This is a genomic window from Micromonospora sp. CNZ309, assembly GCF_002846525.1.
This window is the reverse complement of the sequence record NZ_PJNG01000001.1, coordinates 3,170,309-3,284,139: the sequence shown is the minus strand read 5'-3', so window position 1 is coordinate 3,284,139 and position 113,831 is coordinate 3,170,309. Positions and strand designations below refer to the sequence as shown.

The 113,831-nt window shown below is 74.7% G+C and carries 107 protein-coding genes and 2 pseudogenes (1 of these 109 cut by a window edge); 75 read left to right on the top strand and 34 right to left on the bottom strand.

What is annotated here, in order from left to right:
- Positions 1-28 precede the first annotated feature (28 nt).
- The 6 genes from CLT72_RS13255 to CLT72_RS13230 all read left to right on the top strand — a co-directional run bounded on the left by CLT72_RS13255 (position 29) and on the right by CLT72_RS13230 (position 5,396).
- Complete coding sequence (locus CLT72_RS13255; protein ID WP_088999185.1) at positions 29-484, top strand: SRPBCC family protein; 456 nt, start codon at positions 29-31, stop codon at positions 482-484.
- Between the two features lie 31 nt (positions 485-515).
- A complete protein-coding gene (locus tag CLT72_RS13250; RefSeq protein WP_101411984.1) occupies positions 516-1,160 on the top strand; it encodes a hypothetical protein in 645 nt (214 codons plus the stop codon).
- 76 nt (positions 1,161-1,236) lie between these two features.
- Positions 1,237-2,184, top strand: coding sequence for an ROK family glucokinase (locus CLT72_RS13245; protein ID WP_101411983.1), 948 nt, complete (start codon positions 1,237-1,239; stop codon positions 2,182-2,184).
- A gap of 10 nt (positions 2,185-2,194) precedes the next feature.
- Complete coding sequence (locus CLT72_RS13240; RefSeq protein WP_101415138.1) at positions 2,195-2,902, top strand: endonuclease/exonuclease/phosphatase family protein; 708 nt, start codon at positions 2,195-2,197, stop codon at positions 2,900-2,902.
- Positions 2,903-2,994: 92 nt separating this feature from the next.
- A complete protein-coding gene (locus tag CLT72_RS13235) occupies positions 2,995-4,404 on the top strand; it encodes a flavin-containing monooxygenase (protein ID WP_101411981.1) in 1,410 nt (469 codons plus the stop codon).
- A 188-nt stretch (positions 4,405-4,592) separates the two neighbouring features.
- Positions 4,593-5,396, top strand: a complete 804-nt coding sequence (locus CLT72_RS13230) for an alpha/beta hydrolase (protein ID WP_101415137.1) — start codon at positions 4,593-4,595, stop codon at positions 5,394-5,396.
- Positions 5,397-5,415: 19 nt separating this feature from the next.
- Here the strand turns inward: CLT72_RS13230 and CLT72_RS13225 are convergent, their stop codons facing one another.
- From CLT72_RS13225 to CLT72_RS13210, 4 genes are all read right to left on the bottom strand, one after another.
- Positions 5,416-6,834, bottom strand: a complete 1,419-nt coding sequence (locus tag CLT72_RS13225) for an alpha,alpha-trehalose-phosphate synthase (UDP-forming) (protein WP_101415136.1) — start codon at positions 6,832-6,834, stop codon at positions 5,416-5,418.
- A 180-nt stretch (positions 6,835-7,014) separates the two neighbouring features.
- Positions 7,015-7,866: a DUF308 domain-containing protein gene (locus tag CLT72_RS13220; protein WP_101411979.1), complete on the bottom strand. Its 852-nt coding sequence runs from the start codon at positions 7,864-7,866 to the stop codon at positions 7,015-7,017.
- Positions 7,867-8,119: 253 nt separating this feature from the next.
- Positions 8,120-8,791, bottom strand: a complete 672-nt coding sequence (locus tag CLT72_RS13215) for a response regulator transcription factor (RefSeq protein ID WP_101411977.1) — start codon at positions 8,789-8,791, stop codon at positions 8,120-8,122.
- The gene (locus CLT72_RS13210; RefSeq protein WP_199184567.1) at positions 8,788-9,972 is read right to left on the bottom strand and encodes a sensor histidine kinase; all 1,185 of its coding nucleotides are present in this window, start codon (positions 9,970-9,972) and stop codon (positions 8,788-8,790) included. Before CLT72_RS13210 ends, CLT72_RS13215 begins: the two co-directional genes overlap by 4 nt.
- 271 nt (positions 9,973-10,243) lie before the next feature.
- On the opposite strand from CLT72_RS13210, the gene CLT72_RS13205 reads away from it, so the two are divergent.
- A complete protein-coding gene (locus tag CLT72_RS13205; protein WP_101411973.1) occupies positions 10,244-10,948 on the top strand; it encodes a lysophospholipid acyltransferase family protein in 705 nt (234 codons plus the stop codon).
- A 57-nt stretch (positions 10,949-11,005) separates the two neighbouring features.
- Here CLT72_RS13205 and CLT72_RS13200 read toward each other — a convergent pair whose 3' ends face one another.
- Positions 11,006-14,569 (bottom strand): ATP-binding protein, encoded by a 3,564-nt coding sequence (locus CLT72_RS13200; protein ID WP_199184566.1) that lies wholly within the window; start codon positions 14,567-14,569, stop codon positions 11,006-11,008.
- 163 nt (positions 14,570-14,732) lie between these two features.
- On the opposite strand from CLT72_RS13200, the gene CLT72_RS13195 reads away from it, so the two are divergent.
- Positions 14,733-14,942 carry a hypothetical protein gene (locus CLT72_RS13195; protein ID WP_088999193.1) on the top strand — a complete coding sequence of 70 codons (210 nt, stop codon included), beginning with the start codon at positions 14,733-14,735 and terminating at the stop codon, positions 14,940-14,942.
- Positions 14,943-14,997: 55 nt separating this feature from the next.
- On the opposite strand, the gene CLT72_RS13190 is transcribed toward CLT72_RS13195, so the two are convergent.
- Entirely contained in the window at positions 14,998-15,690 is a 693-nt protein-coding gene (locus CLT72_RS13190; protein WP_088999194.1) for a Crp/Fnr family transcriptional regulator, read from the bottom strand.
- 306 nt (positions 15,691-15,996) lie between these two features.
- Here CLT72_RS13190 and CLT72_RS13185 point away from each other — a divergent pair, with 306 nt between their 5' ends.
- The 4 genes from CLT72_RS13185 to proC all read left to right on the top strand — a co-directional run bounded on the left by CLT72_RS13185 (position 15,997) and on the right by proC (position 19,155).
- Positions 15,997-16,494, top strand: coding sequence for a polyadenylate-specific 3'-exoribonuclease AS (locus CLT72_RS13185; protein ID WP_089003323.1), 498 nt, complete (start codon positions 15,997-15,999; stop codon positions 16,492-16,494).
- Between the two features lie 60 nt (positions 16,495-16,554).
- Positions 16,555-17,058: a pyridoxamine 5'-phosphate oxidase family protein gene (locus tag CLT72_RS13180; RefSeq protein ID WP_101411971.1), complete on the top strand. Its 504-nt coding sequence runs from the start codon at positions 16,555-16,557 to the stop codon at positions 17,056-17,058.
- Between the two features lie 177 nt (positions 17,059-17,235).
- A complete protein-coding gene (locus CLT72_RS13175; RefSeq protein ID WP_088999196.1) occupies positions 17,236-18,264 on the top strand; it encodes a 6-phosphofructokinase in 1,029 nt (342 codons plus the stop codon).
- A gap of 72 nt (positions 18,265-18,336) precedes the next feature.
- Positions 18,337-19,155: a pyrroline-5-carboxylate reductase gene (proC, locus tag CLT72_RS13170; protein WP_101411970.1), complete on the top strand. Its 819-nt coding sequence runs from the start codon at positions 18,337-18,339 to the stop codon at positions 19,153-19,155.
- Positions 19,156-19,278: 123 nt separating this feature from the next.
- Here proC and CLT72_RS13165 read toward each other — a convergent pair whose 3' ends face one another.
- Positions 19,279-20,097, bottom strand: coding sequence for a pentapeptide repeat-containing protein (locus CLT72_RS13165; protein ID WP_158242027.1), 819 nt, complete (start codon positions 20,095-20,097; stop codon positions 19,279-19,281).
- Positions 20,098-20,587: 490 nt separating this feature from the next.
- Positions 20,588-21,883: an exo-beta-N-acetylmuramidase NamZ family protein gene (locus tag CLT72_RS13160; protein ID WP_101411966.1), complete on the bottom strand. Its 1,296-nt coding sequence runs from the start codon at positions 21,881-21,883 to the stop codon at positions 20,588-20,590.
- Between the two features lie 147 nt (positions 21,884-22,030).
- On the opposite strand from CLT72_RS13160, the gene CLT72_RS13155 reads away from it, so the two are divergent.
- On the top strand, positions 22,031-22,381 hold the full coding sequence (locus tag CLT72_RS13155) for a DUF2203 domain-containing protein (protein WP_101411964.1): 351 nt from the start codon (positions 22,031-22,033) through the stop codon (positions 22,379-22,381).
- 13 nt (positions 22,382-22,394) lie between these two features.
- On the opposite strand, the gene CLT72_RS13150 is transcribed toward CLT72_RS13155, so the two are convergent.
- The 4 genes from CLT72_RS13150 to CLT72_RS13135 form a co-directional block, all read right to left on the bottom strand.
- Positions 22,395-23,342, bottom strand: a complete 948-nt coding sequence (locus CLT72_RS13150; RefSeq protein WP_101411962.1) for a threonine ammonia-lyase — start codon at positions 23,340-23,342, stop codon at positions 22,395-22,397.
- A gap of 146 nt (positions 23,343-23,488) precedes the next feature.
- A complete protein-coding gene (locus CLT72_RS13145; RefSeq protein ID WP_101411960.1) occupies positions 23,489-24,163 on the bottom strand; it encodes an NADPH-dependent F420 reductase in 675 nt (224 codons plus the stop codon).
- Positions 24,160-24,597, bottom strand: a complete 438-nt coding sequence (locus CLT72_RS13140) for a hypothetical protein (RefSeq protein ID WP_101411958.1) — start codon at positions 24,595-24,597, stop codon at positions 24,160-24,162. Before CLT72_RS13140 ends, CLT72_RS13145 begins: the two co-directional genes overlap by 4 nt.
- A 114-nt stretch (positions 24,598-24,711) precedes the next feature.
- On the bottom strand, positions 24,712-25,206 hold the full coding sequence (locus CLT72_RS13135) for a glutathione peroxidase (RefSeq protein WP_101411956.1): 495 nt from the start codon (positions 25,204-25,206) through the stop codon (positions 24,712-24,714).
- 200 nt (positions 25,207-25,406) lie between these two features.
- Here CLT72_RS13135 and CLT72_RS13130 point away from each other — a divergent pair, with 200 nt between their 5' ends.
- The 4 genes from CLT72_RS13130 to CLT72_RS13110 all read left to right on the top strand — a co-directional run bounded on the left by CLT72_RS13130 (position 25,407) and on the right by CLT72_RS13110 (position 30,373).
- A complete protein-coding gene (locus CLT72_RS13130; RefSeq protein WP_101411954.1) occupies positions 25,407-27,017 on the top strand; it encodes a glycosyl hydrolase family 18 protein in 1,611 nt (536 codons plus the stop codon).
- Between the two features lie 182 nt (positions 27,018-27,199).
- Positions 27,200-27,697, top strand: coding sequence for a hypothetical protein (locus tag CLT72_RS13125; protein WP_101411952.1), 498 nt, complete (start codon positions 27,200-27,202; stop codon positions 27,695-27,697).
- 71 nt (positions 27,698-27,768) lie between these two features.
- On the top strand, positions 27,769-29,175 hold the full coding sequence (locus CLT72_RS13120) for a class II 3-deoxy-7-phosphoheptulonate synthase (protein WP_101411950.1): 1,407 nt from the start codon (positions 27,769-27,771) through the stop codon (positions 29,173-29,175).
- Between the two features lie 160 nt (positions 29,176-29,335).
- Positions 29,336-30,373 carry a threonine aldolase family protein gene (locus CLT72_RS13110; protein ID WP_101411948.1) on the top strand — a complete coding sequence of 346 codons (1,038 nt, stop codon included), beginning with the start codon at positions 29,336-29,338 and terminating at the stop codon, positions 30,371-30,373.
- Between the two features lie 92 nt (positions 30,374-30,465).
- Here the strand turns inward: CLT72_RS13110 and CLT72_RS13105 are convergent, their stop codons facing one another.
- Together CLT72_RS13105 and pknB are read right to left on the bottom strand one after the other, a co-directional pair.
- Positions 30,466-31,329 (bottom strand): deoxyribonuclease IV, encoded by an 864-nt coding sequence (locus CLT72_RS13105; RefSeq protein ID WP_101411946.1) that lies wholly within the window; start codon positions 31,327-31,329, stop codon positions 30,466-30,468.
- A gap of 2 nt (positions 31,330-31,331) precedes the next feature.
- Entirely contained in the window at positions 31,332-33,314 is a 1,983-nt protein-coding gene (pknB, locus tag CLT72_RS13100; protein WP_101411944.1) for a Stk1 family PASTA domain-containing Ser/Thr kinase, read from the bottom strand.
- 164 nt (positions 33,315-33,478) lie between these two features.
- Here pknB and CLT72_RS13095 point away from each other — a divergent pair, with 164 nt between their 5' ends.
- Positions 33,479-33,874 (top strand): Rv2175c family DNA-binding protein, encoded by a 396-nt coding sequence (locus tag CLT72_RS13095; RefSeq protein ID WP_101411942.1) that lies wholly within the window; start codon positions 33,479-33,481, stop codon positions 33,872-33,874.
- Between the two features lie 73 nt (positions 33,875-33,947).
- On the opposite strand, the gene CLT72_RS13090 is transcribed toward CLT72_RS13095, so the two are convergent.
- Positions 33,948-35,030: a polyprenyl synthetase family protein gene (locus CLT72_RS13090; protein ID WP_101411940.1), complete on the bottom strand. Its 1,083-nt coding sequence runs from the start codon at positions 35,028-35,030 to the stop codon at positions 33,948-33,950.
- A gap of 9 nt (positions 35,031-35,039) precedes the next feature.
- A complete protein-coding gene (locus CLT72_RS13085) occupies positions 35,040-36,449 on the bottom strand; it encodes an NsdA family TPR-like regulatory protein (RefSeq protein WP_101411938.1) in 1,410 nt (469 codons plus the stop codon).
- Positions 36,450-36,705: 256 nt separating this feature from the next.
- On the opposite strand from CLT72_RS13085, the gene metF reads away from it, so the two are divergent.
- Positions 36,706-37,623: a methylenetetrahydrofolate reductase [NAD(P)H] gene (gene metF / locus CLT72_RS13080; protein ID WP_101411936.1), complete on the top strand. Its 918-nt coding sequence runs from the start codon at positions 36,706-36,708 to the stop codon at positions 37,621-37,623.
- 43 nt (positions 37,624-37,666) lie between these two features.
- Complete coding sequence (locus CLT72_RS13075) at positions 37,667-38,356, top strand: CDP-alcohol phosphatidyltransferase family protein (protein WP_088999211.1); 690 nt, start codon at positions 37,667-37,669, stop codon at positions 38,354-38,356.
- A gap of 102 nt (positions 38,357-38,458) precedes the next feature.
- Here CLT72_RS13075 and CLT72_RS13070 read toward each other — a convergent pair whose 3' ends face one another.
- The 6 genes from CLT72_RS13070 to CLT72_RS13045 all read right to left on the bottom strand — a co-directional run bounded on the left by CLT72_RS13070 (position 38,459) and on the right by CLT72_RS13045 (position 43,882).
- Entirely contained in the window at positions 38,459-39,946 is a 1,488-nt protein-coding gene (locus CLT72_RS13070; protein ID WP_101411934.1) for a phytoene desaturase family protein, read from the bottom strand.
- Between the two features lie 11 nt (positions 39,947-39,957).
- Complete coding sequence (locus CLT72_RS13065) at positions 39,958-41,085, bottom strand: glycosyltransferase family 2 protein (RefSeq protein WP_101411932.1); 1,128 nt, start codon at positions 41,083-41,085, stop codon at positions 39,958-39,960.
- Positions 41,082-41,990 (bottom strand): carotenoid biosynthesis protein, encoded by a 909-nt coding sequence (locus CLT72_RS13060; RefSeq protein WP_101411930.1) that lies wholly within the window; start codon positions 41,988-41,990, stop codon positions 41,082-41,084. The genes CLT72_RS13065 and CLT72_RS13060 overlap by 4 nt, the downstream gene beginning before the upstream one ends.
- The gene (locus CLT72_RS13055; protein WP_101411928.1) at positions 41,987-42,562 is read right to left on the bottom strand and encodes a GNAT family N-acetyltransferase; all 576 of its coding nucleotides are present in this window, start codon (positions 42,560-42,562) and stop codon (positions 41,987-41,989) included. Before CLT72_RS13055 ends, CLT72_RS13060 begins: the two co-directional genes overlap by 4 nt.
- Entirely contained in the window at positions 42,559-43,317 is a 759-nt protein-coding gene (locus tag CLT72_RS13050; RefSeq protein WP_101411926.1) for a monooxygenase, read from the bottom strand. The genes CLT72_RS13055 and CLT72_RS13050 overlap by 4 nt, the downstream gene beginning before the upstream one ends.
- Positions 43,318-43,393: 76 nt before the next feature.
- Complete coding sequence (locus CLT72_RS13045; protein WP_101415134.1) at positions 43,394-43,882, bottom strand: YbaK/EbsC family protein; 489 nt, start codon at positions 43,880-43,882, stop codon at positions 43,394-43,396.
- 580 nt (positions 43,883-44,462) lie between these two features.
- Here CLT72_RS13045 and CLT72_RS13040 point away from each other — a divergent pair.
- The 9 genes from CLT72_RS13040 (at position 44,463) to CLT72_RS13000 (ending at position 55,247) form a co-directional block, all read left to right on the top strand.
- Positions 44,463-44,912, top strand: a complete 450-nt coding sequence (locus tag CLT72_RS13040) for an SAV_6107 family HEPN domain-containing protein (RefSeq protein WP_088999217.1) — start codon at positions 44,463-44,465, stop codon at positions 44,910-44,912.
- Between the two features lie 90 nt (positions 44,913-45,002).
- Positions 45,003-45,800 (top strand): hypothetical protein, encoded by a 798-nt coding sequence (locus CLT72_RS13035; protein WP_101411924.1) that lies wholly within the window; start codon positions 45,003-45,005, stop codon positions 45,798-45,800.
- Positions 45,797-47,359: a Y-family DNA polymerase gene (locus CLT72_RS13030; RefSeq protein ID WP_101411922.1), complete on the top strand. Its 1,563-nt coding sequence runs from the start codon at positions 45,797-45,799 to the stop codon at positions 47,357-47,359. The genes CLT72_RS13035 and CLT72_RS13030 overlap by 4 nt, the downstream gene beginning before the upstream one ends.
- A gap of 528 nt (positions 47,360-47,887) precedes the next feature.
- Entirely contained in the window at positions 47,888-51,178 is a 3,291-nt protein-coding gene (locus CLT72_RS13020) for an error-prone DNA polymerase (RefSeq protein ID WP_101411920.1), read from the top strand.
- Positions 51,179-51,277: 99 nt separating this feature from the next.
- Positions 51,278-51,451, top strand: a complete 174-nt coding sequence (locus CLT72_RS32290; protein ID WP_172896422.1) for a hypothetical protein — start codon at positions 51,278-51,280, stop codon at positions 51,449-51,451.
- Between the two features lie 61 nt (positions 51,452-51,512).
- Positions 51,513-52,277 (top strand): methyltransferase domain-containing protein, encoded by a 765-nt coding sequence (locus CLT72_RS13015; RefSeq protein WP_101411918.1) that lies wholly within the window; start codon positions 51,513-51,515, stop codon positions 52,275-52,277.
- The gene (locus tag CLT72_RS13010; RefSeq protein WP_101411916.1) at positions 52,274-53,425 is read left to right on the top strand and encodes an alkaline phosphatase family protein; all 1,152 of its coding nucleotides are present in this window, start codon (positions 52,274-52,276) and stop codon (positions 53,423-53,425) included. Before CLT72_RS13015 ends, CLT72_RS13010 begins: the two co-directional genes overlap by 4 nt.
- A 51-nt stretch (positions 53,426-53,476) precedes the next feature.
- A complete protein-coding gene (locus CLT72_RS13005; protein WP_101411914.1) occupies positions 53,477-54,736 on the top strand; it encodes a DNA polymerase IV in 1,260 nt (419 codons plus the stop codon).
- 115 nt (positions 54,737-54,851) lie between these two features.
- Entirely contained in the window at positions 54,852-55,247 is a 396-nt protein-coding gene (locus CLT72_RS13000; RefSeq protein ID WP_101411912.1) for a DUF3040 domain-containing protein, read from the top strand.
- 346 nt (positions 55,248-55,593) lie between these two features.
- Here CLT72_RS13000 and CLT72_RS12995 read toward each other — a convergent pair whose 3' ends face one another.
- Genes CLT72_RS12995 through CLT72_RS12985 form a run of 3 tightly spaced genes read right to left on the bottom strand, consistent with a single transcriptional unit; the run spans position 55,594 to position 60,431 of the window.
- On the bottom strand, positions 55,594-58,059 hold the full coding sequence (locus tag CLT72_RS12995) for a transglutaminaseTgpA domain-containing protein (RefSeq protein ID WP_101411910.1): 2,466 nt from the start codon (positions 58,057-58,059) through the stop codon (positions 55,594-55,596).
- A gap of 16 nt (positions 58,060-58,075) precedes the next feature.
- Positions 58,076-59,374 carry a DUF58 domain-containing protein gene (locus CLT72_RS12990; protein ID WP_101411908.1) on the bottom strand — a complete coding sequence of 433 codons (1,299 nt, stop codon included), beginning with the start codon at positions 59,372-59,374 and terminating at the stop codon, positions 58,076-58,078.
- Position 59,375: 1 nt separating this feature from the next.
- Positions 59,376-60,431 (bottom strand): AAA family ATPase, encoded by a 1,056-nt coding sequence (locus tag CLT72_RS12985; RefSeq protein ID WP_101411907.1) that lies wholly within the window; start codon positions 60,429-60,431, stop codon positions 59,376-59,378.
- Between the two features lie 244 nt (positions 60,432-60,675).
- On the opposite strand from CLT72_RS12985, the gene CLT72_RS12980 reads away from it, so the two are divergent.
- The 8 genes and pseudogenes from CLT72_RS12980 (at position 60,676) to leuS (ending at position 69,645) form a co-directional block, all read left to right on the top strand.
- Positions 60,676-60,921, top strand: a complete 246-nt coding sequence (locus tag CLT72_RS12980; protein WP_101411905.1) for a hypothetical protein — start codon at positions 60,676-60,678, stop codon at positions 60,919-60,921.
- Between the two features lie 12 nt (positions 60,922-60,933).
- Positions 60,934-63,672, top strand: a complete 2,739-nt coding sequence (mbhE, locus tag CLT72_RS12975; RefSeq protein ID WP_101411903.1) for a hydrogen gas-evolving membrane-bound hydrogenase subunit E — start codon at positions 60,934-60,936, stop codon at positions 63,670-63,672.
- A complete protein-coding gene (locus CLT72_RS12970; RefSeq protein WP_101411901.1) occupies positions 63,669-64,058 on the top strand; it encodes a sodium:proton antiporter in 390 nt (129 codons plus the stop codon). Before mbhE ends, CLT72_RS12970 begins: the two co-directional genes overlap by 4 nt.
- Complete coding sequence (locus CLT72_RS12965) at positions 64,055-65,512, top strand: monovalent cation/H+ antiporter subunit D family protein (RefSeq protein WP_101411900.1); 1,458 nt, start codon at positions 64,055-64,057, stop codon at positions 65,510-65,512. The genes CLT72_RS12970 and CLT72_RS12965 overlap by 4 nt, the downstream gene beginning before the upstream one ends.
- A complete protein-coding gene (locus CLT72_RS12960; RefSeq protein WP_101411898.1) occupies positions 65,509-65,916 on the top strand; it encodes a Na+/H+ antiporter subunit E in 408 nt (135 codons plus the stop codon). The genes CLT72_RS12965 and CLT72_RS12960 overlap by 4 nt, the downstream gene beginning before the upstream one ends.
- Before the next feature lie 4 nt (positions 65,917-65,920).
- A complete protein-coding gene (locus tag CLT72_RS12955) occupies positions 65,921-66,178 on the top strand; it encodes a monovalent cation/H+ antiporter complex subunit F (protein ID WP_101411896.1) in 258 nt (85 codons plus the stop codon).
- Positions 66,175-66,486: pseudogene (gene mnhG / locus CLT72_RS12950) on the top strand (monovalent cation/H(+) antiporter subunit G); the annotation flags it as partial. The gene CLT72_RS12955 and the pseudogene mnhG, both read left to right, overlap by 4 nt.
- 318 nt (positions 66,487-66,804) lie before the next feature.
- Positions 66,805-69,645: a leucine--tRNA ligase gene (gene leuS / locus CLT72_RS12945; protein ID WP_101411892.1), complete on the top strand. Its 2,841-nt coding sequence runs from the start codon at positions 66,805-66,807 to the stop codon at positions 69,643-69,645.
- A 100-nt stretch (positions 69,646-69,745) separates the two neighbouring features.
- Here the strand turns inward: leuS and CLT72_RS12940 are convergent, their stop codons facing one another.
- Positions 69,746-70,600, bottom strand: coding sequence for an ABC transporter permease (locus tag CLT72_RS12940; protein ID WP_101411890.1), 855 nt, complete (start codon positions 70,598-70,600; stop codon positions 69,746-69,748).
- Positions 70,597-71,511: an ATP-binding cassette domain-containing protein gene (locus CLT72_RS12935; protein ID WP_374208797.1), complete on the bottom strand. Its 915-nt coding sequence runs from the start codon at positions 71,509-71,511 to the stop codon at positions 70,597-70,599. The genes CLT72_RS12940 and CLT72_RS12935 overlap by 4 nt, the downstream gene beginning before the upstream one ends.
- Positions 71,512-71,644: 133 nt before the next feature.
- Here CLT72_RS12935 and CLT72_RS12930 point away from each other — a divergent pair, with 133 nt between their 5' ends.
- Both CLT72_RS12930 and CLT72_RS12925 read left to right on the top strand, forming a co-directional pair.
- Positions 71,645-72,919 (top strand): sensor histidine kinase, encoded by a 1,275-nt coding sequence (locus CLT72_RS12930; RefSeq protein WP_101411886.1) that lies wholly within the window; start codon positions 71,645-71,647, stop codon positions 72,917-72,919.
- The gene (locus tag CLT72_RS12925) at positions 72,916-73,572 is read left to right on the top strand and encodes a response regulator transcription factor (protein WP_101415133.1); all 657 of its coding nucleotides are present in this window, start codon (positions 72,916-72,918) and stop codon (positions 73,570-73,572) included. The genes CLT72_RS12930 and CLT72_RS12925 overlap by 4 nt, the downstream gene beginning before the upstream one ends.
- A gap of 32 nt (positions 73,573-73,604) precedes the next feature.
- On the opposite strand, the gene CLT72_RS12920 is transcribed toward CLT72_RS12925, so the two are convergent.
- Genes CLT72_RS12920 through CLT72_RS12905 form a run of 4 tightly spaced genes read right to left on the bottom strand, consistent with a single transcriptional unit; the run spans position 73,605 to position 77,100 of the window.
- A complete protein-coding gene (locus CLT72_RS12920; RefSeq protein ID WP_199184564.1) occupies positions 73,605-74,453 on the bottom strand; it encodes an aminoglycoside phosphotransferase family protein in 849 nt (282 codons plus the stop codon).
- A gap of 7 nt (positions 74,454-74,460) precedes the next feature.
- Positions 74,461-75,144: a TVP38/TMEM64 family protein gene (locus CLT72_RS12915; RefSeq protein WP_101411884.1), complete on the bottom strand. Its 684-nt coding sequence runs from the start codon at positions 75,142-75,144 to the stop codon at positions 74,461-74,463.
- Complete coding sequence (locus CLT72_RS12910; protein WP_101411882.1) at positions 75,141-75,863, bottom strand: type 1 glutamine amidotransferase; 723 nt, start codon at positions 75,861-75,863, stop codon at positions 75,141-75,143. The genes CLT72_RS12915 and CLT72_RS12910 overlap by 4 nt, the downstream gene beginning before the upstream one ends.
- A complete protein-coding gene (locus CLT72_RS12905; protein ID WP_101411880.1) occupies positions 75,853-77,100 on the bottom strand; it encodes a Mur ligase family protein in 1,248 nt (415 codons plus the stop codon). Before CLT72_RS12905 ends, CLT72_RS12910 begins: the two co-directional genes overlap by 11 nt.
- A 355-nt stretch (positions 77,101-77,455) precedes the next feature.
- On the opposite strand from CLT72_RS12905, the gene mraZ reads away from it, so the two are divergent.
- The 24 genes and pseudogenes from mraZ to CLT72_RS32785 all read left to right on the top strand — a co-directional run bounded on the left by mraZ (position 77,456) and on the right by CLT72_RS32785 (position 103,424).
- Positions 77,456-77,887, top strand: a complete 432-nt coding sequence (gene mraZ / locus CLT72_RS12900; protein WP_088999233.1) for a division/cell wall cluster transcriptional repressor MraZ — start codon at positions 77,456-77,458, stop codon at positions 77,885-77,887.
- 204 nt (positions 77,888-78,091) lie between these two features.
- Positions 78,092-79,205, top strand: a pseudogene (gene rsmH / locus CLT72_RS12895) (16S rRNA (cytosine(1402)-N(4))-methyltransferase RsmH).
- Positions 79,195-79,800, top strand: coding sequence for a cell division protein FtsL (ftsL, locus tag CLT72_RS12890; protein ID WP_101411878.1), 606 nt, complete (start codon positions 79,195-79,197; stop codon positions 79,798-79,800). The pseudogene rsmH and the gene ftsL overlap by 11 nt, the downstream one beginning before the upstream one ends.
- A gap of 5 nt (positions 79,801-79,805) precedes the next feature.
- Positions 79,806-82,010, top strand: a complete 2,205-nt coding sequence (locus tag CLT72_RS12885) for a peptidoglycan D,D-transpeptidase FtsI family protein (RefSeq protein ID WP_101411876.1) — start codon at positions 79,806-79,808, stop codon at positions 82,008-82,010.
- A 91-nt stretch (positions 82,011-82,101) separates the two neighbouring features.
- Positions 82,102-83,625 (top strand): UDP-N-acetylmuramoyl-L-alanyl-D-glutamate--2,6-diaminopimelate ligase, encoded by a 1,524-nt coding sequence (locus tag CLT72_RS12880; protein WP_486484259.1) that lies wholly within the window; start codon positions 82,102-82,104, stop codon positions 83,623-83,625.
- A complete protein-coding gene (locus CLT72_RS12875; protein ID WP_101411872.1) occupies positions 83,622-85,046 on the top strand; it encodes a UDP-N-acetylmuramoyl-tripeptide--D-alanyl-D-alanine ligase in 1,425 nt (474 codons plus the stop codon). Before CLT72_RS12880 ends, CLT72_RS12875 begins: the two co-directional genes overlap by 4 nt.
- Complete coding sequence (mraY, locus tag CLT72_RS12870; protein WP_088999238.1) at positions 85,043-86,170, top strand: phospho-N-acetylmuramoyl-pentapeptide-transferase; 1,128 nt, start codon at positions 85,043-85,045, stop codon at positions 86,168-86,170. Before CLT72_RS12875 ends, mraY begins: the two co-directional genes overlap by 4 nt.
- Positions 86,171-86,479: 309 nt before the next feature.
- Positions 86,480-87,892 carry an FtsW/RodA/SpoVE family cell cycle protein gene (locus CLT72_RS12865; protein ID WP_250100140.1) on the top strand — a complete coding sequence of 471 codons (1,413 nt, stop codon included), beginning with the start codon at positions 86,480-86,482 and terminating at the stop codon, positions 87,890-87,892.
- Complete coding sequence (gene murG / locus CLT72_RS12860; RefSeq protein ID WP_101411869.1) at positions 87,892-88,998, top strand: undecaprenyldiphospho-muramoylpentapeptide beta-N-acetylglucosaminyltransferase; 1,107 nt, start codon at positions 87,892-87,894, stop codon at positions 88,996-88,998. Before CLT72_RS12865 ends, murG begins: the two co-directional genes overlap by 1 nt.
- A gap of 142 nt (positions 88,999-89,140) precedes the next feature.
- Complete coding sequence (gene murC / locus CLT72_RS12855; protein ID WP_101411867.1) at positions 89,141-90,685, top strand: UDP-N-acetylmuramate--L-alanine ligase; 1,545 nt, start codon at positions 89,141-89,143, stop codon at positions 90,683-90,685.
- Positions 90,682-91,497 carry a cell division protein FtsQ/DivIB gene (locus CLT72_RS12850; protein ID WP_101411865.1) on the top strand — a complete coding sequence of 272 codons (816 nt, stop codon included), beginning with the start codon at positions 90,682-90,684 and terminating at the stop codon, positions 91,495-91,497. Before murC ends, CLT72_RS12850 begins: the two co-directional genes overlap by 4 nt.
- A gap of 246 nt (positions 91,498-91,743) precedes the next feature.
- Complete coding sequence (gene ftsZ / locus CLT72_RS12845) at positions 91,744-92,859, top strand: cell division protein FtsZ (RefSeq protein WP_088999242.1); 1,116 nt, start codon at positions 91,744-91,746, stop codon at positions 92,857-92,859.
- A 9-nt stretch (positions 92,860-92,868) separates the two neighbouring features.
- Complete coding sequence (locus CLT72_RS12840; RefSeq protein ID WP_101411863.1) at positions 92,869-93,615, top strand: YggS family pyridoxal phosphate-dependent enzyme; 747 nt, start codon at positions 92,869-92,871, stop codon at positions 93,613-93,615.
- Between the two features lie 190 nt (positions 93,616-93,805).
- The gene (locus CLT72_RS12835; RefSeq protein ID WP_101411861.1) at positions 93,806-94,501 is read left to right on the top strand and encodes a cell division protein SepF; all 696 of its coding nucleotides are present in this window, start codon (positions 93,806-93,808) and stop codon (positions 94,499-94,501) included.
- 30 nt (positions 94,502-94,531) lie between these two features.
- A complete protein-coding gene (locus tag CLT72_RS12830) occupies positions 94,532-94,837 on the top strand; it encodes a YggT family protein (protein WP_088999245.1) in 306 nt (101 codons plus the stop codon).
- A gap of 44 nt (positions 94,838-94,881) precedes the next feature.
- Positions 94,882-95,691: a DivIVA domain-containing protein gene (locus CLT72_RS12825; RefSeq protein WP_088999246.1), complete on the top strand. Its 810-nt coding sequence runs from the start codon at positions 94,882-94,884 to the stop codon at positions 95,689-95,691.
- 73 nt (positions 95,692-95,764) lie between these two features.
- Positions 95,765-96,385 carry a hypothetical protein gene (locus CLT72_RS12820; RefSeq protein WP_101411859.1) on the top strand — a complete coding sequence of 207 codons (621 nt, stop codon included), beginning with the start codon at positions 95,765-95,767 and terminating at the stop codon, positions 96,383-96,385.
- Positions 96,386-96,403: 18 nt separating this feature from the next.
- Complete coding sequence (locus tag CLT72_RS12815) at positions 96,404-96,703, top strand: DUF167 domain-containing protein (RefSeq protein ID WP_101411857.1); 300 nt, start codon at positions 96,404-96,406, stop codon at positions 96,701-96,703.
- Between the two features lie 22 nt (positions 96,704-96,725).
- The gene (locus tag CLT72_RS12810; RefSeq protein ID WP_101411855.1) at positions 96,726-98,225 is read left to right on the top strand and encodes a potassium/proton antiporter; all 1,500 of its coding nucleotides are present in this window, start codon (positions 96,726-96,728) and stop codon (positions 98,223-98,225) included.
- A gap of 222 nt (positions 98,226-98,447) precedes the next feature.
- Complete coding sequence (locus tag CLT72_RS12805) at positions 98,448-98,867, top strand: TraR/DksA family transcriptional regulator (RefSeq protein WP_088999249.1); 420 nt, start codon at positions 98,448-98,450, stop codon at positions 98,865-98,867.
- 66 nt (positions 98,868-98,933) lie between these two features.
- Positions 98,934-99,569 carry a signal peptidase II gene (lspA, locus tag CLT72_RS12800; protein WP_101411853.1) on the top strand — a complete coding sequence of 212 codons (636 nt, stop codon included), beginning with the start codon at positions 98,934-98,936 and terminating at the stop codon, positions 99,567-99,569.
- A complete protein-coding gene (locus CLT72_RS12795) occupies positions 99,566-100,510 on the top strand; it encodes an RluA family pseudouridine synthase (RefSeq protein WP_101411851.1) in 945 nt (314 codons plus the stop codon). Before lspA ends, CLT72_RS12795 begins: the two co-directional genes overlap by 4 nt.
- Positions 100,511-100,737: 227 nt before the next feature.
- Positions 100,738-102,456, top strand: a complete 1,719-nt coding sequence (locus tag CLT72_RS12790; RefSeq protein ID WP_250099967.1) for an AAA family ATPase — start codon at positions 100,738-100,740, stop codon at positions 102,454-102,456.
- A gap of 56 nt (positions 102,457-102,512) precedes the next feature.
- A complete protein-coding gene (locus tag CLT72_RS32785) occupies positions 102,513-103,424 on the top strand; it encodes a DUF2567 domain-containing protein (protein ID WP_486484258.1) in 912 nt (303 codons plus the stop codon).
- On the opposite strand, the gene CLT72_RS12780 is transcribed toward CLT72_RS32785, so the two are convergent.
- Entirely contained in the window at positions 103,339-104,040 is a 702-nt protein-coding gene (locus tag CLT72_RS12780) for an LON peptidase substrate-binding domain-containing protein (RefSeq protein ID WP_088999253.1), read from the bottom strand. The two genes, CLT72_RS32785 and CLT72_RS12780, sit on opposite strands and share 86 nt — an antisense overlap.
- 107 nt (positions 104,041-104,147) lie before the next feature.
- Here CLT72_RS12780 and hisD point away from each other — a divergent pair, with 107 nt between their 5' ends.
- The 12 genes from hisD to hisF all read left to right on the top strand — a co-directional run bounded on the left by hisD (position 104,148) and on the right by hisF (position 112,698).
- Complete coding sequence (gene hisD / locus CLT72_RS12775; protein WP_101411847.1) at positions 104,148-105,470, top strand: histidinol dehydrogenase; 1,323 nt, start codon at positions 104,148-104,150, stop codon at positions 105,468-105,470.
- 55 nt (positions 105,471-105,525) lie between these two features.
- A complete protein-coding gene (locus CLT72_RS12770; protein ID WP_101411845.1) occupies positions 105,526-106,596 on the top strand; it encodes a histidinol-phosphate transaminase in 1,071 nt (356 codons plus the stop codon).
- Between the two features lie 55 nt (positions 106,597-106,651).
- On the top strand, positions 106,652-107,263 hold the full coding sequence (gene hisB / locus CLT72_RS12765) for an imidazoleglycerol-phosphate dehydratase HisB (RefSeq protein WP_088999256.1): 612 nt from the start codon (positions 106,652-106,654) through the stop codon (positions 107,261-107,263).
- 120 nt (positions 107,264-107,383) lie between these two features.
- Positions 107,384-107,557, top strand: coding sequence for a hypothetical protein (locus CLT72_RS32285; protein WP_172896430.1), 174 nt, complete (start codon positions 107,384-107,386; stop codon positions 107,555-107,557).
- A gap of 55 nt (positions 107,558-107,612) precedes the next feature.
- On the top strand, positions 107,613-108,245 hold the full coding sequence (gene hisH, locus CLT72_RS12760; protein ID WP_101411843.1) for an imidazole glycerol phosphate synthase subunit HisH: 633 nt from the start codon (positions 107,613-107,615) through the stop codon (positions 108,243-108,245).
- A gap of 147 nt (positions 108,246-108,392) precedes the next feature.
- Positions 108,393-108,716, top strand: a complete 324-nt coding sequence (locus CLT72_RS12755; RefSeq protein ID WP_101411841.1) for a hypothetical protein — start codon at positions 108,393-108,395, stop codon at positions 108,714-108,716.
- A gap of 17 nt (positions 108,717-108,733) precedes the next feature.
- Positions 108,734-109,459, top strand: coding sequence for a bifunctional 1-(5-phosphoribosyl)-5-((5-phosphoribosylamino)methylideneamino)imidazole-4-carboxamide isomerase/phosphoribosylanthranilate isomerase PriA (priA, locus tag CLT72_RS12750; protein WP_101411839.1), 726 nt, complete (start codon positions 108,734-108,736; stop codon positions 109,457-109,459).
- The gene (locus CLT72_RS12745) at positions 109,456-109,845 is read left to right on the top strand and encodes a RidA family protein (RefSeq protein WP_101411838.1); all 390 of its coding nucleotides are present in this window, start codon (positions 109,456-109,458) and stop codon (positions 109,843-109,845) included. The genes priA and CLT72_RS12745 overlap by 4 nt, the downstream gene beginning before the upstream one ends.
- Positions 109,846-109,962: 117 nt before the next feature.
- Positions 109,963-110,406: a MarR family transcriptional regulator gene (locus CLT72_RS12740; protein WP_101411836.1), complete on the top strand. Its 444-nt coding sequence runs from the start codon at positions 109,963-109,965 to the stop codon at positions 110,404-110,406.
- 5 nt (positions 110,407-110,411) lie between these two features.
- Positions 110,412-110,837 carry an organic hydroperoxide resistance protein gene (locus tag CLT72_RS12735; RefSeq protein ID WP_101415131.1) on the top strand — a complete coding sequence of 142 codons (426 nt, stop codon included), beginning with the start codon at positions 110,412-110,414 and terminating at the stop codon, positions 110,835-110,837.
- The gene (locus CLT72_RS12730; RefSeq protein WP_101411834.1) at positions 110,834-111,835 is read left to right on the top strand and encodes an MDR family NADP-dependent oxidoreductase; all 1,002 of its coding nucleotides are present in this window, start codon (positions 110,834-110,836) and stop codon (positions 111,833-111,835) included. Before CLT72_RS12735 ends, CLT72_RS12730 begins: the two co-directional genes overlap by 4 nt.
- Before the next feature lie 95 nt (positions 111,836-111,930).
- Complete coding sequence (hisF, locus tag CLT72_RS12725; RefSeq protein ID WP_101411832.1) at positions 111,931-112,698, top strand: imidazole glycerol phosphate synthase subunit HisF; 768 nt, start codon at positions 111,931-111,933, stop codon at positions 112,696-112,698.
- A 94-nt stretch (positions 112,699-112,792) separates the two neighbouring features.
- Here the strand turns inward: hisF and CLT72_RS12720 are convergent, their stop codons facing one another.
- The gene (locus CLT72_RS12720) at positions 112,793-113,254 is read right to left on the bottom strand and encodes a hypothetical protein (protein WP_101411830.1); all 462 of its coding nucleotides are present in this window, start codon (positions 113,252-113,254) and stop codon (positions 112,793-112,795) included.
- A 143-nt stretch (positions 113,255-113,397) separates the two neighbouring features.
- Positions 113,398-113,831, bottom strand: partial view of a membrane protein YczE gene (gene yczE / locus CLT72_RS12715; RefSeq protein ID WP_101411828.1) — the 3' portion only. The gene runs 256 nt beyond the window's last position; 434 of the gene's 690 nt are visible here — the last part of the coding sequence; the start codon falls outside the window, past its right edge — the gene reads right to left on this strand; its stop codon occupies positions 113,398-113,400.

The following is a 113,831-nucleotide window of genomic DNA, read 5'->3' as shown; positions in this document are numbered from 1 at the left end:
CGCCGCCGGTGCCGGGTAGCCTCCCTGCATGGCGGACACCTCCACCCAGTCGATCGTCATCGGCGCGTCACCGGAGCGGGTGGCGGCCGTCATCTGCGACTTCCCGAGCTACCCCGAGTGGACCGAGGCGGTGCGCCGGGTCGAGGTGGTCGAGGAGTACGAGGACGGCTACGCCAGTCAGGTCCGGTTCACCATCGACGCCGGGGTGATGGCCGACGAGTACGTGCTGGCCTACGAGTACGCCGAGGACCTCTCCCGCATCGAGTGGCACCTGGTGGCACCCTCGAAGATGCAGAAGTTCCAGCGCGGGTCGTACGACCTGGACGGCAACCCGGACGGCAGCACCACGGTGACCTACACGCTGGAGGTCGAGCTCTCCGTCGGGATGCTCGGCATGTTCCGCCGCAAGGCCGAGAAGATGATCATGGACACGGCGTTGAAGCAGCTCAAGCGCCGGGTAGAAGCACCCGGTGCGGCGCAGTAACGCGTTCCGCGGCAGGGTAGGGGAGCCGACCATGGGTGCAACGGATCCGGGTTCGGCCCGGGAAGAGGCCGAACGTCTGGTCGCCGCGGCGCTGGCCGCCGCCAGGCTGGCCGCGGCCGGTGCGAAGGGCGGCCAGTGGGGTCCGCTCGGTGGGATCATGTCGAGTGTCCTCGGTCACAGCGGCAGCCCGGGCGGGTCGGCCGGGACGCCCCCGGGCGGTTTCGCCACCGGCGCGGCCGAATGCTGCGTCTGTCCCGTCTGCCGGGGCATCTCGGCGCTGCGCGACCCGAGTCCGGAGTTCGCCGAGCGCCTCGCCACCGGCGCGGGCGACCTGGCCGCCGGCGTGGCCAGCCTGCTGCGCGCCTTCGCCCCGTCGGAGCCCTCCGCCGACGCTCCCGCCGGGCCGGCTGCGACCCGGGGCCAGGGCGGCGGGGACGACCACGTGTGGCGCGAGGCCACCCGGAGCGGGCATGATTCTCAGCCGGCACCGGAGCGGGACGTCTGGTCCGCCGCCACGCGGGCGGAGGACCCGGCCGCCCCGGCCGTCGTACCGCCCGTCGACGTCGCCGGGCAGGCCGCCACGGCGACCGTCCGGACGTCCACCGACGGGCCCGTGGTCCCCGCGTCCCGGGCACCCGGGGACGAGGGCGAGCGATCCCCGGGCGACGGGGCCTGACCACCGCACATCCCGACCACGCGCCGGTCGACCGCCGGCGCCGGTGCGGGCAGCACAGCAGAGGGGAGTGGCAGCGGTGACGCTGACCATCGGAGTCGACGTCGGTGGCACGAAGGTGGCCGGTGGTGTCGTGGACGCCGCCGGCACGGTCCTCGTGCAGGCCCGACGGGACACCCCCGCCGACGACGTCGCCAAGACCCGCGACGTCATCATCGAACTCGTCCGCGAACTGGCCGCCGGGCACCCGGTCGAGGCCGTCGGCATCGGCGCGGCCGGCTGGATCGACGCCAGCCGCTCGACCGTGCTGTTCGCCCCGAACCTGGCGTGGCGCGACGAGCCGCTGCGTGACTACGTCAGCGCCGCGACCGGTCTGCCGGTGATCGTCGAGAACGACGGCAACGTGGCGGCCTGGGCGGAGTTCCGCCACGGCGCCGCCCGCGACGCCGACGACTCGATGGTCATGTTCACCATCGGCACCGGCGTCGGCGGCGGCATCGTGCTCAACGGGGAACTGCTGCGCGGCGCCAACGGCATCGCCGCCGAGCTGGGCCACATGCTGACGGTGCCGGACGGCCACCAGTGCGGCTGCGGCCGGCTCGGCTGCATCGAGCAGTACGCCAGCGGCAGCGCCCTGGTGCGCTTCGCCCGCGCCGCCGCCCGGCAGGAGCCGCACCGGGCCACGGGCCTGCTGGAGCTGGCCGGTGGAGAGGCCGAGGCGGTCACCGGACCCATGGTCACCGCCGCCGCGCAGGCCGGCGACCCGGTCTCCACCGAGGCGTTCGCTCAGGTCGGGCGCTGGCTCGGCACCAGCCTCGCCGACATGGCGCAGATCCTCGACCCGCAGGTGCTGGTGGTCGGCGGTGGGGTGATCGACGCCGGGGACCTGCTGCTCGGCCCGACCCGCCGCTCGTTCGCCGACGCCCTCGCCCAGCGCAGCCGCCTCCCGGTCGCCGAGATCCGCCCGGCCGAGCTGGGCAACACCGCCGGCGTCATCGGCGCCGCCGACCTGTCCCGTCGGATCTGAGGCGGTGACCGTGACGCAGAACCCGGGCGTTCCCCTGCGCGTCGTGTCGTACAACATCCACAGCCAGCGCGACGACACGGCCGCGCTGGCAACGGTGGTCCGCGACGTCAGGCCGGACGTGGTGATCGTGCAGGAGGGGCCGCGTCGGTTCCGGTGGCGGCAGAAGTCGGCGGCGCTGGCGGAGTCGTTCGGCCTGGTGGTGGCGGCCGGCGGGCTGCCGGCCCTCGGCAACCTGCTGCTGACCAGCCTGCGGGTGCGGGTGGTGGCCGAGAGGTGTCAGCGCTTCCCGCTCACCCCCGGCCGGCACCTGCGCGGCGCCGCGTACGCCGAGTGCGTGGTCGCCGGCGCCGCCCGGTTCACCGTGGCCGGCTCGCACCTGTCCACCGACCCGGCCGAGCGGCCCGGGCAGGCCGCGCTGTTCAAGCGCGAGCTGGACGCCGCCGCCACGCCGGTGATCGCCGCCGCCGACCTGAACGAGGGCCCGGACGGGCCGGCCTGGGCGACCGTGGCGCGCGGGCTGACCGACGCCGCCGTGGCGATGGACCGGGCCGACCGGCTCACCTACTCGTGCGCGGATCCACGCCGCCGCATCGACGCCCTCTTCGTCGACCCGCGCGTCACGGTGGTCGACTACGACGTGGTGGACACCCCGCAGACCCGGCGCGCCAGCGACCACTTCCCGGTCCTGGTCGACCTGCTGCTGCCCGCCGCCGACTGACTCCTCCGCCGCGTCCGGGGCTGGACAACCCGCTCCGTTGCGGAGAGGATGCTGCGCGACCCGGCACTCGTGCCGCACAAAAGGAGATCCCGGTGTCCACCTCCACCGACCACGGCCGGCCCGACCCGGAGGCGAGCACTCTCGCCCTGACCCGCGACGGCCGGCCGGTCTCCGACCGGGGCGACACCGTCTGCGTGATCGGCGCCGGGGCCAGCGGCCTCACGGCCATCAAGAACCTGAAGGAGCACGGCTTCGGCGTCGACTGCTACGAGCGGGAGACCGGCGTCGGCGGCGCCTGGAACTGGCGGCACGACCGCAGCCCGGTGTACGCGAGCACGCACCTGATCTCGTCGCGGCCCTTCACCCAGTTCCCCGACTTCCCGATGCCGGACGACTGGCCGGACTACCCGCACCACAGTCAGCTGCTGTCGTACTTCGAGCGGTACGCCGACCACTTCGACCTGCGCGGGCACATCTGGTTCGGCACCGAGGTCGTCCGGGTGGAGCCCGTGGCCGGTGACCGCTGGGACGTGACGACCCGCAGCACCGGCGGCTACGGCCCGGAACGCACCTCCCGCTACGCGGCCGTGGTGGTCGCCAACGGCCACAACTGGTCGCCGAAGCTGCCCCGCTACGAGGGGCTGGAGGAGTTCCGGGGCGAGGTCATGCACGCCTCGTCCTACAAGGACCCGGCGCAGCTGCGCGGCAAGCGGGTGCTGGTGGTGGGCGCTGGCAACACGGGCTGCGACGTCGCCGTGGAGGCCGCCCAGCAGGCGTCGCGCTGCTGGCACTCCACCCGCCGGGGTTACTGGTACGCCCCGAAGTACGTCCTCGGTCGCCCTGCCGACCAGGTCAACGACGCGCTGCTGGCGCTGCGCGTGCCGCTGCGGGTGCGGCAGTGGCTCTACCACTGGACGCTGCGGCTGACCGTCGGCGACCTGACGCGGTTCGGTCTGCCGAAGCCCGACCACCGGGTCTACGAGACGCACCCGATCGCCAACAGCCAGCTCGTCTACTACGTGGGCCACGGCCAGATCGCGCCGGTGCCGGACGTCGTGCGCTTCCACCCGTACGCCGTCGAGCTCTCCGACGGCCGGCAGATCGACCCGGATCTGGTCGTCTTCGCCACCGGCTACCTGCCGCGCTTCGAGTTCCTCGACCCCACGGTGCTCGGCGACGAGGCGGGGCAGGGCCGGCCGAAGCTCTGGCTCAACGCCTTCGTCCCGGGCCGCCCCACGCTGGCCGTGGCCGGGCTGGTCCAGCCGGATTCCGGCATCTTCCCCCTGTCGCACTGGCAGGCGGTGCTCTTCGCCCGGCTGCTGCGGCTGCGCGTCACCCGTCCCGACCGGGCGGCCGCCTTCGCCGCCCGCGTGACGGCGAAGGCGGGGGAGCGGTACGCCGGGCCCGTCAAGGACAGCAGCCGGCACTGGTTCGAGGTGGGCCACGCGGACTACCTGCGCGCCGTCCAGCGCGCGCTGCACGACCTGGAAGGTTCCCGGTGAGCGCGAGGAGTGCAGCGCAGCGGAGCCCCGCAGTCGCGAACGAAAGGCCGGACCGGTGAGCGTGAGGAGTGCAGCGCAGCGGAGCCCCGCAGTCGCGAACGAAAGGCCGGACCGGTGAGCGCGAGGAGTGAGCTTGCGAGCCCCGCAGTCGCGAACGAAAGGCCGGAACAGTGAGTCAGGTGCGGATCATGCGGGGGCGGGAGTGGGCCCGCCCGGTCCGCCCGGTCCGGCGTGAGGTGCTCGGCGCGGCCCCCGAGGTGGAGCAGGGGCGGCCCCCGCTGCTCTTCGTGCCGGGCTTCGGGCACGGCGCCTGGGCGTTCGCCGAGCACTGGCTCGGCCATGCCGCCTCCCGGGGCTTCCCGGCGTACGCGCTGAGCCTGCGCGGGCACGGCGACAGCGGCCCGGCGCCGGACGCGACGCTGCGGGCGTACGCCCACGACGTGACGCAGGTGGCGGCGGCCCTGCCGCGCCAGGCGGTGCTGGTGGGGCACGGCGCCGGGGCCCTCGTGGTCGCCCACGCGCTGGCCCGCTACCCGGCGCGGGCCGCGGTGCTGGTCGCGCCGGTGCTCGGCGGCTGGGCCACGTTCGGGGCGGCGGTGCGCCGCAACCCGCTCGGCACGCTGCCGGCGGTGTTCGGCGGGCCGCTGCGGCTGCACCGCCGCCAGCTGTTCAGCCGGGAGCTGCCCGAGGCCGAGGCGCGGCGGTACGCGGACCGGCTCGGCCGGGCCGGCCGGCGGGCCCAGTGGCAACTGCTCACCGGGCGCGCCGCGGAGCCGGCGGTGGGCGACCCGCCGGTGCTGGTGCTGGGCAGCCCCGACGACCGGGTGGTCCCGGCGACGGCGCTGACCCGGGCGGCCCGGCGGTACGGCTCGGCCCCGCTGCTCTTCCCCGGCATGGGGCACGACATGATGCTCGACGCGCGGTGGCGGGAGCCGGTCGACGCCATCCTGGACTGGCTGGAGAAGGACCCGGCGCCGACCGGCCGGCCCTGACCGGGCCGGGCCGCCGGCGTCAGCCGGCGGCGCTCAACCGGGTCAGCAGCGAGCCGCTGTCGTCGAGGGCGGAGAGGTAGGAGCGGGCCCACGCCCGGATGTCGTGCCGGTGCAGGTGCGCCCGCATGGCCCGCATCCGCGCACCGAGGTCGTCGGGGCCCGCCCGCAGCGCCGCGAGCAGCCCCTGCTTGAGCCCCTCCAGGTCGTGCGGGTTGACCAGGTACGCCTGGGGCAGTTCGGCGGCGGCGCCGGCGAACTCGCTGAGCAGCAGCGCCCCCGTGTCGTCGACCCGGGCGGCGACGTACTCCTTGGCGACGAGGTTCATCCCGTCGCGCAGCGGGGTCACCGCCATCACGTCGGCGACCCGGTAGAGCGCGGCCAGCTCGACGCGGTCGAACGGCTGGGTCAGGTAGTGGATCGCCGGCTCGCCGACCCGGCCGAACTCGCCGTTGATCCGACCGACCTCGCGTTCCACCCGCTCGCGGAGGATCTGGTACTGCCCGACCCGCTCCCGGCTGGGCACCGCCACCTGTACGAGCACGGTGTCGCGCACCTTGACGTGCCCGTCGGCGATCAGTTCGCTGTAGGCCTTGAGGCGCTGCTCGATGCCCTTGGTGTAGTCCATCCGGTCGACGCTGAGGATCACCTGCTCGGGGCTGCCGAGGTCGTGGCGCAGCCGGGCGGCCCGGTCCGCCACGTCGGGACGGGTGGCCAGCGCGGCCATCTCCACGGTGTCGATCGAGACGGGGAAGGCGCCGATGCGGACCACCCGGTCGTCGACGGCGATCCGCCGGTCGGTGGCGGGCACGTCCAGCACCTTCGCCACGAGCTGGGCGAAGTTGTGCGCGGCCTGGGAGCGCTGGAAGCCGACGAGGTCGGCGCCGAGCATCCCGCGCAGCAGTTCGGCCCGGCGCGGCAGCTGCATGAACAGCTCCGGTGGCGGGAACGGCACGTGCAGGAAGAAGCCGATGCGCAGGTCGGGCCGCAGCTGACGCAGCAGGCCCGGCACCAGTTGCAGGTGGTAGTCCTGCACCCAGACCACCGCGCCGGGCTCGGCCACGTCGGCGGTGGCCTCGGCGAACCGCTGGTTGACCCGCTGGTACGCCTCCCACCAGCGCCGGTGGTACTCGGGCTGCTCCACCGAGTCGTGGTAGAGCGGCCAGAGGGTCGCGTTGGCGAAGCCCTCGTAGTGGTCGCGCAGGTCGTCGGCGCTCAGCGCGACGGTGTGCATCCGGACACCGTCGACGTCGGGCAGGGCGGGCGCCGGGCCGGTGCCGCCGGCCCACCCGACCCACGTCGCCGGGGTGTGCCGCAGGAGGGGATGGAGGGCGCTGACCAGGCCGCCGGGGCTGCGGCGCCACTCGCAGGCACCGTCGGGCGCCATACTGTCGTCGATGGGCAGGCGGTTGGCCACCACCACGAGGGAACTCTGTCGCATCTCGGGCATTCCGATCAGCAGGGGAGTGACCGCCGCAGCGGAGGAACAACCGGGCAGTCAGCAGGGGATGTGACGGACAGCGGTATTCCTACTGACAGTAAGTTACACCAGTGTTGCGTCCCGGGCCCGGGTCGGCCGTCGTCCCGGAATGCGGGCGGAAACGCGGCGGGCGGGCGGCGCTCAGACGACCGCGCCGTCGTCCGGGTCGCGCTCGTCGTCGTCGCCGGGCCGCAGCCGCCAGATCAGCGCGACGAAGCCGGCCAGGATGCCGGTGAAGCCGAACAGGTTGACGATCCCTGGGTCGGCCACGGGGAAGATCGACGGGAACAGGAAGAGCACGAAACCGAGCACCATGGCCAGCACGCCGACCACCGCGTACTTCGAGAAGCGCGGCAGGGGCGGGGGCGGTGGCGGGGTGTAGCGCTCGTCCTCCGTCTCGTCGTCGGGAAGGTCCGCGCCGAAGGTGTCCAACCCGTCGAGCAGCGACGGCTCGTCCTGGCGGCCCGGGGAGAGGGAGACGCCCGAGATGTCGGCCGCGTACGGCAGCCGGCGCACGTCGGTGGCGGTCGGCCCGGCGGGCTCCTCGGGCGTGCCGAGGGGCACCGGCCCGCCGGCCGGCCCGGGCTGGTCGTCGACGTCCTCGGCGGCGGGCCACGGGTTGTCGCCACCGCGGGGGGCGGTGGTGTGGAAGCCGGCGACGATGCGGGCCCACTCGGCCTCGATGTCCGGCTCGTCGTCGCGGGGCTTCTCGGGGGCCGCCGTCTCGTCGGCGAGCTGGGTCAGGTAGTCGCGCGCCGTCCGCAGGTGCGACCGGTCGACGTAGAGCCGGTCCACCGGGCGGGCCGGGACGGTGGTGGTGCGGGTGACCGGGTTCAGGTCGGCCGAGGGCTGGAGGTAGGCGGCGATCCCACCGGCGGCCAGGACGTCGAGCAGGTGCTCACCGACGCGCGGATCCACGTCGCCGGCGACGGCGTACTCGCTCGCGTCGAGCCCGTTGTCCCGCCGTCCCCGGCGGGCACCACCCGCTGACACCCGGACATCCTCCTCATCACGCGCCCGCGGCGCGGTCGCCTGAGCCCCCTCGGCGCCGACTGGCACGCCGTGCCTTGAATCGTGACACGTCCGGACCCGGTTCCGGGAGTGCCTTGTGGCGCGGCGTACGAAGTCAGGGCCCCTGCCGCAGGTCGTGACAGGGATTTATGTCCGTTCTTGCTGAATCCTTCTCAACGGAGACCCTGGTCGTGCCGCCCGCGAACGTCGCCGCCGGCGGTGGCGGCCACGGCCCTCAGCCCGGGTCGGGCGGGGAGCCCGGCCGGACCAGGCCGCTCTCGTACGCCGCCACGACGAGCTGCGAGCGGTCCCGGGCGTGCAGCTTGGCCAGCAGCCGGCTGACGTACGTGCGGGCGGTCGCCGGGCTGATGTGCAGGACGGCTCCGATCTCGTCGTTCGACCGGCCGGCGGCGACCTCGGCCAGCACCTCCCGCTCCCGGACGGTCAGCGAGCCCAGCCGGGCCGGGTCCGGCGCCCGGTTTCCGGAGCGCACCGCCGCCATCACCCGCCGCGTCACCGCCGGGGAGAGCAGCGCCTCACCGGCGGTGACGATGCGTACCGCGCCCCGCAGCTCGTCGGGGCCGGTGTCCTTGAGCAGGAAGCCGGACGCGCCGGCCCGGATCGCCTCGAAGACGTACTCGTCGGTGTCGAACGTGGTGAGCACGACGACCCGTACGCCGGTGAGCCGCTCGTCGGCGACGATCCGCCGGGTGGCCTCGATGCCGTCCGTGCCGGGCATCCGGACGTCCATCAGCAGGACGTCGGGCCGCTCGGTGACCGCCAGCCGGTACGCCGCGTCGCCGTCGCCCGCCTCGCCGACCACCTCGATGTCCGGTGCCCGGTCCAGCAGCGCCCGCAGCCCCGCGCGGACCAGGTGCTGGTCGTCGACGAGTCCCACCCGGATCACGTGGTCCCTCCCAGGGGTAGTTCGGCGCGTACCTCGAAACCGCCGCCGGGCCGGTTGCCGGCGGTGACGGTGCCCCCGAGCAGGGCGGTGCGCTCCCGGATGCCGCCGAGCCCGTACCCGCGCGAGGCGTCCCCGCGCTGCCCGCGCCCGTCGTCGCGGACCGCGACGGCGACGGCGCGGGGGCCGCGGACGACGTCGATCTCGACGCTGCCCGCGTCGGCGTGGCGCAGGGCGTTGGTCAGCGCCTCCTGGACCAGCCGGTAGGCGGTCGAGTCGACGGCGGCGGGCAGGCCGGTCAGCTCGCCCCGCCGGCGCACGGCGACGCGCAGCCCGGCGGCCCGCGCGCCGGCGGCCAGGTCGTCCAGCCGGGCCAGTCCCGCCACCGGCTGGCGGGGTTCGGCCCCGGCCGGGTCGCGCAGCAGGCCGAGGGTGGTGCGCAGCTCCCGGACGACCTGGGTGGTGGCCGAGCGGACGTGTCCCAGGGCGGCGCGGGCGGCGACCGGGTCGTCGTCGAGGGCCTCGTCGGCCACACCGGCGTGCAGTGAGATGACGGAGATGTGGTGGGCGATCACGTCGTGCAGGTCCCGGGCGATGCGCAGCCGTTCCTCCTCGACCCGGCGCGCCGCCTCCCGGGCGTGGTCGCGTTCCAGCTGCCGCAGCCGCCACCGTTGCTCCCGGCGCCGCAGCCGCCGGGAGCGGACCCCGTCGCCGAGCGCGACCGCGGCGGCCATGATGGCCACGCTGGAGGCCAGCTCGAAGCCGACGAGGTACGCGACGCTCGCGCCCTGCACCGCGCGGAACGCGGTGGAGACGACGAGCAGGCCGAGCCCCACGAGCACCGCCCAGCGCAGCTGCCCGGCCTCGGCGGCGGAGTAGAGCGCCGCGGCGAGGGGGAGGGCCAGCCCGACCGGCGGGTAGCCGGCCACGTAGTAGGCCACCAGGCCGGCGGCGCTGACCACCAGCACGGTCGCCGGCGCGCGGCGGCGCAGCAGCACGAGTGCGCCGAGCCCGACGGCGAACAGGTAGGCGGGCACGTCGCGGCCCCGGTCCCCGCCCACGTTCGCGGTGATCGCCGCCGCCACGACGATCGACACGGCGGCCCCGATGACCAGGTCCAGCACCGTGGCCCGGGGCAGCCCGACCAGCCTGCCCGCCTCCCGCCGCGTCCCTGCCACCCGCACCTTGAGAGGGTAGGCGCCGCCGGCCGGTGTGCGGGGCCGACGGGTGTCGCGACCGGCTGTCGCCCCGGGCCGTATCCACGACCGACGGCGGTACGTCGGCAGGCGACACCGCCGGCGGCCATGACCGCTTGCCGACCGGTCCGGGGTGGACGGAGACGCGCCGCGGGCCGGATCACGTTGTGGCCGCCGGCATCGGGTTCGTAGGCTCATGCCCACGACGCAGCCGCGGCGAGCGCGGCGGCGTCGCGACCACCCCTGGGAAAGGACGCCGGTGCTGTACTGGCTGATGAAGTACGTCCTCCTCGGCCCGCTGCTGAGGCTGGTCTTCCGCCCGCAGGTCGAGGGGCTGCACCACGTGCCCGACACCGGGCCGGTGATCCTCGCCAGCAACCATCTGTCGTTCTCCGACTCGATCTTCACGCCGCTGGTCGTGAAGCGACGGGTGACGTTCATCGCCAAGGCCGAGTACTTCACCGGCAAGGGCGTCAAGGGCTGGCTGACGAAGATGTTCTTCGTCGGCTCCGGCACCATCCCGGTCGACCGCTCGGGCGGCCGGGCGGCCCGCGCGGCGCTGGACACCCAGCTGCGGGTGCTGCGCGGCGGGGGCATCGCCGGCATCTACCCCGAGGGCACCCGCTCGCCGGACGGGCGTCTCTACCGGGGCAAGACCGGCGTGGCCCGGCTGGCCCTGGAGAGCGGCGCCCCGGTGGTCCCGACGGCGATGCTCAACGCCGACGAGATCCAGCCGCCCGGCAAGCTGATCCCCAAGATCGCCCGGGTGCGGATCCGGTTCGGCCCGCCGCTGGACTTCTCCCGTTACGCCGGGATGGCCGGCGACCGGTTCGTCGAGCGCGCGGTGACCGACGAGATCATGTACGAGCTGATGGAGCTCTCCGGCCGCGAGTACGTCGACATGTACGCCCAGAAGGCCAAGAGCCCCGCGAACCCCGTCCCGCGCGAGCCGGTCCCCGCCTGACCGGCCCGCGCCGGGCGCGGACGGTGCCACCTTCGACGCGGTGCGCCAGCACCGGCGTCAGCAGGCCACGGCCGTCCCGGCGGGCGCCGCCGGAGGGCGGGCCAGGTCCAGCAGGACGGGGGCGTCGTTGCGCAGCGCGAAGGCGCGCAGCTCGGCCAGCTCCGGGCGGGCCGCCGTCGACTCGCCGGCCCGCTCCAGCTCCACCGTCGCGAAGGTCAACGCGAGCATCCGGTCGGTCACGTCCGGGATGCCGGCGTAGATCTCGGCGCCGGCCAGGTGCAGCTCCGCGGCCCGCCGGTGGTCGCCGTCCGCTGCGGCCAACGCGCCGGTCACCGTCCGCCGCGCCGCCTCCGACCAGGGCGTACGGTGACCCACCCGGTCCAGCATCCCGCGTACCCGGGCCGCGGCGTCCCGCCCGGCGAGGCTGGCCGCGAAGCCGGCCGCCGCGATCCACTCCCCGCTGGCCAGGGCCGGCACCGCCGACCAGGACTCGGCCAGCTCGTCGATCAGCGCCGTCGCCTCCGTACGGCGCCCCTGAAGGGCCCGGCAGAGCGCGCCCATGCCCAGCATCGTCCAGTGCGGCCGGTGGAAGCCCCCACGGCGGGCGGCGTCCAGCGCGGCCGCCACGTCGTCGCTGTACGTGGCGGCGGCGTCGTGGTCGGAGTGCGAGCGCGCCGGCGGCACCCGATCGCCGCGCAGCACCAGCAGGCAGGCGCGCAGGCCACGAACCTGCATGTCCCAGCTGCCCGTCGGGGTGTCCACGAAGGCCTCGGCGGCGGCCAGCAGCCGGCCGAAGTCGCCCTCGAACCAGGCGCGCATGGCCTCGGCCGAGTAGCTCGTGGTCAGCGTCTGCCCGCTGGCCTTGCGCGTCGGCAGCGACGAGAGCAGGGCGTCGGAGCGCAGCCAGTCGCCCTCCTCGCAGACGGCGTAGGCGAGGTTCTGCATGGCCCGGGGCAGGGCGATCAACTGGCCGGCGCGGCTGACCTCGACGATGTTGTGCAGATCGTCCAGGCCGGACCGGTCGCCCGCCTGGTAGCGGGCGATGGCCGAGGTGATCCGGGCGTTGGTGCGGGTCTCGGTCAGCCCCAGGCGCTCGCCGATCTCCGCGGCCCGTTCGGCTGCGGCGACCGCCGGATCCCGCTCGTAGTTCAGCATGTGCAGCCGGCCCAGCTCGGCGTAGGCGTCCGCCTTCTGCGGGCTGTCCGGCAGCGGGGCGAACAGCTGCACGGCCCGGTCCAGGCAGGCCAGGGCGGCGGCCCGGTCGGCACGCAGCCACGCGGCCTGACCGAGCAGCGTCCAGGCGCGCGCCGCGCAGGCGTCGTCGCCGTGCGCCAGCAGCCGGTCGGCGAGCGCCTGCAACTGCTCGGGGCCGCCGCCGGAGAGGAAGCCGTTGCCGTCGCGGTAGAAGGAGATCTCGGTGCTGAGCAGCTCCAACTGGAGCCGGCCGACCGGGTCGGTGTCGTCGGCCAGCCCGAGCGCCCGGCCCGCGTGGCTCGCCGCGACGTCGAGGCTGTGCAGCGCGTACGCCCGGCGGGCCGCCCGGTGCAGCGCGGCCCGGGCGGGGCCGGCGTACCGGCCGATCTCCATGCCCAGCGTGCGGGCGATCTCGTGGGCCGCCCAGCGGTGGTGGGCCAGCACCTCGGCCAGGTCGGTGTCCCGGCTCTGCGAGAGCATGTCCAGCCACTGCGCCGTCCGCTCGTGCCGCGCCACCCGCTCGGTACGCGGCAGCCGCTGGTAGCAGACGTCGCGCACCAGCACGTGCCGGAACCGGTACTCCGGTTGGCCGGCCATCGTGGAGGCGGCCTGCTCGTGCACGAAGTCGCGCTGCTCCAGCCGGCGCAGCGCGCGTTCCACCGACTCGACGGGCTGCCCGAGCGCGGCGGCCACGGCCCCCGGCCAGAACTGCACGCCGACCACGGCGGCGGCCAGCAGCACCGTGCGTTCCTTGGCGTCGAGCAGGTCGATGCGGTTGGCGATGACGGCGTGCACGCTCTCCGGCATCGGCAGGTCGAGGTGCTTCTCCAGCGACCAGCCCCGCCCGGACTGGCGCAGCGCGCCCTGCTCGATCAGCATCCGCACGTACTCGTGGGCGTAGAGCGGGTTGCCGCCGGCCACCTCGATCAGCGGGGTGAGCATGTCGGCGGAGAAGGCCGCCCGGCCGAACATGTGGGCGTAGAGCGCCGCGATGCCCGTGTCGCGCAGCGGGGGCAGGGTGATGGTCACCGAGCCGGTGATCGTCCCCGCCCAGCTCGGGTCCCGGTCGACGAGTTCGGGCCGGGCGGTGCAGAGCAGCAGCAGCGGCACGTCCCGGGCGGCGGTGCCGAGCAGTTCCACGAAGCGCAGCATCGCGTCGTCGGCCCAGTGCAGGTCCTCGAAGACCAGTACGGTCGGCCGCCGGGCGGCGAGGGCGAGCAGGAAGCGCCGCCACGCCGACTCGGTCTCCTCGGCCGGCAGCGGCGTGCCCGGCAGGCCGACCATCGGCCGCAGGGCGTCGACGAGGCGCTGCCGCTCGCCCGGGCCGACCAGTTCGCCGACGGCGGAGGCGAGCCGCTGGGCGGCGCTGGACGCCGGGTCGGTGTCCAGGATGCCGGCCTCGGACTTGACGATGTCGGCCAGCGCCGCGAACGTCACGTTCTCGCCGAACGGCGGGCACCGCCCGATGCGCCAGGTCAGCGGCTCGTCGACCAACTGGTCCACGTGCCGGTACAGCTCCCGGACCAGCCGGCTCTTGCCCAGCCCGGCCCGGCCGAAGACCGTCACCACCTGCGGGCGCCGGTCGCGCAACGACCGGTGCAGGGCGTTGACCAGCATCCCCAGCTCGTGTTCGCGGTCGATCAGCGGCGTGACGTCCGGCTGCCGGTCGGTCGGCTGCCGGCGTACCGGCGACAGGGCCAGCCACACCTCGGTCGTCGTCGACCGCCCGCGCAGGGTGACCGGCGGCTGCTCGGAATAGCGGATGGCGTCCCGGGTGAGGGCGTGCGTCACGCCGCAGACCAGCACCCCGCCGGGCGGGGCGACGGACTGCATCCGGGAGGCCGTGTTGACCACGTCGCCGGCCACGATCGCCTGACCGCCGTCGCGGGCGGCGGCCACGTCGACCAGCGCCTCGCCGGTGGCCACCCCGACCCGGAAGCGCAGCGCCTCCGCGCCGGTGGGGGCGAAGCGGGTCAGCACCCGTTGCAGCTCCAGGCCGGCCCGCACGCAGCGCAGCGCGTCGGTCTCGGTGGCCACGGGCGCGCCGAAGAGGGCCATCACCGCGTCGCCGATGTACTTCTCCACCACCCCGCCGTACTGGCCCACGACGCGGCGGGCGGCCGAGAAGAACCCGGTCTGCATGCCCCGGACCAGCTCCGGGTCGGCCCGTTCGACGTACGGGGTGAAGTCGATCAGGTCGACGAAGAGCACACTGACCCGGCGGCGGTCCTCCTGCGGGGCCGCCTGCCGCTCGGTGCCCGGCCGGGCCGCGCCGCAGGAGGTGCAGAACGCCACATCCCGGGCGAGCGGGCGCAGGCAGTGCGGACACACCGCGCCCAGCTCGTTGCCGCAGCCGCCGCAGAAGCGGTCGCCTGCGGCGGCCGTACGTCCACAGCGGTCACACTGCGTGGCGATGACACCCTCCACTGGCGGTCCCGCCGGCGCCGGGATCGGCACCGTTGTGGTGTCAGTATCGCCGTCCGCCCTGCTGTCGGGTACCGGGCTGTTGGTTTGTGGACAGTCCACCGGCCGGTCCTGCCGTTACAGTCAGGCGGCTGATTGTCGACCATTGACCGCAGGGGGATTCCCGATGGTGTACGTGATGTTGCAGAGCGACTGGACCGACGGCAACGGGGTGAGCCACCTCGCCGGCGACTCCGTCGACGTGGACGCCGCCACGCTGGCCGCGCTCCAGGCGCAGGGCATCGTCAGCGAGCAGTCCGGCGGCGGCAAGGACGGCACGGAGTGGGTCGGGCCGGGCAGCACCAACTGGGTCGGCCCGGGCAGCAACACTCCCTGACACCCCACGCGCGAAAGGGCCGGAGCGACTGCTCCGGCCCTTTTCCGCGTACGCCTCAGCGCTCGCTCATGCCGGCGCGGCGCCGCAGCGCCGCCACGTCGGTGACCACGATGCGCCGGCCCTCCGTGCGCAGCCAACCCCGGTTGGCGAACGACCCGATGGCCTGGTTGACGCTCTGCCGCGAGCCGCCGGCCATCTCGGCGAGCTGGCTCTGGTTGAGCTCGATGGTGATCATCGGGGCCTGGCTCTCGCCGGCCAGCCGCACCAGGGTCTTGGCCACCCGGCCGGGCAGGTCCAGGAAGACGTGGTCGGCGTTCTGCTCGGTCAGCCGGCGGATCAGCCCACCGAGCGAGCGCATCACCGCGTCGAGGATGCGCGGGTTGGAGTGCACCAGCTCCATGAAGGCGCCCCGGGACAGCGCGAGCGCCTGGCAGTCCTCGATCGCCTCGGCCGAGGCGGACCGGGTGGAGGCGTCGAGCAGGGAGACCTCGCCCAGCACGTCCGGCGGACGGATGACCGACAGCACCGCGCGCTCGCCGGTCGGCGCGGTGCGGAAGACCGCGACCGCGCCCCGGCGCAGCACGATGAGGGACTCGCCGGGGTCGTTCTCGACGAAGAGCAGCTGACCCTTGCGGTACGTGCGGGGAACCGCCGCGGCGATCACCCGCTGGCGGACCTCCGGCTCCAGCCCGGCGAACATCTCCACACCCGTGAGCGCGTCGCCCGGCTCCGGTAGGCGCATCTCCACGGTCCAACCCCTCCCCGGTCAAGGACCACAACTCGCTCACCGGGTGAACCTGAAGGCCCTCGACGAGGTGAACTGACACCGGTTCGGCGTCCGGTAGCGGTACACATCAGATCATGACGCTCCGGTCGCTTGCTGTACACCCCTCGAAGCACTTCCGTGACACTCCCGAGCTGCGACGACCGGCCTGGCGGGAGGCGTCGGCGCCGCCGGAGCGGCGGTCCCGGCCGCCCCGGCGGGCCGGGGGAGCGGCGGCACCACCCGCCCCGGTGGGCCGGGCGTGACGGGCGTGGGCGAGGATGACCGGTGATGGTCTACCGCTACTTCTACGACTGCGAGTTCATCGAGGACGGCCGGCTCGTCGACCTGGTGTCGATCGGCGTCGTCGACGAGTACGGCCGCGAGTTCTACGCCGTCTCGACCGAGTTCGACGACTCGCGGGCCGTGCCCTGGGTGCGCCGCAACGTGCTCGACAAGCTGCCCTCCCCGGCCAACCGCGCCTGGCGCTCGCGCGAGCGCATCCGCGACGAGCTGTACGACTTCCTCGTCGAGCCGGTCCGCGACCGCCCGGGCGAGCAGTTGGAGCTGTGGGCCTGGTACGCCGCGTACGACCACGTGGCCCTGGCGCAGCTGTGGGGCGCCATGCCGGCGCTGCCCCGGGAGATCCCCCGGTTCACCAAGGACCTGCGTCAGCTCTGGGACGACCGGGGCCGGCCGCCGCTGCCGGACGCCGACGCGGCGCGGCACGACGCCCTGGTCGACGCCCGGCACAACCTGGCCCGGTGGCGGGCGATGACCGGTTCGTAGGTTTGGTCGGTTCTGTCCCGGGCACCGGTGCGACGTCGAGCCGATGTGAGGGAGAGCCCCATGAGCAACGAACCGACCAGCGCCGACGAGGCCCGGCGCCGGGTCACCGAACTGATCCGTGAGGCCCGCATCTGCATGCTGACCACGAGTGCCGTGGACGGCCGGCTGGTGAGCCGCCCCATGGGACTCCAGGAGGCGGAGTTCGACGGCGACCTGTGGTTCTTCGCGTACGCCGACTCCGCCAAGGTCCGGCATATCCGCGTGAACCCCGAGGTCAACGTCTCTTTCTCCGACTCGCGGCGCAACGCCTGGGTGTCGGTCGCGGGCACGGCCCGGGAGGGCTACGACCGGGCGAAGGCCGAGGAGCTGTGGAGCCCGGTGCTCAAGGCGTGGTTCCCGGACGGGCTGGAGACGCCCGGGCTCACCCTGATCAGGGTGCACGCCGGATCCGCGGAGTACTGGGACTCTCCGTCGAGCACGATGGTCAACCTGTTCGGGTACGCCAAGGCCGCGGTGACCGGCAAGCCGCCGAAGGCGGGGGAGAACCACGAGGTCAGCTACTGACCGGTAGGCCGACCGGCCGGTGGAACCGGCCCGGGGCGCGGTGTCGGCGCACACCCGCGGCGACTACAGTGCGCACTGACGGCCCGCCCCGGGCCGGCAACGGCGCCGATGGTCTGATCCGACACATATCCTGGGGCAAATCGGGCTTCACCTGATGCTCCAGGAGGATGAGCGATCATGCGTATCGGCGTGCTCACCGGCGGCGGCGACTGCCCAGGTCTCAACGCGGTCATCCGGGCGGTGGTCCGCAAGGGCGTCGCCAGCTACGGCCACGAGTTCGTGGGTTTCCGGGACGGCTGGAAGGGCCCGTTGGAGGGCCTGTCCCGTCCCCTGGGCATCGCGGAGGTCCGTGGCATCCTGCCGCGCGGCGGCACCATCCTCGGTTCGTCCCGGACCAACCCCTTCAAGATCGAGAACGGCGTCGAGCGGATCAAGGACAACCTCGCCGCGCAGGGCGTGGACGCGCTCATCGCGATCGGCGGCGAGGACACCCTCGGTGTGGCCACCAAGCTGCACGAGCTCGGGGTGCACGTGATCGGCGTACCGAAGACGATTGACAACGACCTCGGCGCCACCGACTACACCTTCGGCTTCGACACCGCCGTCAACATCGCGATGGAGGCGATCGACCGGCTGCACACCACCGCCGAGAGCCACCACCGCACCCTGGTCGTCGAGGTGATGGGCCGGCACGCCGGCTGGATCGCCCTGCACGCCGGCCTGGCCGGCGGCGCCAACGTGATCCTGCTGCCGGAGCGGCAGTTCGACGTCGAGCAGGTCGCCGGCTACGTCGAGAAGCGCTTCCAGCACCAGTACGCCCCGATCGTCGTGGTCGCCGAGGGCGCCCAGCCGCTCGACGGCCAGATGGTCCTGCACAACCAGGAGCTCGACGCGTTCGGCCACGTCCGCCTCGGCGGCATCGGCCAGTGGCTCGCCGAGCAGCTGGAGGCCAAGACCGGCAAGGAGGCCCGCACCGTCGTGCTCGGGCACATCCAGCGCGGCGGCACCCCGAGCGCCTTCGACCGGGTGCTCGCCACCCGGCTCGGCCTCCAGGCGATCGACGCCGTCCACGAGGGCGACTGGGGCAAGATGGTCGCCATGCAGAGCACGGACATCGTCCGCGTTCCGCTGGCCGACGCCACCCGCGAGCTGAAGACCGTGCCGCTGGAGCGGTACGCCGAGGCCGAGGTCTTCTTCGGCAGCTGATCCATCCGCGGCGTCGCGACGGGCCGCCCGGCCCGTCGCGACGCCGGCTCACGGCGAGGGGGTACGACGGCGATGGCGGGTACGGTGCACACGGTCGCGGTCATCGGGGCCGGCAAGATCGGCGAGTTGATGCTCTCCGGGCTGCTGCGCTCGGGCTGGCCCGTGGACCGGCTGCTGGCCACCGCCCGCCGGCCCGCCCGCGCCGAGGAGCTGGCCGCCCGCTACGGGGTCCGGGTGGTGGACAACCTCACGGCGGTGGACGAGGCGGAGGTGCTCGCCGTCTCGGTCAAGCCGCAGGACGCGGCGACGCTGCTGGACGAGATCGGGCCGAAGGTGCCCGCCGACAAGCTGCTCATCTCGCTCTGCGCCGGCCTGCCGACCAGCTTCTTCAACCGCCGGCTGCCCGAGGGCACGCCCGTGGTGCGGGTGATGACCAACACCCCGGCCCTGGTCGATGAGGCCATGACCGCGATCTCCGCCGGCGCGCACGCCACCGGGGCGCACCTGGCGCTGGCCGAGGAGATGTTCAAGCCGCTCGGGTCGACCGTCCGGGTGCCCGAGTCGCAGCAGGACGCCGTCACCGCGCTCTCCGGCTCCGGGCCGGCGTACTTCTACCTGCTCGTCGAGGCGATGATCGACGCCGGCATCCTGCTCGGCCTGCCCCGGCAGGTCGCGCACGAGCTGATCGTGCAGACCGCGATCGGCTCGGCGGTGATGCTGCGCGACTCCGGCGAGCACCCGGTGAAGCTGCGCGAGGCGGTCACCTCGCCCGCCGGCACCACCATCTCCGCCGTGCGCGAGCTGGAGAAGCACGGCGTACGCGCGGCGCTGCTCGCCGCGCTGGAAGCGGCCCGCGACCGCGCCCGCGAACTGGCCGCCCAGGCCGACTGACCTCTCCGCCACCGGCAGAGGCGCCGTCATGCCTAGTAGGGCGTCGCCGGCCGATCGTGCGGGGAGCGATGCTCGGGAGACCCCGCTCCGCCAACGTTACCGGCCCAGCTTGGTCGTACGGCCCTACCGGCTTGCTGGGCAGGGGATCGGCCGGGCTACTCCTTCCGGCAGCTGGGTGCGCTTGTCGGTATGGGCGCAGCGCGGGGCGAGCGGACCAGGCGGATTCGCATCGTCCATTTTCGCGCCGGTCAGATCCGTGCCAGCCAGGTCCGTGTTGATCAGGAAGGCGCCGCGCAGGTCCGCGTCGCGCAGGACCGCCTCGCTCAGGTCGGCGGAGAACAGGAAGGTGCCACGTAGGTCTGTACCGATCATCCATGTTCCGCTCAGGTCGATCTCATATGTGCTCGCGTCGCGCAGGTTCGCGTAGTTCAAGTCCACGTGGCTCATGTTCGCCTTGATCAGGTTCGCGTTCCGTAGGTCCGCGCCGTTCATGACCGTTCCGCTCAGGTTCGCCCCGTACAAGTCCGCGCCGACCAGACTGGTGTCCGTGAGGTCCACCGTGCCGGGACTGCTGCGGGTGGCGTCGCGGCGGAACAGCACGGTCAGCGCGGCCTGAATGTCGACTGGTGGGCGGGTCGGGGTGGCCGCTGTGGCGCTGGTCGACGCGGGAGCGGGTGTCGCGCGAAGGGGAGCGGGCGCGTGAACCCGGACAAACGCGGCGAGAACGTCGACGACCGCGGGTTGGTCCTCGGCCGAGTCGCGCATGATGCGTTCCAACGCGTAGATGGCGCCGAGGCGTACGTCGACCTTCCCCGGGCCGGACTGGCCGAGCTGCTCGACAGCCTTGGTGAACCGGTCGGTGATCTGTCCCTGGGCGGTGAGCCGTTGTTGCTCGCGGTTGGCGTCGTTGGTGATGTAGAGGCCGACGGCCACGAACAGCACCGACAGGATGCTACCGATGGCCACGAGGCGCTGCCACGGGTCGGGTTTGACGTCGATCGGTCCGGCGGGGACGAGTTCCAGCCGAGCCGTTTGCGGTCGCGCCGGACGCAGAGATCGAGGGCTCGCGGCAGTGGGCTGGCTTGCGGCTTTCCAATGTCGTCTGGGGGCAGGCGGCCCTGATTTTCGGCGGGCTCCGGTGTTCGGCTCGCCACGGCGCGCTGGCATGGATCCATTCAAGCCGACACGCGCCAGCGTCGTAGTGGGCGCAAAAGGCGACGAGCGGCTGCGTATCGCCCTCCGGCTGGCCGAGTTGGTGCTCGCCGGTGCCTCCGTCGAAGCGGGCCGGGGCGCGTACTCAGCAACGCATTCCTGCTGGACATGTGGCGGGTCTTCGAGGACTTCCTGTCGGTCGTGCTCCGCGCAGCCATCGAGTCGGCGTACGGCGGAACGGTCGGTCTTCTCGCCCGGGTCGGCGCCCTGGCCGCCGAGATCACCGGTAGAGCAGGTGGGGCTCGCGTCGACGGTTGAAGTCCGCCAGCTCGCCGGCCCAGGCGCCGACCACGTCGTCCACGTCGGCGCCCGCGTCGATCATCGTGCGCAGCCGAGGCGACCCGGTCAGCTTGTCGATCCAGTACGGCCGCACGGCGTCCCACGAGTCGCGCCGCCACGCGAACGCCTCGTACTTGTGCGCCTCCACCAGCATCGCGACCGCCGTGCGGATCGGGTCGTACGCCGCCCGGTCGACGACCTTGACCTCGACCCCCGCGCAGAGCTTGTTGAGCAGCGCGGGCTTCTGCCCGGCGGACGTCGGCGTGAAGTACGCCTCGCGGAACTCGACGCCGGGCAGCTCGCGGGCGTTGAGCCGGTCGGACCAGTGGTAGTCGAAGTCGTCGGCCAGCCCGCCGATCAGCTCGAACGGCTTGCAGGTGCCCCGTCCCTCGGTGAGCGACGCGACGCCCTCGAACAGGCCGGTGCCCGGGTAGACCAGCGCGGTGTCCGTGGTGGGCATGTTCGGGCTGGGCAGCACCCAGGGCAGGTCGGTGTCGGCGGCCAGCTTGTCGCGCTTCCAGTGCCGGCACTGCACGACGTGCAGGTCGACCTTGCGGCCGGCCTCGGCGGGCAGGAACTCGGCGTTGAAGAACCGGGCCAGCTCGCCGACGGTCATGCCGTGCTGCTGGACGATCTCCTTCAGACCCACCCCGGAGGTGTAGCCGGCGGTCATCATCGGCCCGTAGGCCCGGCCGCCGACCGGGTTCGGCCGGTCCAGCACCACGTAGCGCTTGCCGACGCGGGCCGCGGCCATCATCGAGGTGTACATGGTCCAGATGTACGTGTAGAAGCGGGCGCCGACGTCCTGGATGTCGAAGACGACGGTGTCGACGCCGGCCTGGGTGAACATGGACTCCCACTTGGCCAGTGAGGCCCCGTACGCGTCGTAGACGGTGATCCCGGTGCGGGCGTCGATGCCGGTGCCCTCGCTGCCGCCGGCCTGCGCCGAGCCCCGGAAGCCGTGCTCGGGGCCGAACGCGGCGGCCAGCCGCACCGAGCCGGAGGCGTGCATCAGGTCGACCAGGTGCCGGTAGTCCGAGTCCACACCGGTGGGGTTCGAGATCACGCCCACCCGCTGGCCGGCGAGATCGGCGAAGTCGGCGCGTACGAGCACGTCGAGCCCGGTCTCCACGTGGCGGATGCCGGGCGCGGCGTGACCGGCCGTGCCGGGGGCCGTCGCCGCGACCGCGCCCACGGTCACCGCACCCGCTCCGGCCAGGAACTTCCTACGCTCCATGTCGCCCCTCCCGTCGGTTTGGTCGAAACTTAGCTACACGTGGATGCCCCGTCAAGGAAGGTTAGCTACAAACCCGGTGCCGTCCGGAGCCGTGGGCCGGTGTCCGACCGGGCACGCCCGCAGCGTCGGGTGCCCCATACTGGCCCCGTGTTCACCCTCGCCCAGGCCCGCCACCTGATCGCCACCCTGCGCCCCCGCGTCGACGAGCTGATCCGGCTGCGGGCCGACCTGGCCGAGCTGCGCGTCGACCTGGCCGACCGGGGCGCCAGCCCGCTCGGCGGACTCGCCGAGGTCAAGGGCCTGGAGGCGCGGCTGCACGCCCTCGTCGAGGAGCTGCACTCGCACGACATCCAGGTCAAGGGCATCGCGCCGGTGCTGCTCGACTTTCCCGGCGAGCGCGACGGCCGGCCGGTGCTCTGGTGCTGGCTGGAGGGGGACAGCGACGTGCGCTGGTACCACCGGGTGGAGTGCGGCTTCGCCGGCCGCCGCCCGGTCTGACCGGCGGCGGTGCTCAGGCCAGGGACGCGAGCGTGGCCGGGGAGACGTTGCCGCCGCTGAGCACCAGCACGGTACGGGTGCCCGGCCCGGTTTCGACCAGGCCGGCCCGCAACGCGGCGAGCGTGACGGCGGCGGACGGTTCGACCAGGAGCTTCGTGGCGTCCAGCAGCTCCCACCAGGCGGCCCGGATGTCCTCCTCGGACACCTCGACCATCTCGTCCACCAGCGCGCGGGCGTGCGCCAGCGTGTGCCGCCCGGCGAACGGGGCCGCCAGCCCGTCGGCGATCGACACGGGTCGCGCCGCGAGGGCGTCACCTCCGGTGCGCAGCGCGTGGCCGAGGGCGTTGGCGGTGACCGGCTCGACGCCGACGACGCGGGTGCCCGGGGCGGCCGCCCGTACCGCCGACGCCACCCCGCTGATCAACCCGCCGCCGCCCACCGGCACGAGGACCAGCTCCGGCGGCGGGCCGTCGGCCAGGATCTCCCTGCCGACGGTGGCCTGACCGGCGATGACGTCCGGGTCGTCGAACGGGTGCAGGAGGTGGTAGCCGCGCTCCGCCGCGAGCGTCTGGCAGGTCCCCACGAGGTCGTCGGTGAGGACGACCTCGCCGCCGTACCGGCGGACCGTCTCGACCTTGGCCGGCACCGCGTGCGGCGGCATGCAGACGACGGTCGGCAGACCGAAGGCGCGGCCGGCGAAGGCCACCGCCGCCGCGTGGTTGCCGGCGGAGAAGGCGGTCAGCCCGGCGGGTGCCCCCTGGCGTTCGACGCGGGCGAGCAGCGCGTTGAGCGCGCCCCGCACCTTGAAGCTGCCGGTGTGCTGGAGGTTCTCCGCCTTGACGGCGAGGTCGAGCCGCAGCGGGTCGCCGAGGCGGGGGCAGGACAGCAACGGGGTGCGTACGACCCGTCCCGCGATGCGCTGCTCGGCCGTGCTGATGTCGTCCACGGTGGTGAGCTGCACGGTCGCAGCCTAGCCCGGCCCGGCCGGTCGCACCGCCCGTGATGCGCCCGGCCGGCCCCGCGCCCGGTCGGCCCGGCGGGCCCGCGTTCCCGGCACCGGTCAGCCGCGGCGCGACCGGGCCGCGCGGTGGCCACCGGGACGGGGTTTCAGCGGGTGGCTTCGGTCAGCGCGGCGCGCACCTTGGCGGCGTCGGCCGGCGCCTCGCGCTCCCAGTCCGCCGGGTCGGCGGAGTAGATGGTCCCGTACGCCGGGGTGTCCGGCTGGTAGCGCCAGCTCTCGGCGAGCGTGCCGGCGTCGACGGCGTCGTAGCCGATCCGGTCCAGGAAGGCCGTGGCCTCCGCCTTCGCGCCCGCGTCGTCGCCGGCGATGGGCAGCGCGCTGCGGTCGGCGGCGCCGGTCGGCCGGGCCAGCGTGTGCAGGTGCTTGAAGAAGATGTTGTTGAACACCTTGACCACCCGCGACTGCGGCAGGTGCCGCTGGAGCAGTTCGCTGCTGGTGGCGGAGCCCGAGTCGAGCTCGGAGATCTGTCCGTCCCGCTGCGGGTAGTAGTTGTTGGTGTCCAGCACGAGCTTGCCGGCGAGCGGCTCGACGGGCACGTCCCGGTACGCCTTCAGCGGAATGGTGACGACCACCAGGTCGCCGGCCTCCGCCGCCTCCCGGGCCGTGGCCGCCCGCGCGCGGGGGCCCAGCTCCTCGACGAGGTCCTTGAGGGTCTCCGGGCCGCGCGAATTGCTGAGCACCACGTCGTAGCCGGCGGCCACCGCCAGCCGCGCCACCGTGCCGCCGATGTGTCCACTGCCGATCAGTCCCACAGTTGTCATGCCGGTTCCCAACTCCGCTCGCGGTGACGGTATTCCCCACTCGAATGGTCGACAATGCGCCGGACCGCCACCACCACCCGCTCGACGCGGTCGCCGGTCGCGGGGTCGGTCCAGACGAAGACCACAGGTCTGGCCGCCGCGAAGAGCGGCCAGACGAACGGCGGCAGGTCTCCGGGCGGCACCCGGATGTAGGGCGTCGCCCCGTCGACCCGGGCGAGCAGGTGCTCCAGCGCGAATCGGTGCCGCCCCGGGGCGTCGAGGTGCTCGGGAGCCGGGGGGAGGTGCCGCAGCCGGCCGTGGTCGCGCAGCACGTCGTCGGGCACGGCGGCGTCGAGCACCACCCGCCCGGCGTCGAGCGGGCCCTGGATGCTGACGTGATGCCCGGGCGGGATCCGGCCCGGCGCGGCGGGCGACTCCTGCACCGCGAAGAACATCCCGCCCCCCTCCGCCCGGACCGTCCCAGGTGTCGCCGATCGTAGTCCGGCCGACACCCGGTGGCACGGCGGCGGCGCGGTAGCCCTGGCCAGCCGGTCGAGGCGGGTTGGACCTCAGGTCGCCGCGGGCAGCGTCTTCTCGATCGCGGCGCGCAGTTCGGCCGCGCCGGGCTCGACGGTGGGCGCGAAGCGGGCCGCCACCGTGCCGTCCGGGGCGACGAGGAACTTCTCGAAGTTCCACCGCACGTCGCCGCTGTGGCCGTCGGCGTCGGCCGTGCCCACCAGCGCCGCGTAGAGCGGGTGGCGGTCGGCGCCGTTGACGTCGACCTTCTCCGTCAGCGGGAAGCTCACCCCGTAGTTGACCTGGCAGAAGTCGCTGATCTCGGCGGCGCTGCCCGGCTCCTGGTCGGCGAACTGGTTGCAGGGCACGCCGAGCACCACCAGGCCGCGGCCGGCGTACTCGTCGTGCAGTGCCTGGAGGCCGGCGTACTGCGGGGTGAGGCCGCAGCGGGAGGCGACGTTGACCACCAGCAGCGCGCGCCCGCGGTGCTGCGCGAGGTCGGCCGGGCCGCCGGTCAGGGCGTCGATCGGGATGTCGAAGACGGTCATGCGCCCGAGGCTACGCGTCGCCCCGGATGGGCGCCGGGCCACCGCCCGGCTACCGCCAGTCGCGGGTCGGCGCCGGTCGGGAGGGCTGGTCACGCTCCCAGTGGAAATCGATAGATGCACATCTTGACGAAGCGATGACGACGTGAGTAGCGTCTCACCAACAATCTGGAAAGTTTCCTAACTGTTTAGGGAGACGCCGCATGAAGAGATCGCTCCGCCGGGCCCTCTGGGTCGGCGCCGTGATGGCGGTGACCGCCGCCACGGTCCCGATGGCCAGTGCGTTCGGCGCCGGCAGCGTGACCGCCGGTTTCGCCAAGGCGCAGGACTGGGGGACCGGTCACGAGACGCGGGTGACCGTCACCAACGGGACCAGCGCCCCGGTGAGCACCTGGCGCATCGAGTTCGACCTGCCGTCGGGCACCAGCATCAGCAGCTCCTGGGACGCCGACGTCACGCGTACCGGCGACCACTACGTCGCGGTGAAGAAGAGCTGGGCCGGCCCGATCGCGGCGGGCGCCTCGTTCAGCTGGGGCTACAACGGCACCGGCGCGTACAAGGCGCCGCTGAACTGCACGATCAACGGCGCGCCGTGCGGCGGCGGCACCCCGCCCCCCACCACGGCGCCGCCGACCACCACCCCGCCCACCACCGCGCCGCCGACCACGCCCCCGCCCACCACCCCGCCGCCGGGCCCGGGCGGCAAGAAGGTCGTCGGCTACTTCGCGCAGTGGGGCGTCTACGCCCGCAACTACCACGTGAAGAACATCCACACCAGCGGCTCGGCCGCGAAGCTGACCCACATCCTGTACGCCTTCGGCAACACCACCGGCGGCCGCTGCACCATCGGTGACAGCTACGCCGACTACGAGAAGGCCTACACCGCGGCGGACAGCGTCGACGGCGTCGCCGACACCTGGGACCAGCCGCTGCGCGGCAGCTTCAACCAGCTGCGCAAGCTCAAGAAGATGTACCCGAACCTGAAGGTGATCTGGTCCTTCGGCGGATGGACCTGGTCCGGCGGCTTCACCCAGGCCGCGCAGAACCCGGCCGCGTTCGCCGAGAGCTGCCACAACCTGGTCGAGGACCCGCGCTGGGCGGACGTCTTCGACGGCATCGACGTCGACTGGGAGTACCCGAACGCCTGCGGGCTCACCTGTGACAGCAGCGGCCCGAACGCCTTCAAGAACGTGGTCAGCGCGCTGCGCTCGAAGTTCGGTTCGTCCGCGCTGGTCACCGCCGCGATCACGGCCGACGGCAGCAACGGCGGCAAGATCGACGCCACCGACTACGCCGGCGCCGCGACGCACCTCAACTGGATCATGCCGATGACGTACGACTACTTCGGCGCCTTCAACGCGCAGGGCCCCACCGCCCCGCACTCCCCGCTCACCTCGTACGCCGGCATCCCGCAGCAGGGCTTCTGGTCGGACGCGGCGATCCAGAAGCTCAAGAGCAAGGGCATCCCGTCGGACAAGCTGCTGCTCGGCATCGGCTTCTACGGCCGGGGCTGGACCGGGGTGACCCAGACCGCGCCGGGTGGCACCGCCACCGGCCCGGCGCCGGGCACCTACGAGCAGGGCATCGAGGACTACAAGGTCCTCAAGAACACCTGCCCGGCCACCGGGACCATCGCCGGCACGGCGTACGCCAAGTGCGGCAGCAACTGGTGGAGCTACGACACCCCCGCCACGATCAACGGCAAGATGACGTACGCGAAGAACCAGGGCCTCGGTGGCGCGTTCTTCTGGGAGCTCTCCGGTGACACCGGCAACGGCGAGCTGATCGGCGCCATCAAGGGCGGTCTCGGCTGAGCCGAGGGCCGACGCACCACCCACACGGCGGGGAGGGACCACGCACCGGTCCCTCCCCGCCCGTCGTGTGCGGCCGGTGCCAGGATCGCCCGGGTTCCTGGCGCGGCGGCGTCGGGGCACGTGTGTCGATGTGACAGACTCGCCGCGCAACGGGCTCGACGCCCACGGCGACGGAGGTGGCGATGCGCGCGAGGCGCGGAAGGCTGGCGGCGGGCGTCGTACTGCTCGGGATCCTGCCCCTCGCACTGTCCGGCTGCGGCATCGGCGAGGAGGAGGACCCGGCGACCAAGCCCGGGCGCGCCCCGGCCGAGGAGGCCACCGCGAAGTCGCGGGAGCGGGTGCAGGCCTACCTCGACGCGATGACCGCCAAGGACGTGGCGGCCGGGCGCAGCCAGCTCTGCGCGGCCCTCCAGGAGAGCTTCGACGCCGCCGCGACCGGCCCCAACGGGGACTTCGCCGACCACTTCACCGTGCCGCAGGCCGAGATCACCGACATCCGCCCGGGCCCCCGGGGCCAGGAGGTGAGCACGTCGGTGTCGGTCGCCGCCGGCTCCCGCACGATCACCCGGCCGCTGCTGTTCACGGTCACCCGCGACGGCGCCGACTGGTGCATCGCCGCCGAGGCGCCGGGCGGCAACGCCGCCTCCCCGGCCGCCCCCGCCTCGCCCGTGTCCGGGTGAGGCGGCTCCCACCTTGCGGAACCGTTCCCCTCGCCGACGGGTCGCGCGCCGGTCGCCGTACGCTTTATGTCATGCGCCATGAGTGGCATCAGCTGAGCCATCCCGCGGTGGGCAGCCCTGGGCTGCAGACCAGCCGTCCGACCGTCGACTCCGCCGAGGACGCAGCCCTCGGCCTCGACCGCTGGCGGGAGCTGCCGCGCGCGCAGATCCCGCCCTGGCCGGACCCGGCCGGCGTCGCCGAGGTCTGCAAGGTGCTCGACACCGTGCCCTCGGTGGTGGCGCCCTACGAGGTCGACCAGCTGCGGCAGCGGCTGGCGCTGGTGTGCGAGGGCAAGGCGTTCCTGCTCCAGGGCGGCGACTGCGCGGAGACCTTCGTCGACAACACCGAGAGCCACCTGCTGGCCAACGCCCGCACCCTGCTCCAGATGGCGATCGTGCTCACCTACGGCGCCTCGCTGCCGGTGGTCAAGGTGGCGCGGGTCGCCGGGCAGTACACCAAGCCCCGGTCGCTGCCGACCGACGCGCGCGGCCTGCCCGCCTACCGCGGCGACATGATCAACTCGCTGGAGGCGACGCCGGAGGCCCGGGTCGCCGACCCGCAGCGCATGATCCGGGCGTACGCGAACTCGGCCGCCGCGATGAACATGCTCCGCGCGTACCTGGCCGGCGGGCTGGCCGACCTGCACGCGGTGCACGACTGGAACAAGGGCTTCGTCAAGAACTCCCCGGCCGGCGAGCGCTACGAGGCGATCGCCCGCGAGATCGACCGGGCGCTGGCCTTCATCCGGGCCTGCGGGATGACCGACGACGAGGCGTTGCGCACCGTCACCCTCTACTGCTCCCACGAGGCCCTTGCCCTGGAGTACGACCGGGCGCTGACCCGGGTCTCCGACCGCCGGGCGTACGGGCTGTCCGGGCACTTCCTCTGGATCGGCGAGCGCACCCGGCAGATCGACGGGGCGCACATCGACTTCATCTCCCGCATCGCCAACCCGATCGGCGTGAAGCTCGGCCCGACGACGACCCCGGACGAGGCGATCGAGCTCTGCGAGAAGCTCAACCCGGAGAACGTCCCCGGCCGGCTCACCCTGATCAGCCGGATGGGCAACCACCGGGTCCGCGACGCCCTGCCGCCGATCGTGGCGAAGGTGACCGCCGCCGGCGCCAAGGTGGTCTGGCAGTGCGACCCGATGCACGGCAACACGCACGAGTCGTCCAACGGCTACAAGACCCGGCACTTCGACCGCATCGTCGACGAGGTGCTCGGCTACTTCGAGGTGCACCGGGGCCTGGAGACCCACCCCGGCGGCCTGCACGTCGAGCTGACCGGTGAGGACGTCACCGAGTGCCTCGGCGGCGCCCAGGGCATCGAGGACCTCGACCTGCCCGGCCGGTACGAGACCGCCTGCGACCCGCGACTGAACACCCAGCAGTCGCTGGAGCTGGCGTTCCTCGTGGCGGAGATGCTCCGTGGCTGACGCGAGGAGTGAGCTTGCGAGCCCCGCAGTCGGCAGCCGGAAGAGTGACTGTGGCTGACGCGAGGAGTGAGCTTGCGAGCCCCGCAGTCGGTAGCCGGAAGAGTGACTGTGGCTGACGCGAGGAGTGAGCTTGCGAGCCCCGCAGTCGGCAGCCGGAAGGATGGCCGTGGCTGACGTTTTTGTCGATCTTCGTTCGGACACCGTGACCCGACCGACGCCGGGGATGCGGGAGGCGATGGCCACCGCCGACGTCGGTGACGACGTCTACGGCGAGGACCCGACCGTCAACGCGCTGGAGGCCGAGGTCGCCGCGCTGTTCGGGCACGAGGCGGCGCTGTTCGCCCCGAGCGGGTCGATGGCCAACCAGATCGCCCTGCAACTGGTGGTGCCGCCGGGCGACGAGCTGCTCTGCGACGCCGACGCGCACGTGGTGACGTACGAGATCGGGGCCGCCGCGGCGTACGGCGGCATCTCCTCGCGGACCTGGTCACCGGTGGGCGCGGACATCGACCCGGACGTCGTCGCCGCGATGGTCCGACCCGAGGGTTACCACGCGGTCCCCACCCGGGCGATCGCCGTCGAGCAGACCCACAACCGGGGCGGCGGCGGGGTCATCCCGCTGGCCACCCTGCGCGAGCTGCGCCGGATCGCCGACGACGCGGGCGTGGCCCTGCACTGCGACGGGGCCCGGATCTGGCACGCGCACGTCGCCGACGGTGTGCCGCTGGCCGGGTACGGCGCCCTCTTCGACACCCTGTCGGTCTGCCTCTCCAAGGGGCTCGGCGCGCCGGTCGGCTCGCTGGTCGTCGGCAGCGCCGACAAGATCGCGCGGGCCCGGGTGCTCCGCAAGCGGATGGGCGGCGGGATGCGGCAGGCGGGCATCCTGGCCGCCGCCGGCCGGTACGCCCTCGCCCACCACGTCGACCGGCTCGCCGCCGACCACGCGAAGGCGGCCCGGCTCGCCGAGGCGATCGCCCCGTTCGGGGTGCTGGCCACGACCGTCCGGACCAACCTGGTGCCGCTGGACCTGACCAAGGCGCCGCTGGACGCGCAGGCCCTGGCCGCCGCCGCCCGCGCCGAGGGCGTCCTGGTCTCGGTGCTCGGCCCCCGCACCGCCCGCCTGGTCACCCACCTGGACGTCGACGACGCCGGCATCGACCGCGCCATCGAGGTCCTCACCCGGGTCCTGCGGGGCTGACCGGGGCAGCACGGCCCTCCCCGGTACGGCTCAGGCGCGGGAGGCGTGCCGCCCACCCGCTGCGCGGGGCTGACCGTCCTGCCGGCCCCGCGTCAGGGGTGCAGGCGCTTCAGGGTGACGATGTCCGCGGCGTGGCCGACGTGCTTCTCCGTCGGCGTCTCGACCACGATCGGGACGCCGGCGGTGGCCGGGTGGGCCATCAGCTCGGCGAACGCCGGCTCGCCGATGGTGCCCTTGCCGATGTTCTCGTGCCGGTCCCGGGTCGAGCCGCACAGGTCCTTCGAGTCGTTGGCGTGCACCAGCCGCAGGCGGTCGGCCCCGACCGTCGCCACGAGCGTGTCCAACGTCGCGGTCATGCCGCCCTCGGCGGCCAGGTCGTGCCCGGCGGCCCAGGCGTGGCAGGTGTCGAAGCAGACCCCGAGCCAGGGGTGCCGCTCCACCGCGTCGAGGTAGGGCCCGAGCTGCTCCACCCGGGAGGCGAGCGAGCGACCGCCGCCCGCGCTCGGCTCGACCAGCAGCCGCGGGCCGTCCGTTGCCGCCGCCTCGTCGAGCAGCGGCAGCAGGGTTTCGCGCACCTGCCGCATCGCGGCCTCGGCGTAGCCCTCGTCGACCGCGCTGCCGGCGTGGAAGACCACGCCCTCGGCGCCGATCGCCCGGCCCCGGCGCAACGCGTGGGCGAGCGTCTCCGCCGACCGCTCGACCGTGTTCGCGGTGGGGGAGCCGAGGTTGACCAGCAGGGACGCGTGGATGAAGACGGGCACGCCCCGCTCGCCGCAGCCGTCGCGGAACGCGACGTCCTGGGCCGGGTCGCCGGGCGGCAGCGCCCAGCCCCGCGAGTTGGACACGTAGACCTGCACGACCTGCGAGCCGGTCGCGTCGACGTACGGCAGGGCGGCCTTCGCCAGGCCCCCCGAGGTGGGCGTGTGCGAGCCGACCAGCCGGTGGTGTGCCGGCATCGCTACATGCACCCGAGGGTGACCGGGGTGGCCGGCGGCACCTGCGTGTTCTCCGGCGGGTTCTGGAACCGGGTGATGCCGTTCGGGTTGAACTGGATCGCCACCGGGAAGCCCTGGCTCTCCAGCAGTTGCTTGGCCTGCTGGCAGGGCAGGTCGATGACCCGGGGCACGGCGACCAGCGGCGGGCCCTTGCTCAGCTCCAGCTTGACCTTGGCTCCCCGCTCCACCCCGGTGCCGTCCGCCGGGCTCTGCCCGAGGATCTCGTCGCGGGGCTTGTCGGAGTCCTTGTAGGTGGGCTCCACCAGCTCCAGGCCCAGCTGGGCGAGGATCGTGCGCGCCTCGCCCAGGCTCTTGCCGACCAGGTTGGGCACCGAGATCGGCGCCCTGCCCTTGCTCAGGATGACGGTGACCTTGTCGCCCGGCTTCACCTCGGTGCCGACCTTCGGGTTGGTGTCGATCACCACGCCCGTGGGCAGGTTGTCGTCGTAGCGGGCGGCGCCCTTCGCCACCTCCAGCTTGGCGGCGAGCAGGTCGGCCTCGGCGAGCTCGAACTCCTTGCCCACCACGTCGGGCACCGGGAACCGCTCCGGGCCCAGCGAGAGGGTCAGCGTGACGGTGCCGCCCTTGACGATCCGGGTGGCCGAGACCGGGTCCTGCGCCAGGACGGCGTCCTTCGGGACCTTCTCGTCGTGGCGCGGCTCGGCGTAGCTCAGGACGATCCCGGCACGGGCGGCCTGTGCCTCCGCCTCGGCCTTGGTCATCGCCACCAGCTGCGGCGCCTCCGTGTAGCGCCCGGCCGCGAACCACCAGCCGCCGATGGCGGCCACCAGGACCAGCACCACCGCCGCGGCGATGACCGCCGTGCGGCCGCGCGGGTCGCCCATGACCCGGGTGCGCAGCGTGGACAGCCGCGACCACAGGCTCTCGCCCTCCTCGGGCTCGGCCCGGCGACGGCCCGTCCGGGGGCCGCCGCCCTCGGGCAGCCGGGCCCAGGCGGGCCGTTCGGCCGGCCGGACCGCCGCGACCATCATGGTCGGCCCGGCCACCGGCTCGTCGGACACCCGACGCAGCACGGCGGTACGCGTGTTCGCGTCGCCCAGGTCGTCGCGGACCGCCTGCACCTCGGCCAGCAGCGCGCCGGCGTCCGTCGGCCGGGCGCCCGGATCACGCCGGGTCGCCCGGCCGACCAGTTCGTCGAGCGCCTTGGGCAGGCCGGGCACCAGGGTCGACGGTGCCGGGACGTCTCTGTCGACGTGCTGCCAGGCGACGTCGACCGGGCGGTCCCCGTCGTAGGGCACCCGGCCGGTGAGCATCTCGAACAGCACGATGCCGGCGGAGTAGACGTCGGTGCGGGGGTCGGCGTGCCCGTCGGTGACCAGCTCCGGGGCCACGTACGCGACCGTGGCCATCAGCTGGTTGCCGTCCTCCTCGGCGCTCGCCTCGACCGCCCGGGCCAGCCCGAAGTCGGCGACCTTGACCACGCTGTCGATCAGGTTGGCCACGCCGCCGGTGGGAGCCTCGGCGACCAGCACGTTCTCCGGCTTCACGTCGCGGTGCACCAGCCCCGCCCGGTGCGCGGCGGCGATCGCGGCGAGCATCTGCTCGGCGATGGCCAGCGCCTCGTCGGGGTTGAGCCGGCGTCGCTCGGCGAGCACGTCGCGCAGGGTGCGACCGCGGACGTACTCCATCACGAGGTAGGGCAGGCCGGAGTGGGTGCCCTGGTCGTAGACCGCGACGACGTTGGGATGGGTCAGCCGGGCGATGGTCTTCGCCTCGTCGGTGAACCGCTCCACGAAGCCCGCTGCCCTGGTCTGCGCGTCCGGGGCTTGGGACGGGTGAATGATCTTGACCGCCACGGTGCGCTCGAGGCGCTCGTCGGTGGCGGTGTACACGGTCGCCATGCCGCCACGGGCCACGCGACCGCGAATGCGGTAGCGCCCGTCGATCAGCGAGCCCAGCAACGTGTCGGCGACCTGTGTGTCCATCGGCAGGAAGTCTATGTGTCCAGGAGGTGAAGGTTGAACAGGATGCTACAGATGGGGTGCGACCACGTCTGGATCGCCGCGCTCGCTTCCCCTCGCCGCCCTGCTCAGCCGGCTCGTCGGGGTGCCGTTCGCCCCGGCCGCACGGGACGTGGCAGGGTGGTCCGGTGACCGACTCAGTACCCGCCGACCGGGCCGCGCCCGGCCCCGAATCCGCCGCCGGCCCCACCGACGCCGCCGACTGGCTGACCCTGCCGGACGTGGCCGAGCGCCTCGACGTGTCGATCAGCAAGGTCCACCAGATGATCCGCGACCGGGAGCTGATCGCGGTACGCCGCGACGGCGTCCGCCGGATGCCGGCCGACCTGGTGGCCAACAAGACGGTGCTCAAGCACCTACCCGGCGTGCTCAACCTGCTGGCCGACGCGGGCTACGACGACGAGGCCGCGCTGCGCTGGCTCTACGAGCCGGACGACACCCTGCCCGGCGCCACCCCCGCGAAGGCGCTCGCCGGCGACCAGGCCCGCGAGGTGAAGCGCCGGGCCCAGGCCCTGGGCTTCTGACCCACTCCCACCCTCGTCCCCACCCCTGCCCGTTCCCGCGCGGGGGTGGGGACGAGCCCGCGCGGGTGGCCGGTCAGTCGGCGCGGCGCGTGGCGGCGATGGCCAGGTCGACCAGGGCCTGCCGGGCCTCGGTGTCCAGGTCGACGGCGGCCAGCGCGGCCAGCGCGGTGTCGGTCAGCACGCCGATCCGCTGCTCCGTACGCGCCAGCGCCCCACTGCCGTCGATCAGCTCGCGCAGCCGGGCGATACCGGACGCGTCCAGCCCCGGGTCGCCGAGCCCGCCGAGCAGCACGTCCCGACCCGCCCCGTCGGTCGTCTCCAGGGCCGCCGCCACCAGGTACGTCCGCTTGCCCTCGCGCAGGTCGTCGCCGGCCGGCTTGCCGGTCTGGGCGGGGTCGCCGAACACCCCCAGCACGTCGTCGCGGAGCTGGAACGCCTCGCCCAGCGGCAGCCCGTACGCGGAGTACGCCGCCCGGACCTCCGCCGGCGCGTCGGCCAGCGCCGCACCGACCAGCAGCGGCCGTTCGACGGTGTACTTCGCCGACTTGTAGCGGGCCACCTTGCCGGCCCGCTCCACCGACGTGTCCCCGGTGACCTGGGTCAGCACGTCGAGGTACTGCCCGACGGTGACCTCGGTGCGCATGGCGTCGAAGACCGGCCGGGCCCGGGCCACCGTGCGTGGGTCCAGCCCGGCGGAGTGCAGCAGCTCGTCCGACCAGACCAGGGCCAGGTCGCCCAGCAGGATCGCCGCGGCGTCGCCGAAGCCGTCCGCGTCGCCGCCCCAGCCGGCCGTCCGGTGCCGGGCGGCGAACCGCCGGTGCACGGCCGGCTCGCCGCGCCGGGTGTCGGAGCGGTCCATGAGGTCGTCGTGGATCAACGCGCTGGCCTGCACGAACTCCAACGAGGCCAGGGCGGTGACCACCTGGTCGGTGTCCACCCCGCCGGCTCCCCGGAACCCCCAGTAGGCGAACGCCGGCCGCAGCCGCTTGCCCCCGCCGAGGACGAACGCCTCGATCGTCTCGGCGAGCGGAGCCAGGGCGTCGTCGACCCCGGCCATCCAGGCGCGCTGGCTGGCGAGGAACTCGGTCAGGGCCTCGTCGATCCGTTGACGCAGCCCGGCGCGGTCGACGGGGGAGACAGGAGCAGCGTGGGTCACGCCCCGACGCTATCCGGTCGGCGTGCAGCCCGTCGCGCCACCGGGGGGCCGACGCGCCGTACGTCCCGCCGGAGCCCGCCCGCCGGCCGGCCCGGGTGGCGGCCCCGGACGCGGCAGGTACGGGGCGGCCGACGCGGCGAGCGCCCGGTACCGCCGTACGGCCGGCTCGTCGCCGTGCCCGGCCAGCCGCCGGCGCACGTCGGCCAGCTGGCCCAGCGCGCGGGGCGACCCGGCGCGGACCGCGTCGAGCAGCGCCTCCCCGGCCACCGCGCAGGCCCGCTCCACCTCGCCGAGTTGCAGGTAGCCCCGGGCCAGCCAGGCCCCGTAGATCGCCGAGGTGCGCGGGCCGCGCCGCCGGACGGCGTGCAGCGGCGCCTCGGCCGCACGCGGGCGGCCCAGCGCGACCAGGGTGCGCCCGGCCATCGCGGCCAGCTCCGCCCCGTCGAGCCAGTAGAGCCACGGCGGCTCCCGGCCCGCCTCCGGCGCGTCGGTCGTCCGGCGGGCCGCGTCGAGCGCCTGCCGGGCCGCTCCCGGCCGGCCGCCCAGCGCCGTGGCCAGGGCCACCCGGTGCAGCAGCAGGGCCCGCAGTCCGGGGCCGGTCGACCGACGTGCCCCGGCGTACGCGGTGCGGGCCAGCACCAGCGCGCCCTCCGGGTCGCCGACGCCGCTGAGCAGGTGGCTGGCCGAGCCGAGCACGTGCCCGGCGAGGGCCGGGTCGCCGGCCGTCGCGGCGGCGCGCAACGCCAGCCGGTAGGCGTGCAGCGCGCCGGCGGCGTCCCCGGCGTCGGCCGCGAGCCAGCCGGCGAGCTGGGCGGACTCGGCCAGTTCGAGCAGCAGCCGAGGGCGCGCGGCGGTGCCGCATCCGGACAGCGCCCGCACCGCGCGTCCCAGCCGGTGTGCCCCGAGCCCGACCAGGTCGGCGCCGCCGACGAGGTCGTCGAGCCGACGCAGCTCCGCCAGCCGCACCGGCCCGCCGGCCGCCACCGCCTTGGAATCGGGCAGCCCCGGCCCGGCCGGGCGGCCGGCGTCGTCGCCCGCGCCGGCCGACCGCGTGGGCGGGCCGGGCAGCAGCGCGGCGCGCGGGTCGGCGAGCCAGCGCTGGGCCAGGCCCAGCAGCGCCGCCCGGGGCCGGGACCCGCCGAAGGCCGGTGGCGGAGCGAGGCGGCGGGTGCGGGCCGCCGCGGCGGTCAGCAGGTCGACCGGCACCGCGAGGACGACGGCGAGCCAGCCGAGCCAGAACTCCCCGGGCACGCGCTGCTGCCGCTCCCACCGGGAGACCTCGTGCCGGCTGAGGGTCGGCACACCGGAGGCGGCGCAGAGCTCGGCCGCGACCCGCAGCTGGCTCCAGCCCCGGGCCAGCCGGAGCTGGGCGAGCAGGGGCCCGAGCAACTGCGGGCCGGGCGGCGGGGGCGACGTCATCGGTCCTCCGGGCGGGTGTCGGCGCGGCGGCGGCGCAGGCCCCGGAACGGGCCGGTGCGCCACCGGTGGATGCTGACCCCCGCGCGTACCCCCGGGGGCCCGGCTCCGGCCGGTCCCACCCCGCGCAGTCACATGACTACTCCGTGGGTACGACGCTTTCCGGCCCCGCCGCCCGTACGCCGCCGATCCCCGCGCCCGGTGTCCACCAGTGTGGGAAGGTGTCGGTACGCGGGGCCCGGCCCGCTAGAGTCGTGACGTGGCGCTCGGTCTTCCATCGGTTCTCCCCAATCCGCAGCCGGCGATCGGGGAGCTGATCCGTGACCGGCAGCCGACCTTCTCCTTCGAGTTCTTCCCGCCCAAGACCGCGCAGGGCGAGCGGCTGCTGTGGCAGGCGATCCGCGAGCTGGAGTCGCTGCGCCCGTCGTTCGTCTCGATCACCTACGGCGCGGGCGGGTCGACCCGCGACACCACCGTGGCCGTTACCGAGCGGATCGCCACCGAGACCACCCTGCTGCCGATGGCCCACCTGACCGCGGTCAACCACTCCGTGGCCGAGCTGCGCCACGTCATCGGTCGGCTCGCCGGGGTCGGCGTGCGCAACGTGCTCGCCGTGCGGGGCGACCCGCCGGGCGACCCGGGCGGCGACTGGGTGTGCCACCCCGAGGGGGTGCTCTACGCCGAGGACCTGGTCCGCCTGGTGCGCGACGCCGGCGACTTCAGCGTCGGGGTGGCGGCCTTCCCCTACAAGCACCCGCGTTCAGTTGACGTCGACAGCGACACCGAGCACTTCGTGCGCAAGTGCCGGGCCGGCGCCGACTTCGCGATCACCCAGATGTTCTTCGACGCCGACGACTACCTGCGGCTGCGCGACCGGGTCGCCGCCGCCGGCTGCGACACCCCGATCCTGGCCGGCGTGATGCCGGTGACCCAGATCGGCACCATCGAGCGCTCGGTGCAGCTCTCGGGGGCGCCGTTCCCGCCGGCCCTGGCCGAGCGGTTCGCGAAGGTCGCCGACGACCCGGAGGCGGTCCGCCGCCTCGGTGTCGAACAGGCCAGCGAGATGTGCCGGCGACTGCTCGCCGAGGGCGTGCCCGGGATCCACTTCATCACCCTCAACCGCTCCACCGCCACCCGCGAGGTCTGGCAGAACCTCCAGGTGGGCGCGCGGGTGTGACCCCGCTGCCGCGACACCTGAGCGGCGGTGCGACGGTTGTTCCGTGGTGGGCACACAGCTGAACTGGGACGAGTACGCCACGGCCTGGGCACGGCTGCACGGGGGCTTCGACCCCCGGGCGGCGGCCCCGGTCGTCCGCGCCTGGCTGCGGTTCGCCTACCACGTGGGGTTCGTGCTGGGCCGGCTGCGGGTCGGTCCGACCCCGGTCACCGTGGTGGGCGTGCTGCTCTGCGCCTGCGTCCCGCTGTTCGCCGTACGGCCGCAGGACGGTCCCTTCCTCGCGTCGCTGTTCGTGCTGCTCGCCGCCGTGGCGGACAGCGTCGACGGGGCGGTGGCGGTGGCCACGAACCGCACCTCCCGGCTCGGCTACGTCTACGACTCGCTGGCCGACCGGCTCGGTGAGGTCGCCTGGCTGGCCGCGTTCTGGCTGATCGGCGCGCCGGGGGCGCTCGTCGTGACGGCCGGCGCGCTCTCCTGGCTGCACGAGTACGTCCGTTCCCGGGCGGTGGCCGCCGGGATGCGGGAGCTCGGCGCGGTGACCGTGGGGGAACGCCCCACGCGGGTCTCGGTGGCCCTGGTCGGGCTGCTGCTGGCCGGGCTGACCGGGCTGATCGAGGCGGACCTGGCCGCCGGCACGATCACCATGGCGACCGCCGTCTGGGTGCTGCTGGCCGGCTTCGGTCTCGGTCAGCTGCTCTCCGCCGTCCGCCGCGCCCTGATCGACGCCGGCTGACCGCGGGCCGAACCGGCCCGCGCCGATCCGAACCAGCTCGCACCGGCCCGCGCCGAGCCGTCCGGGCGGCGGGGAGGCCCTCGGCGTCGCCGCGGCGCGTAGCTACCAGGCGGGGCCGATCTCGTCGGCGACGATCTGGGCGGAGAGCGTCACCATCGGCAGACCGCCGCCCGGGTGGCTGGAGCCGCCGACCAGCCACAGCCCGTGCGCCGGGCCCCGGTTGGCGGGGCGCAGCAGGCCGCCGGCGGTGCCGTAGATCGACCCGCCCGGCGCGCCGGTCGCGTCGTCCAGGTCGGCCGGGGTGCGGACCTCCCGGAACGCCAGCCGGTCCCGCACGTCGACGCCGCGTTCGGCCAGCACGTCGAGGACCCGGTCGGCGTACGCCTCGGCGAGGCCGGGCCGGCGCCAGTCGACGGCCCCGGCGGCGGTGCCGTGCCGGGGGGCGTTGACCAGCACGAACCACGCCTCGTGGCCGGCCGGCCGGACCACCGGGTCGTCGGCCACGGTGACGAAGACGGTGGGGTCGGCCGCCGGTCGGGCCCGCACGCCGCGCCCCGGGCGGCCGAACACCGCGTCGAACTCGGCGTCGTAGTCGCGGGGGAAGAACACGTTGTGGTGGGCCAGCCCGGAGTCCCCGGTCACGCCGAGCAGCAGCACGAAGCCGGCCAGGCTGCGGTCGGTCAGCCCGGTCAGCCGGCGCGGGCTGGGCAGCAGGTCCCGGTAGAGGGTGAGCGCGTCGACGTTGGCCACCACCACGTCGGCGGGAACCGGGGCGGCGACCCCACGCAGGCGTACGCCGTGCACCCGGCCGCCGGCGGCGTCGATGCGGGTGACCGTGGCGCCGGTCCGTACGACCACGCCGAGGTCCAGGCAGCGGGTCAGCAGCGCGTCGGCGAGCGTGCCCAGCCCGCCGCGCAGGTACCAGCCGCCGAAGGCCAGCTCGGCGTAGGGGACGGCGACCAGGGCGGCCGGCGCCCGGCGCGGGTCGGCGCCCGTGTAGGTGGCGTAGCGGTCCAGCAGCATCCGCAGTCGGGGGTCGGACAGGTGCCGCCGGCCCAGCCCGCGCAGTGTGCGGCCCGGGCCGATGGCGGCGAGGTCGCCCAGCCGCCAGGCCAGCGTGGCCAGGTCCAGCGGGGAGTCGATCGGGCGACGCAGGATGTCGCGGTGCGACGCCTGCCACACCCGCGCCGCCCGGCGCCACAGCCGCTGCCAGTCCGCGGCGGCCCGGTCGCCGAACGCCGCGCCGATGCGGGCCGCGAACTCGGCCGGGTCGGCGCACGAGTCGAGGGCCGGGCCGCCGCCGGGGAAGACGTGCCGCACGATCGGGTCCACCGGCGTCAGGTCCAGGTACTCGTCGAGCTTCGCGCCGGTCGCCTCGAACAGGTCGTGGAAGACGTCGGGCAGGGTAAGCAGGCTCGGCCCGGTGTCGAAGTGGAACGGGCCGGCCGGGGTGTCGTGGACGTACCGGCCGAGCTTGCCGCCGACGGTCTCCGCGCGTTCGAGCACGGTGACCTGGTGCCCGGTGGCGGCCAGCCGGGCGGCGGTGGCCAACCCTCCCACGCCGGCGCCGACGACCACGATCCGCGCCATGCCGCGCCTCCCTAGGTGACGGGGCGGCCGCGCCAGGACAGGCGACGCCGCTTCCGCAGATGGTACGACCGCAGGGTCAGCCAACCGAGGACCACGACCGACACGGGGTGTGCCAGCGCGTCGGGCCACCACCGGCCGCCCGTCGCCCGCGCGCTGACCGCCCGCCCGGCCACCCCCAGCAGGTAGGCGGCGCAGGCCGTGGCGGCCACCGCCGGCGCGCCGGCGGCCAGGGCGACGACCGCCAGCAGCGGGGGCGCGGTGTAGAGCAGGAGCAGCAGGGCCACCACGGCGGCGGCGGCCACCGGGCTGCCGAAGGTCGCCCAGAGCGATTTCGAGTAGCCGTCGCGCAACTGCGGCCAGTCCTCGTACATCCGGCAGGCGGCCAGCCGCGAGCCGTCGGCGAGGGCGATCCGGCCGCCGGCCCGCTTGACCGCGCGGGCCAGCTCCACGTCCTCCAGGACCTTCCCGGCCACCACGGCGTGCCCGCCGGCCGCGTCGTAGCCGGCCCGGTCCACCACCAGGAACTGCCCGCCGGCGGCGGCCAGCGACGGTCGCCGCGAGCGCTCCATCGCCCGCAGCGGCAGGAAGGTCAGCCACAGCCACTGCAACAGCGGCTGGACCAGCCGGTCGGCCGCCGTCGCCACCAGGATCCGGGGGTACGGCGACAGCAGCGTCACCCGCGCGGCGCGCAGCTCGGTGACGGCCGCCGCGACCGCGTCCGGGGCGAGCACCACGTCGGCGTCGACGAAGACCAGCGCGGTCGCCGCCGGGTCGGTCCGGGTGGCCAGCTGCCAGCAGGCGTGCGGCTTGCCCAGCCAGCCCGGCGGCGGGGCGACCCCGTCGAGCAGCGTGACCCGGGGGTCGTCGCCGGCCACCGCGCGGACCACGTCCGCGGTGCCGTCGGTCGAGCCGTCGTCGAGCACCACCACGCGCAGCCGGGGCACGCCCCGCTGGGCGAGCAGCGCGCGCAGGCAGGGGGTGACCCGCGCGGCCTCGTCGCGCAGCGGCAGCAGCACCGCCACGGTCTCGGTGACCGGCGCCGGCCGCTCGGCCGGGCGACGCAGCCAGCGGCCGGCGTTGACGAGGGTGTGCGCGGTCAGCGCGGCCACGCCGAGCAGCAGCGCGAGGACGGCGGTCATGCCGTCGCGTCGACGCCGGGGCGCTGCGGCTGGCGGGGCCGGTGCCGATGGTCGCGGCGCGAGCGCAGCAACGTGACCACCAGCGGCACGGCGGCCACCGACATGCCGGCCGCGCCCCACAGCGCCGACGCCGGCAGGTCGAGGAAGACCGCGTGGGCCAGCACACTGGAGAAGTACGTCCACAGCCAGAGCGCGAACATCGGCGCGTCCCGCCCGTCGGTGGTGGCCACGGCGGGCCCGGCCAGCGGGCGCAGCGCGCTCATCATCAGCACGGCGAAGAGCAGCCAGCCCAGGTAGTTGCTCACCGGGATGCCGGGCAGCCCGGGCAACGCGGGGGTGGCGTCCCGCCAGACCCAGTAGCCCTCGGCCACCATCTGCGGGTCGAGGAAGAGGTCCCAGGCGGCCAGCCCGACGGCGGCCAGCGCGATCCGCCGGACGGGGAACCGGTTTCCCTGCCGACCACCGGCACCACTGCCGACCACCGACCCGCTGCCGGTCGCGGGCCTGCTGCCGGTCCCCGGCCCGCTGCCGTCGGCGGTGCCGCCGGTCAGCCGGGTGGCCGCCAGCCAGGCCGGCCAGGCCATCCACGTCCAGGCCAGCGGGATGATCAGCGGCACCCCGGCCAGCTTCGGCCCCAACTCGCCGGAGTAGTCGTAGCTGCCGAACGGGAAGCCGGTGGCCACGCCGAGCGCCTCGATGGCGAACCCGCCGCCCGTGGCCACCGCGACCAGCGCCGCCGCCGTACGCGGGCCCCGGCTGAGCAGCGCGTGGCCGACCGAGAGCAGGTAGCCGAGCACGACGGTGGCGACGGTCAGCCGCGCCCGCGTCTGCCCGGCGGTCAGCGGGTAGCAGATCTGCGCCAGCACCAGCGCGGCCAGCAGCGCCCAGGACAGCCGACGGGTCACGGGGCGCCCCGGCCGGGCGGGGTGGGTGTCGGCGGCTCCAGCGGCAGGTCCCGGCCGAGTACGCCGAACGGGCGCTCGTCACCGGGGAAGCGGAAGTCGCGCAGGACGTCGAGGAAGCCGAAGCGGCGGTACAGCCGCCAGGCCCGTGACCGCTGCTCGTCGGCCTCGGGGGTGGAGAGCAGCGTGGTCGTCCCCTCCGCCAGGCTGAGCAGGGCCCGTAGCTGCCGCGCGCCCAGGCCGTGCCCCTGCGCGGGCGGGCGGACGTGCAGCTCGACCACCTCGAAGCAGTGGGTCAGCCAGCGTTGCCGGGTCGGCGTGTCGAGGGCCCGCCAGACCTGGTCGTGCCACCACTGCCCGGAGCCGCCCAGGTAGCCGTAGCCGAAGCCGGCCAGGTGCCCCTCGCTGGTGAGGCTGGCGACGGCGCGGAAGCCGGGCCGGCGTACGTGGGTGGCGATGTAGCCGCGCCGGGCCTCCAGCAGCTCCGGGCGGTATCCCATCGCCTCGCCGTAGACGGCCACCACGTCGTCCAGCCGTCGGACGAGATCGTCCGGCGTCCACCGCACCAACCTCATGCCCGTGCACCCTCCGCCGTTCCCGGATCGCCGTCCGCGACCCACCCCAGCACCGCCCGGTCGCCCACCACGTCGCGCACCTCGAACCGCGCGAAGAGTTCCTCCGCGTACCACCCCTCGGTGGGGGTCCGCATGATCGCCGCGCGGTGCTCCGGGTGACGGTACGCGAACGCCACGAGGTCCGCCGGGTCGCGCCACACGCTCACCGTGCCCTGCCAGCCCAGCGGGGCCTCGCCGACGCCGAAGCGGGCCAGCAGCCCGGGCGCGGCGTGCAACGCGGCGGCCACCGGGGGGATCGCCTGCCAGAAGGTGGCCGCCCGCCGGGGCCGCAGCCGGGCCCGGGTCAGCGCCAGCACCGGGCCGGTGACCCGGCCGCCGGGCGGCTCCCCGAACGGCCGTCGCCCCGACCACTCGCCCCGGCTGCTCAGCGGCCGCAGGTCGACCCGGACGGACGCGCGGGCGATCCGCGCCCAGGCGCGCCCCACCGGCGAGCCGTCGAAGCCGGCCGCGGCGGCGGGGGAGTCCCACACGGTCAGCGCCGCCCACCGGGTGAGGTCCGCGTCGCCCGGCCCGAAGCCGGTGCCGGTCCCGGTGCCGAGCAGCTTGCCGAACCGTACGCCGGGCAGCGCGCGCAGCCGGCGGGGGTCGAGCGCCATCCGGGCCAACGCCCTGGGCAGCGCGGCGCGGGCGGTACGCCACACGTGCAGCGTGACCAGCTCCGGGACGTCCGCTCCGCTGTCGCTGCGTCCGCTCACGCCGCCGCCTCACGGCGCTCGACGGCGGCGCGCGGTGCCACGCTGCTGTGCCTCATGGTCCGTCCGCTCCGCTCGCTCAGGCCACCGTGGTCGGCACGCCGCCGGTGACCCGCAGCAGCTCCGGGTACGTGGTGGGGAAGACCGCCCGGGGCACGCCGCCGGCCGCCCAGATCTCGTCGTACGACCCCAGTGCGGTGTCGACCAGCGTGCGCAGCGGGTGCGGGTGCCCGACGGGGGCGACCCCGCCGATCACCTGCCCGGTGTGCGCGCGGACGAACTCCGGGGTGGCCCGGCGCAGCCGGTCGACCCCGATGGACGCGGCCAGGCCGGCGGTGTCCACCCGGTGCGCGCCGGAGGTGAGCACCAGCAGCGGCGTGCCGTCCGCGTCGAAGACGAGCGAGTTGGCGATCTGGCCGACCCCGACGCCGAGCGACTCGGCGGCGGCCGCGGCGGTGTGCACCGCGTCGGGCAGCAGGCGGACGACGCTGGGCGCGTCGGACGCGTCCCGGGCGCCCGCGGCGTCGAGCACGTCCTGCACCGCCCGTACGTTCGGGTGTGGCTGCATGCCGGCCATTCTTCCCGGTGCCCGCGTCGGCGGCTCAGCCGGCCGTGCCGTGGCCGGGGCGCGCACCCATGGCGACCCCGAGGACGGGACGGCCGTCGCCGGCGGAGGCGACCGCCGTGGTCCCCCGCGCCACGGCCACGGCGGCGTACGCCCGAGCCCGGCACCTGCCGCGACGTCGACCGACGTCCGCGCGTCACACGTTGCATTTTCGTCGGGGGGAGGGTGTACTGTCAGCAGCAGTTAGAACGAGTGTTCGATTGCCTCGAACGCCCGTTCCAATAGACCCGGGGCGGTGTTTCGCGGCGCGGCTCCGGGCGGTGCGGCTCCGCGGGCCGCACCTGGGTCCCGGGCAGTCGCGAGTCCGGGCCCGTCAGGCAGGAGCGTCGCCCGCCGCCCACGACCCCCGGGCGGCGGGCGACGAACCCGCCGGTAACGCCGGCCGGGTGTGGTGTGGGGAAGCGTCCACACCCGGCCGGCCACCCCCGGTGCGTCTTCCTCCGCACCACTCGACCCGGCGTCCCGCCGGCGGCCCAGGGCCGTCTCCGGGGCGGCGCCTCGGCCACGTGGAGGAGACAGTCCCATGCCGACCAACCCGGCTCAGGCACCGACGGTGCCGGCGCACGTGCTGCCGCACCGCACCCCCGCCCAGCTTCTCGCGGTGGCCCGGCGCGGGCTGGCCGAGGCCGCTCAGACCCGTCCCGACGGGCTGCGTTACGCGGCCGCCCACCTGGCCGCGCTCCGTGCCGCCGCGGCCGTGCTCGCCGCCCGGGCGCGTCCCGCCCCCGCCCGACGGCACCGGGTCACCAGCGTCTGGGTCCTGCTCTCCGGCGTCGCCCCCGAGCTCGACGAGTGGGCCCGCTTCTTCGCTCTCGGCGCCGGCAAGCGGGCCGCCGCCGAGGCCGGCATCCCACGGGTCGTGACCGCCCGGGAGGCCGACGACCTGCTGCGCTCCGCCGAGCAGTTCGTCACGGTCGTGGAGGACGCGCTCGGCGTGGCCCACCAGCCGGCGCTCGACGGCCTCGCGGCCTGACCGGGCGTCCCCGGCCATCCGGCGGCGACCGGGTGTCCGGGTCCCGCCACACGCACGTCTGATCCGACAGCACGACGGGGGGTAGGTCCGATGGCGGGCCGGATGGTGGTCGGTTCCGCCGCACTGGCCGGTCTGGTGCGCCCGGCGAGCGCGCCGGACCCGGCAGGTGGCCACCGGGTGCTACCGGTGGCGCCGGAGCTGACCGGGCTGCTGCCCAACCGGGGACTGCGGCGGGGCAGCACGATCGCGGTCGCCACCGGCCAACCGCGGCGCAGCGGCGGCACCTCGCTGGTCCTGGCGCTGCTCGCCGAGGCGTCCCGGGCCGGCTCGTGGTGCGCCGTGGTCGGGGTCCCCTCGTTCGGGGCGGGCGCCGCCGCCGAGTTGGGCATCGCCCTGGACCGGCTCGCCCTGGTGCCCCACCCGGGTCCGGAGTGGGCCACCGTCATCGCCGCGCTGATCGACGGGGTCGACGTCGTGGTCACCGCCGTGCCGACGGCGGTCTCCGCCACGGTCGCCGACCGGCTGGCCGCCCGGGCCCGGCAGCGCGGCAGCGTCCTCGTCCCCTACGGGCGGTGGGACGGCGCGGACGTGACCCTCCAGGTGGTCCGGGGCGCCTGGGAGGGGCTCGGGCAGGGGCGGGGCCGGCTGCGCCGCCGCGAGGTCACCGTCTCCGCGCGGGGGCGCGGAGCCGCCGCCCGTCCGAAGGAGATCAAGGTCTGGCTGCCCGGGGACGGGCTCACCCGGGTCATTCCCCGCTCCGCTCCCGCCGCCGTCGTCTCCGCCACCGGCCGGTCGACCGCCGGTCGGCTGCGCCCGGTCGGCCCGGGCACCGCCACACCCGCCGGCCCGTCCCGTCGTGCCGCGCTCACCCTGGTCGCGCCGTCGTGACCGCCGTGCCCGCGCGGACCCTGTTGCTCTGGTGCCCGGACTGGCCGGTCCTCGCCGCGGAGATCGTCGACGGGGTGCCGGCCACCGACCCGGTCGCCGTACTGCACGCCAATCGCGTGGTCGCCTGCTCCGAGCGGGCCCGCGCCGAGGGGGTGCGCCGGGGGCTGCGCAGACGGGAGGCCCAGGGCCGCTGCCCGCAGCTCACCGCCGTCGAGTACGACCCTGGGCGCGACGCCCGGGCGTTCGAACCGGTGGTCGCCGCCGTCGAGGAACTGGTCGCCGGCGTCGAGGTGGTACGCCCCGGCGCGTGCGCGGTGGCCGCCCGGGGGCCGAGCCGCTACCTCGGGGGCGAGGAGGCCGCCGCCGAGCGGATCGTCGAGCACGTCGCCCAGGCCTGCGCGGTGGAGAGTCAGGTCGGCATCGCCGACGGGGTCTTCGCCGCCGGGCTGGCCGCCCGCGACGGACGGATCGTTCCGCCCGGCGGGACACCGGGGTTCCTCGCCGACCTGCCGGTCGAGGCGCTCGGCCGCCCGGCCCTGGCCGACCTGCTGCGCCGACTCGGCGTACGCACCCTGGGCGACTTCGCCGCGCTGCCCGCCGGCGACGTGCTGGCCCGGTTCGGCTTCGACGGCGCGCTGGCCCACCGGCTGGCGAGCGGGCGCGACCACCGCCCGCTCGCCGTCCGGCGACCCCCCGTCGACCTCGCGGTCACCGCCGACCACGACGAGCCGCTCGACCGGGTCGACGCGGCGGCCTTCGCCGCCCGGGCGTTGGCCGAACGGCTGCACGACCGGCTCGCCGCGCACGGGCTGGCCTGCACCCGGCTCGGCATCGAGGCGGTCACCGCGCACGGCCAGGAACTGCACCGGGTCTGGCGGCACGACGGGCTGCTCACCGCCGGGGCCATCGCCGACCGGGTGCGCTGGCAGCTCGACGGCTGGCTGTCCGGCAGCACCGGTCGGGCCGGCACCCGAGCGACCCGCCCGACGGCGGGCATCATCCGGCTGCGGCTGGTCCCGGACGGAGTGCTCGCGCAGGCCGGCCTGCAACCCGGCCTGTGGGGGGAGACCGGCGAGGAGCGGGAGCGGGCACACCGGGCGTTGAGCCGGGTGCAGGGCATCCTCGGCCCCGAGGCGGTCGTCACCGCGGTGCTCGGCGGCGGGCGTTCCCCGGCCGACCAGGTGCGCCTGGTGCCGTGGGGCGACGAACGCCTGCCGGCGCGTCCCGTCGCGCCGCCCTGGCCGGGTCGGCTGCCGCCGCCCGCGCCGGCCGTGGTGCTGCCCGACCCGCTCGCGGCGGTCGTGCATGACGCCGCCGGCACGCCGGTCGAGGTCAGCGCGCGGCTCCAGGTCAGCGCCGACCCGGCCCGGCTGGCCGTGGGCGCCGCCCGGTCGGTCGAGATCGTCGGGTGGGCCGGCCCGTGGCCGGTCGACGAGCGCTGGTGGGTGCCGGCCGAGGGCCGCCGCCGGGCCCGGTTCCAGGTCTGTCTGGCCGACGGTACGGCCCTGCTGCTCGCCGTCGAGGCTGGCCGGTGGCTGGTGGAGGCGATCTATGACTGAGCGCCCGCCCACGGTCACCGGTCGGTGCGGTGCCTTGTCGGCGGGGCGGCTCGGACGCGCTGGCGCCGCACCGGAGCGCCGTCCGGCGCTGTCGAGCTGCCCCGTTCGTGGGACCGCCGACCACCGGCCGCCGGATCTTGGTGAGATCCGGCCCCTCCAGGGGCCGAAATCGTCCAAGATCTCTCCGGTCGTCCGCACGGAGGGGCTCCGGTGAGCTTCCACAACCCGAAGCTGCCCTGGTCGGAGCTGGAACGCCTGCTCTCCGGCCGGGAACCCGGCACCGGACGATCAGCCCCGAACCGATCGGGTGTGGGCCCGGGCAGATCGGGTGCCGACCGGTCGGGTACCGACCGGTCTGGCGCGGGCGCGGGTGAACCGGGTGCCGAGCGGCCTGGCGTGGGCCAGGGCCGGTCGGGTGCGGGCCGGTCGGGTGCGGGCCAGGGCGGGTCGGGTGCGGGCCGGTCGGGTGCGGGCCGGTCGGGTGGAGGATCGGCGAGGGAGGGGCGGGCCGACGGGGAGGGCGGCCGGGTGCGCGACGGGCGGCACCTGCACGTGGTCGACCCGCTGGCCGTGGACGCCGACGGCGGCGACTCTCCCGCCTGGAGCCGCAGGCGGGAGCACTACCAGCCGCCCGAGGTGGCCCGCCCCGACGACGCGGTGCCGTACGCCGAGCTGCACGCGCACACCAACTTCAGCTTCCTCGACGGTGCCAGCCATCCCGAGGAACTGGCGGAGGAGGCGGCCCGGCTGGGCCTCACCGCGCTCGCCGTCACCGACCACGACGGCTTCTACGGGGTGGTGCGCTTCGCCGAGGCGGCCCGCGCGCTGCACCTGCCGACCGTCTTCGGCGCCGAACTCTCCCTGGACCTGCCCGGCCCGCAGAACGGCGAGCCCGACCCGCTCGGGCGGCACCTGCTGCTGCTCGCCCACGGCCACGAGGGGTACGCGCGGCTGGCGTCGACCATCGCCCGCGCCCAACTGCGCGGCGGGGAGAAGGGCCGCCCGGTCTACGGCGGGCTGGAGGAGGTCGCCGCCGAGCTGCGCGACCACGTGCTGGTGCTCACCGGCTGCCGCAAGGGGCACGTGCCGGCGGCGCTGCTCACCGAGGGGGTGGACGCGGCGGCCCGCGAGCTGGACCGGCTGACCGCCCTGTTCGGCGCGGAGACGGTGGCGGTGGAGCTGACCGACCACGGGCATCCGGTCGACGCCGACCGTAACGACGCGCTCGCCGAGCTGGCGGCGGCGGCCGGGCTGCCCACGGTGGCCACCAACAACGTGCACTACGCCACCCCGGGCCGGCGTCGGCTGGCCACCGCCGTCGCCGCCGTACGGGCCCGGCGCAGCCTGGACGAGATCGACGGCTGGCTGCCAGCGGCCGGCACCGCCCATCTGCGCGGCGGCGCCGAGATGGCGGCCCGGTTCGCCGCGTACCCCGGCGCGGTGGCGCGGGCCGCCGAGTTCGGCGCCGAGCTCGCCTTCGACCTCCAGCTCGTCGCGCCGCGGCTGCCGGCGTACCCGGTGCCGCCCGGGCACACCGAGATGAGCTGGCTGCGCCACCTGACCCACGCCGGCGCCCGCGAGCGCTACGGCCCGCCCGAGGCGCACCCGAGGGCGTACGCGCAGCTCGAACACGAGCTGAACATGATCGAGGAGCTGGGCTTCCCCGGCTACTTCCTGGTGGTCTACGACATCGTCACGTTCTGCCGCGAGCAGGACATCTACTGCCAGGGGCGGGGCTCGGCGGCCAACTCGGCGGTCTGCTACGCGCTGCGGATCACCAACGTGGACGCCGTCCGGCACCGGCTGCTCTTCGAGCGCTTCCTCGCCCCGGAGCGCGACGGCCCGCCGGACATCGACGTCGACATCGAGTCCGACCGCCGCGAGGAGGTGATCCAGCACGTCTACGCCCGCTACGGCCGGGAGCACACCGCGCAGGTCGCCAACGTCATCTCCTACCGGCCCCGCTCGGCGGTGCGCGACGTGGCCAAGGCGTTCGGGTTCTCGCCCGGCCAGCAGGACGCCTGGAGCAAGCAGATCGACCGCTGGGGCTCCGTGGCGTCCGTCGACGTGGCGGACATCCCCGAGCAGGTGGTCGCGTACGCCAACGAGTTGCAGACGTTCCCCCGGCACCTGGGCATCCACTCCGGCGGCATGGTGATCTGCGACCGGCCGGTGATCGAGGTGTGCCCGGTGGAGTGGGGGCGGATGCCGGGCCGCAGCGTGCTCCAGTGGGACAAGGACGACTGCGCCGCCGTCGGCCTGGTCAAGTTCGACCTGCTCGGGCTCGGCATGCTCTCCGCGCTGCACTACGGCTACGACATGATCGGCATGAGCCTGGACCTCGGCGACATGACGCTGGACGACCCCGAGGTCTACGACATGCTCTGCCGGGCCGACTCGGTCGGGGTGTTCCAGGTGGAGAGCCGCGCCCAGATGGCCACCCTGCCCCGGCTGAAGCCCCGCGAGTTCTACGACCTGGTGGTCGAGGTGGCGCTGATCCGGCCCGGCCCGATCCAGGGCGGCTCGGTGCACCCGTACATCCGGCGCAAGAACGGCCAGGAGCCGGTGACCTACGCGCACCCGCTGATGCGCAACGCGCTGGAGAAGACCCTCGGCGTGCCGCTGTTCCAGGAGCAGCTGATGCAGCTCGCCATCGACCTGGCCGGTTTCGACGCGGCGGGGGCCGACCAGCTGCGCCGCGCCATGGGCGCCAAGCGCTCCGCCGAGCGGATGGCCCGCATCGCCGACCGGCTCTACGCGGGCATGGCCGAACGGGGCATCACCGGCGAGCTGGCCGACGACGTCTACCGCAAGCTCTCCGCGTTCGCCAGCTACGGCTTTCCGGAGAGCCACGCGATGAGCTTCGCCTACCTGGTCTACGCCAGCTCCTGGCTCAAGCGCTACCACCCGGGGCCCTTCCTGGCCGCGCTGCTCAACGCCCAGCCGATGGGCTTCTACTCGCCGCAGACCCTCGTCGACGACGCCCGCCGGCACGGGGTGGAGGTGCGCCGGCCGGACATCAACGCCAGCGGCGCCCTGGCGGTGCTGGAATCCACCCCGCAGACCCGGTGGGGCAGCGCTGCGGGGGAGCCGCCGCACGCCTGGGGGCTGGGTGGGCCGGCCGTCCGGCTCGGGCTGTCCGGCGTGCGTACCCTCGGCGACGGGGTGGCCGAGCGGATCGAGGCGGAACGGACGGCGCGCGGGCCGTACCGCGACATGCCGGACCTGGCCCGGCGGGTCGGGCTGTCCGCCGCGCAGCTGGAGGCGTTGGCCACCGCGGACGCCTTCGCCTGTTTCGGGCTGTCCCGGCGGGAGGCCCTCTGGGCCGCCGGCGCGGCGGCCCAGGACCGGCCGGGCCGGCTGCCGGGCACGGTGACCGGCGCGACCGCGCCGACCCTGCCCGGGATGGAGGCGGTGGAACGGCTGGTCGCCGACGTCTGGGCGACCGGGCTGTCGCCGGAGAGCCACCCGGCGAGCTTCATCCGGCCCCGGCTCGACGCCCTCGGCGCGGTGCCGATCGCCCGGCTCGGTCGGGTGGAACCGGGTCGGCGCATCCGGGTCGGCGGGATCGTCACCCACCGGCAGCGGCCGGCGACCGCCGGCGGGGTCACCTTCCTCAACCTGGAGGACGAGACGGGGATGCTCAACGTCACCTGCTCCCCGGGTCTGTGGCAGCGCTACCGGCGGGTGGCCCGCACGAGCGCCGCGCTGGTGGTGCGGGGACGGCTGCACCGGCACGAGGGAGTGATCAACCTCACCGCCGACCGGCTGGACGCGATCGAGCCCCCGGTCAGTCCGGCCTCGCGCGACTTCCGCTGACGGCAGTGATCCACATTACGGTTTTCCGCGCCCGATGGAGGGACACTCCAGCTCGCGCGGGCAGAGTGGCCCGCGTGAGCACGAGGGGGACGAACGATCATGGGAAACAACGACCGTAGCGGCGGGGTGGCGAACTCCCGGCGGACCCGGCTCGGCGCCGGTTGGACCCCGAGCCACCACACCGAACCGCGCGAGTACGAGATCGTCGAGGGCCCGGTGGCCAACGCCCTGCGCTCGCGCGCCGAGGACGACGCCGCCACCGGCGAGTCCTGACCATCCGTGGTCCGGGAGCCGGCCGGGTCGCCGCCGGTGCGACTCGGCTCGGCTGGACCGGGTGACTAGGCTCGACCGGGTGGAGCAGACCCCAGGCCGGCTCGCCGGGCCGCCGCTGACCCCCCGTACCGCCGTGATCTGGTCGGTGCTGCGCGCCGAACTGGAGCGCCGTCCCGGCGCCGCGCTGACCGTCCTCGACGTCGGCGGCGGCACGGGCGGCTTCGCCGTGCCGCTGGCCCAGGCCGGGCACCGGGTGACCGTGGTCGACGCCAGCCCCGACGCGCTCGCCGCGCTGACCCGCCGGGCCGCGGAGGCCGGCGTGGCCGAACGGGTCCGCGCCGTGCAGGGCGACGGCGACGCGCTCGCCGGCCTGGTCGAGCCGGGCAGCGCCGACCTGGTGCTCTGTCACGCCGTGCTGGAGGTCGTCGACGACCCGGCGGCGGTCGTGGCCGCGCTGGCCGCCGCGCTGCGCCCGGGCGGCGCCGCGAGCGTGCTGGTCGCCGGCCGGGCCGCCGCGGTGCTCGGCCGGGCCATGAACGGGCACCTGGACGTCGCCGCCGCGCTGGCCGCCGACCCGGCCGGCACCGCCGGCAGCCGGGACACCCTGCGCCGCCGTTACGACGCCGACGGCGCCGCCGCGCTGCTCGGCGCCGCCGGGCTCGTCGTGGAGGAGATCCACGGCGTACGCGTGCTCGCCGACCTCCTTCCCGCCGCCGTCGCCGACGGACAGCCGGCCGCCCTGGTCGAGTTGGAACGGGCACTCGCCGCGCGGGCGCCCTGGCGGGACCTCGCCGCCCAGCTGCACCTGTTCGCCCGCCGCCCATGACCGACCCGCTGGAGATCGTCGGGCCGCGCTACGGCGACGCCAGCCTCGCCGACGTCCTGCCCGCCGCGCTCGCCGTGCTCGACGTGCCCGGCGCCGCAGACCCGCTCGGGCTGCGGGCCGCGCTGCCCGGGGTACGCCGGATCGCGGTGCTGCTCGTCGACGGCCTCGGCTGGCACCAGATCCCGACCGCCGCCCCGCACGCGCCGACCCTGGCGGGACTCGCCGCCACCGCCGGCCGGCAGCTGACCTCCGGCTTCCCGTCGACCACGCCGACCAGCCTGGTGACGCTGGGCACCGGCGCCGCCCCCGGCGCACACGGCGTACTCGGGTTCACGGTGCGGGTGCCGGGGACCGACCGGGTGCTCAACCACATCGAGTGGGCGGCCGATCCGGCGCCGCTGCGCTGGCAGCCGGTGCGTACGCAGCTGGAACGGGCCCGTGCCGCCGGGGTCGCCGTGACCGTGGTGAGCCGGCCGGAGTTCGGCGGCAGCGGGCTGACGCTGGCCGCCAACCGGGGCGGCGACTACCGCGGCGCGTCCGGCGTCGACGCGCTCGCCGAACGGATGCTCGCCGCCCTGGCCGTCGGCGCGGGGCCCACGCTGGTCTCCGGCTACCACCCCGACCTGGACCGGCACGGCCACCTCACGGGCGTCGACTCGGCGCCCTGGCGGATCGCCGCGGCCGAGGTGGACCGGCTGCTGGCCCGGCTCGTCGACGGGCTGCCGCCCGACGCCGCGCTGCTGGTCACCGCCGACCACGGCCAGCTCGACATCCCGGCCGGGCACCGCATCGACCTGGACACCGACCCCCGGCTGCGCGCCGGGCTGGAGGTGGTCGCCGGGGAGCCCCGGGTCCGCTACCTGCACGTCACCCCCGGCGCTGTGGACGACGTGGTGGCCGCCTGGTCGGCGGTGCTCGGCGACGCGGCCCGGGTGCGTACGCGCGACGAGGTGGTGGCGGCCGGCTGGTTCGGCCCGGTGGCGGAGGAGCACCTGCTCCGCATCGGCGACGTGGTGGTGATCTGCAACGGCACGTACGCGGTGACCGCCTCCCGCTCCGAGCCGCCGGCGGTCTCCCGGCTGGTGGCGTACCACGGGGCGGACACGGCGGCCGAGATGACGATCCCGCTGCTGGTCGTACGCGGCTGACGCGCCGGCCCGCCGGGCGGGGATGTCGCAGGTGCGGGCTAGCCTGCGGGGATGGGTCGCAGCCAGTCGTTGCCCCGGGGCGGCGATCCCCGGTTCGGGCCGGACGCCGACGATTCCGGCTGCCCGATCCTGCACGTCGACATGGACGCCTTCTTCGCCTCGGTCGAGGTCCGGCGCCGTCCGGAGCTGCGCGGTCGGCCCGTCGTGGTCGGCGGGACCGGCCCGCGCGGGGTGGTGAGCTCCGCCAGCTACGAGGCCCGGCGCTACGGCGTACGCAGCGCGATGCCCACCGCGCGGGCCCGGGCGCTCTGCCCGCAGGCGGTCTACCTGCCGCCCGACTTCCCGCAATACTCGGCGGCCTCCACCGCCGTCATGCAGATCTTCCGCGACGTGACCCCGCTGGTCGAGCCGCTCTCCCTGGACGAGGCGTTCCTCGACGTGGCCGGCGCCCGGCGGCTGTTCGGCCCGCCTGCCGCCATCGCCCGGCGCATCCGTGAGCGGGTCGCCGCCGAGCAGGGGCTGACCTGCTCGGTCGGCGTCGCCCCGAGCAAGTTCGTGGCCAAGCTCGGCTCTACCCGCGCCAAGCCCGACGGCCTGCTCGTCGTCCCGGCCGCCCGGGTGCTCGACTTCCTGCACCCGCTGCCGGTGTCGGCGCTGTGGGGGGTGGGGGAGCGGTCCACCGAGACGCTGCGCCGGTTGGGCCTGGCCACGATCGGCGACCTCGCCGCGGCGCCGATGGGCATGCTGCGTAAGGCGCTCGGCGAGGCGGCCGCCACCGGGCTGCACGAGCTGGCCTGGGGACGGGACCCGCGCCGGGTCAGTCCGGAGCACGTGGAGAAGTCGATCGGCGCCGAGGTGACCTTCGACGTCGACGTGGGTGACCCGCTGGAGATCCGCCGGGCGCTGCTCGCGCTCGCCGAGAAGGTCGGCGTCCGGCTGCGCCGGGCGGGGCAGGTCGGGCGCACCGTGTCGCTCAAGGTGCGGCTGGCCGACTTCCGCACCGTCAGCCGCTCCCGCACGGCCGGCACACCGACCGACGTCGCCAGGGAGATCTTCGACACCGTCTGGGCGCTCTACACCGCGCTCGACCCGGGTGAGCCCATCCGACTGGTCGGCGTACGCGTCGAGGGGCTCGCCGCCGCGCGGGAGACCCCGCGACAGCTCACCCTCGGCGCGCCCGAGCGGGGCTGGCGGGAGGCGGAGGCCGCAGCCGACGCCGCGGCTGCCCGTTTCGGGCGGTCCGTCATAGGTCCGGCCAGTCTGCTGGGGCCCCGGGACGGGCGACGAAATGAAAATCCTCCCCGGCCGTAGGTCGTCCCGCTTTCCGACGCGCGGGGGCCCTCGTAGACTTGCGGGTAAGCAGCCGGTTGGCTGCCACGGTCTGTCGGCCCGCCCGGGCCGACCAACGTGACCGGGGAGGAGTGCCGTGCCGCTCTCGGAGCACGAGCAGCGGCTGTTCGAGCAGATCGAGCGGTCGCTTGCCGAGGACCCCAAATTCGCCTCGGCCGTGCGCGCCAGCGATCCGCGCTTCCACGCGCGGCGTCGCCTGCTCGTCGCTGCCGGCTTGATGATCGCCGGGCTGGCCCTGTTGGTCTACGGCGCGGTGATCAAGCTTCCGCCGCTGGCAGTGGCGGGTTTCGTCGTCATGCTGGCCTCGGCCGCGTTTGCGGTGCAGTCGCATCGTCGGGCGCAGTCGCCCGACCTGCACGTCGTCGGCGGGACGACGAGTCGTCGTCGCCCCCGAGGTCGGTCGGGTCGCCGGCCCTCGATCCTGGATCGGATGGAGGACCGGTGGCGGCAGCGCCCGGAGGGACACCGCTGAGCCCGGCCTACCGCTGAGCCCGGCCCGGACCGGCACTGAGCCGGGCCGCGCCGACGAGTCGGCCGCCGGCACGCCCGGCGGCCCTGACGATTCCGCACGCCCTCGGGCGTGCCTCTTCGCATGTCCGGCCGGCCACGCCCGCCGGCCCTGAGGCCCCCCCGCCCGGGCCCGCTCGGCTCCCGCCGGCCCTGCGCCTGAGGGCAATCCGCGCTCCACCGGTACCGCCACCGACGCCATGCTGCGCATCCCGTTTCGCCGGCTCGGCCGGGCACCCGTCTCGGCGTGGCCCCGCGAACGCGACGGGCCGGTAGGGCGAGGACGCCCTACCGGCCCGTTCGGCCGTCGGTCAGCGGGCCATCCGGCCGGCCAGCAGGCGACGCGGGCTCCAGCGCAGCAACCGGTGCCGGGCCCGTCCGCCCGCCGCCACCAGCCGGGACGACGCCTCCGCCGTGCCCGTGCGCCAACGCAGCAGCACCGACGGCGGCAGCACCGCCGCCACCAGGCGGGTGCGCCGGTCGGCCCGCGCGGCGAGCGCGGCGCGTACGGCGCGCAGGGCCGGCAGGAGTTGCTCACCGGTCAGCGGGTCACGGGCGTAACGCGCGCGTTCCTCGGCGCGGCCGAGCAGGCCTACCGCCGTGACCGCCTCCGCGTCGGCCGTGAGCGCCTCCCGGGACAGCCGACCGGCGGTCGCCCTGGGGGTCTCCGTGCGGTCGATCCGGACCCGGTAGTCCACCAGCGTGTCGAGCAGTTCGTCCCAGGCGGCGTGCGCGTCCGCCCGCGCCCGCTCCGCGTCCGCCAGCACCACCATGCGCCGCCCGTCCGCGGGCGCGTCGCCGGCCGCCTCGGGGCGTACCGGCGTCGCGGCCGGGGCCGCCGGGCCGCTGCGCCGCCGACGCAGGGTCGCCCGCCGCAGGGCCGGCAGGGTGAGCAGGACGAGCAGGACGAGCACCGCACCGGCGGCGTACCAGGGCCAGACCGGACGCTGCTCGGCCGCCGCCGCGTCGCCGAGGGCCAGACCGGAGTCGAAGTCCTCCTCGGGCCCCGCCGGCCCCGCCGGGCCGGCCGACGGGTCGGCGCCGCCGGGGGCACTCGACGTGCCGGGGGCCGGCGCCTGCTCCTCCGGGGCGTCGATGTCCGGCGCCCAGGCCGAGCGGGTCGAGCCCTGCACGCCGTACGCGGGGGTGGCGTCGAACGGCACCCAGCCGACCTCGTTGAAGTAGACCTCCGTCCAGGCGTGCAGGTTGCGGTTCGTCAGGGTGTACGTGCCCTCGCTGGAGTTGCTGCCGTTGGCGAAGCCGAACGCCACCCGCGCCGGGATGCCGGCGGCCCGGACGAGCCACGTCATCGCGGCGGCGTACTGCTGGCAGAAGCCGACCTTGTTGTCGAGGAAGTCGACGATCTCCCGCCCGCTGGTGCCGCCCTTGGTGCTCAGCGAGTAGGTGAAGCCGTTGTCCGAGGAGAAGTGGTCGTAGATCGCGCGGACCTTGTCGTACTCGGTGTCCTTGCCCCGCACCAGCGTGGAGACCAGCTCCTCGACCTCGGGCACCGGCGGCGGAGTGGGGTGCAGGCGCCGTACGGCGTGGTCGGCCGGCAGCGGCGGCGACCGGCGCAGGGCCGCCGGCGTGTAGGTCGAGCGCACGTACTCGAACGCGTAGCGCCGGTCGCGTGAATTGTCCCGGTTGGAGAAGATCACCTGGAGGCTCGGGTCGTACGCCCAGTTGCCGTTCAGTTCCTCGGTGCGCACCGGTTCGGTGTAGACCGGCAGCAGCGGCATGGTGAGGTTCTTCGTCACCTCGACCGTGGCCTGGTACTTCCGCTGCTCCGCGCCCCGCGCGGACGGCGCCGGCAGGTCGTCGACGGGGCGCCCCGTGGGGGTGCCCTCCCGGAAGCCGCTCGGCGTGAGCTTGTCGGCCACCCCGAAGCGCAGGTAGAAGGGGTTGGGCTCGTTCGTGGTGACCTTGACCAGGTCGGCGACCTCGGACTGGTTGAGCTGCCCGCTCAGCGCCGCGAAGAGGTCGATCCGGCCGGTCCCGCCCTGCCCGGGGCGCCCGTTGCCGTTGCCGTTGCCCGAACCCGCGCCCAGCGTGTCGAGCAGCCCGCCCGTCATGCCCGGTACGGCCAGCGGCAGCAGCACGGCCAGCGCCACCCCCACCGCGGCCAGCCGCCGCCCGGCGGCGGCCAGCGGCGACGCCTCCCAGACGTCGACGTCGCGCCCGTCGCCGGTGAACCGCCGGCCGAACCGGCGGACCCGCTCGACGTTGTCGGTCACCAGCAGCCAGAGGAAGCCGGCGGCGCCGACGACGAACGGCACCGCCGGGACGCTGTCCACGTAGACCGCGACGGGCACCGAGTAGATCGCCAGCATCGGCAGGCCGGCCAGCGCCGGGCGACGCAGCCCGACGGCGAGCACGTCGACCACCACGGCCACCCCGCCGATCCCGAGGACCGTGACGAACAGCAGCGGATCGGTGTCGGGCACCTTGACGCCGTAGGAGCGCATGTCCTCCAGCGAGTTGTCGAGCAACTCGCCGAAGTGCGTGAAGGTCGACGGGGTGGGTACGATGCCCAGCAGCTCGCCGCCGCCGGGAAAGAGCCAGGTGAGGGCCAGCGTCAGGCCGGCCAGCATGCCCAGCGCCTGGCCCCAGAGCGGAACGCGCGCCGCCCGGGCGAGCGCGGCGACGGCGGCGACCACCGCCACCGCGATCGTCGCCTGGATCAGCCACGTCCAGCGTTCGAAGATGGCCGACAGCGGCGCGGCGGCGAGCAGCGTCGCCACGGCGGCCACGAAGCCCAGGTTCCGGTGGGCGATCATGAGGGGACCCTTCCGTTCATCGCATGCCCCCGGCCACCGTCTCGGCCATGGCCGCCCGCAGCGCGAAGCCCTGCGAACCGCGGGCCGCCTGCGGCCACAGCGCGGGCAGCAGCGTGCCGTGGTCGACCCCGATGACCCGCCAGCCGCTCTGCAACATGGCCAGGGCGGCGGCGCCGTGCGCGTGATCGGCCTCGGCCCGGGCCTTGGCGGGCAGGTTGAGCCAGGTGGAGCTGTCGAGCAGGAAGCCGACGCAGGTGGCGCCGTTGCCGCGCAGCCCGGCCAGCAGCTCGGCCTCGGCCGTGCTCACCGAGCCGAACAGCCCGATGATCAGGCCGCCGTCCGCCCGTTGCCGCACCCGCTGCACCAGGGTGGTGAGCTCGCCCTTCTTGTCGAGCCGCACCTCGGCGAGGTGGTCGAGGAGCACCCCGTCGCCGGTCGCCTCGGAGGCGTCCACGTCGGCGCCGGAGCCGGTGACCAGACGCAGCTTGTAGCCGGCCTGCCGCAGGTGCACCGCGATGCTCGCGGCGGCGGAGACCGCCCACTCGAAGGAGGCCGTCGGCCCGTCGCCGCGGTGGCCGTACGCGCGGGTGTCCAGCACGACGGTGGCCCGGCTCTCCCAGGGCTGCTCCTCCCGGCGCACCATCAGCTCGCCGGTGCGCGCGGTCGACTTCCAGTGCACCCGGCGCAGGTCGTCGCCCATCCGGTACTCCCGGGTGGCGGCGTCGTCCTCGCCGTGCACGGCGACGGAGCGGGCCCGGCTGTCGCCGCTGCCGGCGTACTCGCCGGGCAGACGCACCGAGGGCAGCGGGGTGACCTGCGGGATGACGGTCAGGTGATCGGTGCTCGGGAACGCGCGGCTCAGCTCGCACAGCCCGAACGGGTCGGTCATCCGGACCACCAGCGGGCCCACCTCGTAGCGCCCGCGCACGTCGGCGCGCACCGTGTAGGCCACCGAGCTGGCCTGGTGGGCGCCGAGCCGCTCCAGCACCACGCGGGGCCGGCTGCCCAGCGCGTACGGCAGCCGGTCCTCCAGCAGCAGGGTGCCGGTGGGCAGCCGGGACATGTTCTGCAACCGCAGCACCACCCGGGAACTCGCCCCGACGGGCACCCGGTGCGGGTCCAGCGACCGGTTGCAGGCCAGCTTGTAGCGGCTGCGCCCGACGTAGGCCGCCGCCAGCAGCGGCAGGACGGCCAGCAGCACGGCCACCCGGAGCAGGTCCTTCTCGCCGAGGATGCCGGCCGAGACCGCCGCCGCGACCGCGGCCGCGAGGAACGAACGGCCGCGGGTGGTCAGCCCTCGCAGCCCGTCGCGCACGTCACCGCCTCCGCGGCTCGTACGTGGCTCGGCCGTTGCCCTCGCCCGTCGGGCGGGTGTCGTACGGGGAGCGCCCGCGGTCGTGCGGCAGCGGCAGCCGGTGCACCAGCTCGGAGACGATCGCGTCGGTCGTACGCCGGGCGAGCTGGGCGTCGGCGGTGGGGATGATCCGGTGCGCGAGCACCGGCACGGCCAGCACCTGGAGATCGTCGGGCAGGACGTAGTCGCGCCCCTCCAGGGCGGCCACCGCGCGGGCGGTGCGCAGCAGCTGGAGGGTGGCCCGGGGGGAGGCCCCGAGGCGCAGGTCGGCGGCCTCGCGGGTGGCGGTGACCAGGTCGATCGCGTACTGCTTGACCGCGTCGGCGACGTGCACCTGGCGGACGTGGCCGATCAGCTGCCGCACGGTGTTGGCGTCGGAGACCGGCCGCAGCTCGTCCAGCGGGTCGGTGGCGCCGTGCCCGTCGAGCATCGCCAGCTCGGCGCTCGGGTCCGGGTAGCCCATCGCGATGCGGGCGGTGAAGCGGTCGCGTTGCGCCTCGGGGAGGGGATAGGTGCCCTCCATCTCGATCGGGTTCTGCGTCGCGACGACCATGAACGGCGTCTGGAGGTGGTAGGTGACGCCGTCGACGGTGACCTGGCGCTCCTCCATGCACTCCAGCAGCGCGGACTGCGTCTTCGGCGAGGCGCGGTTGATCTCGTCGCCGACGACCAGGTTGGCGAAGACCGCGCCGGGACGGAACTCGAAGTCGTGCGTCTCCTGGTTGTAGACGCTGACGCCCGTGACGTCGCTGGGCAGCAGGTCGGGGGTGAACTGGATGCGGCGCACGGAGCAGTCGATCGAGCGGGCCATGGCCTTGGCGAGCTTGGTCTTGCCGACGCCGGGCACGTCCTCGATGAGCAGGTGGCCCTCGGCGAGCAGGACGGCCAGGGCGAGCCGCACGGTGGCGGTCTTGCCCTCGATGACCTGCTCGATGTTCGACACGATGGCTTCGCTGGCGGCGCGGAACTCGTCGTGCGGCAGCAGGCCGCCCACCTCGTCCCAGGTCTGTTGTGTCACGGGCCTCCTCCTCGTCGCCGGACGGCAGCTCTGTATAGAGCAGCTGGACCCGCCGTAGGGTTCGCGACGCCGAGCCTCGTCTGCCGCAGAAATCTCACTGGTCTCTCAGGCTAACCATGTTTGTCGTCGTCGCCGACCCCTCCCGGTAGTCCGGCGGTCACGCGTGGAAAGTTTCGCCGGTCGGGGGACGCTTATCCCCCTGCTCACCGGGTAGACGCCGCTCCTGATCAGGACGGGAGTGAACATGGCGGACTCGGCGTTGCCGCTCGACGTCGGCTACTGGCTGCTGGCGTTCAAGGACCTCTCCCTGGAGGGCCGGGTCGGCTACGAGGTGGCCCGAGAGTGGCAACGCCGCCGACAGCCGGTGCGGATGCTGCCCAACTGGGACGACAACATGGGCCACGCGCACGCCATCCGGATCGACGCGGAGCGGGGGTTGCTGGAGGCCGGTGCCGACCCGCGCGGCGACGGTGCCGCCGTCGGCTACTGATCGCCGTCCGGCATGATCCTGGCGGTCGCCCTCGTCTGGCAGGTCGTGCTCGCGGCCTGCGTACCCCTGCTGACCCGTCGGCTGGGCCGCGACGCCGGGTATCCGTTGGCCGCCGGGTTCCTGCTCACGGCCGGGCTACTGCTGCTTCCGCTCCCGGTGCTCCTCGCCGACGCGACGGTCACGGTCGACTGGAGGTGGTTGCCCTCGCTGGACGTCTCGGCCGCCCTGAGGATGGACGCCCTGGCCCTGGTGTTCGCCCTGCTGGTGCTCGGGGTGGGTGCCCTCATTCTGGCCTACTGCCCGCGCTATCTGGGTAGCGGAGCGCCGCACACGCGGACCTACCTGCTGCTGACCCTGTTCGCGACCGCGATGCTCGGTCTGGTCCTTGCCAACGACCTGCTGGTCCTGTTCGTCTTCTGGGAACTGACGTCGGTGCTGTCCTTCGTACTGATCGGGCAGGGCCGGCCGGCCGCCGGACCACCGGCGGTACGGGCGTTACTGGTCACCTCGGGAGGCGGGCTGGCCCTGCTGACCGCCGTCGTGATCCTCACGCTCGACCTCGGCACCAGCGACCTCGGCCGTATCCTCGCCGAGCCCGAGCGGCTGGAGGGCGGCCCCGCCTGGGCCGTCGGCGCGCTGGTGCTGGTCGCGGCCTTCACCAAGTCGGCGCAGGTGCCGTTCCACTTCTGGCTGCCCGGTGCCATGGTCGCCATCACGCCGGTCAGCGCCTACCTGCACGCGGCCACCATGGTCAAGGCCGGCATCTACCTGCTGATGCGGTTCTCCGCCTTGTTCGGCGGTCGGCCCGCGTGGAACCTGACGCTGCTCGCGGTCGGCCTGCTGACCGCCGTGCTAGGAGCCTTTCTGGCCCTGCGCCAGTACGACCTCAAGGCGCTGCTCGCGTACTCCACGGTGAGTCAGCTGGGTCTGATCATCGGGGTCGTCGGAGTGGGCAGCCCTGCCTCGGACGCCGCCGCGATCCTCTACACCGTCGCACACGCGCTGTTCAAGGCGACATTGTTCATGCTGGTCGGCATCATCGACCACGAGGCCGGCAGTCGGGACATCCGCGAGTTGTCCGGACTGCCCCGGGTCATGCCCGCGACGGCGGTGTTCACCGCCATCGCCGCCGCCACCATGGCCGGTCTGCCGCCGACGATCGGGTTCGTCGGTAAGGAGGCGATCTTCGAGGCGCTGGCCGAGGCTTCCCCGCTACCTTGGTCCGGCCAGGTGGCGGCCGGGCTCGGGGTACTGGCCTCCGTGCTGACCTTCGCGTACGCGGCCCGCCTGGTGCACGGCGTCTTCACCGGTCCGCTACGCCAGCAGGGGCTGCGACCGCCACGGCGCTCGTTCGTGGCTCCGGCCGGCGTGGCCGCCGTACTGGCCGTCGCGCTGGGACCCTCCGTAACCGTGCTGAGTCCGCTCGTCCAGCGCGCCGCGAACGACGCCCGACCTCAGGGTGAACCGCCGTACCTGGCGTTCTGGCACGGCTTCACCCTCGCCCTCGGGCTCTCCGCGCTCACCGTCGGGCTCGGGACGCTGCTCTTCGTCTTGCGCGCCCGGGTCGACCGGCAGTTGCGCCGCCTGCCCACCACGACGCCCTTCGCCGTCTGGTTCGAGGCCGGCCGTCTTCGACTGCTGCGTCTCGGCGCCCTGGTCGCCCGGCCGGCCCGGGCGTACGGCCCGGCGACGTTCCTGCTCCGGCCGGTGCTCGCCGTGCCGGTGCTGGCCGTGGCCGCGGTGGTGGGCATCGGTTCGCTGCCGCCGCCCGCTGACGGCGCCAGCCGTCCCGGCGACGTGGTGCTGCTGGTCCTGCTCGTGCTGACCCTGGCCGGGCTGGTCATGGTGCGCTCGGCGCTGGGCGCGGTCGGCCTCACCGGCGCGGTCGGACTCCTGCTCTCCGTCTGGTTCGTGACCGCCGGGGCACCCGACGTCGCACTCACGTTGATGCTGGTCGAGGTGCTCACCACCATCGTGGTGATGCTGGTGTTGCGCCGCCGTCCGCCGCGCCTGCCCCCGGACGGCGTACCTCGTGCCCGGCTGCTCGGCGCGGCGCTGGCCGGGGTGACCGGACTGGCCGCGGCGGCCGGCACCGTGGCGTTGACCGGCCGCCGTGACCTGTCCGACCCGGGCCGCTTCCTGCTGGCCGAGGCGGCACCCGTCACCGGCGGTAGCAACGTGGTCAACACGATCCTGGTGGAGTTCCGCGCGCTGGACACCCTCGGCGAATCGGTGGTCCTGGCGGTCGTGGCGCTGGGGCTGGTCTCGCTTTCCGACCAGGTCACCCGACCGGGACGGGACATCCCCGCCCGTCCGCCCGACCCGGTTCTCGTGTTCGCCCACCGGCTGCTCGCCCCGGTGACGCTGGTGGTGTCGGGGCTTCTGTTCGTACGCGGGCACGAGGAGATCGGGGGCGGGTTCATCGGCGCGCTGCTGGCCGGGACCGCCGTCGGGCTGGGCCACATCGCGTACGCCGGCAGCCCCGCGCCGCTGCTCGGCCGGCTGCGGACCCGGCCCCTGCTGGTGGCGGGACTGCTGCTCTGCGTCGGTGTGGGGTTGGCGGCGCTGCCGCTGGGCCGCCCGTTTCTGACCCTCGGCAAGGTCGGTCTGCCGGGCGGGGCGACCCTGCCGTTCTCCAGCAGCCTGCTGTTCGATCTCGGGATCTACCTGATCGTCCTCGGGCTGATCGTGGCGGCGGTCCGACGGCTCGACGTGTCGAGCAGACCGGTCCGGGCGGGAGAGCCCGGATGAGCGCCGCCGTCGCCGTCGGCGTGCTGGTGGCCACCGGGGTCTACCTGCTGCTTCAGCGTGGCCAGCTGCGGGTGATCCTCGGTTTCGTCCTGCTCGGGCACGCGGTCAACGTGCTGCTGCTCTCCGCCGGTGGGCTGGGCCGACGTACCCCCGCCTTCGACGGCGCCGGCGAGGAGATGGGGGACCCGCTGCCGCAGGCGTTCGTGCTCACCGCCATCGTGATCAGCTTCGGCGTCACGCTCTACCTGCTCGGGCTGCTCGGCGTGGACGACCCGCCCGGCGCCGAGGAGGAGACCGGCGACGGCGACCAGACCGTCAACGGCCAGCACGGCACCGAGGGGGGCACGCGGGGCGGGCACGGCGGCGAGGGCGGGGGAGGACGGTGAGTCGCCTGCTGGTTCTGCCGTTCGCCGCTCCGTTGCTGACCGCCGCGCTGCTGCTCGCCGTACCGCGGCGACGGTCGGCGCACCGGTCGGCCGGTCTCGCGGTGACCGCCGGCGTCCTCGTTCTGGCGGTGGCGCTGCTGGTGGTCACCCGCGACGGCACGGTGCTGGTCGAGCGGGTCGGCGGCTGGCGTCCCCTGGTGGCGATCGGCTTCGCGGCAGACGCGCTCAGCGCGCTGATGGTCACGGTCTGCGCGGTGGTGGTGCTGGCCTGCCTCGCCGCGTCCGGTCACGAGCACGATCCTCTCCTCGTGCCGCTGGTCCTCGTGCTGTCGGCCGGCGCCTACGGCGCGTTCCTCACCACCGACCTGTTCAACCTGTTCGTGCTGGTCGAGGTCATGCTGGTGCCGTCCTACGTGCTCATCGCCCTGGGCGGCGGCAGCACCCGGCTCGGAGCCGCACGCGTCTACGTGGCGACGAACCTGCTGGCCTCCACGATCCTGCTGGCCGGGGTCGGCCTGGTCTACGGGGTGACCGGCACGGTGCGCCTCGCAGACCTAGCAGCCGTCGCCCGTGACTCGCCCACCGCGGCCGTGGCCGCCGGCGTCGTACTGTTGGCGCTGGCGGTCAAGAGCGCCGTGGTGCCCTGGCACGACTGGCTGCCCAGGACCTACCCCGAGGCTCCGCCCGTGGTTCTCGCGCTCTTCTCCGGGCTGCTCACGAAGGTCGGCCTCTACGCCCTGATCCGGATCTACGCCGTCGTGTACGACGGCGATGCGGCGTACGGCCGGGTCATCGCAGCGGTCGCGCTGCTCAGCATGGTGGTGGGAGTGCTCGGGGCGCTCGGGGAGGCCACCGTGCGCCGAGTGCTCACCTTCCACATGGTCAGTCAGATCGGATACGTCCTACTGGGACTGGCCCTGTTTACGGCAGCGAGTCTCAGCGCGGCGGTCTTCTACCTAGTGCAGTACATCCTGGTGAAGACGGCGCTCTTTCTCTGCGCCGCGGCGGTGCACGCCGGACACCGGACCGACCGGCTGGATCGGCTGACCGGCCTGTCCGGCATCCATCCCGTGCTGGCGCTCGCTTTCGCCGGCGCCGCGCTCTCGCTGGCGGGACTTCCCCCGTTCTCCGGGTTCGTGGCGAAGTTCCTGCTGATCAGGGCGGTGGGCGATGCCGGGCAGTGGGTCGCGGTGGCGGTGGCCGTCGGCGTCAGCCTGCTCACCCTGGCCTCGATGCTCAAGATCTGGGGCACCGCGTTCTGGGGGGAGCCACCCGCTCCGGACGAGGCCGTCGCGACTCGCCCGCCGGCCCGGATGGTGCTGCCGGCGTTGACCTTGGCGGTCGGTTCCCTGCTGCTCGGGGCGCTGGCCGAACCCCTGCTCGGGCTGGCTGACGCCGCAGCGGCCGGTCTGCTCGACCTGGACGGCTACCTACGGGCGGTGAGCGGCCGATGAGCCTGGACGTGGTGCGGCGGACGGTGGTGCGGACCGGGCGGGTCGTGTGCTTCCTCGGGTGGTACGCCACCCGTCTGGTGCTGGCCAATCTGGTGGTCGCCCGGGAGATCCTGACCCCGGGCTGGCGGCTGCGCCCGGCGATCGTCCGGGTGCCGCTGACCGAGGTGAGCGACACCGAGGTGGTGCTCATGGCGCTCTGCGTGGGGCTGACTCCGGGCACCCTCGCGGTGGCGGTGCGGACGTCCCCGCCGGTGCTCTTCGTGCACGGCATGTACGCCGAGGATCCGGACGGGTTCCGCCGCGAGATCGGTGAACTTGAGCAGAAGCTGCTGCTGGCCGCCCGGCCCGTCGGCAGAGGGCCGGCGGGACCCGCGCCCGCGGTCGGCGATGTGGATGGGAGGTAGGGACGTGTTCCTGCTCGACGTGGCGCTCGTCGTCCTCGCGCTGTCGGCGCTGCCGGTGATCTGGCGGTTGGCTGTCGGTCCGACCGACGCCGACCGCGCGGCTGCCCTCGACCTGGGCTTCTTCGTCGTCCTGGCCGCGATGGCCGTGCTGGCCGCCCGGTTGGACTTCCCGGCTCTGCTGGACCTGGTGCTGACCGGCACTCTGGTGGCCTTCCTGGCGACGGTCGCGCTGGCCCGCCTGGTGTATCGGCGGCCGCGCTGATGCGTACCGTGCTGGCGGCTGTTCCGCTGCTCGTGGGCACCGGGCTGATCGCGGTCAGCGCGCTCGGCCTGCTGCGCTTGCCAGACGTCTACAACCGGATGAACGCGGTGGCCAAGGCGGCGAGCCTGGGCGTGGTGTGCGTCCTGGTGGGAGTGCTGGTGCTGGTGTTCGACGCGCGGAGCGCGGTGGTGGTCGCCGTGGCGGTGGGGCTGCAACTGCTCAGCGCTCCCGTCGGCGGCTACGCGTTGGCCGTGGCGTCCTACCGCGCGGGCGCTCCGTTGGCCGCGATGACCTGGTACGACGACCTCGCCGACGCCGACGCCGACGCCGACGCCGACGCCGACGCCGACGCCGACGCCGGGTCGCCCTCGGGGCTTCGAGGCGACCGGTCGGGTGGCGCCGCGGGCGGCGGACCCGCCGACGGGTAACCGTCTCGCCGCCGCCTGCGCGCCGACGGTAGACTGCGAGGCATGTCCGTGGCCGGTCTGCTTCTTACCGAGCCGTGTTGACGCGCTGATCCGCGACAGCACGGCCGCCCCTCCTGCGCGAGGGGCTTTTTTGTGCCTACCGGACGAGACCGACCCGCATCCCGCGGTACGACGAACAGCGGATCGAGGAGAGACGCCATGAGTGAGGCAGCCGCACCGGCCAGTGACGTGCCACCCTTCCGGTACACCGCGGCCCTGGCCGAGGAGATCGAACAGCGCTGGCAGGACGTCTGGGCGCGGGAGGGGACGTTCCACGCCCCGAACCCGACCGGCCCGCTGGCCGACCCCGGTCACCCCCGCGCCGGGGCGGAGAAGCTGTACGTCCTGGACATGTTCCCGTACCCGTCGGGCGCGGGCCTGCACGTCGGGCATCCGCTGGGCTACATCGGCACCGACTGCTTCGCCCGCTACCAGCGGATGGCGGGGCGCAACGTGCTGCACGCGATGGGCTTCGACGCGTTCGGCCTGCCCGCCGAGCAGTACGCGGTGCAGACCGGCACCCACCCGCGGACCACCACCGTGGCCAACATCGAGCGCTACAAGGCGCAGCTGCGCCGGCTGGGCCTGGCCCACGACGAGCGCCGCTCGGTGGCCACCATCGACACCGACTTCTACCGCTGGACGCAGTGGATCTTCCTGCAGGTCTTCAACTCCTGGTACGACACGGACGCGAAGCGGGCCCGCCCGATCGCCGAGCTGATCGCCGAGTTCGAGGGCGGCAACCGGCCGACCCCCGACGGGCGGGCGTGGGCGGAACTGTCCGTCGCCGAGCGCCGGGGGATCGTCGACGACCACCGGCTGGCGTACGTCTCGCAGGCGCCCGTCAACTGGTGCCCGGGGCTGGGCACCGTGCTGGCCAACGAGGAGGTCACCGCCGACGGCCGCTCCGAGCGGGGCAACTTCCCGGTCTTCAAGCGCAACCTGAAGCAGTGGATGATGCGGATCACCGCGTACGGCGACCGGCTGCTGGACGACCTGGACACGCTGGACTGGCCCGAGCCGATCAAGCTGATGCAGCGCAACTGGATCGGCCGCTCCACCGGCGCGCACATCGACTTCCCGACCTCCGTGGAGCCGATCCGGGTGTTCACGACCCGGCCGGACACGATCTTCGGCGCCACCTACATGGTGCTGGCCCCCGAGCACGAGCTGGTCGACGCGCTGGCGCCGGCCGCCTGGCCCGAGGGTACGAAGGACGCGTGGACCGGCGGGCACGCCAACCCGCGCGCGGCCGTCGAGGCGTACCGCAAGGCGGCGGCGGCCAAGACCGACGTCGAGCGGCAGGCCGACACGAAGGAGAAGACGGGCGTCTTCGTCGGCGCGTACGCCACCAACCCGGTCACCGGCGGGCGGATCCCGGTCTTCATCGCCGACTACGTGCTGGCCGGCTACGGCACGGGCGCGATCATGGCGGTGCCCGGCCAGGACGAGCGGGACTGGGCGTTCGCCGAGGTCTTCGAGCTGCCGATCGTGCGTACCGTGCAGCCGGCGGAGGGCTTCGACGGCAAGGCGTACACCGGGGACGGCCCGGCGATCAACAGCGCCGCGCCCGAGCGCGGCCTGGACCTGGACGGCCTGGGGGTGGCCGAGGCCAAGGCGGCGACCATCGGGTGGCTGGAGGCCAACGGGCACGGCACCGGCGCGGTGACCTACCGGCTGCGCGACTGGCTGTTCTCCCGGCAGCGCTACTGGGGCGAGCCGTTCCCCATCGTGTACGACTCCACCGGCGCGGCCATCGCCCTGCCGGAGGAGATGCTGCCCGTCGAGCTGCCCGAGGTGGACGACTTCTCACCGCGCACGTTCGACCCGGAGGACGCCGGCAGCAACCCGGAGACGCCGCTGTCGCGCCGGCGCGACTGGGTCGAGGTGGAGCTGGATCTGGGCGACGGCCCGAAGCGCTACACCCGCGAGACCAACGTGATGCCGCAGTGGGCCGGCTCGTGCTGGTACGAGCTGCGCTACCTGGACCCGACCAACTCGCAGCGCTTCGTCGACGCGGAGAACGAGGCGTACTGGATGGGGCCGCGCGGCGAGGGCGACTGCGGTGGCACCGACCTGTACGTCGGTGGCGCCGAGCACGCCGTGCTGCACCTGCTGTACGCGCGGTTCTGGCACAAGGTGCTGTACGACCTGGGGCACGTCTCGTCGTTCGAGCCGTTCCGCAAGCTGTTCAACCAGGGCTACATCCAGGCGTACGCGTACACCGACGCCCGGGGCGCCTACGTGCCGGCCGAGGAGGTCACCGAGCGCGACGGCGGCTTCTACCTGGGCGACACCCAGGTCAACCGCGAGTACGGCAAGATGGGCAAGTCCCTGAAGAACGTGGTCACGCCCGACGAGATGTGCGCCGCGTACGGGGCGGACACGTTCCGGGTCTACGAGATGTCCATGGGCCCGCTGGAGGTGTCCCGCCCGTGGGAGACCCGGGCGGTGGTCGGGTCGTACCGGTTCCTGCAGCGGGTCTGGCGGGCGGTCGTCGACGAGCAGACCGGCGCGCTGCGGGTCACCGACGCGCCCGCCGACGAGGCGACGCGGCGGCTGCTGCACAAGGTGGTCGACGGGGTCCGCGGCGACATGGAGGCGATCCGGTTCAACACCGCGATCGCGAAGCTGATCGAGCTGACCAACGGGCTGACCCGGCTGGCGGAGACCCCGCGCGAGGTGGCCGAGCCGCTGGTGCTGATGCTGGCGCCGTTCGCCCCGCACGTCGCCGAGGAGCTGTGGCGCCGGCTGGGGCACGACACCTCCCTGACGTACGCGGACTTCCCGACCGCCGACCCCGCGCTGCTGGTGGCGGAGACGGTGACGTACCCGGTGCAGATCAACGGCAAGGTGCGGGGCCGTGTCGAGGTCCCCGCCGACGCGTCCGAGGAGACCGTCCGCGCGGCGGCCCTGGAGGCGGTCGCACCCTCGCTGGCCGGCAAGGAACCCCGCAAGGTCATCGTCATCAAGGGCCGCATGGTCTCCGTGGTGGCCTGATCGTCCTGTGGGTCGATCATGCAGTCGTGGTGGGGGGCGAAGTCCCCGGACCCGGATGAGTCGGGCACCACGACTGCATGATCGGCGCGGCCGTCCCGGATCAGGGGTCGCGGCGGTGGATGACGGTCACGGCCGTCAGGGTCGCGGCCACGGACCAGGCGGCCAGGGTCAGCCAGGAGCCCGTGACGGTGGCCGGGTACGGGTCCGGGTTGAGGACGTCGGGGTGCACCTCGATCAGTCGTAGCCAGGCGGTGAGCGGCAGGGCGTTGTACGCCTCGGCGATCCACCGGTGCTCGTCGCTGTCCACCGCCATCGGCACCAGCACGAGCACCGCCGTGGCGGCGGCCACGGCCCCGGCGGCGTGCCGGGTGAGCGCGCCCAGGCCCATCCCGACGAGCGCGCACACGGGCACCAGCACGGCGCTCGCCACGACGGCGCGCAGCACCCCCGGCTCGCCGATCGACCAGCCGGCGCCCCGGTCGGCGAGGATCGCCTGGGACACCCAGAACGAGGTCGCCGCGGTGACCGCGCCGAGGACGAGCATCACCCCGGCCAGGACGGCGGCCTTCGCCGCGACCACCGCCCGGCGGGCGGGCACGGCGGCGAACGTGGTCCGGATCAGCCCGCTCTGGTACTCGCCGACGACCGTCAGGGCGCCGACGGTGGCCGAGGCGAGGATCAGCACCAGGTAGCCGACCTCGGGGAAGGCGTCGCGCACCGGCCCGTACAGGCGGAACATCTCCCGGCGCCCCTCCGGGTACGCCGGCCAGTTCCGGTGGTCGGCGAGGCTGGCGTTGACGCTGACCCCGACCACGAACAGGAAGACCAGGGGCAGCGTCCAGCGGGTCGAGCGCAGCGACCAGAGTTTGATCCACTCGGCGGCCGGCAGGTCGCGGAACCGGGCCGGCGGCCCGGTCACGGTCGGTCGGCGGGTCGTCCCGGTCACGGCGGTCATCGGGTCCCCTCCCCGGCGAGATACTCCACGCTGTCGGCGGTGAGCGCCATGAAGGCGTCCTCCAGCGACGCCGTGCGGGCGCTCAGCTCGTGCAGCCCGATGCGGTGGGCGAGCGCGAGGTCGCCGATGCGCGCGGCCGTCAGGCCGGTCACGAGCAGCGCCCCGGCGTCGCCCGGCCGCACGTCCGCGCCCTCCGCCGCCAGCACGGCGGCCAGGCCCGCCGCGTCGGGCGTACGGACGGACACGCCGGCCCGGGTGCTCCCGGCGGCGAACTCGGCGAGGCTCTGCTCGGCGATGAGCCGGCCCCGGCCGATCACCACGAGCCGGTCGGCGCAGTTCTGCATCTCGCTCATCAGGTGGCTGGAGACGAAGACCGTGCGCCCCTCGGCGGCCAGCCGCCGGAACAGGTCCCGTACCCAGCGCACCCCCTCCGGGTCGAGGCCGTTGAACGGCTCGTCGAAGAGGAGCACGGGCGGGTCCCCGAGCAGCGCGGCGGCGATCCCGAGCCGCTGCCGCATGCCGAGGGAGAAGCCGCCGATGCGCCGCCGCGCGACGGCCGACAGGCCCACCTCCCGCAGCACCTCGTCGACCCGGGCGCGCGCGATGCCGTTGCTGCGGGCCAGGGCCCACAGGTGCGCGACGGCGCTGCGCCCGCCGTGCGCGTCCCCGGCGTCCAGCAGCGCGCCGGCGTGACGCAGCCCGCGCGGCCGGTCGGCGAAACGGACCCCGTCCACGGTGACGGTGCCGCTGGTCGGTGCGGTCAGGCCGATGATCATCCGGAGCGTGGTGGACTTGCCGGCCCCGTTGGGGCCCAGGAACCCGGTCACGTGGCCGGGGCGCACGGTCAACGTGAGGTCGTCGACGGCCGTCGTGCGGCCGTACCGTCTCGTCAGGGCGTTCAGTTCGATCACCCGGCCCACGCTGCCGGGTGACGGCCGGGGCGGCGTCGCCCCGGCGGGCACATCCGGCGGCCGGTGACCCGCCCCGGGGCATACGCCCGCGGGCCGATGCCCGGGCGGCGGTGGGCTGGCTACCGTGTGCGGCATGGATGCGACCGCGCCGCCGCCGCGCCGCGCCCTGGCGTCGGCGCGGGCGGTGCTGCCCTGGCTCGGCGTCGCGGTGCTGCCGGTCGCCGTGCTGATGGCCCCCGTCGTGGCGTCGAGCCGCGACGGCGTGGGGTTCGGCGACTGGTGGCTCGCCGAGCGCTACCTGGTCCCGCTGCTGGCCGTGGCCCCGCCCGCCGGCCTGCTGCGGCGCCGGCCGGTGCTGGCCCTGGCGCTGATGCTGGTCGCGGCGTGCGTGGTCACCGTGGTCGTCAACGTCCCGGAGGACGGTTACCTGACCGACATCTGGTACGCGCAGTTCCTGGCCGTCGACCTGGTGGTGGGGCTGATCGCGGCGGGGAGGTCCCGCCGCGTCTCGGTGCCGGTGGCCGTCGTGGCGCTCGCCGTGCAGATCACCGCGAGCTTCGTGAACCCCTCCACCGACCCGGTCAGCCGGGCCACGCTCTCCGTGCTGGCGGTCGTCACCGCGTGGACGGTCGGCAATTCCGTGCGGGCCCGGCGCGGCTACGCCGAGGCGCTGCGGTCGCACGCCGCCGCCGAGGCGGTCACCGCCGAGCGGCTGCGCATCGCCCGCGAGCTGCACGACATGGTCGCCCACAGCATCGGGGTGATCGCCATCCAGGCCGGCGTGGGGGCCCGGGTCATCGACACCCAACCGGCCCAGGCGCGCGCCGCGCTGGCCACCATCGAGGCGACCAGCCGCGACACCCTGGCCGGCCTCCGGCGTACGCTCGGCGCACTGCGCCGCCCCCAGTCGGAGTCGGCGTCGCTGGACCCGACGCCCGGGCTGGCCGACCTCGACCGGCTGGTCACGGCCGCCGCCGACGCCGGCGTGCGGGTGGACCTGCGACGCGGCGGCGAACGGCGGCCGGTCCCGGCCGAGGTCGACCTCGCCGCGTTCCGCATCGTGCAGGAGGCGCTCACCAACGTGGTACGACACGCGGGCAGCGACCGGTGCCGGGTCACCGTCACGTACGGCCCCGACGAGGTCGCGGTGGAGGTCGTCGACGACGGCCGGGGCGGCGCGGTCGGCGGCGAGGGACACGGCATCGTCGGCATGCGGGAACGGGTCGCCCTGACCGGCGGGCGGTTCCACGCCGGGCCGCGCCCGGAGGGTGGCTTCCGGGTGGCGGCGTGGCTGCCGACGCCGCCGGCGGTATCACCGGCGGGGCTGCCGGGGCCGACGGCGGTATCACCGGTGTCGCCGGCGGCGGTGGAGCCGGCCGGGCCACGGACCGGGACGGGGGAGCGGTGAGCGTCCGCGTGCTGCTCGTCGACGACCAGCCGCTGGTCCGCGCCGGCCTGCGGGTGCTCATCGCCGACGCCCCCGACATCGACGTCGTCGGCGAGGCGGGCACGGGGGCCGAGGCGGTACGGCTGGCCCGCGAGCTCGTGCCGGACGTGGTGCTGATGGACCTGCGGATGCCCGGCATGGACGGCATCCGGGCCACCCGCGCCATCACCGCGCACGGCGGCGTCACCCGCGTCCTCGTGCTCACCACCTTCGACGACGACGAGCACGTGCACGCCGCGCTGCGCGCCGGCGCGAGCGGGCTCCTGGTCAAGGACATGGCGCTGGACGACATCCTGGGCGCCGTCCGGGTGGTCGCCGCCGGGGACGCGCTGATCGCCCCGGGGGTCACCCGCCGGCTCATCGCCGAGTTCGCCCGCCGCCCGGCCCCCGCCGCCCCGACCCGGGCCCTCGACGGCGTCACCGAGCGGGAGCGCGAGGTGCTGACCCTCGTCGGCCGGGGCCTGTCCAACGGCGAGATCGCCGCCGAGCTGACGATCAGCGCGGCCACCGCGAAGGCCCACGTGGCCCGGCTGTTCAGCAAGCTGGGCGCCCGCGACCGCGTGCACCTCGTCATCGCCGCCTACGAGGCGGGGCTGGTCTCCCCGGCGGGATGAGGCGCGCGACCGGGTGGGGCGGGCGCTCACAGTCAGCGCAGCGCGGCCGTCACCACCGCGCGGTGCCCGGCCAGCCAGTCGTACCAGCCACGCACCATGTCGGCGATCCCCGCCTCGCGGAGCTGGCACATGGCCGGATCGCCCCGCTGCGCGCCGGCCGCGATCCCGCGCCAGGTCCCGTCGATCTGGGCGAGCATCACGTCGACCAGTTCGACGCGGGGCAGCGCGAGCGACCCCTTGCCGGCCGCCTCGTAGGCGTCGCAGAGCAGCCGGGCGCGCCGACCCAGTTCCACCGCGTCGGCGCCCGGCCCCGGCGCCGCCCAGTGCCAGGCGGCGAAGGCGACATCCTCGACCCGCCGGCCGGGCGCGGCGAGATCCCAGTCGATCAGTGCCACGGGCAGCGGGCCGGCGGGGGAGTCCCGGTACACCGTGTTCTTCGGGGACAGGTCGCGGTGGCAGACCGTCTCGGCGGCCCCGGCCAGCAGGCTGCCCGCGCAGGCGTCGTGCAGCCGCCTGACCAGCTCGGCCAGCCGGGTCAGCGCCGGGTCGGCGAAGTACGCCGGATCCTCGCTGTCCCGCCACGGCACCCGGCCGTCGACGTGGCTGAGCACCTGCCGACCCTGCTCGTCCGTGCCGAGGTGGCGGGGCGCGACGTCCGCGCCCACCCGCTCCAGGTGCCGCAGCAGCGCGGCGACGAACTCGGCGTTCTCCGGCGGCGTACGCCGGACGGTGTCGCCGACCCGGACCACCTCGGCGATGAAGCCGCCGCGCAGCCGTTCCTCGGCGACGGTGGGGCCGACGCGACCGGTGGCGCGGTTCGGCTGCCGTCCCTCGTGTTCCGGCCCGGTGCCCTCGCGCGCTCCGGGCGACCCGCTGCGCACGCCGGCCTCAGCTCGGCCCGAGCCGGCGCTGTCGCTCAGCGCGCCACCAGCGGCGGATCAGCACGACGCTGGCGACGAGGCCGAGCGCGGCCGGCGCTGCGCCGAACCAGTTCATGTCGCCCGGGGAGGTGACCGCCGCGCCCACCGCCGCGTAGCCGAACGCGGTGGGCGCGGACGCGATCACGCTGCCCGCGAGGAACGGCAGGACCCGGGCGCCGGTGGTGCCGTAGCCGTAGCTGACCAGCCCGAAGCCGGCGATCGGCAGCAGCCGTACGGTGATCACGCCGAGGACGCTCTGCCGGGCGAACCAGCCGTCCAGCCGGGCCAGCCGGCCGCGTACCCGCTCGGCGACGAACTCCCGCCCGAGGAGGCGGCCGACCGCGAAGCCCAGCGCCGCCGCGAGCAGGGCGGCACCCAGCGCGTACGCGGCGCCCTCCAGCGCGCCGAAGATCGCCCCCGAGGCGAGCGTGATGAAGGTCCGGGGGACCAGCGCGACCAGCAGCAGCGCCCCGCCGAGGATCGCCGCCACGGGGGCGAGGGCACCCATCCGGTCGGCCAGCCGGGGCAGTTGGTGCGCCTCGGGCAGCGGGACGACCAGCAGCACCGCCCCGAAGGTGACCAGCAGGAGCAGCAGCAGGGCGAAGCGGACGGCCGACGGCTGGCGCAGCAGCCGCCGGACGGCCGGGATCATGCCCTGGCGGCGGCGGCCACCGCGGCGCGGCGCTCGGCGCGCAGCCGGTCCGACCAGGTGTCGTCCAGCGGCGGGAGCTGGTGCACGCCCGTGGCCCAGCGCAGCAGCAGGTCCGCCAGCGCGGGATTGCGGGCCAGGGCCGGGCCGTGCGAGTACGTGCCGAGCAGCTTGCCCCGCCACGCCCCCTCGGTGGCGCCGTCGTTGCCGACCCCGGCGGTGACCCGGGCCAGCGGGGAGACCCCCGGGCCGAGGTGGGTACGCCCACCGTGGTTCTCGAACCCGGTCAGCGCCGGTACGCCCAGCCGTGGGTCGATCTCGCCGGCCAGCTCGCCGACGGCGCGGGTCGGCCCCCGGTCGGAGGAGAGGTCGAGCAGCTCCAGCCCGGCGCAGAGGGTGCCCTTGGCGAAGAAGGAGGTGCCGAGGAGCTGGTAGCCGGCGCAGACACCGAACACGACCGAGCCCTGGGCGACGGCCCGGTGCAGGCCGCCGTCGGCGAGCAGCCGCTGCGCGCCGAGCGCCTGCGGGCCGTCCTCGCCGCCGCCGATGAGGTAGATGTCGGCGGTGGAGGGCAGGCGCTGGTCGGAACGCACCTCCAGCACCTCGACCGGGAAGCCGCGCTGGCGCGCCCGGCGGGCGAGGATCAGCGCGTTGCCGCGGTCGCCGTAGGTGGAGAGCAGGTCGGGGTAGATCCAGACGATGCGCAGGCTCTCAGTTGACACGGTCCAACTCCGCTCGGATGTCCTGGAACGCGGTGTAGTTCGCGATGACCTCCAGGCGCCCCGGGGGCACCGACCGGACGGCGTCGGCGAATGTCCGCACATGCTGGAAGGGCACGTCGTTGACCTCCAGCCGGACCGCGAGGTCGTACGCGCGGTCGCCGGTGATCAGCACCTGCCGGCCCCGTAGCGGGGCGAAGTCGACGTCGAAGAGCCACGAGGTGTCCAGCCCGTCGGGGTCCCGGGCGTTGATGGAGAGCAGTGTCGGGGCGAGGTCGGCCATGTCGAAGGCCTCCAGCCAGCTGGCCGGGTTCTTCGCCAGCAGCAGCCGGATGTTGCGCCCGTCCCGGTCGACCTGCGCGTAGCGCCCCGCGACGGAGGTGACGGTGCCGAGCTGGAGCACCGCGTCCACGGGCCGGACGCCGAACTCGGCGGCGACGGCCAGCGCGGTCGCGGCGTTGCCCACGTTGACCTTGCCGGGGAGCTGGAGCTTGACCTTGTGCCAGGCGCCCGTCGGGTCGAGCACGCCGTCGTCCTCCACCGTCCACTGCGGCTCGGGCCGACGTAGCGGGCAGCCGCTGCACCACCACTGGTCGCCGGAGCGCTGGATGGTGGAGCCGCACTCGGGGCAGACCCAGGAGTCGTCGTGCCAGCGCTGCCCGGCGCTGAACCAGGTGACGTGCGGCGGGGCGATGCGGTGGTCGTGGTTGGGCGGCGGGGTGGCGGCCCACACCACCATCGGGTCGTCGGCGTTGGCGACGATGCGCACGTTGGTGTGCCGGACCAGCGCGGCGCGCCAGAGCTGCGCCATCATGGCGACCTCCTTGGCCCGGTCGAGCTGGTCGCGGGAGAGGTTGAGCAGCGCCACCACGTGCGGCTCGGTGGCCTCCAGCACCTGGGCGAGGTAGTGCTCGTCGACCTCCAGCACGGCGTAGGGCGTGCTGCCGGCCTTGGCGAGTGCCGAGGTGTGCCCGGTCGGCATGTTGGCGCCGAACGAGTTGGTGGCGACGCGACCGAGCACCCCGACCGCCGCGGCGGTGAGCCGGGTGGTGGTGGTCTTGCCGTTGGTGCCGGAGATCAGGGCGATCGCGCGCCCGGCCGACAGGTGGGCCAGCAGGTCCGGGTCGATCTTCAGGCCGATCCAGCCGCCGATCACCGAGCCGTCACCGCGCCCCGCGGCCCGCGACAGCGCCGCGGCGGTCCGCGACACCGAGCTGGCCACCTTTGCCCGCAGGGGCATCTTCGCGTCCGTCACCCGAGCGAGGTTACCGGACCGGCGGTCCCGCCAGATCGCCGCCGACGGCGAACCGTTCGGCCGGGGTGGCCCGGCGGGGCGGTCGGGGCGCGCTCAGCCGGACGGAGTCGATCTATGTCGGAAAGCGGACCGGCCCCGGGGGCGCCGTGGCCCTCCACTCCGCTCCACCCTCGTTGACGTGCGGTTTTGCGCGCCGAAACGCCGCGCCACGCGGGCGATTCTGGTTGCGGGTGGAGGGAAGTGGAGTAGAGTGGGGCCCAATGGTGAGGCCGGGAGGGCCCACCGGCCCGGGGGGTCAGCGGCGCCGCGAACGCCGCTCAAGGGCGAGGGGGTTGGGCCGATGTTCCTCGGCACCCACACCCCGCGCCTGGACGACAAAGGCCGGTTGATCCTTCCGGCGAAGTTCCGGGACGAGCTGGCGGGGGGTGTCGTGATAACCAAAGGGCAGGACCGCTGCCTCTACGCCTTCCCGATGCCCGAGTTCCAGCGGATCGCGGAGCAGTTGCGCGCGCAGCCGATGACGAACAAGGCGGCCCGGGCCTACAGCCGGGTCTTCTTCGCCAGCGCGCACGACGAGGTGCCCGACAAGCAGGGCCGGGTGACGATCCCGGCCCACCTGCGGGCCTACGCCGCACTCGACCGGGACCTGGTCGTGATCGGCGCGAGCACCCGGGTGGAGATCTGGGACAAGGCTGCCTGGGAGTCCTACCTCGCGGAGAGCGAAGACGACTTCGCCGACATCGAGGAGGGGGTGCTGCCCAGCGGTCTGTAGGGCGTGACGACGCCCGACGTACTGCGAGATCTCCACCCGCTTTCGAGTTCCTGGCACCCCTTCCCCGGTGCCAGGCGCACGATCCGATCGGAGGGCCGCGGCCTCCGACGGGCGGGAGCGGATGGGGATCTGGCGGTACGACGGCACGGCGTCGTCCGACGACGGACGCATGAAGGACGAGGGTTCACACCAGTGGGGGTCGACATGGGGGAGCTACGCGGCACGCACGTGCCGGTGCTGCTCGAGCGGTGTCTCGAGTTGCTGGCCCCCGCGCTGGGCCGGGGCGGGCGGACGGTCCACGTCGACGCGACGCTGGGGCTGGCCGGGCACGCCGAGGCGGTTCTCGAGGCACATCCGGAGACGGTGCTGGTCGGGCTCGACCGGGACACCGAGGCGCTCGCCCACGCGCGCGTCCGGTTGGCCCGCTTCGCCGACCGGGTCCACCTGGAGCACGCCGTCTACGACGAGCTGCCGGAGGTGCTCGACCGGCTGGGCTACCCGGGCATCGACGGGATCCTGTTCGACCTGGGCGTCTCCAGCCTGCAACTCGACGCACCCGACCGCGGGTTCGCCTACGCGCAGGACGCCCCGCTGGACATGCGGATGGACCAGACCCGGGGGGTGACCGCCGAGGAGGTGGTCAACACCTACCCGCACCCGGACCTGGCCCGGGTGCTGCGGGTCTACGGCGAGGAGAAGTTCGCGGGCCGGATCGCCTCGGCGATCATCCGCGAGCGCGAGCGGGCCCGGATCACCTCGTCGGCGCGGCTGGCGGAACTGGTCAGGGAGTCCATTCCGGCACCGGCGCGACGAACCGGGGGACACCCGGCCAAGAGAACGTTTCAGGCTTTACGGATCGAGGTAAACAAGGAGCTGGCGGCGCTGGAGACGGCGCTGCCAGCAGCGCTCGACAAGCTCAACGTGGGCGGCCGCATGGTGGTCCTGTCCTACCACTCGCTGGAGGACCGGCTCACCAAGGCGGCGCTCAGCGACCGGGTCCGCAGCAAGGGCCCGGTAGACCTCCCGGTCGAACTGCCCGGGTCCGGTCCGACGTTCCGGCTGCTGAGCCGGGGCGCCGAACTGGCCGGGGAGGCGGAGGTCGCCGCGAACCCGCGCGCCGCCTCGGTGCGGCTGCGGGCCGCGGAGCGACTCGACCCGGACGCTGCGCAGCAGGGGCGTACCGACCGCGAACGGTACCGCCGGCGGGTGAAGGCGATGCACCAGCCAGGGGCGGGGACCGGAGGATCCGACACGGATCCGACGGACCCCGGGGGACGGGACAGGGACGGACGAAGAGGGGGAGGGACATGACGATTGACAAGCGCGACCGCCGGGACGTGACCGGCGGCGGGCAGCGCGCACCGCGGTCGGGGGGCCGGACCGCGGCGGAGCGGGCCACGCGCATCGGGGCCGGCACGCCGCGGGCGGACCGCGCGAACCGGCAGGGAGAAACTCGCGCCCGGGGGGCGCGCGAGTTCCCCACCCAGGGCAGCGCCGCGCTGCGGCCGGCCGAGCGGCAGAACGCCGGCGCGGCGCGTCCGCCCCGACTCCGGGTGGCGCCGCCACCGCCGGTGCGGGTGCCCCGGGCGCCCTTCGCCGCGCTGGTGCTGGTGCTGGTGGTCGGCGGGGTGCTCGGCATCCTGCTGGTCAACACGAAGATCAACGAGAACGCCTTCCGCCTGGAGAAGCTCCAGGAGCAGCAGGCCAAGCTCGACGTGGAGCAGCAGCAGCTGAACAAGGAGATCGCCGACGCGGAGGCCCCGGGCAACCTGGAGGCCCGCGCCCGCAAGCTCGGCCTGGTGGAGGCCGGCGAGCCGGCGTACATCCGGCTCCCCGACGGCAAGGTGATCGGCGTGCCGCAGCCGGCCGAGGGCCAGCCCTCGATCACCAGCCAGCAGGGCGCGGGAGGCTGACGACCGTGCCACCGAGATCGGAGGAACCGCGCCGGGACGCCACAGGCTCCCGGCGCGGTTCGTCCCGCAACGCCGGTGGCCGGGGCGCCGAACCGCGCTCGGGTGAGCCGGGGGTCGGTGGCATCTCCGACGCCCGGGCGTACACCCCGCGCGGGCGCACCGTGCGCGAGCAGCGCGCCGGCGGGCGTGCCGAGCCCGACGCCGACGCCGGCCCCGCCGCCCAGCGCCGCACGCCGCGCAGCACCCGCTCCGGCGACCCGTTCCGCCCCGCCCTCCAGGTGCTCGACGGCGGCCGCGCGGGCGCCGGCCGGGCCGGCCGGCGCGAGGCGACGGGCCCGGCCGGCGTCGTCCGTACCGTCACGCCGCGCACCCCCCGCCACGACGACGAGCCGCCCGCGCCGCGCCGCCGCACCGCCGCGCGCCGGCCGGACCGCCCGGCCGCACGGCGGCCGTCGCGCAAGCCGCCGAAGCCGCCCCGGCTGGCCGACCCCCGGCGCCGGCTGCGGCTGGGCACCGTGCTCACCCTGACGCTCTTCGCCGTCATCGGCATCCGGCTCGTCGTCCTCCAGACCGTGGAGACCCCGGCGTACGCGGGCGGCGGCGTCGCCGACCGGCTGCGCACCGTCACGCTGCCGGCGGCGCGCGGCGCCATCTACGACCGCGACGGCGCCCCGCTGGCGCACAGCGTCGAGGCCCGCTACGTCTACGCCGACCCCACCCAGGTCAAGGACCAGCAGGCCACCGCCAAGGCGCTCTCCCCGCTGCTCGGCATGCCGGCCTCGGAGCTGGCCGAGAAGATGAAGCCGCGCAAGCGCGTCAACGGCGTCGACTCGCAGTTCGAGTACCTCGCCCGGGGGGTCGACATCGACCGGGCCCGGAAGATCACCGCGCTGGAGCTGCCCGGCATCTACACCCACCGCGACGAGCGGCGCGAGGTGCCCGGCGGGGACCTCGCGGCCAACCTGCTCGGCTTCACCAGCCAGGACATGGTCGGTCTGGAGGGGCTGGAGGCCCGCTACGACGACATGCTGCGCGGCAAGGACGGCAAGCGGGTCTACGAGGTCGGCCTCGGCGACCTGGCCGCCCCGATCCCCGGCGGCTACAGCGAGACGACCAAGGCCAGGCCGGGCAGCTCGCTCAAGCTCACCATCGACCGCGACCTGCAGTTCATGACGCAGCGGATGCTCAGCCGGCACATGGCGCGCAGCAAGGGCAGCACCGGCGCCGCCGTCGTGATCGAGATTCCCTCCGGCGAGGTGCTGGCCCAGGCCAGCCACCCCACCTACAACGCGGCGAAGCCCCTGCCGAGCGACCCGACCGACCGGGAGGACGCGGCCACCAGCTTCGTGGTCGACCCCGGCTCGGTACACAAGGCGATCACCTTCGGCGCGGCGCTCCAGGAGCGGGTGATCACCCCCGACACCACGCTGCCCATCGCGAACGCGATCAAGAAGGGCGACACCTGGTTCTACGACACGCACCGCGCCGACGGCAAGCGGATGAGCCTGCCCGGGATGATGGCGTACTCGTCGAACGTCGGCACGATCCAGATCGCCGACAAGCTCGGCCCGGAGCGGCTCATCGACTACCAGAAGCGCTTCGGTCTCGGGGAGGCGACGGGGGTCGGCATGCCCGGCGAGGCCAGCGGCCGGTTGCTGCCGGCCGACGAGTGGAGCGGGTCGTCGTACGGGTCGGTGCCGATCGGGCACAGCGTGGACGCCACGCCGCTGCAGATGGCCGCCGTCTACGCGACGATCGCCAACAACGGCACGTACGTGCAGCCGCGCCTGGTCAAGGAGGTGATCGGGCCGGACGGGAAGCGTACGCCGACCGAGCCCCCGGTCACCCGGTCGGTGCTCAGCCCGGAGAACGCCGCGGCCCTGCGGCACATCCTGGAGGCCGTCACCACGGTCGAGGACGCCACCGGCAGGCCGGCGGCGATCCCCGAGTGGCGGGTCGCCGGCAAGACCGGCACCGGCTGGCGGCTGGTCGACGGGCGCAAGCAGCTCGGCGAGGTGGCCTCGTTCATCGGGATGGCTCCGGCGGAGAAGCCGCGCTACGTGATCGCGGTCTTCGCGCACACCCCCTCCGGCGGCGGCGGGGCCATCGCGGCCCCCGCGTTCCGGGACATGATGCAGTTCACGCTGCGTCACTATGGGGTGCCGCCGAGTGGGGAGAAGGCCCCGAAGTTCACGGTCTATCCCCGCTGAGCGGCCACACCGCGACATCATCGGTGAGTGCCGACGAACCACCGGGGCGGCTGTTCGGCCGGAACCGGACGACCGGGTAGGGTCTGACGCCGTGCCCGGCAATCCTCGTCCCCGTACCGTGATCGGTGCCCGGCTCGGCGACCTCGCCGCCCGGCTCGCCGTCGAGCCCCCGGAGGGCGCCGCCGAGCTGGTGGTGACCGGGGTGACCCACGCCAGCCAGGAGGTCCGCCCCGGCGACCTGTACGCGGCACTCCCGGGTGCCCGCCGGCACGGCGCGGAGTTCGCCGCCGCCGCGGCGGCCGCCGGCGCGGTGGCCGCGCTGACCGACCCGGCGGGCGCCGCGGCGGTGACCGGGGCTGGCCTGCCGGCGCTGGTGGTCCCCGACCCCCGCGCGGTCCTGGGTGACCTCGCGGCGACCGTCTACGGCGACCCGACCGCGCACCTGACGGTGATCGGGGTGACCGGCACGGCCGGCAAGACCTCGACGGCCTACCTGGTCGAGTCCGGCCTGCGCGCCGCCGGCCACACCACCGGCCTGATCGGCACCGTCGAGACCCGCCTCGGCGACCTGGCGATCGACAGCGTGCGCACCACGCCCGAGGCCACCGACCTGCACGCCATGCTGGCCGCCGCCCGCGAGCGCGGCGTCACGGCCGTGGTCATGGAGGTCTCCAGCCACGCGCTGGCGATGGGCCGCGTCGGCGGGGTCCGGTTCACGGTCGGCGGCTACACCAACTTCGGCTCCGACCACCTGGACTTCCACGCGGACTCGGCGGACTACTTCGCCGCGAAGGCGCAGCTGTTCGACGGGCGCTGCGCGGTCGAGGTGCTCAACCACGACGACCCCGCGCTGAAGTCGCTGTACCGCCCGACGACGGTCACCTACTCGGCGGCCGGCGACCCGGGCGCCACCTGGTGGGCCGACGAGGTCGGCGGCGAGGGGTACGCGCAGCGGTTCACCGCGCACGGCCCCGACGGGCTGGTCGTGGCGGCCGGCGTGGCGCTGCCGGGCCGGCACAACGTGGCCAACGCCCTGCTGGCCATCGCCGCGCTCGTCGCCGCCGGTGTGGATCCGCGCACCGCCGCCGCCGGGGTGGCCGAGTGCGGCGGGGTGCCCGGCCGGCTGGAGCTGGTGGACGCCCCCGGCCCGGTCCGGGGCGTTGTCGACTACGCGCACAAGGCGGACGCGATCGTCGCCGCGCTGGCGGCGCTGCGGGAATACGGCGCCGGCCGGTTGATCTGCGTGATCGGTGCCGGCGGGGACCGGGACCGGGGCAAGCGGCCGGTGATGGGCGCCGCCGCGGCGGAGGGAGCCGACGTGGTGCTGGTGACCGACGACAACCCGCGTACGGAGGATCCGGCGGCGATCCGCGCCGAGGTGCTCGCGGGCGCCCGGCGGGCCGGCACGACGGCCCGGGTCGAGGAGGTGGCCGACCGCCGGACGGCGATCGACGCGGCGGTCCGGCTGGCTGAGCCGGGCGACGTGGTCGCGGTGCTCGGCAAGGGCCACGAGCGCGGGCAGGAGATCGGTGGCGAGGTGCACCCGTTCGACGACCGCACCGAGCTGGCCGACGCGCTGCGCGTCCGCTTCGCCGACCCGGCGGGTCAGCGGTGATCCCGCTCAGCCTGGCCGAGGTCGCCTCGGCGGTCGACGGGCGGCTGGCCGGCGCCGACCCGCAGGCCCGGGTCACGGGTCCGGTCGAGTTCGACTCGCGCAAGGTGTGCCCGGGCGCGCTCTTCGTCGCCTTCCCGGGCGAGAAGGTGGACGGGCACGACTACGCCGCCGGCGCGGTGGCCGCTGGCGCGGTGGCCGTGCTCGGCACCCGGGAGGTGCCCGGCGTGCCGATGGTGCTGGTCGAGGACGCGCTGGCCGCCATGGGCCGGCTGGCCCGCACGGTGGTCGACCGGCTGCCCGGGCTCACCGTGGTCGGGTTGACCGGCTCGTCGGGCAAGACCACCACCAAGGACCTGATCGCCCAGCTCACCGCGCGGCTCGGCCCGACCGTCGCCCCGCCCGGGTCGTTCAACAACGAGCTGGGGCACCCGTACACGGCGTTGCAGGCCGGGCCCGAGACCCGCTACCTGGTGATGGAGAAGGGTGCCCGCGGGGTGGGGCACGTGCGCTACCTCTGCGACGTGGTGCCGCCCCGGATCTCCGTGGTGCTCAACGTCGGGGTGGCGCACATCGGCGAGTTCGGCTCGGTGGAGACGATCGCGCTGGCCAAGGGCGAGCTGGTCGAGGCGCTGCCCGCCGACGGGCTGGCCGTGCTCAACGCGGACGATCCGCTGGTCGACGCCATGGCCGCGCGTACGGTCGCCCGGGTCGTCCGCTACGGCGAGGCGGCGAGCGCCGACGTGCGGGCCGAGGACGTGACGCTGGACGAGCGGGGGCGGCCCGCGTACACCCTCGTCACCCCGGAAGGGACCGCGCCCGTACGGCTCGGGCTGACCGGCCGGCACCAGGTGTCCAACTCCCTCGCCGCCGCCGCGGTGGCCCGCGAGCTGGGCATGCCGCTGGCCGAGCTGGCCACCGCGCTGGGCGCGCTGGGGCTGGTCTCCACCCGCCGGATGGACGTCTTCGAACGCGTCGACGGGGTGACCGTGATCGACGACTCGTACAACGCCAACCCCGCCTCGATGGCGGTCGCGCTGCGCGCGCTGACCGGCATCGGGCGGGAGCGGCGCACCGTCGCGGTGCTCGGCTACATGGCCGAGCTGGGCCCGTTCGAACGCGACGGGCACGCCGAGGTCGGCCGGCTCGCGGCCGAACTGGGCGTCGACCGGCTGCTCGTGGTGGGCGAGCCGGCCGCGCCGATCCACGAAGGCGCGACATCGGTAGGGGACTGGGGAGGAGAGTCGGTGCTGCTCACCGATCAGGCGGCGGCCGTCGAGGTGCTGCGCAGCGAGTTACGACCGGGCGACGTCGTCCTGGTGAAGGGCTCCCGGTACCGCACCTGGGAGGTGGCCGACGCGCTGCGCGCGGACGCCGCCGGGGACGGATCCGGCCCGACGGCGACGGGGGGCGGCGCCGCATGAGGGCGGTCATCGTCGCCATCGGGGTGGCCTTCCTGGTCTCGCTGTTCTGCACCCCGATCGCGATCAAGGTGTTCGCCCGGCTGAAGGCCGGCCAGCCGATCCGATCGAACCTCGGGCTCGCCAGCAACGAGGGCAAGAAGGGCACGCCGACGATGGGCGGCGTGGTGTTCATCCTGGCCACGGTCATCGCGTACGTGGCCGGTCACCTGGCCCTGACGACCCTGCCGGACGCGCAGATCGCCCAGGTCGAGCCGACCATCACCGCGCTGGTGCTGCTGGGGCTGATGGTCTTCTCCGGCGCGGTCGGCTTCATCGACGACTTCCTCAAGGTGCGCAAGCGGCACAGCGGCGGTCTCAACAAGCGCGGCAAGCTGCTCGGGCAGATCCTGGTCGGCGCGGTCTTCGGCGTCGTGGCGCTCTACTTCCCGAGCACCATGACCGACGCCGCGGGGGCCGAGACCAACACCGAGACCGTGGGCAGCACGACGCTCAGCTTCATCCGGGACATCCCGGCGCTGGACGTCACCAAGATCGGCGCGGTGGTCATCTTCATCTTCGTGGTGATGGCCGCGACCAACGGCGTCAACCTCACCGACGGCCTCGACGGCCTGGCCACCGGCGCCTCGGTGATGGTCCTCGCGGCGTACGCGCTCATCGCCTTCTGGCAGTACCGGCACTGGTGCGCCGACCCGAACTACACCCAGGACTACTGCTACGCGGTCCGGGACCCGCTGGAGATCGCGCTGATCGCCGGCGCGGCGGCCGGGGCCTGCGTGGGCTTCCTGTGGTGGAACACCTCGCCGGCACGGATCTTCATGGGCGACACGGGCGCGCTGGGCCTCGGCGGCCTGATCGCCGGCATGGCGATGTCCACGCGGACGATCCTGCTGCTGCCGATCATCGGTGGCCTCTTCGTGATCATCACGATGTCCGTGGTGATCCAGATCATCTCGTTCCGTACCACCGGCAAGCGGGTGTTCCGGATGTCGCCGTTGCAGCACCACTTCGAGCTCGCCGGGTGGAGCGAGGTCAACATCGTGGTCCGGTTCTGGATCATCGCCGGCATCGGGGTGGCCATCGCGCTGGGCCTGTTCTACAGCGAGTTCCTCGCCAACATGACCTGAGCCGGCCGGCAGGTCCCGCCGCGGGGCCCGGGCGCGCGTCGCCCGGGCCCCGCGGCGTGTCCCGTCCGCCGTGACGGCGCGCGGCCCCCGGCGCAAGCCCGACACGCCGACCGGGCGGTTGCGCCGGTGGCGACCCGGCGGAACCGCCATGATGGTCGGGTGGGGGAGGGACGAGGCATCGAGGTCATGGCGGAGGGGACGTCCGGGCGGTCGGCGGGAGGCAGGCGTACGCGCGACGCGCCCGCCGCGACGCGCGGGCCGGACGACCCCGGTGCCCAGGTGCCGCACGGGCTGGACGCCGCCGGCGGGCTGGCCGCGCTGCGCGGTCTGCTGGAGCGGCCGTTGGCGTCCTACTACCTGCTGCTGTCCAGCGCCGGCCTGCTGCTGCTGATCGGCCTGACCATGGTCTTCTCGGCGACCAGCGTCCGGGACTACGCGGAGAACGGCAACGCCTCGACGTCCCTGGTCAAGCAGGCGATCTTCGCGGTGATCGGCATCGTCGCGTTCTGGGCGTGCCAGCGCCTGCCGGCGACGACCTACCGGACGCTGGGCCGACCGCTGCTGTTCACCGCCATCGGCCTGCTGCTGGTGCTCAACCTGCTGCTCGCGTACGCCCGGCTGACCAAGCAGGACTCGGCCCAGATCGGTCCGGTCGAGGCGCGGCTGCTGTGGCTCTTCGTCGGCGGCATCCAGGTGCAGCCCTCCGAGTTCGCGAAGTTCGCCCTGGTGCTCTGGGGCGCCCACGTGATCGCCCGCAAGGGCGCCGCGCTGGGCTGGTGGCGCGAGCTGGCCACCCCCCTCTTCCCGGTGGTCGGCCTGCTCTTCGTCCTGGTCGGCTACAACGACCTGGGCACGATGCTCTGCCTGCTCGCCCTGGTGGTGGGGCTGCTCTGGGCCGCCGGGGTGCGGCTGCGGGTCTTCGCCGCGCTCTCCGCGGTGGGTCTGCTCGGCATCGGCCTGCTGGTCGCGGTGGCCTCGCTCGGCGCCGGCTCCGGCGAGACGGGCGAGAAGAACTACCGGTTGGCCCGGCTGACCGCCTTCATCAATCCGCCGCCGCCGGACCAGTGCAAGCTGGAGGACTGCTACCAGATCGCCCAGGCGCGCTACGCCATCGAGAACGGCGGGTGGTTCGGCGTCGGCCTCGGCAAGAGCAGCCTGAAGTGGCAGTGGCTGCCGGCGGCGGAGAACGACTTCATCTTCGCCGTGGTCGCCGAGGAGCTGGGCGTCGTCGGCTGCGTCGTGGTGGTGGCGCTCTTCGCCGTGCTGGCGTACACGGGCCTGCGGATCGCCCGCCGGGTCGAGGACCCGTTCCGCCGGCTCGCCGCCGCGGCGGCGACCGCCTGGCTGGTCGGCCAGGCAGTGATCAACATCGGCGGGGTGGTCGGCCTGCTGCCGTTGACCGGCGTGCCGCTGCCGTTCATCTCCGACGGCGGGAGCGCCCTGGTGGTGACCCTCGCCGCGATCGGGATGCTCGCCTCCTTCGCCCGCGCCGAACCCGACGCCGCCAGAGCGCTGCATGCCCGTCCGCCGGCCCGATGGGTCCGACTACTCTGGGCCCCGTTGCCGCCGCTTCCCGGGCGGCGCCGCCGGCCGGCGGCGTCCCCGGCCGCCCGAGGGTCCGTGCCCCGGGCGCGGGAGCGGCGGGGAGACGACCAGGCCGCACCGCGCGGGGTCCGGCTGGCCCGGACCAGGCGTGGGTCGGCGGACGAGAGGAGACGTTGATGGGTCCGCTGCGTTCGGTGGTGCTCGCGGGAGGTGGCACCGGGGGGCACATCTACCCGCTGCTCGCCTTCGCCGACTGCCTGCGCCGACACGACCCCGGCGTCCGGATCACCTGTCTGGGCACACCAAAGGGCCTGGAGAACGAGCTGATCCCGCCGCAGGGCTACGACCTGCGGCAGATCCCGGCCTACCAGCTGCCCCGCTCGGTGAACATGAACCTGGTCAAGACGCCCGGCCGGATGTGGACCGCGGCCCGCGCCGCGGGCAAGGTCATCGACGAGGTGCGCGCCGACGTGGTGGTCGGCTTCGGCGGGTACGTCTCCGTGCCGGCCTACCTCGCCGCCTGGCGGCGGGAGCTGCCGATCGTCATCCACGAGGTGAACGTGCCGCCGGGGGTGGCGAACCGGCTGGGCATGCGGTTCACCAACCACGTGGCGGTCGGCTTCCCGCACCAGCCGGCCCAGGCCGAGGCCCTGCGCGACGCCCGGGTGGTCGGCGTACCGCTGCGCCGGGGTATCGCCGGGCTGGACCGGTTCGCCATGCGTAACGCCGCCAGGGCCCACTTCGGCCTCCGCCCCGACCTGCCGGTGCTCTTCGTCGCCGGCGGCTCGCAGGGCGCCCGCTCGATCAACCTCGCCGTCGCCGGCGCGGCCAAGGAACTCGCCCGCAACGGGGTGCAGGTGCTGCACGTGATCGGCGCCCGCAACGAGCCGGTGCCGGTCCCGACCGACCTGCCGGTCCCGTACGTGACGCTGCCGTACCTGTCCGAGATGGAGGCCGGCTACGCCGCGGCGGACCTGATGCTCGGCCGGGGCGGGGCGATGACCTGCGCCGAGGTGGCCGCCATCGGGCTGCCCACCATCTACGTGCCGTACCCGCACAGCAACCAGGAGCAGAAGCGCAACGCGCTGCCCGTGGTGGAGGCCGGCGGCGGGCTGCTCGTCGACGACGCCGAGCTGACGCCGGACTGGGTCGAGCGGACCGTCATCCCGCTGATCCGCGACCCGCACCGGCTGCACGCGATGGGCGCCGCCGCCGCCGCGTACGGCCGCCGCGACGGCGACGAGGCGCTGCTCAACTTCGTCTACGAGGCGGTGGCCCCGTGAGCGCGAGGAGTGAGCTTGCGAGCCCCGCAGTCGCGAACGAAAGGCAGGCGCCCGTGAGCGCGAGGAGTGAGCTTGCGAGCCCCGCAGTCGCGAACGACGGTGGCCCCGTGACCGGGCGCACCGCGACGGGAAGGTACGCGTCATGAACACCGCACAGTTCACCCCGGCCGGCACGCTCACCGCCGAGGACCTGGGCACGATCCACCTCATCGGGGTGGGCGGGGTCGGCATGAGCGGGCTGGCCCGGCTCTTCCTCACCCGGGGCATCCGGGTCTCCGGCAGCGAGTTGCGGGAGTGGCCCTCCCTGGCCGGCATGCGGGCCCTCGGCGGCACGATCCACATGAGCCACGAGGCGGCCAACCTCGACGGCGTCGACACGGTCGTCTACTCCTCGGCGATCCCGCAGGACCACCTGGAGATGGTGGAGGCGCGCCGGCGCGGCCTGCGCGTGCTGCACCGCTCCGAGGCGCTGGCCGCCGCGATGACCGGCCGCCGGACGGTGGCGGTCGCGGGCACCCACGGCAAGACCACCACCACGTCGATGGTCACGATGGTGCTCCAGCAGGCGGGGCAGGACCCGTCCTTCGTCATCGGCGGGGAGATCTCCGAGGTCGGCTCGGGCGCCCACCACGGCACCGGCGAGCACTTCGTGGTCGAGGCGGACGAGAGCGACCGCTCCTTCCTGATCTACCGCCCGTACGTGTCGATCATCACCAACGTCGAGGCCGACCACCTGAACACCTACGGCGACCTCGCCACGCTGGAGGCGGCCTTCGCCGAGTTCGCCCGGCTCACCGACCCGGACGGCTTCATCGTCACCTGCGCCGACGACCCGGGCGGCCGGCGGCTGGCCGAGACGCTGCGCGCGGAGGGCCGCCGGGTGCACACCTACGGCGAGGCGCCCGACGCCGACCTGCGGCTGACCGACATCGCCTCGTCGGCCCGGGGGGTTCGCTACATCGCCAGCATCGACGGACGCTCGCTCGGCGAGTTCCGGCTGCCGGTGCCCGGGCGGCACATGGGGCTCAACAGCGCCTCGGCCGTGCTGACCGCGTACCTGCTGGGGCTGCCGCTGGAGGCGGCCGAGGGCGCGCTCGCGGCGTTCCCCGGCGTGCGGCGGCGCTTCGAGCGCAAGGGCGTCGCGGACGACGTGCTGGTCTACGACGAGTACGCCTACCACCCGACCTCGATGACGCTGGCGTTGCAGACGCTGCGCGAGGTGGCCGGTGACGGCCGGGTGATCGTGGTCTTCCAGCCCTACCGGCTCTACCGCACCCGCGACCTCCAGGCGGAGATCGCCGAGTCGTTGGCGATCGCCGACGAGCTGGTGCTGCTGGAGGTCTTCGGTCCGGGCGAGCTGCGCGAGCCGGGGGAAGGCTCGGCGGCGCTGATCGAGGCCGTGCCGCTGCCGGCGGAGCGGAAGGTCTTCGTGGACTCGTGGGAGGCCGCGCCGGTGGAGGTGGCCCGACGGGCCCGTCCCGGCGACGTGGTGGTGACCATGGGCGCCCCGCCGATCTCGCTGATGGGGGACCAGCTGCTGGCCGCGTTGTCGGCGCGTACCGCCGATCCGGCGGTGCCGGCGGGGACGACCCCCGGCGGCGACGCGGGCGGGACGACGAGCATCGGTGGCACCGTCCCCGGCGCCGGCGGCGCGGTCCCTGACGGCGCGGCGCCCGCGGCCGGATGAGCCCCGGCCCGGCGCGGGGGCGCACCACGGGCGCGGACGGCGGCGGCCGGCGCGGGCCGCAGCGGCGGTGGCAGCTGGTCCGGGCCGGCAGCGACGCGGTGCCCGCGTCGACCCGCCGGTTCATGGCCCGGGCCCGGCAACGCCGGATGCGCGCGGCGCTGCCGTGGGCGGTCGCCGCGGGCGTGCTCGCGGTGGCCGGGCTGGTCGCCTGGACCGTGCTCGGCACCGGCCTGTTCGGGGTGCGTGAGGTCCGCGTCGAGGGCGCCGAGCTGGTCACCCCCGTGCAGGTCCGCGACGCGGCCGCGGTGCCCGACGGCGCCCCGCTGGCCCGGGTGGACCTGGCCGCCACGGCGCGGCGGGTCGGCGGGCTGCCGGCGGTGCAGCGGGCCGTGGTGACGCGCGACTGGCCGGACACGCTGGTGGTGCGGGTGACTGAGCGCACCGGCGTGGCGGCGGTGCCGCGCGGCGAGCAGTTCGTGGTGATCGACCGGGCGGGCGTCGTCTTCCGGACGGTGCCACGGGCGCCGGACGGCCTGCCGCTCGTCCGGCTCGCCGAGCCGGGGCCGGACGACGGGCCGACCCGGGCGGCGCTGGAGGTGCTCGGCGCGCTCACCCCGCAGCTGCGCGCCGAGCTGGTGGACGTGACCGTCGAGGGGCTGGCCCGGATCACGCTGCGGTTGCGTGGCGACCGGGTGGTGGTCTGGGGGGACGCGACCCGGGGCGCGGACAAGGCCCGGGTGGCCAGCGCGCTGCTCGACCGGAAGGCCGACACCATCGACGTCAGCGCGCCCGACGTGGTGACCCTGCGGTGACCCGCCGCTCAACCGGCGACGTGACCCGCCCCGCTCCGGCGGCGACACGCCGAGCGGGTCCTTGGCTCATCGCGTGAGGGCGCTTACGTTGCCCCGAAGGGGATCAGTGGTTGACATAACAGTAAGCCTCTAGTAGAGGGTGAGGGTTTGACCCTGATCCTCGCTGGAGACAGCTCTCGTCGGCCGCTGGTCTGGCCAGGCCTTACCCGGTCGGCCCATGCCAATCTCGAAGGGAAAGGACCGGAGATGACACCTCCGCACAACTACCTGGCGGTCATCAAGGTCGTCGGCATCGGTGGCGGCGGCGTCAACGCCGTCAACCGGATGATCGAGGTTGGGCTCAAGGGCGTCGAGTTCATCGCGATCAACACCGACGCGCAGGCGCTGCTCATGAGCGACGCCGACGTCAAGCTCGACGTCGGTCGCGAGCTGACCCGCGGGCTCGGCGCCGGCGCCAACCCCGACGTCGGCAAGAACGCCGCAGAGGACCACCGCGACGAGATCGAGGAGGTCCTCAAGGGCGCCGACATGGTCTTCGTGACCTGCGGCGAGGGCGGCGGCACCGGCACCGGCGGCGCGCCCGTGGTGGCGAACATCGCCCGCAAGCTCGGCGCGCTGACCATCGGCGTGGTGACCCGGCCGTTCTCGTTCGAGGGCAAGCGCCGTCAGGTGCAGGCGGAGTCCGGAATAGACGAGCTGCGCAACCAGTGCGACACGCTCATCGTCATCCCCAACGACCGGCTGCTGGCGCTCGGCGACCGCAACATCAGCATGATGGACGCGTTCCGCACCGCCGACCAGGTGCTGCTCTCCGGTGTCCAGGGCATCACCGACCTGATCACCACGCCGGGTCTGATCAACCTGGACTTCGCCGACGTCAAGAGCGTGATGAGCGGCGCGGGCAGCGCGCTCATGGGCATCGGCAGCGCGCGCGGCGAGAACCGCGCCGTCGAGGCGGCCGAGGCGGCCATCTCCAGCCCGCTGCTCGAGCAGAGCATGGACGGCGCGCGCGGCGTGCTGCTCTCCATCGCCGGCGGGTCGGACCTGGGCCTGTTCGAGATCAACGACGCGGCCCAGCTCGTCACCGACGCGGCCCACCCGGACGCCAACATCATCTTCGGCGCCGTCATCGACGACGCCCTCGGCGACGAGGTGCGGGTCACCGTCATCGCGGCGGGCTTCGACGGGGGCGCGCCGGCGTACAAGGCGGCCGAGCCGCCCCGCAAGAGCAACCAGAACCAGCCGGCACAGCCGAGCACCCCGGTCGCGCCGCCGGCCACCATGCCGGCCCCGCAGCAGTCGCCCCGCCGGGTGCTCTTCGACGACGTCGACGTGCCCGACTTCCTCAAGAACGGTTCCTGAGTACCGCCGATGACCGACAGCCCAGCCCCGGTGCGCCCGGACCGGCGCGCCGAGATCGCGGCCGGCCTGGCCCGCGTACGGTCCCGGATCGCGGGCGCCTGCGCCGACGCGGGACGGGACGAGTCCGAGGTCACCATGATCGCGGTGACCAAGACCTACCCGGCCGGGGACGTGGTGGCCCTGGCCGGGCTGGGCGTGGCCGACGTGGGGGAGAATCGCGACCAGGAGGCGTCCGCCAAGGCGGCCGAGGTGGCGGCTGCCGGGGTTGCGCCCCGGTGGCACTTCATCGGGCAGTTGCAGCGCAACAAGGCCCGCTCGGTGGTCCGCTACGCCGACGTCGTGCACTCGGTCGACAGTGTCCGCCTGGCGCGGGCGCTGGACGCGGCGTCGGCGTCGGCGCGCGACCGGCCGCTGGAGGTGCTGGTCCAGGTCAGCATCGACGGGGACGCGGCCCGGGGCGGGGCGCTGCCGGGCTCGGCCGACCCGGGCGCCGGGCTCGACGCGGTGGCCGGGGCGGTTGCCGGCGCGGAGGCCCTGAGGCTGGCCGGCCTGATGGCCGTGGCGCCGCTGGGCTGGGAGCCGGAGCGGGCGTTCGCCCGACTGGCCGAGGTGGCCGCCGCATTCCGGACGCTCCACCCGGGAGCCACCGCGCTCTCCGCCGGGATGAGCGGCGACCTGGAAATCGCGATCCGGTACGGCGCGACACATGTCCGCGTCGGCAGCGCGTTGCTCGGAATGCGTCCCACGCTGCGGTAGCCTGACCGCGGGAAGCAAATTACATCTGTGTTGTTTGAGGGATCGGCGTCCCGTTGTCGGGGGTCGTGACACGCGACGCGAATCGCGTGCCAGGGGATTGCCGATCCGCTCCAGTGGGCAAGTGGTCCACTCGCGACAAGCGACACGGGTACGGGGGCGCGTGCCGCACGGCGGACGGGAAGGGCGCGGGATGGGTGCACTGCGCAAGGCGGGGATCTGGCTCGGTCTGGTCGAAGAGGACGACGAGCGGGCCTACGACGACGGTGGCTACGACAAGGGCGGCTACCGCGACTCGCGTTACCGGCAGAGCCGGTACTCGGAGGAGTTCGCCGACGACGACGAGGACGACTCCGAGGAGCCGCCGGCGCCCCGGTCCCGGCTCGCCGACCGCGGCCGGCTCTCGGAGCGCGCCGCAGCGCGGGCGGCCGACGCCGAGCGGGGCGACCCCGACCGGCCGGAGCGGGCCGAGCGCTCCAGCGTCCGCTCCATCACCCGGCCGTCGGCGGGCGACACCTCGGGCGCGTTGACCTACCACACCCGCGACAACCTGGCGCTGGCGCCGCAGGCGCAGCCCCGGGAGCGCGCCGTGATGGCGGAGGAGGAGCAGCGCTACCAGATCACCACGCTGCACCCCACGACGTACCGGGAGGCGCGCACCATCGGTGAGCACTTCCGCGACGGCGTCCCGGTGATCATCAACCTCACCGAGATGGACGAGGCGGACGCGCGTCGACTTGTCGACTTCGCCGCCGGCCTCGCGTTCGGGCTGCGGGGTACGATCGAGCGCGTGACCAATCGGGTGTTCCTGCTCTCACCGGCCAATGTCCAGGTCACCGCGGAGGACAAGGCCAAGATCGCCGAGGGCGGCTTCTTCAGCCTGAGCTAGCCCCGCCCGACCCGAGGGACGTCGCCTGCCGTGTTGTCGATCGTGCTGCAAGTGCTGTATCTGGTGCTCTACTTCTTCCTGCTCGTCCTGCTGGCCCGGTTCGTCCTGAGCGCGGTGCTCCAGTACGGCCGCCGCTGGCAGCCGGGGCGTGGGGCATCGGTGGGGCTGGAAATCGTGTGGAGCGTCACTGATCCCCCTCTCAACGCGTTGAGGCGTGTGATCCCTCCGTTGCGAATTGGTACCGTGAGCATCGACCTGGCCTCACTTGTGCTCCTGGTTATCCTGTTCGTGCTGATGGAGTTCGTGTTGAGGCGGTCGATCATCGGCACCGTCTGATGAGCGACGCGCTTTCGCGGCCGCAACTGACCCGAGGAGTTTCGATGCCGCTGACCCCGGCCGACGTCCACAACGTCGCCTTCAAAAAGCCGCCGATCGGCAAGCGGGGCTACGACGAGGAGGAGGTCGACGCTTTCCTCGACGAGGTCGAGCGTGAGCTTGCCCGTCTCATCGAGGAGAACAACGAGCTGCGCGCCCAGGTGGAGCGCGGCGGCCGTGGTGGGGCCCCCGCCGGCCCCGGCGGCGACGCCCGTCTCGCGGCGGAGCTCAACGACGTCAAGGCCCAGCTCGACCGGGTGCAGCGCGACAAGGCGGCGGCCGAGCAGGCCGCCCGCGCGATGCAGGCCGAGCTGGAGCAGGTCCGCTCCGCCGGCGGTCCGGCCGTCGGCGGCGCCGACGGCGAGCAGCAGGCGCTGCGGGTGCTGATGATGGCCCAGCGGACGGCCGACGACCACGTCTCCGACGCCCGTCGCGAGGCCGACCAGCTGCTCTCCGAGGCCCGTTCCAAGGCCGAGGAGGTTACCCGCGAGGCCCGCGCCAAGGCCGACGCCCTGGAGCGCGACGCCCGCCAGCGGCACCAGGAGGCCATGGGCGGCCTGGACGCCAAGCGCACCGCCCTGCAGAAGCACATCGAGGAGCTCAAGCAGTTCGAGCGCGAGTACCGCACCCGGCTCAAGGCCTACCTGGAGAGCCAGCTGCGTGACCTCGACGGTCGCGGCCAGGGCCTGGAGGTCGAGATGACCCGCGGTGGTGAGGGCACCCGGGCCGCCGGCAGCGGCAACGGGCTGGCTGCCGCCGGTCTCGCCGGCTCCTACGGCGGCGGTCGCTCCGGCGCCCTCGAAGCCGGTCGCTGAACCATCGGTCGGCGACCGTCGTCCTGACGGTCGCCGACCTCGCCTCATCAGCACGACGCGGCGGGGGTGAGCCGTGATAGTCGCCAGTCTCCTGCTCATCCTCGTCGCGGTGGTGCTGCTGGTGCTCGGCCTGGCCGGTGGCTCCAGCGTTCTCCTGACCATCTCCATCGCGGCCAGCCTGCTGGCCGCCGTCGCGCTGGTCGCGGGCGCCCGCCAGGCGGCCGTGAACCGGGCGGCGGCGGATCCCGGCGGGCCGGGATGGCGGCCCCGTCAGGCGACCCGCCCGGCCGAGCCGGCCTCCGCTCGCGGGCGGTCGGCGGAGCCGGAGATCCCCGTCCAGCACGTTCCTCCGACGATCGGCTCCGACGGCACCGGGTGGCGGCAACCGCCCGAGCCGCCGGTGGCCGACGGCGACGTCCCGGCCGCCCCGCCCGGGGTCGGCCCGGCCGTGCCGTACGACGACGAGCCGCCCGCGCAGGACGTCGCACCGGTCGAGGCCGCCCGGGTGGCCCGCCTCGACGCCGAGGTGCGGGTGGTCGACGGGCGGCCCCGCTACCACCTGCCCGACTGCGCCCACCTGGCAGGTCGGGAGCACGAGCCGATCCCCGTCGCCGAGGCCGTCGAGCTCGGCTTCACCCCCTGCGCCCGCTGCGCGCCCGACACGACCCTGCTCGCCGACGCCGGTCGGATCTGAGCGGGGCGACGGTTGTCGATGGACGCCACGCTGACCGTCGCGGTCCGGGTGAAGCCCGGCTCGGCCCGCGCCCGCGTCGGTGGCCGCTTCGACGGGCCCCACGGGCCCGCCCTCGTGATCGCCGTGAACGCCCCGGCCGTCGACGGGCGGGCCACCGAGGCGGCCCGCCGCGCGCTGGCCGTCGCGCTGGGCGTACGGCCGGCGGTGGTGTCGCTGCGTGCCGGCGCGGCCAGCCGCGACAAGCTCTTCCTGGTCGAGGGCCCCGCCCCGGAGCTGACGGAGGCGCTGCGCCGGCTGCGCGACGGGGCCGCCGGGTGACCGACGCCGGGGCCGGACGGCGGTGACGCCGGGGCTGGATCTCGCGCTCCTGCTCGGCGCGGCCGTCCTGCTGGTCGCGGTCGGCGCGGTCCGTCTCTCGACCCGCCTCGGGGTGCCGAGCCTCCTGGCCTACCTCGCCCTCGGGGTGGCGATCGGGGAGGCGGGGCTGGGCATCCGCTTCGACGACGCCGAGCTGACCCGCACCCTGGGCTTCTGCGCGCTCATCGTGATCATCGCCGAGGGCGGGCTGACCGCGCGGTGGAGCACCCTGCGCCCGGTGCTGGGGCTGGCCGCCCTGCTCTCCACGGTCGGGGTGGTGGTCAGCATCCTGGTCGTCGGTCTCGTCGTGCACCTGCTGCTGGGGCTGGACTGGCGGCTGGCGCTGCTCTACGGCGCCGTGCTCTCCTCCACCGACGCGGCAGCGGTCTTCGCCACGCTGCGCCGGCTGCGGCTGCCGCCCCGCCTGGTGGCCACCCTGGAGGCGGAGTCGGGGATGAACGACGCCCCGGTCGTGCTGCTGGTGGTGCTGCTCTCGCGCGAGGGGGTCGCCCACCCGTGGTGGTACGAGATCTCCCTGGTCAGCTACGAGCTCAGCGTCGGTGCGGCGGTCGGTGCGGCGGCCGGCGTCGGCGGGCGGTGGGCCCTGCGGCGGGCGGCCTTGCCGTCGGCGGGGCTCTACCCGATCGCGGCCGTCGGGCTGACCGTGTTCGCCTACGCCGCCGGGGCGGTGCTGCACGCCTCCGGTTTCCTCGCCGTCTATGTGGCGGGCGTGATCCTCGGCAACGCCCGGCTGCCGCACCGGCAGGCGATCCTCGGCTTCGCCGACGGGCTGGCGTGGCTGGCCCAGATCGGCCTGTTCGTGCTGCTCGGACTCCTCGTCGAGCCGGGCCGGCTGGGCGCGGCGGTGCTGCCGGCCGTGGTCGTCGGGCTGGCGCTGGTGCTGCTGGCGCGGCCGCTGTCGGTGGCGGCGTCCGCGCTGCCGTTCCGGTTCGGCCTGCGTGAGCAGGCATTCCTGTCCTGGGCCGGGCTGCGCGGGGCGGTGCCGATCGTGCTCGCCACGATCCCGCTGTCGGAGCGGGTGCCCGGCGCCGACCGGCTCTTCGACGCGGTCTTCGTCCTGGTGGTGATCTTCACGCTGTTGCAGACCGGGACGTTGGGCCCGGTGGCCCGCCGGCTGCGGGTGACCGCGCCGGCCGAGGCGACCGAGATCCGGGTGGAGACGGCGCCGCTGGAGCGGATGGGCGCGGATCTGCTCCAACTGGAGGTGCCGCCCGGGTCCCGGCTGGCCGGGGTGCACGTCGACGAGTTGCGGCTCCCGCTGGGCGCCTCGGTGACGCTGGTGCTGCGCGACGGGGCGGGCGTCGTGCCCGGCCCGGACTTCCGGCTGAAGACCGGCGACAGCATGTTGATCGTGGCCACCGCGGGGGTGCGGGACGAGGCGGAGCGGCGGCTGCGAGCGGTCAGCAGGCGGGGGCGGCTGGCCCGCTGGTTTGGCGAGTACGGCCGGGGCCCCGACGGCTGATCTGCTAGCGTTCCTTTTGCCCCGGTTAGGGATGACTAGGGGCCGAACGCCGGTGCGTCGGAGCGGCACGTTGTCGTGCGCCTGTACGTTCCGTATTCTTGCGAATCTCCGGAGTGCGCGGCCCCGTCGCCGCGCGCCCCTTTTGTACCTGGGGGCGCCGATGCCGGCGGCCCCTGTCCAGGTGCCGCGGACCGCCGCGGTTCCGCGGCCGAGGGAGCGACGATGGCGAAGCCAGCCGACACCAGGACCGCCGGCCGGAAGCCGGTGGCGAAGGCCACCCGCACCGCTGCGGAGACCGAGAAGATCCGGGCGGCCCTGGCGGCGCGGCGTGACGAGTTGCGCGCCGAGTACGATCAGACGCTGAGCGAGATCACCGAGCTGCAGCGCGACCGGCTGACCGACTCGGCCGGGGACGACCAGGCCGACACCGGGACCAAGACGTTCGAGCGTGAGCAGGAGATCTCACTCGCCAACAGCATCCTGGAACGGATCACGCAGGTCGAGCGGGCGCTGGAGCGGCTCGACGAGGGTGGCTACGGCTGGTGCGAGCGGTGCGGCAACCCCATCCCGGTGGAGCGGCTCGCCGCCTTCCCGTCGGCCACCCTCTGCGTGACGTGCAAGCAGCTGGAGGAGCGGCGCTGAGGCCCGCTCCCCGGCGGCCATGGGAGGCGGCGCGGACGCGTCGCCGCGAGCGTCGATGGGGAGCAGATGTCCGAAGCACCGTCCGCCGGGTCCGGCGGCGCTGAGCCGGGTGCCGGCAGCGTCGAGTCGAGGGCCGGCACGCCCCACCGCCGGCCCGTGGCGATCCTGTTCGGCCTCGCGCTGACCGTGCTCGCCGCCGACGCCCTCACCAAGCACCTCGCTCTGGACGCCCTGGAGGACCGGGAGCCGGTCAGATTGCTCGGCGGTGCGGTCTACCTCAGCCTCACCCGCAACAGCGGCGCGGCGTGGAGCATCGGCGCGGACCACACCTGGGTCTTCCCGCTGATCACCCTCGGGGTGGTCGGTTGGATCGTCTGGATGGCGCTGCGCCTGCGCTCGCTGCCCTGGGCGATCTCGCTGGGCCTCGTGCTGGGCGGGGCGCTGGGCAACTTCGTCGACCGGGTCTTCCGCGCCCCGGGCTGGTTCGTGGGGCACGTGGTTGACATGGTCAGCGTCTTCGCCCCGTACGGCCGGGTGTTCCCGGTGTTCAACCTGGCCGACAGCGCCCTGGTCTGCGGCGTGCTGCTCGCCCTCCTGCTGGAGCTGACGGGCCGGCAGCGCGACGGCAGCCGGATCGGCCACGGCGAGCCCACCGACGAGGCGGCGGCCCAGGCCGACGCCGGGCAGCGGGAGCGGGCATGACCGCCGCCTTCGCCGCCGGCGGCGACCACCGTTCCCTGCCCGTTCCCGACGGCCTCGACGGCCAGCGGCTCGACCAGGCCGTCTCGCGGCTGTTCGGGCTGTCCCGCACCGCCGCCGCGGCCCTGGTCGACGCCGGCGACGCGCTGGTCGACGGGGTCGCCCGGCCCAACTCCCACCGGGTGAAGGCCGGCTCCTGGCTGGAGGTGACCCTGCCCGCGCCGGTCGCCCCGCCCACCGTGGTGCCGCAGGCGGTGCCCGGGCTGCGGGTCGTGTACGCCGACGACGACATCGTGGTGGTGGACAAGCCCGTCGGCGTGGCGGCCCACCCGAGCCCCGGCTGGACCGGCCCGACGGTGATCGGCGCGCTGGCTGCCGTGGGGCACCGCATCTCGACCAGCGGCGCCGCCGAGCGGCAGGGCGTGGTGCACCGGCTCGACGTGGGCACCACGGGGATCATGGTGGTGGCGAAGAGCGAGCAGGCGTACACCGCCCTGAAGCGCGCGTTCAAGTACCGCGAGGTGGAGAAGCGCTACCACGCGGTCGTGCAGGGGCACCTCGACCCGCTGCGGGGCACCATCGACGCCCCGATCGACCGGCACCCCACCCACGACTACCGCTGGGCGGTGGTCTCCGGCGGCAAGCCGAGCATCACCCACTACGACACCGTCGAGGCGTTCCCGGCGGCGAGCCTGGTCGACGTGCGGTTGGAGACCGGGCGTACGCACCAGATCCGGGTGCACTTCTCCACGCTGCGGCACCCGTGCGTGGGTGACCTGACCTACGGCGCCGACCCGACCCTGTCCGCCCGGCTCGGACTGAGCAGGCAGTGGCTGCACGCCCGGTCGTTGAGCTTCCTGCACCCCCGCACCGGGGACGAGGTGCACTTCGAAAGCGACTACCCTGACGACCTGGACCGCGCGCTCGGGATCCTCCGCGACTGAGCGTCGGTGGGCGAAACGTCGGAACCCGCACCCGACGTGACGGCTGCGCCACCGGACTCGACCGGCCGGGCGCCCGCCGTGACGCCGCCGGTGGAGCTGACCACCTCGGCAGACGCCGGCACCGGCGGCGCGTCGGGGCCGGCGCCGTGACGGCAGGAGGAACCGGAGGTGCGTAGACGGGTGTGGTCCGAATAGGGTTTCGTTCGTAGCCTGTCAGACGGGTATCGATGGCGCTGGGAGGGCGGGCCGTGGAGGGCAGCGAGACCGGCTGGGGGCGGCCGGCCGAACCAGCACCGCGGTGGCGGGCGCTGCTCGACCGGGCCCGGCACGGTGGTCGCGCGGCCGAGCAGGCGGAGGCCGACCGACACGCCGATCCGCCGCCCCTGCCGCCGGAGCCGCTGCCCCGCCGCTCGTCGGGCAACGGCTACGCGGCGCGGGTGCCGGCCATCGGGCGGGCGCCCGAGCCGCCGTACGCGCCGGAGCCCGGCCCGCCGCCCTACGGCGCGGAGTACGGCCGTCCGGTCGACGCGGGCTACCGGGCCGAGGCCACCTACCGGGTGGAGCCGGCCTACCGGGTGGATCCCGCCGAGCCCGCCTACCGGGTGGAGCCCGAGTACCCGCCGGAGCCCGCCTACCGCCGCGATCCGATCGAGCCGTCCTACCGGTCCGAGCCGGTCGAGCCCGTCTACCGCTCCGAGCCGATCGAGCCGTCCTACCGGTCGGAACCGGTCGAGCCCGTCTACCGCTCCGAGCCGATCGAGCCGTCCTACCGGTCCGAGCCGGTCGAGCCCGTCTACCGTGCGGATCCGGTCGAGCCGTCCTACCGCGCCGAGCCCGACTACCCGGCCGAGCCGGCGTACCGGGTCCCGGCCCAGGCTCCGCCGCCTCGCGTCGAGTCCGAGCCGCGCCACGGCCCGGGGCCGGCCGAGTCGCGCTACGCCCTGCTGGACAACGGCTACCGGCACGAGCCGCCCCCGGTCCGGTCCCGCTACGCGGTGCTCGACAACGGCTACCGCTCCCAGGCGGCGCCACCCCCGCCACCCCCACCGGCCACGCCACCCCCGCCCCCCGCCGCGCCGGTGGCCGCCGACCTGGGCTACCCGGCGCGCGTCGAGTGGCGTCCACGCGGCACGGAGAACGAGCTGGAGCGCGCCGCCGGAGTGCTCCGCCGCGACCTGGGCACCCCCCGGGTGCTCGCGTTCGCCAACCCGAAGGGCGGCGTGCACAAGACCACCGCCACCGTGCTGGCCGCCGCGACCGTCGGCAGCGTACGCGGGCGCGGCGTGCTGGCCTGGGACGACAACGAGCTGCGCGGCACGCTCGGGCTGCGCGCCGGCAGCGCCCGGCACGCCCGGACCATCCGGCACCTGGTCAGCGATCTCGCGCACGTCGAGATCAAGGAGGGTCCCGAGCTGCTGGAGCACCTGGACGACTACCTGCGGCACGCCTCCGACGGCTCGTACGACGTGCTGGCCGGCGAGGAGAGCCCGCGCTTCGCCCAGCGCCTCGACCAGTTCACCGTCGGGCGGGTGCTGGAGCTGCTGCGGCGCACCCACGACGTGGTCTGCGTGGACACGGGCAACAACGTGGAGAGCGCCAACTGGCGCACCATCATGCAGGCGGCGGACCAACTCGTGGTGACCACGGTGCCGCGCGAGGATGCCGCGTTCAGTGCCGACTGGATGCTGGACCTGCTGCACGAGGTGGGGATGGGGGAGCTGGCCGACAACGCGGTCACCCTGATCTCCTGCCCCACGCCGGGCCGCTCGCCGTTGCAGGACGACCTGGAGCGGCACTTCGCCACCCGCACCCGGGCCGTGGCCGTGGTGCCGTACGACCCGGCGCTGGAGACCGGCTCCTCGATCGAGTACCACCAGCTCCAGCAGGAGACCCGGCAGGCGTGGCTGAAGGCCGCCGCCGTGATGCTGGAGCCGTTCGCCCGGTGAGCGGGTGTGCCGCCACCGGCCGCCCACGCCGCCCACCCGCCTGAGAGGATCACCGGGTGAGCGCGGACACCCCCGAACCCGACCGGACCGACCGCCGGCCCGACGAGCCGGGGGCGCCGGCCGCCTGGGCGGAACCCGACCCGCCGGCCCGCGTCGGCCCCGCCGACCCGTACGCCGCCCGGGAGCCCGCCCCGCCGCGCGACCCCGCGACCGGCGCGCCGCCGTACGCCCCGACCGGCGACCCGTGGCACGACGGGCCCGTGGGGTACGCGCCCGCCAACACCGACCTCGGTTACGCCGCCGGCTATTCGCCCGTGCCGGTGGAGCCGGACCTGCCGCGCGGGCGGGCGGTGCGCCTCGCCCTGCTGGCGACGCTCGTCACCACCGTGCTGGGGGTGCCGCTCGGCCTGCTCTGGGCGGCGCTCGCGCCGGACACGCCGGTGCTCAAGGTCGCCGACGGGGCGATCTACGCCGAGCCGCAGCCGGAGCAGCCGGTCGCCGCCGACGGCTGGTTCAGCCTGCTGGGGCTGGGCTTCGGGGTGCTCGTCGCGCTCGCGCTGTGGTTCCTGCTGCGCCGGGTACGGGGGCCGGTCGGCCTGCTCGCCGCCGTGTTCGGCGCGTTCGGCGCGGGACTGGCCGCCTGGCAGGTCGGCCGGCGGGTGGGACTGGCCGGCTACGAGCGGCTGCTGGAGAGCGCGCCGGTGGGACGGGCCTTCGACAAACCGGCCGACCTGCGGGCCGGCGGGATCGACTGGGTGCTCGGCGTGCTGCCGGTGCCGCACGGCAACCTGCTGCTGCCCGCGTTCGGCGCCGCCGTGGCGTACACCCTGCTGGCCGGCTGGTCGCGCTGGCCGTCGCTGCGCCCGGAGCGCGAGCCCGACGTCAGTTGGGGGTCGGCGGGGACGCCAGCTCCGCCAGCGGCACCGGAACCGCCCGCACCTGGCGCAGCAGCGCCGCCTCGCGGTTGAGCAGGCGCAGCTCCGCGCGCAGCCGGGCGGCGGTGTCGTCGATGGCGAGCAGCCGCTGCCGGTCCGCCACGGTCAGTACGGCCGTCGCGGCCACCAGGTGCGACAGCACCGTCGGGTCCTCCGGCAGTTGCTCGGAGAGCCCCTCGTCGTCGGCGCGGATCAGGCCCAGGTATTGCCGGAAGACCGAGATCACCCGGGCGGCGAGCAGGTCGGCGACCTCGTCGGGGCCGCCCGGCTCGGGCAGCCACTCGACGTCGGCGGTGAGGTAGGGCTCGGCGTCCCGGTCGACGTCGGCGACGCGGAACCGGCGCTTGCCCACCGTGACGATGTCGAAGCCGCCGTCGGGGCGCTCGGTGACCTGCCGCAGCTCGGCGGTGCAGCCCACCTCGTGCAGGGTGACGTCGCCGCCGGGCAGCGGCTGGCCGTCCGGCCCGGTCGGGGCGACCTCCCAGCCGGCGCGGATGGCCACCACGCCGAACTCGCGCGGGGCGTCCTCGGGCAGCGAGAGCAGGTGCCGGACCAGGGCGCGGTAGCGCTCCTCGAATATGTGCAACGGCAGCACCAGACCGGGAAAGAGGACCGTTCCGAGCGGGAACACCGGCAGCCGCGCAGTCACGTCGTCGAGCGTAGCCCGATCCCGGCGCGACGGCGTGTCCCGGCTCACCGTCCCGGCGTACGGGCGGCGCCGGTCGCCGTCCGGACGGGCCGCCTAGACTCGCAAGGGTGTTGAACCGGATCGACCTGCGCGGCGGCGTACGCGACCCGCGCCGTCTGCTGCCCCGTGCCCAACTCGACGTCTCCGTGGCCGTCGAGCGGATCCGCCCCCTCGTGGAGGCGGTCCGGGAGCATGGTTACCCGGCGATCCGGGAGGCCAGTGAGCGCTTCGACGGGGTCTCGCCCGAGGTGCTGCGGGTGCCCGCCGAGGCGATCACCGAGGCGGAGGGCACTCTCGCCCCCGAGGTGCGCGCCGCGCTGCTGGAGTCCATCACCCGGGCCCGCAAGGTGCACGCCGACCAGCGCCGCACCGACCACACCACGCAGGTGGTGCCGGGCGGCACGGTGACCGAGCGCTGGGTGCCGGTCGACCGGGTCGGCCTCTACGTCCCCGGCGGCCTGGCGATGTACCCGTCGACCGTGGTGATGAACGTGGTGCCGGCCCAGGCGGCCGGGGTGCGCTCGCTGGTGGTGGCGAGCCCGCCGCAGCAGGACAACGGCGGCCTGCCCGACGCCCGGGTGCTCGCCGCCTGCGCCCTGCTCGGCGTCGACGAGGTCTACGCCGTCGGCGGTGCCCAGGCCGTGGCGATGCTCGCGTACGGCGCGGCGGTCGACGCCGAGGGCAGCGCCCACTGCGACCCGGTCGACATGATCACCGGCCCGGGCAACATCTGGGTCACCGCCGCCAAGCGGCTGCTGCGCGGCGTCGTCGGCATCGACGCCGAGGCCGGCCCCACCGAGATCGCGATCCTGGCCGACGACACCGCCGACCCGGCGCACGTCGCGGCCGACCTGATCAGCCAGGCCGAGCACGACCCGCTCGCGGCCAGCGTGCTGGTGACCTGTTCCGTCGAGCTGGTCGAGGCCGTCGAGCGGGAGCTGGCCCGGCAGGTGCCGGCCACGAAGCACGCCGAGCGGGTCACCACCGCGCTCACCGGCGAGCAGAGCGGCGTCGTCCTGGTCGACGACCTCGACGCCGGGCTGCGGGTGGTCGACGCGTACGCGGCCGAGCACCTGGAGATCCAGACCCGCGACGCCCGGGAGTGGGCGCTGCGGGTGCGCAACGCCGGGGCGATCTTCGTCGGCGCCTGGTCTCCGGTGTCGCTCGGCGACTACTGCGCCGGCTCCAACCACGTGCTGCCCACCGGCGGCTGCGCCCGGCACTCGTCCGGCCTGTCGGTGCAGTCCTTCCTGCGCGGCATCCACCTGGTCGAATACACGCAGGAGGCGCTGCGCGAGGTGGCCCCGCACGTGGTCACCCTCGCCGGCGTCGAGGACCTGCCGGCGCACGGGCAGGCGGTCAGCGTGCGTTTCCCGGGGGCCGCGTCGTGAGCGGGCCCGACCCCCGCCGGCCGCAGGCCGGCGCCGGGCGGAGCGGGGTGGCCGCGTGACGACCCTCGACGACCTGCCGATCCGCGACGACCTGCGCGGGCTGTCGCCGTACGGGGCGCCGCAGCTCGACGTGCCGGTGCGGCTGAACACCAACGAGAACTCCCACCCGGTGCCCGAGCCGGTGGTGGACGCGATCGGCAAGGCCCTCGCGGCGGAGCTGCGCGACCTCAATCGCTACCCGGACCGCGACGCCGTGGCGCTGCGCGCCGACCTGGCCGGCTACCTGGGCCACGGGCTCACCGTCGACCAGGTGTGGGCGGCCAACGGCTCCAACGAGATCCAGCAGCAGCTGCTCCAGGCGTTCGGCGGGCCGGGGCGCAGCGCGCTCGGCTTCGTCCCCGCGTACTCGATGCACCCGCTGCTGGCGCTGGGCACCGGCACCCGGTGGGTGCCGGCCCGGCGGGGCGTCGACTTCGGGCTGACCGCCGACGAGGCGGTCGCCCAGGTCCGCGAGCACGCCCCGGACGTGGTCTTCCTCTGCTCGCCGAACAACCCGACCGGCACCGCCCTCGACCCGGCGGTGGTCGCGGCGGTGCTCGACGTCGCGCCGGGCATGGTGGTCGTCGACGAGGCGTACGCCGAGTTCGCCCGGCCCGGCACGGTCAGCGCCCTCGCTGTGCTGCCGGGGCACCCCCGGCTGGTGGTGACCCGGACGATGAGCAAGGCGTTCGGGTTCGCCGGCGGTCGACTGGGCTACCTGGCCGCCGACCCGGCCGTGGTGGCGGCGGTGCAACTGGTCCGGCTGCCGTACCACCTCTCGGCGCTCACCCAGGCCGCGGCCCGGGCGGCGCTGGCGCACCGCGACGCCCTGCTCGGCACGGTGGCCGCGATCTGCGCGCAGCGCGACCGGATCGTGACGCGGCTGCGCGGGCGGGGGCTGCGGGTGGCCGACAGCGACGCCAACTTCGTACTGTTCGAGGTCGGGGGCGACCAGGCCGTCGCCTGGCGCACCCTGCTGGAGCACGGCGTGCTGGTCCGCGACGTCGGCCTGCCGGGCTGGCTGCGCGTCACCGCCGGCACGACGACCGAGACCGACGCCTTCCTCGCCGCCATGGAGAAGTTCTAGTGGGAGCGCGAGGAGCGAGCTTGCGAGACCCGCAGTCGCGACCGAAAGGCAAGCAATGAGCCGGACCGCCCGCGTGGAGCGGATCACCAAGGAGACGAAGGTCCTCGTCGAGATCGACCTCGACGGCACCGGCCGCGCCGAGATCGGCACCGGCGTCGGCTTCTACGACCACATGCTGCACCAGATCGCCCGGCACGGCGGCTTCGACCTGACCGTGCGCACCGTGGGCGACCTGGAGATCGACGCCCACCACACGATGGAGGACACCGCGCTGGCCCTGGGCGCCGCGTTCGACCAGGCGCTGGGGGACAAGGCCGGCATCCGGCGGTACGGCTCGGCCACCGTCCCGATGGACGAGGTCCTCGTGCGGGCCGCGGTCGACCTGTCCGGCCGCCCGTACGTGGTGCACGACGAGCCGGCGCTGGCGCCGTACATCGGGCCGGTCTACCCGACCAGCATGACCCGGCACATCTGGGAGTCCTTCGGTCAGGCGGCCCGGATCACCCTGCACGTGGACGTGCTGCGGGCGGCCCGCCCCGGCGGTCACCCGGACGCCCACCACGTGGTGGAGGCGCAGTTCAAGGCGGTCTCCCGCGCGCTGCGCGAGGCCACGGCGATCGATCCGCGCGCGGCGGGCGCCATCCCCAGCACGAAGGGGGCCCTGTGAGCGCGAGCGCGAGGAACGTAGCGCAGCGGAGTCCCGCAGTCGTGAGCGGAAGGTTGGCCCTGTGAGCGCGAGGAACGTAGCGCAGCGGAGTCCCGCAGTCGCGAGCGGAGGGCGGTTCTGATGGGCGGGGTGCTGCCGTCGTTGCTGCTGATCCTGGCCGGCGTGCTGGTCGGCGGGGTGTGGTCGCTGCACAGGCAGGGCGCGCCGCGCGGGGCCGTGGTGGTCACCGCGCTGCTGGCCGTGCTGGCGACGGCCGCCGGCGTGCTCTGGATGCTGCCGGGGGAGGGCACGTGAGCGGGCGGAGCGTCCGACGGCGTCGCACCGCCGCCGACCGGAGGGTGGTGACGGCGTGAGCCGCGTGGTGGTGCTCGACTACGGGTCGGGCAACCTGCGCTCGGCGGAGCGGGCCCTGGCCCGGGCCGGCGCGGACGTGACGGTGACCGACGACCTGTCCGCCGCCGCCGAGGCGGACGGGCTGGTGGTGCCGGGCGTGGGCGCGTTCGCCGCCTGCATGGCCGGGATCGAGGCCCTCGGCGCCGGCCCGGTGATCGCCGAGCGCGTCGCCGCCGGCCGGCCGGTGCTGGGCATCTGCGTGGGCATGCAGGTGCTCTTCGAGCACGGCGACGAGCACGGGGTGGTCACGAAGGGCCTCGGGCTGTTGCCCGGCGGGGTGACCAGGCTGGCGGCCGCCCGCCTGCCGCACATGGGCTGGAACACGGTCGCGGCACCGGCGGGTTCGGTGCTCTTCGCCGGCCTGCCCGCCGACAGCCGGTTCTACTTCGTGCACTCGTACGGGGTGGGGGACCCGGGCGCGCTGGCGGAGGCCGGTGCCACGGTCACCACCGCCCACCACGAGACGGACTTCGTGGCGGCCGTGGAGCGGGGCCCGCTCTGCGCCGCGCAGTTCCACCCGGAGAAGTCCGCCGACACCGGTGCCGCGCTGCTGCGCAACTGGCTCGCCACGCTCCCCACCGGTGACTGAGCGCCGCCCCGCTGCGGCGGGCCCGCTCCGCCCCGCCGGCCGTCCTTCCGCCTGCCCACGGTCGATCGGACTGCCACGCCGCGTGCCCGGCTGCGTCCCGCAGTTCCAGGCGGGCATCGGGCCAGGCCTGCGCCGGCGGGGTACGACGTGAGCAAGGAGCGGGCCCGGCGCCGGGCGGCCCGGGAGGCGGAGGCCGCCCGGCAGCGGGTCGTCCGCGAGCGGCGGGCGGCCCGGCGGTCGCGACGCCGGGCGCTGCTGCGCCGGATGACGCCGTCGTTGCGCCGGGGGCGGACGGGCCGGCTGCCCCGGCACAGCCGTGGCGAACGCGCCGCCATCGTGCTGCTGACCCTGGCGGCGATGATGCTGATCTGGACGTTCGTCGACGACCTGGCGCTGCGGATCGCGCTGGTCGTGCTGTTGCTGCTCGTACTGCCGGCGATCGTGGTGATCGCCCTGGACCGTCGCACCTGATCTCGAGGAGAAATACCGTGAGCCTCACCCTGTTGCCCGCCGTGGACGTCGCCGACGGCCAGGCCGTCCGACTCGTGCAGGGCGCCGCCGGCAGCGAGACGACGTACGGCGACCCGCTGGAGGCCGCGCTGGCCTGGCAGCGGGACGGCGCCGAGTGGATCCACCTGGTCGACCTCGACGCCGCCTTCGGTCGGGGTTCCAACGCGCACCTGCTGGCCGAGGTGGTGCGGCAGCTCGACGTGAAGGTGGAGCTGTCCGGCGGCATCCGCGACGACGAGTCGTTGCACGCCGCGCTCGGCACCGGCGCCGCCCGGGTCAACATCGGCACCGCCGCCCTGGAGGACCCCGTCTGGTGCGACCGGGTGTGCGGGGAGTACGGCGACCGGGTGGCGATCGGGCTGGACGTGCGGGGCCGTACCCTCTCGGCCCGGGGCTGGACCCGCGACGGCGGCGACCTGTTCGAGGTGCTGGAGCGGCTGGACAAGGCCGGTGCGACGCGCTACGTCGTCACGGACATCACCAAGGACGGCACCATGCGCGGGCCGAACCTGGACCTGCTGCGCGAGGTCTGCGCCCGCACCGACGCCCCGGTGATCGCCTCCGGTGGCGTCTCCACCCTGGACGACCTGCGGGCGCTGGCCACCCTGGAGCCGATCGGGGTCGAGGGCGTGATCGCCGGCAAGGCCCTGTACGCGGGCGCCTTCACGGTGGCGCAGGCGCTGGAAACGCTGGCTGCGGCGTGAGCGTCACCCGGCTCGGCTCGGGTGGCCCGTGGGAGTCGGTGTACGGCTACTGCCGGGTGGTCCGGGCCGGTGACCTGGCCTGGACGGCCGGCTGCACCTCCACGGTGGACGGCGCGGTCACCCACGTCGGCGACGCGGCGGCGCAGACCGCCCAGGCGCTGCGGATCGGGCTGGACGCGCTGTCCGAGGTGGGCGCGGAGCCCGGCGACGTGGTGCGGACCCGGATGTACGTGACGGACCGCACGTACGCCGACGAGGTCGGCCGGGCGCACAACGCGGTCTTCGGCGCGGTCCGCCCGGCGGCCACGATGGTGGTGGTGGCCGGTCTGCTCCACCCGGACCACCTGGTGGAGGTGGAGTTGGAGGCGTACCTCGGCGACGGCTGAGCCGGCGGGCGCGGTGGTGGCGGCGGTGCGGTCGCGGCCCGCCGTGGCGGCGGTGGCGCGGGTCACCGCGCGCCCCGATCGGTTGTGCACAACCTAATTGCGCGCTACGTTTTTCCGGTGACCGACCATCTGGTGCTGCGCCGGCAGGTGTGCTTCGCGCTCTACGCCGCGTCGCGCGCCCTCACCGACGTCTACCGGCCCGTCCTCGACGAGTTCGGCCTGACCTACCCGCAGTACCTGGTGCTGCTGGTGCTCTGGGAGCGCGACGACGCCCCCACGGTCTCCGAACTGGGCGCCGCGCTGCGGTTGGACTCCGGCACGCTCTCGCCGCTGCTCAAGCGGTTGGAGGGGGCGGGGCTGGTCGTCCGGACGCGCTCGGCGCGTGACGAGCGGCGGGTGGAGGTGAGCCTGACCGGCGACGGGCGGGCCCTGCGGCAGCGGATGGAGGAGGTGCCGCTGCGGGTCGCCCGCGCGACGGGCCTGACCGAGGCGGAGCTGGTCGAACTGCGCGACACCCTCACCCGGGTCACCGAGACGATCCACCGACAGAAGGAGCAGTGACCATCATGCAGGTGCTCTACACCGCGTCCGCCCGGGCCACCGGGGACGGTCGGGACGGCCACGTCCGCACCTCCGACGGCACCGTCGAACTGGACCTGGCCGTGCCGAAGGAGATGGGTGGCGCCGGCGGCGCCGCCAACCCCGAGCAGCTCTTCGCGGCCGGTTACGCCGCCTGCTTCCACTCGGCGCTGCGCCTGGTCGCCCGCAAGGCGAAGGTCGACGTCTCGGGCTCGGTCGTCGAGGCCGAGGTCGGCATCGGCGCCAACGGCAGCGGCGGCTTCGGGCTGGCCGTCACCCTCCTCGTCGACCTTCCGGCCGTCGAGCGGGCCGCCGCCGAGCAGGTCGTCGAGCAGGCCCACCAGGTCTGCCCCTACTCGAACGCGACCCGCGGCAACGTCGAGGTCGCCCTCACCGTGCGCGAGGCGCTGTGAGCACCCGCAACCGCGAGATCCACCTCGCCTCCCGCCCGCAGGGCTGGCCGACGGCCGACAACTTTCGCGTCGTCGAGACCGACGTGCCCACCCCCGGCCCGGGCCAGATCGTGGTCCGCAACCGGTACATGTCGGTCGACCCGTACATGCGCGGACGCATGAACGACGTCAAGTCGTACGTGCCGCCGTTCGCGCTCGACGCGCCGCTCGACGGCGGGGCGGTCGGCGAGGTCGTGGCCGGTGAGACCGAGGGCCTGCGGCCCGGCGACACCGTGCTGCACGGCCTCGGCTGGCGCGAGTACGCGCTGCTCGACGCGAAGGCCGCCCGGAAGGTCGACCCCGGCCTCGCCCCGGTCACCGCCTACCTGAGCGTGCTGGGCATGACCGGCCTGACCGCGTACGCCGGGCTGCTGGACGTCGCCGGGATGAAGCCCGGGGAGACGGTCTTCGTCTCCGCCGCCGCCGGCGCGGTCGGCAGCCTGGTCGGCCAGATCGCCAGGCTGCGCGGCGCCGGGCGTGTGGTCGGCAGCGCCGGCTCGGCGGCCAAGGTCGAACGGCTGCGCGCGCTCGGCTTCGACGCCGCGTTCGACTACCACGACGGGCCGGTACGCGACTCGCTGAAGGCCGCCGCGCCCGACGGCGTCGACGTCTACTTCGACAACGTCGGCGGGGACCACCTGGAGGCGGCGATCTCCGCGATGCGGGTGCACGGTCGGGCCGCGATCTGCGGCATGATCGCGCAGTACAACGACACCGAGCCCCCGGCCGCGCCGCGCAACCTGGCGCTGGTCATCGGCAAGCGGCTCACCCTGCGCGGCTTCCTGGTCGGCGACCACGGCCACCTGCGCGGCGAGTTCGTCCGCGAGATGGCCGGCTGGCTGCGGGACGGGAAGGTCTCCTACGACGAGACGGTCGTCGACGGCATCGAGAACGCCCCGGAGGCGTTCCTCGGCCTGCTGCGCGGCGAGAACCTCGGCAAGATGCTCGTCCGGGTGTGAGCGGGGGCGCCGCTGCCGGCGCCCCCGGGCCCCCGACGCGGTGGCCGGCCTCACCGGCCGGTCACCGCCGGGGCCGGGAAGGATAGGCTCGCGGCATGACGGTGGCGGTGCGGGTCATCCCGTGTCTGGACGTGGACGCCGGTCGTGTGGTCAAGGGGGTCAACTTCCTCGACCTGCGCGACGCCGGCGACCCGGTGGAGCTGGCGGCGGCGTACGACCGCGCCGGCGCGGACGAGCTGACCTTCCTCGACGTCACCGCCTCCTCCAGCGACCGGGGCACGATGCTCGACGTGGTCCGCCGCACGGCGGAGTCGGTCTTCATCCCGCTGACCGTCGGCGGCGGCGTCCGGCAGGTCGCCGACGTCGACACGCTGCTGCGCGCCGGCGCGGACAAGGTCGGGGTGAACACGGCGGCCATCGCCCGCCCCGAGTTGATCGCCGAGATCGCCGACCGCTTCGGCCGGCAGGTGCTGGTGCTATCGCTCGACGTCCGGCGGGCGCCCGGGGGCGGCACGCCCAGCGGGTTCGAGGTGACCACCCACGGCGGCCGGCGCGGCACCGGGCTCGACGCGGTCGAGTGGGCCCGTCGCGGCGCCGAGCTGGGCGCGGGCGAGATCCTGCTCAACTCGATGGACGCCGACGGCACCAAGGCCGGCTTCGACCTCGAACTCATCGGCGCGGTGCGCCGGGTGGTCGACGTGCCGGTGGTGGCCAGCGGCGGCGCCGGTGAGGTGGCGCACTTCGCGCCGGCGATCGGCGCCGGCGCGGACGCGGTGCTCGCCGCCAGCGTCTTCCACTTCGGCGAGCTGACCGTCGCCGAGGTCAAGGACGCGCTGCGCGGCGCCGGCCACCCCGTGCGGTGACCGTCGCACCGGCCACCCCGTGCGCTGGCCCTCCGCCGCGTTGGCAGCCCGACCTGGCGGCTGGCCGGCCGACCGGGTGCGGCGGCGACCGGTGTCAGTCGCGGCGTGGGCGGTTCTCGGGCGAGCGCCGCGGCGCCGGGATCGACCGCACCACGTATTCCTGGACGGCGGCGGCGTGGTCGGCCTCGTCCAGGTGCCACTCCGTGCTGACCGGGGGGTGCCGCCGCACCAGCACGCCCTGCACGGTGTCCACGGTGGTGGCGAGCCCGGCGTTCGGCCGGGTGCGCCAGAGGCGCTCACCGTCGGCGGTGATCCGGAACCAGCCGTCGGTGACGCTGACCAGCCCGGCCCCGACGAGGCGACGGACCGCCGCCTCCACCTCGTGCCGCTCGGGGATCGCCTGGTTGAGGTGGTCGGCGGTGGAGAGCACGTCGGCGAGGCGTACGCCCTCGGGGCGGCGGCTGGACGCCGCGCGGCGGTGCCGTCCCGCACCGCTGGCGATCACCACCGACACGAAGATCCAGGCATCGCTCCAGCGCCATCCGTTCTCCCCCATGGGAGGATTCTGCCGGGCGTGGCGTCCGAAGGGAACACCGGCGTCGGGCCCGCGTCCCCGGGACAGGGGTCACCCGGGACGTGGCTCGGGGTGGTGCGGGGCGGGCCGGGCAGCGGCTCGACGGACGTCCTCGCCGACCTCGATCACGCCGGACCGGTCGCCCCCGGGGCGGGATCCGCTCGGACCGTGGAGAGCGGCGCGACCGGGCCCGGGGCGGGGCCCCTCGGCCCGGCGACGGTGAACGGCGGCAGGAAGAGCTGGGTCAGCGGGCCGATGGCCAGCGCGTAGGCGACCGTGCCGACGCCCACGGTGCCGCCCAGCAGCCAGCCCAGCGCCAGCACGGTGACCTCGATGGCGGTGCGGACGAGCCGGATCGAGCGGCCGGGCCGGCGGGCGACGTAGCCGGTCATCAGGCCGTCGCGGGGGCCCGGCCCGAGGCGGGCGCCGAGGTAGAGGCCGGTCGCCGCCCCGTTGGCGACGATGCCGGCGACCAGCATCGCGCCCCGTACGCCCAGCGACCCGCCGGTCGGCAGCAGTGCGAGCGCCGCGTCCACCACCAGCCCGATCACCAGGACGT

Excerpts from the sequence above, each read along its gene's own strand:
- CLT72_RS12915 (WP_101411884.1), bottom strand. The coding sequence starts at position 75,144 with ATGATCCCGGCCGTCCGGCGGCTGCTGCGCCAGCCGTCGGCCGTCCGC.
- CLT72_RS13105 (WP_101411946.1), bottom strand. The coding sequence starts at position 31,329 with ATGCCGGCACACCACCGGCTGGTCGGCTCGCACACGCCCACCTCGGGG.
- CLT72_RS12815 (WP_101411857.1), top strand. The coding sequence starts at position 96,404 with ATGGACGCCACGCTGACCGTCGCGGTCCGGGTGAAGCCCGGCTCGGCC.
- CLT72_RS13110 (WP_101411948.1), top strand. The coding sequence starts at position 29,336 with ATGGCCGTGGCTGACGTTTTTGTCGATCTTCGTTCGGACACCGTGACC.
- CLT72_RS13160 (WP_101411966.1), bottom strand. The coding sequence starts at position 21,883 with ATGGAGCGTAGGAAGTTCCTGGCCGGAGCGGGTGCGGTGACCGTGGGC.
- CLT72_RS12980 (WP_101411905.1), top strand. The coding sequence starts at position 60,676 with ATGGCGGACTCGGCGTTGCCGCTCGACGTCGGCTACTGGCTGCTGGCG.
- CLT72_RS12905 (WP_101411880.1), bottom strand. The coding sequence starts at position 77,100 with ATGCCCCTGCGGGCAAAGGTGGCCAGCTCGGTGTCGCGGACCGCCGCG.
- CLT72_RS13130 (WP_101411954.1), top strand. The coding sequence starts at position 25,407 with ATGAAGAGATCGCTCCGCCGGGCCCTCTGGGTCGGCGCCGTGATGGCG.
- proC (WP_101411970.1), top strand. The coding sequence starts at position 18,337 with ATGGCGGGTACGGTGCACACGGTCGCGGTCATCGGGGCCGGCAAGATC.
- CLT72_RS13185 (WP_089003323.1), top strand. The coding sequence starts at position 15,997 with ATGGTCTACCGCTACTTCTACGACTGCGAGTTCATCGAGGACGGCCGG.
- CLT72_RS13070 (WP_101411934.1), bottom strand. The coding sequence starts at position 39,946 with ATGGCGCGGATCGTGGTCGTCGGCGCCGGCGTGGGAGGGTTGGCCACC.
- CLT72_RS12970 (WP_101411901.1), top strand. The coding sequence starts at position 63,669 with ATGAGCGCCGCCGTCGCCGTCGGCGTGCTGGTGGCCACCGGGGTCTAC.
- CLT72_RS12735 (WP_101415131.1), top strand. The coding sequence starts at position 110,412 with ATGCAGGTGCTCTACACCGCGTCCGCCCGGGCCACCGGGGACGGTCGG.
- CLT72_RS13230 (WP_101415137.1), top strand. The coding sequence starts at position 4,593 with ATGCGGGGGCGGGAGTGGGCCCGCCCGGTCCGCCCGGTCCGGCGTGAG.
- CLT72_RS13135 (WP_101411956.1), bottom strand. The coding sequence starts at position 25,206 with ATGACCGTCTTCGACATCCCGATCGACGCCCTGACCGGCGGCCCGGCC.
- CLT72_RS13085 (WP_101411938.1), bottom strand. The coding sequence starts at position 36,449 with ATGACGTCGCCCCCGCCGCCCGGCCCGCAGTTGCTCGGGCCCCTGCTC.
- hisF (WP_101411832.1), top strand. The coding sequence starts at position 111,931 with ATGACGGTGGCGGTGCGGGTCATCCCGTGTCTGGACGTGGACGCCGGT.
- CLT72_RS12790 (WP_250099967.1), top strand. The coding sequence starts at position 100,738 with ATGGCGCTGGGAGGGCGGGCCGTGGAGGGCAGCGAGACCGGCTGGGGG.
- CLT72_RS13120 (WP_101411950.1), top strand. The coding sequence starts at position 27,769 with ATGCGCCATGAGTGGCATCAGCTGAGCCATCCCGCGGTGGGCAGCCCT.
- CLT72_RS13035 (WP_101411924.1), top strand. The coding sequence starts at position 45,003 with ATGGCGGGCCGGATGGTGGTCGGTTCCGCCGCACTGGCCGGTCTGGTG.
- pknB (WP_101411944.1), bottom strand. The coding sequence starts at position 33,314 with ATGGACACACAGGTCGCCGACACGTTGCTGGGCTCGCTGATCGACGGG.
- CLT72_RS12835 (WP_101411861.1), top strand. The coding sequence starts at position 93,806 with ATGGGTGCACTGCGCAAGGCGGGGATCTGGCTCGGTCTGGTCGAAGAG.
- murG (WP_101411869.1), top strand. The coding sequence starts at position 87,892 with ATGGGTCCGCTGCGTTCGGTGGTGCTCGCGGGAGGTGGCACCGGGGGG.
- mraZ (WP_088999233.1), top strand. The coding sequence starts at position 77,456 with ATGTTCCTCGGCACCCACACCCCGCGCCTGGACGACAAAGGCCGGTTG.
- CLT72_RS12825 (WP_088999246.1), top strand. The coding sequence starts at position 94,882 with ATGCCGCTGACCCCGGCCGACGTCCACAACGTCGCCTTCAAAAAGCCG.
- CLT72_RS12995 (WP_101411910.1), bottom strand. The coding sequence starts at position 58,059 with ATGATCGCCCACCGGAACCTGGGCTTCGTGGCCGCCGTGGCGACGCTG.
- CLT72_RS12840 (WP_101411863.1), top strand. The coding sequence starts at position 92,869 with ATGACCGACAGCCCAGCCCCGGTGCGCCCGGACCGGCGCGCCGAGATC.
- CLT72_RS13055 (WP_101411928.1), bottom strand. The coding sequence starts at position 42,562 with ATGAGGTTGGTGCGGTGGACGCCGGACGATCTCGTCCGACGGCTGGAC.
- CLT72_RS12805 (WP_088999249.1), top strand. The coding sequence starts at position 98,448 with ATGGCGAAGCCAGCCGACACCAGGACCGCCGGCCGGAAGCCGGTGGCG.
- murC (WP_101411867.1), top strand. The coding sequence starts at position 89,141 with ATGAACACCGCACAGTTCACCCCGGCCGGCACGCTCACCGCCGAGGAC.
- CLT72_RS13225 (WP_101415136.1), bottom strand. The coding sequence starts at position 6,834 with ATGCGACAGAGTTCCCTCGTGGTGGTGGCCAACCGCCTGCCCATCGAC.
- CLT72_RS12930 (WP_101411886.1), top strand. The coding sequence starts at position 71,645 with ATGGATGCGACCGCGCCGCCGCCGCGCCGCGCCCTGGCGTCGGCGCGG.
- CLT72_RS13045 (WP_101415134.1), bottom strand. The coding sequence starts at position 43,882 with ATGCAGCCACACCCGAACGTACGGGCGGTGCAGGACGTGCTCGACGCC.
- CLT72_RS13175 (WP_088999196.1), top strand. The coding sequence starts at position 17,236 with ATGCGTATCGGCGTGCTCACCGGCGGCGGCGACTGCCCAGGTCTCAAC.
- CLT72_RS12795 (WP_101411851.1), top strand. The coding sequence starts at position 99,566 with ATGACCGCCGCCTTCGCCGCCGGCGGCGACCACCGTTCCCTGCCCGTT.
- ftsL (WP_101411878.1), top strand. The coding sequence starts at position 79,195 with ATGACGATTGACAAGCGCGACCGCCGGGACGTGACCGGCGGCGGGCAG.
- CLT72_RS32285 (WP_172896430.1), top strand. The coding sequence starts at position 107,384 with ATGGGCGGGGTGCTGCCGTCGTTGCTGCTGATCCTGGCCGGCGTGCTG.
- ftsZ (WP_088999242.1), top strand. The coding sequence starts at position 91,744 with ATGACACCTCCGCACAACTACCTGGCGGTCATCAAGGTCGTCGGCATC.
- CLT72_RS13195 (WP_088999193.1), top strand. The coding sequence starts at position 14,733 with ATGGTGTACGTGATGTTGCAGAGCGACTGGACCGACGGCAACGGGGTG.
- mraY (WP_088999238.1), top strand. The coding sequence starts at position 85,043 with ATGAGGGCGGTCATCGTCGCCATCGGGGTGGCCTTCCTGGTCTCGCTG.
- CLT72_RS12960 (WP_101411898.1), top strand. The coding sequence starts at position 65,509 with ATGAGCCTGGACGTGGTGCGGCGGACGGTGGTGCGGACCGGGCGGGTC.
- CLT72_RS13250 (WP_101411984.1), top strand. The coding sequence starts at position 516 with ATGGGTGCAACGGATCCGGGTTCGGCCCGGGAAGAGGCCGAACGTCTG.
- hisB (WP_088999256.1), top strand. The coding sequence starts at position 106,652 with ATGAGCCGGACCGCCCGCGTGGAGCGGATCACCAAGGAGACGAAGGTC.
- CLT72_RS12720 (WP_101411830.1), bottom strand. The coding sequence starts at position 113,254 with ATGGGGGAGAACGGATGGCGCTGGAGCGATGCCTGGATCTTCGTGTCG.
- CLT72_RS12850 (WP_101411865.1), top strand. The coding sequence starts at position 90,682 with ATGAGCCCCGGCCCGGCGCGGGGGCGCACCACGGGCGCGGACGGCGGC.
- CLT72_RS13010 (WP_101411916.1), top strand. The coding sequence starts at position 52,274 with ATGACCGACCCGCTGGAGATCGTCGGGCCGCGCTACGGCGACGCCAGC.
- CLT72_RS13005 (WP_101411914.1), top strand. The coding sequence starts at position 53,477 with ATGGGTCGCAGCCAGTCGTTGCCCCGGGGCGGCGATCCCCGGTTCGGG.
- CLT72_RS13180 (WP_101411971.1), top strand. The coding sequence starts at position 16,555 with ATGAGCAACGAACCGACCAGCGCCGACGAGGCCCGGCGCCGGGTCACC.
- CLT72_RS13140 (WP_101411958.1), bottom strand. The coding sequence starts at position 24,597 with ATGTTCTTCGCGGTGCAGGAGTCGCCCGCCGCGCCGGGCCGGATCCCG.
- CLT72_RS13125 (WP_101411952.1), top strand. The coding sequence starts at position 27,200 with ATGCGCGCGAGGCGCGGAAGGCTGGCGGCGGGCGTCGTACTGCTCGGG.
- lspA (WP_101411853.1), top strand. The coding sequence starts at position 98,934 with ATGTCCGAAGCACCGTCCGCCGGGTCCGGCGGCGCTGAGCCGGGTGCC.
- CLT72_RS32290 (WP_172896422.1), top strand. The coding sequence starts at position 51,278 with ATGGGAAACAACGACCGTAGCGGCGGGGTGGCGAACTCCCGGCGGACC.
- leuS (WP_101411892.1), top strand. The coding sequence starts at position 66,805 with ATGAGTGAGGCAGCCGCACCGGCCAGTGACGTGCCACCCTTCCGGTAC.
- CLT72_RS13040 (WP_088999217.1), top strand. The coding sequence starts at position 44,463 with ATGCCGACCAACCCGGCTCAGGCACCGACGGTGCCGGCGCACGTGCTG.
- CLT72_RS13255 (WP_088999185.1), top strand. The coding sequence starts at position 29 with ATGGCGGACACCTCCACCCAGTCGATCGTCATCGGCGCGTCACCGGAG.
- mbhE (WP_101411903.1), top strand. The coding sequence starts at position 60,934 with ATGATCCTGGCGGTCGCCCTCGTCTGGCAGGTCGTGCTCGCGGCCTGC.
- CLT72_RS13065 (WP_101411932.1), bottom strand. The coding sequence starts at position 41,085 with ATGACCGCCGTCCTCGCGCTGCTGCTCGGCGTGGCCGCGCTGACCGCG.
- CLT72_RS13145 (WP_101411960.1), bottom strand. The coding sequence starts at position 24,163 with ATGACAACTGTGGGACTGATCGGCAGTGGACACATCGGCGGCACGGTG.
- CLT72_RS12940 (WP_101411890.1), bottom strand. The coding sequence starts at position 70,600 with ATGACCGCCGTGACCGGGACGACCCGCCGACCGACCGTGACCGGGCCG.